Annotated in this window: 97 protein-coding genes and 2 pseudogenes (1 of these 99 running past the window's edge); 19 read left to right on the top strand and 80 right to left on the bottom strand. The window is 36.3% G+C overall.

The window, feature by feature from the left end:
* The first annotated feature begins 360 nt into the window (after positions 1–360).
* Positions 361–594, top strand: coding sequence for a DUF4357 domain-containing protein (locus RU87_RS06685; protein WP_489752595.1), 234 nt, complete (start codon positions 361–363; stop codon positions 592–594).
* A gap of 296 nt (positions 595–890) precedes the next feature.
* Here the strand turns inward: RU87_RS06685 and RU87_RS06690 are convergent, their stop codons facing one another.
* A complete protein-coding gene (locus tag RU87_RS06690; protein ID WP_068163466.1) occupies positions 891–3,164 on the bottom strand; it encodes an ATP-binding cassette domain-containing protein in 2,274 nt (757 codons plus the stop codon).
* Positions 3,157–3,588 (bottom strand): MarR family winged helix-turn-helix transcriptional regulator, encoded by a 432-nt coding sequence (locus RU87_RS06695; RefSeq protein WP_068163464.1) that lies wholly within the window; start codon positions 3,586–3,588, stop codon positions 3,157–3,159. The genes RU87_RS06690 and RU87_RS06695 overlap by 8 nt, the downstream gene beginning before the upstream one ends.
* Before the next feature lie 254 nt (positions 3,589–3,842).
* On the opposite strand from RU87_RS06695, the gene RU87_RS06700 reads away from it, so the two are divergent.
* Positions 3,843–4,655, top strand: a complete 813-nt coding sequence (locus tag RU87_RS06700) for an oxidoreductase (RefSeq protein WP_068163462.1) — start codon at positions 3,843–3,845, stop codon at positions 4,653–4,655.
* Between the two features lie 18 nt (positions 4,656–4,673).
* Entirely contained in the window at positions 4,674–5,672 is a 999-nt protein-coding gene (locus tag RU87_RS06705; RefSeq protein ID WP_068163461.1) for a helix-turn-helix domain-containing protein, read from the top strand.
* A 225-nt stretch (positions 5,673–5,897) separates the two neighbouring features.
* Here the strand turns inward: RU87_RS06705 and RU87_RS06710 are convergent, their stop codons facing one another.
* From RU87_RS06710 to RU87_RS06725, 4 genes are all read right to left on the bottom strand, one after another.
* Positions 5,898–6,287 (bottom strand): hypothetical protein, encoded by a 390-nt coding sequence (locus RU87_RS06710; protein WP_068163456.1) that lies wholly within the window; start codon positions 6,285–6,287, stop codon positions 5,898–5,900.
* A 129-nt stretch (positions 6,288–6,416) separates the two neighbouring features.
* Positions 6,417–7,778: a 23S rRNA (uracil(1939)-C(5))-methyltransferase RlmD gene (gene rlmD, locus RU87_RS06715; protein ID WP_068163453.1), complete on the bottom strand. Its 1,362-nt coding sequence runs from the start codon at positions 7,776–7,778 to the stop codon at positions 6,417–6,419.
* Between the two features lie 102 nt (positions 7,779–7,880).
* Positions 7,881–8,624: a hypothetical protein gene (locus RU87_RS06720; protein WP_068163450.1), complete on the bottom strand. Its 744-nt coding sequence runs from the start codon at positions 8,622–8,624 to the stop codon at positions 7,881–7,883.
* 169 nt (positions 8,625–8,793) lie between these two features.
* Positions 8,794–9,432, bottom strand: coding sequence for a TetR/AcrR family transcriptional regulator (locus tag RU87_RS06725; RefSeq protein WP_068163447.1), 639 nt, complete (start codon positions 9,430–9,432; stop codon positions 8,794–8,796).
* A 389-nt stretch (positions 9,433–9,821) separates the two neighbouring features.
* On the opposite strand from RU87_RS06725, the gene RU87_RS06730 reads away from it, so the two are divergent.
* Positions 9,822–10,403: an isochorismatase family protein gene (locus tag RU87_RS06730; RefSeq protein WP_068163445.1), complete on the top strand. Its 582-nt coding sequence runs from the start codon at positions 9,822–9,824 to the stop codon at positions 10,401–10,403.
* A 79-nt stretch (positions 10,404–10,482) separates the two neighbouring features.
* Here RU87_RS06730 and RU87_RS06735 read toward each other — a convergent pair whose 3' ends face one another.
* The 22 genes and pseudogenes from RU87_RS06735 to RU87_RS09585 all read right to left on the bottom strand — a co-directional run bounded on the left by RU87_RS06735 (position 10,483) and on the right by RU87_RS09585 (position 31,052).
* Entirely contained in the window at positions 10,483–11,556 is a 1,074-nt protein-coding gene (locus RU87_RS06735) for an ABC transporter substrate-binding protein (RefSeq protein ID WP_068163442.1), read from the bottom strand.
* On the bottom strand, positions 11,557–12,141 hold the full coding sequence (locus RU87_RS06740) for a LemA family protein (RefSeq protein ID WP_068163433.1): 585 nt from the start codon (positions 12,139–12,141) through the stop codon (positions 11,557–11,559).
* A 95-nt stretch (positions 12,142–12,236) separates the two neighbouring features.
* Positions 12,237–13,055 carry a TPM domain-containing protein gene (locus tag RU87_RS09655; RefSeq protein WP_068163430.1) on the bottom strand — a complete coding sequence of 273 codons (819 nt, stop codon included), beginning with the start codon at positions 13,053–13,055 and terminating at the stop codon, positions 12,237–12,239.
* Positions 13,045–13,824, bottom strand: a complete 780-nt coding sequence (locus RU87_RS06750) for an ABC transporter permease (protein ID WP_068163428.1) — start codon at positions 13,822–13,824, stop codon at positions 13,045–13,047. The genes RU87_RS09655 and RU87_RS06750 overlap by 11 nt, the downstream gene beginning before the upstream one ends.
* Positions 13,821–14,621: an ABC transporter permease gene (locus tag RU87_RS06755; RefSeq protein ID WP_068163425.1), complete on the bottom strand. Its 801-nt coding sequence runs from the start codon at positions 14,619–14,621 to the stop codon at positions 13,821–13,823. The genes RU87_RS06750 and RU87_RS06755 overlap by 4 nt, the downstream gene beginning before the upstream one ends.
* 15 nt (positions 14,622–14,636) lie before the next feature.
* Complete coding sequence (locus RU87_RS06760; RefSeq protein WP_068163422.1) at positions 14,637–15,803, bottom strand: ABC transporter ATP-binding protein; 1,167 nt, start codon at positions 15,801–15,803, stop codon at positions 14,637–14,639.
* Positions 15,793–16,707: a UDP-N-acetylmuramate dehydrogenase gene (gene murB / locus RU87_RS06765; RefSeq protein ID WP_068163419.1), complete on the bottom strand. Its 915-nt coding sequence runs from the start codon at positions 16,705–16,707 to the stop codon at positions 15,793–15,795. The genes RU87_RS06760 and murB overlap by 11 nt, the downstream gene beginning before the upstream one ends.
* A gap of 91 nt (positions 16,708–16,798) precedes the next feature.
* A complete protein-coding gene (gene rarD / locus RU87_RS06770; RefSeq protein ID WP_068163418.1) occupies positions 16,799–17,686 on the bottom strand; it encodes an EamA family transporter RarD in 888 nt (295 codons plus the stop codon).
* Positions 17,687–17,902: 216 nt separating this feature from the next.
* Entirely contained in the window at positions 17,903–18,790 is an 888-nt protein-coding gene (gene rarD, locus RU87_RS06775) for an EamA family transporter RarD (RefSeq protein ID WP_068163417.1), read from the bottom strand.
* A gap of 61 nt (positions 18,791–18,851) precedes the next feature.
* Entirely contained in the window at positions 18,852–19,718 is an 867-nt protein-coding gene (thrB, locus tag RU87_RS06780; protein ID WP_068163484.1) for a homoserine kinase, read from the bottom strand.
* An 18-nt stretch (positions 19,719–19,736) separates the two neighbouring features.
* Positions 19,737–21,017, bottom strand: a complete 1,281-nt coding sequence (locus tag RU87_RS06785) for a homoserine dehydrogenase (RefSeq protein WP_068163414.1) — start codon at positions 21,015–21,017, stop codon at positions 19,737–19,739.
* Between the two features lie 182 nt (positions 21,018–21,199).
* Positions 21,200–21,790, bottom strand: a complete 591-nt coding sequence (gene yihA, locus RU87_RS06790; protein ID WP_068163410.1) for a ribosome biogenesis GTP-binding protein YihA/YsxC — start codon at positions 21,788–21,790, stop codon at positions 21,200–21,202.
* A 54-nt stretch (positions 21,791–21,844) separates the two neighbouring features.
* Positions 21,845–23,062, bottom strand: coding sequence for an ATP-dependent Clp protease ATP-binding subunit ClpX (gene clpX, locus RU87_RS06795; RefSeq protein WP_068163407.1), 1,218 nt, complete (start codon positions 23,060–23,062; stop codon positions 21,845–21,847).
* A gap of 203 nt (positions 23,063–23,265) precedes the next feature.
* Positions 23,266–23,778: a dihydrofolate reductase gene (locus RU87_RS06805; RefSeq protein ID WP_068163404.1), complete on the bottom strand. Its 513-nt coding sequence runs from the start codon at positions 23,776–23,778 to the stop codon at positions 23,266–23,268.
* A gap of 365 nt (positions 23,779–24,143) precedes the next feature.
* Complete coding sequence (locus RU87_RS06810; RefSeq protein WP_068163401.1) at positions 24,144–24,872, bottom strand: ABC transporter permease; 729 nt, start codon at positions 24,870–24,872, stop codon at positions 24,144–24,146.
* Entirely contained in the window at positions 24,872–25,657 is a 786-nt protein-coding gene (locus RU87_RS06815) for an ABC transporter permease (protein ID WP_068163398.1), read from the bottom strand. The genes RU87_RS06810 and RU87_RS06815 overlap by 1 nt, the downstream gene beginning before the upstream one ends.
* Positions 25,654–26,379: pseudogene (locus RU87_RS06820) on the bottom strand (ABC transporter ATP-binding protein). The gene RU87_RS06815 and the pseudogene RU87_RS06820 overlap by 4 nt, the downstream one beginning before the upstream one ends.
* A gap of 85 nt (positions 26,380–26,464) precedes the next feature.
* Positions 26,465–27,436: an ABC transporter ATP-binding protein gene (locus tag RU87_RS09825; protein WP_231860447.1), complete on the bottom strand. Its 972-nt coding sequence runs from the start codon at positions 27,434–27,436 to the stop codon at positions 26,465–26,467.
* A 113-nt stretch (positions 27,437–27,549) separates the two neighbouring features.
* The gene (locus RU87_RS09830; protein WP_231860446.1) at positions 27,550–28,755 is read right to left on the bottom strand and encodes a lasso peptide biosynthesis B2 protein; all 1,206 of its coding nucleotides are present in this window, start codon (positions 28,753–28,755) and stop codon (positions 27,550–27,552) included.
* A complete protein-coding gene (locus tag RU87_RS06830) occupies positions 28,755–29,003 on the bottom strand; it encodes a PqqD family protein (protein WP_068163395.1) in 249 nt (82 codons plus the stop codon). Before RU87_RS06830 ends, RU87_RS09830 begins: the two co-directional genes overlap by 1 nt.
* Positions 29,004–29,041: 38 nt before the next feature.
* The gene (locus tag RU87_RS06835) at positions 29,042–30,802 is read right to left on the bottom strand and encodes an asparagine synthase-related protein (protein ID WP_082782181.1); all 1,761 of its coding nucleotides are present in this window, start codon (positions 30,800–30,802) and stop codon (positions 29,042–29,044) included.
* A gap of 112 nt (positions 30,803–30,914) precedes the next feature.
* Entirely contained in the window at positions 30,915–31,052 is a 138-nt protein-coding gene (locus tag RU87_RS09585) for a lasso RiPP family leader peptide-containing protein (RefSeq protein ID WP_143471390.1), read from the bottom strand.
* Positions 31,053–31,483: 431 nt separating this feature from the next.
* On the opposite strand from RU87_RS09585, the gene RU87_RS06840 reads away from it, so the two are divergent.
* On the top strand, positions 31,484–32,080 hold the full coding sequence (locus RU87_RS06840; RefSeq protein WP_068163392.1) for a response regulator transcription factor: 597 nt from the start codon (positions 31,484–31,486) through the stop codon (positions 32,078–32,080).
* Between the two features lie 171 nt (positions 32,081–32,251).
* On the opposite strand, the gene pyk is transcribed toward RU87_RS06840, so the two are convergent.
* The 5 genes from pyk to RU87_RS06865 form a co-directional block, all read right to left on the bottom strand.
* Positions 32,252–33,754 (bottom strand): pyruvate kinase, encoded by a 1,503-nt coding sequence (pyk, locus tag RU87_RS06845; protein ID WP_068163390.1) that lies wholly within the window; start codon positions 33,752–33,754, stop codon positions 32,252–32,254.
* Between the two features lie 125 nt (positions 33,755–33,879).
* The gene (gene pfkA, locus RU87_RS06850; protein WP_068163382.1) at positions 33,880–34,887 is read right to left on the bottom strand and encodes a 6-phosphofructokinase; all 1,008 of its coding nucleotides are present in this window, start codon (positions 34,885–34,887) and stop codon (positions 33,880–33,882) included.
* 181 nt (positions 34,888–35,068) lie between these two features.
* Entirely contained in the window at positions 35,069–36,223 is a 1,155-nt protein-coding gene (gene nagA, locus RU87_RS06855) for an N-acetylglucosamine-6-phosphate deacetylase (RefSeq protein WP_068163378.1), read from the bottom strand.
* A 102-nt stretch (positions 36,224–36,325) separates the two neighbouring features.
* Positions 36,326–37,492: a toxic anion resistance protein gene (locus tag RU87_RS06860; RefSeq protein ID WP_068163375.1), complete on the bottom strand. Its 1,167-nt coding sequence runs from the start codon at positions 37,490–37,492 to the stop codon at positions 36,326–36,328.
* Positions 37,485–37,997 carry a 5-bromo-4-chloroindolyl phosphate hydrolysis family protein gene (locus tag RU87_RS06865; protein ID WP_082782180.1) on the bottom strand — a complete coding sequence of 171 codons (513 nt, stop codon included), beginning with the start codon at positions 37,995–37,997 and terminating at the stop codon, positions 37,485–37,487. The genes RU87_RS06860 and RU87_RS06865 overlap by 8 nt, the downstream gene beginning before the upstream one ends.
* Positions 37,998–38,095: 98 nt before the next feature.
* On the opposite strand from RU87_RS06865, the gene RU87_RS06870 reads away from it, so the two are divergent.
* The 11 genes from RU87_RS06870 to dltD all read left to right on the top strand — a co-directional run bounded on the left by RU87_RS06870 (position 38,096) and on the right by dltD (position 47,554).
* Entirely contained in the window at positions 38,096–39,133 is a 1,038-nt protein-coding gene (locus RU87_RS06870; RefSeq protein ID WP_068163367.1) for an NAD(P)H-dependent glycerol-3-phosphate dehydrogenase, read from the top strand.
* Between the two features lies 1 nt (position 39,134).
* Positions 39,135–40,058, top strand: coding sequence for a UTP--glucose-1-phosphate uridylyltransferase GalU (galU, locus tag RU87_RS06875; RefSeq protein WP_068163364.1), 924 nt, complete (start codon positions 39,135–39,137; stop codon positions 40,056–40,058).
* Positions 40,059–40,186: 128 nt separating this feature from the next.
* Positions 40,187–40,600, top strand: coding sequence for a NusG domain II-containing protein (locus tag RU87_RS06880; RefSeq protein ID WP_068163477.1), 414 nt, complete (start codon positions 40,187–40,189; stop codon positions 40,598–40,600).
* Positions 40,600–41,148, top strand: coding sequence for a Gx transporter family protein (locus RU87_RS06885; RefSeq protein ID WP_068163361.1), 549 nt, complete (start codon positions 40,600–40,602; stop codon positions 41,146–41,148). The genes RU87_RS06880 and RU87_RS06885 overlap by 1 nt, the downstream gene beginning before the upstream one ends.
* Positions 41,145–42,089 carry a polyprenyl synthetase family protein gene (locus RU87_RS06890; RefSeq protein WP_068163355.1) on the top strand — a complete coding sequence of 315 codons (945 nt, stop codon included), beginning with the start codon at positions 41,145–41,147 and terminating at the stop codon, positions 42,087–42,089. Before RU87_RS06885 ends, RU87_RS06890 begins: the two co-directional genes overlap by 4 nt.
* Entirely contained in the window at positions 42,086–42,805 is a 720-nt protein-coding gene (rsmG, locus tag RU87_RS06895; protein ID WP_068163353.1) for a 16S rRNA (guanine(527)-N(7))-methyltransferase RsmG, read from the top strand. The genes RU87_RS06890 and rsmG overlap by 4 nt, the downstream gene beginning before the upstream one ends.
* A gap of 243 nt (positions 42,806–43,048) precedes the next feature.
* Positions 43,049–43,162, top strand: coding sequence for a teichoic acid D-Ala incorporation-associated protein DltX (locus RU87_RS06900; RefSeq protein WP_068163474.1), 114 nt, complete (start codon positions 43,049–43,051; stop codon positions 43,160–43,162).
* Positions 43,163–43,200: 38 nt separating this feature from the next.
* Positions 43,201–44,739, top strand: coding sequence for a D-alanine--poly(phosphoribitol) ligase subunit DltA (gene dltA, locus RU87_RS06905; protein WP_068163350.1), 1,539 nt, complete (start codon positions 43,201–43,203; stop codon positions 44,737–44,739).
* The gene (gene dltB / locus RU87_RS06910) at positions 44,736–45,998 is read left to right on the top strand and encodes a D-alanyl-lipoteichoic acid biosynthesis protein DltB (RefSeq protein ID WP_068163347.1); all 1,263 of its coding nucleotides are present in this window, start codon (positions 44,736–44,738) and stop codon (positions 45,996–45,998) included. Before dltA ends, dltB begins: the two co-directional genes overlap by 4 nt.
* A 46-nt stretch (positions 45,999–46,044) precedes the next feature.
* The gene (dltC, locus tag RU87_RS06915) at positions 46,045–46,284 is read left to right on the top strand and encodes a D-alanine--poly(phosphoribitol) ligase subunit DltC (protein WP_068163343.1); all 240 of its coding nucleotides are present in this window, start codon (positions 46,045–46,047) and stop codon (positions 46,282–46,284) included.
* The gene (dltD, locus tag RU87_RS06920) at positions 46,277–47,554 is read left to right on the top strand and encodes a D-alanyl-lipoteichoic acid biosynthesis protein DltD (protein ID WP_068163340.1); all 1,278 of its coding nucleotides are present in this window, start codon (positions 46,277–46,279) and stop codon (positions 47,552–47,554) included. The genes dltC and dltD overlap by 8 nt, the downstream gene beginning before the upstream one ends.
* 83 nt (positions 47,555–47,637) lie before the next feature.
* Here dltD and purH read toward each other — a convergent pair whose 3' ends face one another.
* From purH to ahpC, 12 genes are all read right to left on the bottom strand, one after another.
* A complete protein-coding gene (purH, locus tag RU87_RS06925; protein ID WP_068163337.1) occupies positions 47,638–49,182 on the bottom strand; it encodes a bifunctional phosphoribosylaminoimidazolecarboxamide formyltransferase/IMP cyclohydrolase in 1,545 nt (514 codons plus the stop codon).
* Between the two features lie 299 nt (positions 49,183–49,481).
* Positions 49,482–51,404, bottom strand: coding sequence for a fructose-bisphosphatase class III (locus RU87_RS06930; RefSeq protein ID WP_068163335.1), 1,923 nt, complete (start codon positions 51,402–51,404; stop codon positions 49,482–49,484).
* 365 nt (positions 51,405–51,769) lie between these two features.
* A complete protein-coding gene (locus RU87_RS06935) occupies positions 51,770–52,846 on the bottom strand; it encodes an ABC transporter permease (RefSeq protein ID WP_143471392.1) in 1,077 nt (358 codons plus the stop codon).
* Positions 52,800–54,011 carry an efflux RND transporter periplasmic adaptor subunit gene (locus RU87_RS06940; protein WP_068163333.1) on the bottom strand — a complete coding sequence of 404 codons (1,212 nt, stop codon included), beginning with the start codon at positions 54,009–54,011 and terminating at the stop codon, positions 52,800–52,802. The genes RU87_RS06935 and RU87_RS06940 overlap by 47 nt, the downstream gene beginning before the upstream one ends.
* Positions 53,998–54,822, bottom strand: a complete 825-nt coding sequence (locus tag RU87_RS06945) for a carbohydrate ABC transporter permease (protein WP_068163332.1) — start codon at positions 54,820–54,822, stop codon at positions 53,998–54,000. Before RU87_RS06945 ends, RU87_RS06940 begins: the two co-directional genes overlap by 14 nt.
* Positions 54,819–55,661 (bottom strand): carbohydrate ABC transporter permease, encoded by an 843-nt coding sequence (locus RU87_RS06950; protein ID WP_068163331.1) that lies wholly within the window; start codon positions 55,659–55,661, stop codon positions 54,819–54,821. The genes RU87_RS06945 and RU87_RS06950 overlap by 4 nt, the downstream gene beginning before the upstream one ends.
* Positions 55,636–57,780: a peptidase domain-containing ABC transporter gene (locus tag RU87_RS06955; RefSeq protein WP_068163328.1), complete on the bottom strand. Its 2,145-nt coding sequence runs from the start codon at positions 57,778–57,780 to the stop codon at positions 55,636–55,638. Before RU87_RS06955 ends, RU87_RS06950 begins: the two co-directional genes overlap by 26 nt.
* A gap of 42 nt (positions 57,781–57,822) precedes the next feature.
* Positions 57,823–60,036, bottom strand: a complete 2,214-nt coding sequence (locus RU87_RS06960) for an ABC transporter substrate-binding protein (RefSeq protein ID WP_167373831.1) — start codon at positions 60,034–60,036, stop codon at positions 57,823–57,825.
* 186 nt (positions 60,037–60,222) lie between these two features.
* On the bottom strand, positions 60,223–60,393 hold the full coding sequence (locus RU87_RS09660; protein WP_156470819.1) for a hypothetical protein: 171 nt from the start codon (positions 60,391–60,393) through the stop codon (positions 60,223–60,225).
* 235 nt (positions 60,394–60,628) lie between these two features.
* Complete coding sequence (locus RU87_RS06965; protein ID WP_068163318.1) at positions 60,629–61,525, bottom strand: Rgg/GadR/MutR family transcriptional regulator; 897 nt, start codon at positions 61,523–61,525, stop codon at positions 60,629–60,631.
* Between the two features lie 217 nt (positions 61,526–61,742).
* The gene (ahpF, locus tag RU87_RS06970) at positions 61,743–63,272 is read right to left on the bottom strand and encodes an alkyl hydroperoxide reductase subunit F (RefSeq protein WP_068163314.1); all 1,530 of its coding nucleotides are present in this window, start codon (positions 63,270–63,272) and stop codon (positions 61,743–61,745) included.
* A 59-nt stretch (positions 63,273–63,331) separates the two neighbouring features.
* Positions 63,332–63,895 (bottom strand): alkyl hydroperoxide reductase subunit C, encoded by a 564-nt coding sequence (gene ahpC, locus RU87_RS06975; RefSeq protein ID WP_068163310.1) that lies wholly within the window; start codon positions 63,893–63,895, stop codon positions 63,332–63,334.
* Between the two features lie 337 nt (positions 63,896–64,232).
* Between ahpC and catA the strand changes: the two genes are divergently transcribed.
* From catA to RU87_RS06990, 3 genes and pseudogenes are all read left to right on the top strand, one after another.
* Positions 64,233–64,880, top strand: a complete 648-nt coding sequence (catA, locus tag RU87_RS06980; RefSeq protein ID WP_068163308.1) for a type A chloramphenicol O-acetyltransferase — start codon at positions 64,233–64,235, stop codon at positions 64,878–64,880.
* A 110-nt stretch (positions 64,881–64,990) separates the two neighbouring features.
* A pseudogene (locus tag RU87_RS06985) lies at positions 64,991–66,089 on the top strand (IS3 family transposase).
* A 139-nt stretch (positions 66,090–66,228) separates the two neighbouring features.
* Positions 66,229–67,572, top strand: a complete 1,344-nt coding sequence (locus RU87_RS06990) for a PIN-like domain-containing protein (RefSeq protein ID WP_068163300.1) — start codon at positions 66,229–66,231, stop codon at positions 67,570–67,572.
* Positions 67,573–67,748: 176 nt separating this feature from the next.
* Here the strand turns inward: RU87_RS06990 and guaA are convergent, their stop codons facing one another.
* The 35 genes from guaA to RU87_RS07165 all read right to left on the bottom strand — a co-directional run.
* Positions 67,749–69,278, bottom strand: coding sequence for a glutamine-hydrolyzing GMP synthase (gene guaA, locus RU87_RS06995; protein ID WP_068163471.1), 1,530 nt, complete (start codon positions 69,276–69,278; stop codon positions 67,749–67,751).
* A gap of 270 nt (positions 69,279–69,548) precedes the next feature.
* Positions 69,549–70,244 carry a YjjG family noncanonical pyrimidine nucleotidase gene (locus RU87_RS07000; RefSeq protein WP_068163299.1) on the bottom strand — a complete coding sequence of 232 codons (696 nt, stop codon included), beginning with the start codon at positions 70,242–70,244 and terminating at the stop codon, positions 69,549–69,551.
* Between the two features lie 45 nt (positions 70,245–70,289).
* Positions 70,290–71,195 carry an RluA family pseudouridine synthase gene (locus RU87_RS07005; RefSeq protein WP_068163298.1) on the bottom strand — a complete coding sequence of 302 codons (906 nt, stop codon included), beginning with the start codon at positions 71,193–71,195 and terminating at the stop codon, positions 70,290–70,292.
* A complete protein-coding gene (gene lspA, locus RU87_RS07010; RefSeq protein ID WP_068163297.1) occupies positions 71,195–71,656 on the bottom strand; it encodes a signal peptidase II in 462 nt (153 codons plus the stop codon). The genes RU87_RS07005 and lspA overlap by 1 nt, the downstream gene beginning before the upstream one ends.
* An 81-nt stretch (positions 71,657–71,737) precedes the next feature.
* Positions 71,738–78,217: a Cna B-type domain-containing protein gene (locus tag RU87_RS07015; protein WP_068163295.1), complete on the bottom strand. Its 6,480-nt coding sequence runs from the start codon at positions 78,215–78,217 to the stop codon at positions 71,738–71,740.
* Positions 78,218–78,827: 610 nt separating this feature from the next.
* Positions 78,828–81,275, bottom strand: a complete 2,448-nt coding sequence (gene parC / locus RU87_RS07020) for a DNA topoisomerase IV subunit A (protein WP_068163293.1) — start codon at positions 81,273–81,275, stop codon at positions 78,828–78,830.
* Positions 81,276–81,299: 24 nt separating this feature from the next.
* The gene (locus RU87_RS07025; RefSeq protein WP_068163290.1) at positions 81,300–81,953 is read right to left on the bottom strand and encodes a potassium channel family protein; all 654 of its coding nucleotides are present in this window, start codon (positions 81,951–81,953) and stop codon (positions 81,300–81,302) included.
* Positions 81,954–81,998: 45 nt separating this feature from the next.
* Complete coding sequence (locus RU87_RS07030; RefSeq protein ID WP_068163284.1) at positions 81,999–83,339, bottom strand: TrkH family potassium uptake protein; 1,341 nt, start codon at positions 83,337–83,339, stop codon at positions 81,999–82,001.
* A gap of 4 nt (positions 83,340–83,343) precedes the next feature.
* Complete coding sequence (parE, locus tag RU87_RS07035) at positions 83,344–85,317, bottom strand: DNA topoisomerase IV subunit B (protein ID WP_068163282.1); 1,974 nt, start codon at positions 85,315–85,317, stop codon at positions 83,344–83,346.
* 367 nt (positions 85,318–85,684) lie between these two features.
* Positions 85,685–87,841: a type I DNA topoisomerase gene (gene topA / locus RU87_RS07040; protein WP_068163280.1), complete on the bottom strand. Its 2,157-nt coding sequence runs from the start codon at positions 87,839–87,841 to the stop codon at positions 85,685–85,687.
* Positions 87,842–88,027: 186 nt separating this feature from the next.
* Positions 88,028–88,723 carry an LrgB family protein gene (locus RU87_RS07045; protein WP_068163273.1) on the bottom strand — a complete coding sequence of 232 codons (696 nt, stop codon included), beginning with the start codon at positions 88,721–88,723 and terminating at the stop codon, positions 88,028–88,030.
* Positions 88,720–89,082, bottom strand: a complete 363-nt coding sequence (locus RU87_RS07050) for a CidA/LrgA family protein (protein WP_068163268.1) — start codon at positions 89,080–89,082, stop codon at positions 88,720–88,722. Before RU87_RS07050 ends, RU87_RS07045 begins: the two co-directional genes overlap by 4 nt.
* A 115-nt stretch (positions 89,083–89,197) precedes the next feature.
* Positions 89,198–90,379, bottom strand: coding sequence for a CapA family protein (locus RU87_RS07055; protein WP_082782183.1), 1,182 nt, complete (start codon positions 90,377–90,379; stop codon positions 89,198–89,200).
* Positions 90,380–90,552: 173 nt separating this feature from the next.
* Positions 90,553–91,785 (bottom strand): NADP-dependent isocitrate dehydrogenase, encoded by a 1,233-nt coding sequence (icd, locus tag RU87_RS07060; protein WP_068163264.1) that lies wholly within the window; start codon positions 91,783–91,785, stop codon positions 90,553–90,555.
* The gene (acnA, locus tag RU87_RS07065) at positions 91,778–94,381 is read right to left on the bottom strand and encodes an aconitate hydratase AcnA (protein ID WP_068163262.1); all 2,604 of its coding nucleotides are present in this window, start codon (positions 94,379–94,381) and stop codon (positions 91,778–91,780) included. The genes icd and acnA overlap by 8 nt, the downstream gene beginning before the upstream one ends.
* Complete coding sequence (locus RU87_RS07070; RefSeq protein ID WP_068163259.1) at positions 94,378–95,703, bottom strand: citrate/2-methylcitrate synthase; 1,326 nt, start codon at positions 95,701–95,703, stop codon at positions 94,378–94,380. The genes acnA and RU87_RS07070 overlap by 4 nt, the downstream gene beginning before the upstream one ends.
* Before the next feature lie 154 nt (positions 95,704–95,857).
* Positions 95,858–96,757, bottom strand: a complete 900-nt coding sequence (whiA, locus tag RU87_RS07075) for a DNA-binding protein WhiA (protein WP_068163258.1) — start codon at positions 96,755–96,757, stop codon at positions 95,858–95,860.
* A complete protein-coding gene (locus RU87_RS07080; protein WP_068163251.1) occupies positions 96,757–97,731 on the bottom strand; it encodes a gluconeogenesis factor YvcK family protein in 975 nt (324 codons plus the stop codon). Before RU87_RS07080 ends, whiA begins: the two co-directional genes overlap by 1 nt.
* Positions 97,728–98,621 (bottom strand): RNase adapter RapZ, encoded by an 894-nt coding sequence (gene rapZ / locus RU87_RS07085; protein ID WP_082782177.1) that lies wholly within the window; start codon positions 98,619–98,621, stop codon positions 97,728–97,730. Before rapZ ends, RU87_RS07080 begins: the two co-directional genes overlap by 4 nt.
* Before the next feature lies 1 nt (position 98,622).
* Complete coding sequence (locus tag RU87_RS07090) at positions 98,623–99,228, bottom strand: TIGR01906 family membrane protein (protein WP_068163249.1); 606 nt, start codon at positions 99,226–99,228, stop codon at positions 98,623–98,625.
* Positions 99,229–99,238: 10 nt separating this feature from the next.
* Positions 99,239–100,003 carry a TIGR01457 family HAD-type hydrolase gene (locus tag RU87_RS07095; protein ID WP_068163246.1) on the bottom strand — a complete coding sequence of 255 codons (765 nt, stop codon included), beginning with the start codon at positions 100,001–100,003 and terminating at the stop codon, positions 99,239–99,241.
* Positions 100,004–100,732, bottom strand: a complete 729-nt coding sequence (locus RU87_RS07100) for an acyl-ACP thioesterase domain-containing protein (protein WP_068163244.1) — start codon at positions 100,730–100,732, stop codon at positions 100,004–100,006. It abuts the gene before it with no gap.
* A gap of 47 nt (positions 100,733–100,779) precedes the next feature.
* Positions 100,780–101,601, bottom strand: coding sequence for a glycoside hydrolase family 25 protein (locus RU87_RS07105; RefSeq protein WP_231860444.1), 822 nt, complete (start codon positions 101,599–101,601; stop codon positions 100,780–100,782).
* A 19-nt stretch (positions 101,602–101,620) separates the two neighbouring features.
* The gene (hemW, locus tag RU87_RS07110; RefSeq protein ID WP_068163238.1) at positions 101,621–102,760 is read right to left on the bottom strand and encodes a radical SAM family heme chaperone HemW; all 1,140 of its coding nucleotides are present in this window, start codon (positions 102,758–102,760) and stop codon (positions 101,621–101,623) included.
* Between the two features lie 141 nt (positions 102,761–102,901).
* The gene (locus RU87_RS07115) at positions 102,902–103,804 is read right to left on the bottom strand and encodes a bifunctional riboflavin kinase/FAD synthetase (RefSeq protein ID WP_068163233.1); all 903 of its coding nucleotides are present in this window, start codon (positions 103,802–103,804) and stop codon (positions 102,902–102,904) included.
* Entirely contained in the window at positions 103,801–104,697 is an 897-nt protein-coding gene (gene truB / locus RU87_RS07120) for a tRNA pseudouridine(55) synthase TruB (RefSeq protein WP_068163230.1), read from the bottom strand. The genes RU87_RS07115 and truB overlap by 4 nt, the downstream gene beginning before the upstream one ends.
* On the bottom strand, positions 104,694–105,971 hold the full coding sequence (locus RU87_RS07125; protein ID WP_068163227.1) for a DUF2130 domain-containing protein: 1,278 nt from the start codon (positions 105,969–105,971) through the stop codon (positions 104,694–104,696). Before RU87_RS07125 ends, truB begins: the two co-directional genes overlap by 4 nt.
* 27 nt (positions 105,972–105,998) lie before the next feature.
* Complete coding sequence (pcrA, locus tag RU87_RS07130; RefSeq protein ID WP_068163226.1) at positions 105,999–108,263, bottom strand: DNA helicase PcrA; 2,265 nt, start codon at positions 108,261–108,263, stop codon at positions 105,999–106,001.
* Between the two features lie 157 nt (positions 108,264–108,420).
* Positions 108,421–109,164, bottom strand: a complete 744-nt coding sequence (locus RU87_RS07135) for a class A sortase (protein ID WP_068163225.1) — start codon at positions 109,162–109,164, stop codon at positions 108,421–108,423.
* Between the two features lie 9 nt (positions 109,165–109,173).
* On the bottom strand, positions 109,174–110,256 hold the full coding sequence (locus RU87_RS07140) for an FAD:protein FMN transferase (protein WP_096835833.1): 1,083 nt from the start codon (positions 110,254–110,256) through the stop codon (positions 109,174–109,176).
* Positions 110,243–112,732, bottom strand: a complete 2,490-nt coding sequence (gene gyrA / locus RU87_RS07145; RefSeq protein WP_068163219.1) for a DNA gyrase subunit A — start codon at positions 112,730–112,732, stop codon at positions 110,243–110,245. Before gyrA ends, RU87_RS07140 begins: the two co-directional genes overlap by 14 nt.
* 309 nt (positions 112,733–113,041) lie before the next feature.
* Entirely contained in the window at positions 113,042–113,323 is a 282-nt protein-coding gene (locus RU87_RS07150; protein ID WP_231860443.1) for a LapA family protein, read from the bottom strand.
* A gap of 182 nt (positions 113,324–113,505) precedes the next feature.
* A complete protein-coding gene (locus RU87_RS07155; protein WP_068163213.1) occupies positions 113,506–114,048 on the bottom strand; it encodes a hypothetical protein in 543 nt (180 codons plus the stop codon).
* Between the two features lie 251 nt (positions 114,049–114,299).
* Positions 114,300–114,695, bottom strand: coding sequence for a hypothetical protein (locus RU87_RS07160; RefSeq protein ID WP_068163211.1), 396 nt, complete (start codon positions 114,693–114,695; stop codon positions 114,300–114,302).
* 246 nt (positions 114,696–114,941) lie between these two features.
* Positions 114,942–115,343 carry the 3' portion of a barstar family protein gene (locus RU87_RS07165; protein WP_068163208.1) on the bottom strand. 6 nt of this gene lie beyond the right edge of the window, so 402 of the gene's 408 nt are visible here — the last part of the coding sequence; its start codon lies beyond the right edge, outside the window; it ends in the stop codon at positions 114,942–114,944.

Consider the following 115,343-nt stretch of genomic DNA (forward strand, 5'->3'; position numbering starts at 1 on the left):
GACTCTAAGATTTAAGGATAGCATCATTTAAATTGTAGTAAATATAGACAACTGGATTATTATTTAAGACATCAATAAACATTTTTTCAAGTTTATTTTCTAGTTCTCCTTTTTTTAAATTTAAATTCAAAACTCTATATTTCAACATGTATCTCACTCCAATAGTTAACTAAAATTATATTTACTTTATATATATATAATAATATTACCATATTAAATAATTAATATTAGAGTTATTACCAAAATATAACAATTAAATAAATTATAATTAACTGACTGAAGAGAAAACAAAAAATTGATTATGATGAAAAATAAATCAAATTCATAGTATACAAAATCAATTCATCTAGCCAAAGTATTATATTGTCAAAGTTTAGTCATATTGAAGTCATCGACTCTAATTCCATTCCTGAAAAAATTAGGAAAATGCGACAGAAAGACGGCTTAATCATTGATGGTATCCTTCAAGAAAATATACTATTCAATTCACCTTCATATGCAGCCGCCTTTGTCATTGGTGGAAGGGTCAACGGTAAGGAAGCTTGGAAAGACACAAATGGTCGTTCACTAAACGACATCGAAAAATCTGAATAACCACATAAGCATAGGTTAACTACTTCTGCTTTTTTTATATCCTATTTACCTCCCCAGCTATCAATAAACTAATGCTCCATATGTCCCTAGAAACTAAAAAAAGACCTCAGACCAAAATCTGAAATCTCAAAAATTTACAAATCTCTTAAGTTAAAGTTTATCTAACTGTTGACATAGTATTCAAAGCACATAACATCACGCGCAACCATCACTACCATACGTGACATATAAATAATATCTTACGCATGACCAAGATAAATACAACACTCCTCAACTCCTTTAAACCCTAAAACTAATCAACTTTTCTCTATCTCAGTATTTTTAGCTATAAACCGTCTCAGATGTTTAGCCGTATAGGAGTTTTGACATGACAGCATATCTATAGGATAGCCTTGGAATAGTAGCTGGCCTCCTAAGTCTCCACCTTTTAATCCTAGATCGATAATCCAGTCTGCCTGACTGATGATGGAGAGATTATGTTCTAGAACGATCACGGTATTGCCATCTAAGTTTAATTGATTCAGCAGCTTAAGCAACTTATCTATGTCCGCTTCGTGCAAGCCTGTACTAGGTTCATCTAAGATGATGATACCGGAGCTTTTTTTCGATAATAACTGAGCAATTTTTAGCCGTTGAAGTTCACCTCCAGAAAAACTAGCTAAGCTTTGTCCAAGGCTAATATATGACAAATTTGCCTTGATTAAAGCTTGTAGGACTTTTTTAATCTTTGGATTATCGAAGAACACAGCTTGTGCTTCTTTCACTGTTAAAGCTAGTAACTCATGAATATGCTTCCCTTTATACTGATACGATAAGGCTAAGTCATTATATTTTTGACCATTACACCTTTCGCAAACCTGATAAGTATCTCCCAAATAGGCTAAATCTAGTTTGATGACTCCTTTTCCGCGACATTCTGGACATGCACCTTTTCCTGTGGGTGAAAACAATGCTTTATCGACATGATTTGCTGTCGCATATACTTTTTTTATCTCATCAAAGATCGCTAAATAAGTGACAAGGTTCGACCGATGACTGACATGGGGCATTTTTTGATCTAAAATCATTGCTTGAGGATATTTTGCTTTAAATAAATATCTGATCAAGGTACTCTTACCTGATCCAGCCACTCCTGTTACCAGAGTCAATGCTTTTTTAGGGATTTTTATGGACATATTTCTAATATTATTTTTAGATACATGTTTAAGTCGATAATACGCGTCAAATGTTTTTTGATTAGGGTTAATATCATGTGATTGAGATAGTGCTTTCTCAGTTAAGGTGTTAGAGTTTAAGAGTTGCTGATAACTTCCTTGAAAGGTGATGTTACCGCCATCAGCACCTGCGCCTTCACCAAAATTAATCACCTCATCAGCAATTGCAATCATATCAGGATCATGATCTACAAATATAATCGAATTCCCCTTATCTCTAATATCTCTAAATAACTTGATAATCCCTTCAAGATCTTGAGGATGAAGACCAACGCTAGGCTCATCAAAAATATAGAGGACATCAGTTAAGGCACTGTTTAGATATTTCGTTATTTTGATTCTTTGAGATTCCCCACCAGATAATGTTGTTGTTGCTCTATTTAAAGTCAGGTAGCCTAATCCTACATCACACAAATTTTCTAGTTTTCTGATTAAATCATCTACAATAGTGGATACAGATTTATCTGTAATACTAGTTACAAACTTACACAGGTCAATAACTGACATGTCACAGCAATCCGCAATTGAATTCCCTTTTATTTTTGCACTTAAGACCTTGCTAGATAATCGTGTGCCCTGACAAAGAGGACAGATATCAGTTTTGACTATCTTATCTAGGTCTTTTTTATATTTTGTGTCTGATACATTCAGAAAACTCTCTACCATCCTTGGTATCACACCGATATAGTCAGCAGATTTATGCCATGCTTGACTAGGATTTTGAGGTTTTAACTTTTCTGAGTACAAGAGTAGCTTAAGTTCATCTTGATCATAATCTGAGAGTTTTTTATCATTATCAAAAAATCCTGACTCGGTATATCTTGATAAGCGCCATCCTTTAGCCTGAAAAGTTGGAAATACTATAGCACCATCGTTTAAAGATTTATCAAAATCAATTAACCTATCTACATCGATTTCCTTTACTACTCCTAATCCTTTACACCTTTTGCACATGCCATCTGGATGGTTGAATGAGTAAATCATGGAATAACCAATAAACGGGATAGCCATCCTAGAATATAAAAGTCTTAAACTTGAATAAATATCTGTAATGGTGCCGACTGTTGATCTGGCATTTCCTTGAATTTTTTTTTGATTAATAACCAAAGAAACTGGCAAATTACTGATCGTATCTACGATTGGTTTCTTGTACTTAGGCAGTAAATGTTGCATATAACTCGAATAGGTCTCAGTTAATAACCGCTGTGATTCACTGGCAATCGTATCAAACACTAAAGAAGACTTGCCAGATCCTGATACACCTGTGACTGCAACAATCTTGTGCTTAGGAATTTTAACAGATACATGTTTAAGATTATTTGTGCTAGCATTTTGAATATTAATAGCATCATTCATGTCTTCCTATACGCTCCTTTCTAAGCGCAGTTGAAAATTTATTAGCTAGAGTAGCAAAATCCTTTTGTTCTTGGACAGTCAAAGCATGAAAAGCTGTTTGATGTAGTAAGTGATGTCTATCTGAAATGCTAGCTAATAACTTCACTCCATGAGCCGTTATTGATGTATATAACTCCCGCCCATCAGTTAGGCTAGGTGATTGCTCGATAAGTCCTAATGCTTTTAAGTTTTTGAGAGATTTTGACAACTTAGTTCTGGAAACACCTAAGCTGACACTTAAATATGACGGTAAAACTTTTTCTGATTTGTCTAATCGGTTCAATATATCGTATTGTAACCAGGTAATATCATCAGGATTAGCCAAGGAACGTTCTGCAACCATCTCACACTGCAAATCCATTAAAGCGATTTTTAAGTCTGTCATCACTGCCTCCTCTATATAGTTTCTATATGGAAATTATATGTTTTTTGCTACTATTTGTAAAGTGATAAATAGGTTTTATAATTGACTATCCTCTTGTAATTAACTCACTGTATCTCCAAACACCATCTATGATAAAGTATTTAACAGTCAACCAATCTCATATCATCATTTAACTATAAAATGGCGTGAAGTGTCATTTTTATCATCACAGTAATATGTTAAACTATTTTTGTAAACAAAGTGAGGGATAGAAAATGAAAGTAATCTTAATTACAGGTGCAACGAGTGGTATTGGGTTTCAAGCTGCAGAACTTCTAGTCAAACAAGGACATAGTGTTTATGGTGCTGGTCGCCAATCAGAAAAACTAAAAAAGCTTAAAATGATTGGCGTCAAACCTCTTCACTTAGATATCACGAGCGAAGCAAGTACAAAACTAGCAGTTGAAGAAATTTTAAATCGAGAAGGAAAAATCGATATCTTGGTTAATAACGCAGGATATGGTGCTTATGGTGCTATAGAAGATGTATCTATTGTTGAGGCCAAAAGACAATTTGAAGTGAATTTGTTTGGTCTAGCCAGACTAACCCAACTAATTTTACCAAGTATGCGCAAGCAAAAGTCTGGCAAAATTATCAATATTTCATCCATGGGTGGGCGTGTCACGACCTATTTTGGTGCGTGGTATCATGCAACAAAATATGCACTTGAGGCTTTCAGCGATGCACTGCGTATGGAAGTAAAAGCATTTGGTATCGATGTTGCTATTATAGAGCCTGGTGGCATCAAAACACCATGGGGATTTATCGCTGCAGATCATCTTGCCACTTCAGCTAAGGGTGGTGCTTATGAAACAGCAGCTTTAAACACTGCCAAAGGCATCCAAAAACAATATGCTAGCAAGATGATGAGTGATCCTAAAGTTATAGCCAAAGCAATCGCTAAAGTCGTCAATCACAAAAAGCCAAAAACACGTTATCTCATTGGCTTTGCTGCTAAACCAATTGTATTTTTACATACGATTTTGCCAACACGCTTATTTGACTGGATGATGATGCATGCAAATTAAACCAAAGAAGAAGACAATATGAAAATTTGCGTAGATCAACATTTCCAAAGATTTTTAACCAAGAACAAAATCGATTTGGCCACTTTATTAGCTGAAGCTAAAATTCCTAATCTCCTATGGCAGGGTGTGGTTCACTTAGATGAAGCACAATATTTTAAATTTAAAGAGGTTCTCTCTCGTCATCTTTCAGATGAACAGATGTTAATGGTCAGTGATATAGAAAACTTAAAGTTGTTTAAGCCAGCAGTTTTTGCTGCACTATCTGCAGCTAATGGTTTACAAGCACTTCATCGTTTTTTAAAATACAAAACAATTTTTGCGCCAATAGCTATTGATATGATACAAGACAAAAACAAAGTTACTGTTCATATAAAACCACAAACATCCCACTATCATCTTTCCTACTTTTCAGTAGTCAATGAGTTGTGCTTTATCCTTGGCATTATCAGAACTGGTACCAATGAACAGATTGTCCCTGCTCAAATTCAGCAACCTTATCAATTAGGCGACAAAATTCTTGAATATTTTAAAACACCATCAAAAAATTCACAAGACGTTTCCATAACTTTCCTCCTAGCTGATTTGGAAAAACCTTTTTTCACAAAAAATAATACGATGTGGCACATGATTGCGCCTGAGTTAGAGCGGCAACTTCAAGCCATCAAAAGCGAGAAACCGTTCATGAATATGGTGCATCAGGAACTACAGAAGATTGTTGCTTCAGGTGATTTTTCTTTAAGCATATTATCTCAAAAATTAGGGTTGAGCCAAAGGACTTTACAGCGCAAACTTAAAGCAGAACAGACAAGCTTTAAAGGAGAGTTACAAACTGTACAATTTAGCATGGCCGTTTTTTTTGCAACACAAGAACATCAAACAATTGAAGAGATTGCCTATTTAGTTGGGTATTCAGAAGCGAGTGCTTTCTCAAGAGCTTTTAAAAAATGGTCAGGTATGACATTTAAACAATATATCAGTTCCCATAACAATAGCGAGACGGATTCAAGCAATCGATAAGGCAGAGGCTAACTACCTTTGCTTTTTTTCATCTTCTAGTTACCGAATTAACTATCAAAATTCTCTTACTCATATATTTCTGAAAATACACAAAAAAGAGCTCGAACGCAAAAAGCTCGAACTCTCTTATGAATTATGAAACACATTATACTAAGGTGTTTTTATCCTTTATACTTGATGAAGTCTAGTCACTCGTAGCTTAAATATACAAAAACTCCTCAACGACTAGTTTGTGATATTGACTAGATTGTCTTGAATCATTTGACTTGGTATATGCTTCATTATAATCGTTTTCATTTTTTGGACATGGGGTCTATTTGTTGGAAATGTATCTAAAAGGTCATTGAAACATGTCTCTATCATTTCCTTTTCTACACCTACAGACTCAGCAATATATAAAAGTAGTTCAGGATTTTTCACATTTTTATAAAATGCAACAATCCCACTTTTTTGATAACCTACATTTATTAAAAGATGTTCTTTTTGAGAATGTTCCCCTTTAGCATTTTGTGTGTAAGACTTTGGTTTTTCTCCTAAATGGGTTTTGTGTAATTCGTCTGCATAGTATGTGACTTCACTTTGACAATAAGTTTTTATGAATTGTTCAATCGTCATTTTCTACTTCTTTCTGGACGTCTAGTACAAACTAACAGGAAAGTGGTGCATGAGTCAAAATCAAATGGTGACATAGTTTACCACAAGCTACTTTCACCTACCATTAGTAGATTTCATAAACGCTAATGCTTATTTTTTTGACAGTATTCCTACCAACTCCACATGATGTGTCTGCGGGAACAAGTCCACGGGTTGGACTTTATCTAGGTTGTAGCCTAGTGCTTCAAAGCGCGTGACGTCACGCGCAAATGTCGCTGCATTACATGAGATATAGACGATGCTACGAGCTTTGGTACTTGCTGCTGCCTCGATAAAGGCTTCATCTAGCCCTTTACGTGGTGGGTCGACTAAGATAACATTAGGCTGGATATCTTGTCTTAGCCAGTCTGCCATAACTTCCTCAGCCTTACCAGTCACATAGGTCGCATTTGTGATGCCATTTAGTGTGGCATTTTTTCTAGCATTTTCTACAGCGGCATCAATCACTTCGACACCGTAAACGTGTTTGACCTGGTCAGCAAACGATAGTCCAATAGTCCCAATCCCTGAATAAGCATCGATAACGATATCATCTTTTGTCAAATCAGCAAATTTTATCGCTGTTTGGTATAACAGTTCTGCTGCTGCTGTATTGACCTGATAAAAAGAAGGGCCTGAAATCTGATACTGCTTACCTAACATGCTATCTGTAATATAGTCTTGCCCGTAAAGGGTATGCCACTCAGGGCCAAAGATCGCATTGCCGGTTGAGCTATTCACTGTCTGCATGATTGATTTTATCTCTGGAAACTGAGCTGTTAATGCCTTAACAATGTCATCCTTTTTGAAAAAAGCTGCTTTTCTGGTCACAAAAATCACCATGACCTCACCACTCGCATAGCCTCTACGGACAACGATATTACGTATGAAGCCTGTATTTTCTACTTCATTATAGGCTTTGATGCCATAGTTTCGAAGCAGATCACGCACTGCAAGGACAATCGCATCAATCTCAGGCTGTTGGATATAAAAATCTTCGACTGGCACAAGACTGTGTGATTGTTTCCGGAAAAAACCAGTTTCTAAAACACCTTTAACTGTTCTAACCGGAATGCTAGCTTTATTGCGGTAGTGCGTTTCTTTTGGACTTTTTAGTGTGTCAAGCACAGGAAAGTCCACTTTCCCAGCAGTTTTGCGTAACAATTCACTGACTTGCTTGCGTTTAAAGTTCAGCTGTTCTGCATACTGGAGATGACCAAAATCCGCTATCCCAGTTCTCAAGTAGTCGAGATTAATGTCTGTCACACGGTAAGGAGACGTTTTGATATAGCTTTCTACTTTTCCAAAGCCAAACTTTTTACCAGTCTTTAGGACGCGCATCTCTATTTTTTCACCAGGTAGGGCATTTTCCACAAAAAATGGGTAGCCATCAACTTTCACAACACCTGATCCTTCATGTGTTAAATCGATTACCTCTGCTTCAAACTTGTCATTTTTCTTAAATTTCATCATGATGTTATTATATCATATCCCATAACGATTCCCATTCACAAATGAAAAGATCCGCTTTATAACAGATGACACCATACCTTAACGATCTCACACCTCTGACATTTATTGTGTGTTAGTGACTTTTTTTACAGAAGTAAACACACATATCGACACGCAACTCAAACTCATGATACTGCCGACCAAGAGACATGGCAGGCTGTTCATCAAACTATTTGATAATGTGCCTGGGAACGCATTTGATAGGATTCCTGAAAGGATAACAGACGATAGCATGGTCATTATCGTCGAATACCGAATCATACCAAATACTAATGGCAATAAGCCGACTAATACAGTTCCTACCATTATCACTAGTAGATGTATAAAAGATGTTACCGTAAGCGAATAGCTACTTCCAGTTTCAATAGCAATTAGCTTAATCAAGAGTTGCACGATGATCGCAGCAACAACCTGTGCAACAAATGAAAGACTCACAACGACCAGAATCTTGCACCATAGTAGTTTCATGTTCCTAATGGGATGTGAAGATAATTGATTGCTCGATTGCTGTCTAACTGCTTCGATGATAATGACTGAGATTAAGTAGGCTTCAAAAAATAAAAATGTGACCTGTGTAAATAATGACCCAAAAAGTGACGTAGCTAATGGCCATCCTGCCCAAGCATTACCGTGGTCGTTAAATGCTATTTGGTTCTGTATGATGATCTCTGTTAGTTGGTTATTGGTACCTAGTCCCAGTACAATGATCGATGTGATGACAGTCATCACACCAAGTAATATGAGCCAAACAGATAACAGCTTCATTTTTGGTAGATTGCCTATTTCCTTTTGTATCAGTGTTAACATTTTTGTATCTCCTTTTTTTCATTTTTTATATGTATACCATGATTACATACTGATAGTATGTAATCGGCTAAAAAAATTTGCTTTCTTTAATAGCCATAACATACTACTGGTATGTTATAGACTAAAATTTAGACGGATCGTATACTTTATGCATTCACCCCGCCTAACTTTAATCTGTTGATTGTTTTAACTTGGCAAATAGATCATAAATCAATGATAGCATGTCATCAGTGATTAATGGTACCCCTAACCCGTCAAAGGTTAATTTGACAAATGCTATTTTACGTCTCAATGCTTGTTCTGTTAATACAGGCGTTTGAAACCCAATCCAAATATTAAATGTCAGTACGATCAAATCCGCTACTTCTTCAGGATAATTTGTCACGATAGACCCATCATCAATCCCCTCTTGGACTTGTTTTTGAATTTCTGGGACACTGTTTTCAAAAATGGCTAAATAGTGTTCTCCAAGTAATCTTGGACTACGAAGTGTTATCGTGGCTGAATAAGCAAGTTTTTGCCTTTCTAAATTACTGAATGCTTCTTTTAATGAATTTTGTAATCTTTCAAGACCACTATCCCCATGCCAAACAAAATGGCTACTTCCTAAATCATTACCGCTCACTATCGCTTGTAAAATACCAAATTTAGAATCAAAATGATGATAAATCACGCCCTTAGTTAGCCCACCAAGCTGATCTATAATATCTTGTAACGACGTATTATCAAAGCCTTTTTCTAAAAATAACTGTTTCGATACCGCCAAAATCTTTTGCCTTGTTTCTTCTGGATGACGACCTCTTCCCATCTTTTCTCCTCATGTTAAATTCACAAATTATCTACGTTAGCTATCAATAGTCTAATAGATACCGCTGGTATGTTTTAGTGTAACACGTCAAAGAAACTATGTCAAATACCAAGCATACTATGCAAAGCTATCATGTCTTCGCGAAAGGGATAAGGATATGCCCAACTACTTTTTTGAGAGCCTCATGCATCTCAAAGCAACTATTTATTGATAGCTTTGAACAAATCATTCACTAGATACTTACAAAATTTTTGTCATCGTGTACTAGATTAGGTATACTATAACTAATTTAAATTAGCTGATCAGCAGGCTATCTATCATCAAATAAATACTTACTTTATGATTGAATTAATCCCAACACCCAAACAAATAAACGAAAGGGCAAACAAATGACCACACTAGACTTTTCCAAAACAGCTTATATCCCGATAGATATCCAAGCAGGTATCGTACATACTGGTAACTTAGCACCCTACACAAGTGATGAGCTATTAAGCGCAACCAATCAGTTGACTCAAGTCTTTAAAAATACTGAAGCCTTGATTACATTGGTTAAAGTAGATGCCAAGACCTTCTACTACCTGCATCCTAATCGCGTATCACGAACACAAGACATTCAAGTACCTAAAGATTATGATACCTTACTGCCTAAGATTGCGACTGATGAGACAGCAACCAACGTCATCACTGTGACTAAGCATAATCCCAGTGCATTTTTTGGAACAGACTTAGACTTGCAACTCCGCCGTCGTGGGATTGACACCATCATTCTATCAGGTATTACCAGCAGTAATGGTGTTTATGCGACAGCTTTAGATGCCTTTCAACATGGCTATCATCTCTATATCGTCTCTGATGCGACAACTGATCGTGATAGTGACTTACATCAGCTATTTTTTGAAAAACTCTATCCTAAGTTAGGTACCGTCATCACTCAGGATAAACTCTTAAACCTGATTAAAGACAAGTAAATTGATAGATGACAGCAAAAAAATACATGATTATGATCATGTATTTTTATTTTTGATGACAGGCTAGTTATTACTTAACTTATTTTCGATACATCTTAACGGATAAGAATAAGTCATTATAGATGCCTAGGTATTTTGGTCCTAAGTTTTTATAAACGGCTAGATGGTTCATGACCTCATCACTTGGATAAAATGCTTGGTCAGCCGTTGCTTCCTTAGGTAATAATTTTTTAGCTGCTGCATTGGGTGTCGCATAGCCGACATATTCAGCATTTTGGGCAGCATTTTTGGGCTCTAGCATAAAATTAATGAAGGCATAGGCTGCTGGGAAATTCTTAGCTGTTTTAGGGATGACGATATTATCAAACCATAGGTTAGACCCTTCACTAGGCACGACATAGTGAAGATGCTTGTTTTGACTCACCATCTCAGCCGCCTCACCAGAGAATGTCACAGCTGCAGCTGCTTCATTATTAATCATGTACTGCTTGATTTCATCAGCTACGATGGCTTTAATATTTGGTGTCAGCTGTTTCAACCGATCATAGGCTTTATTGAGCTGTCCCATGTCTGTTGCGTTGAGACTATAGCCTTGTTCATTTAAGGCCATACCGATGACCTCACGCGCACCATCGATCAACATTAGGTTATCCCGGTAATCAGGTGACCATAAATCTTGCCAATGCGCTGGTGGTGTTTTCACTAACTTGTCATTATAGACAATCCCTAGTGTCCCCCAAAAATAAGGAACAGAGTAGTGATTATTGGGATCAAATGGTTGATTCAAAAACTTAGGATCTAGATTAGATAAGCCCTTGATTTTACTCGAATCAAGTGGATTTAAGAGTTTTTCAGAGCGCATCTTATCGATCATATACTCACTCGGTATGGCGATATCATAAGTCGTACCACCTTGTTTGATCTTGGTATACATGGCCTCATTTGAATCAAACGTCACATAGTTAACCTTATAACCTGTTTCTTTTTCAAACTTACGTAGTAGGCCCTCGTCGATATAGTCGCCCCAGTTATAAATCGTCAGTTGATTGTGAATACCAGAACTGCCTTTATCTGCTGAGAGTTTGACTGCAAATAACCCTAGTGTCGCTATAATCACGATAACACCAACTAGAAAGTAGCTTAATCTTTTCATTTATTTACTAGAATCATCAAAATTAACAGCAGGTGTATCTTTTGCAGACGCACTCGCTTTAAAGTAGTCTTTCTTAGTCGCACCCTTCATCCCAGCAACGATAGAGGTTGGGAATAAGCTGACTTTTGTATTATAAGATTTAACCACATCATTATAACGTGTACGTGCGACAGCGATACGATTCTCAGTACCTGCTAATTCATCAGCTAACTGTGTAAATTGTTTATCAGCTTTGATATCTGGATAACTTACTTGTAGTCTTAATAACCCATTAAGGGCTGATGAGACTTGGTCATTAGCTGCTGCTTTATCAGAGACTGTATCAGCTTTACTCATGGCGCTTTGCGCATTTGAGATGGCTGTAAAAATCTTTTCTTCATGTGATGCATAACCTTTTACAGTTGACACCAGGTTTGGAATTAAGTCATTACGACGTTGTAGCTGTGTATCAACATCAGCAAAAGCTGAGTCGACTTGATTTTCTTGTTTGACGATACCATTTCCGATAGTGAAAAAGGCGATAATCAGTACAACAAGTACACCAATAATCCCAACAACAACTCGATTTTTCTTCAGAAAGTCCATAATATTCTCTTTTCTATATTTTATATTCTATAAGTAGTTAATAAGTTTGCTAACTAGTGCTGAGCCCATGATACAGATAAGCAATTTCCAGGTGTTTAGCGACCAGCACCGCCACCTGATGAAGAGCCACCGCCGAAACCGCCACCGCCTGATGAACCGCCGCCGAAGCCGCCTGAACCACCGCCACCACGATTATTAAAGAATAACATCAAAATCCATAGCAGGATGTCCCCATGACCTGTTATCACGAGACCAAAAATGACAGCGATGATGACACCTAGTAAAATCAAGCCCGGAAGTGGACTACCAGCGTTTTTACTTGTTTCATTTGACTCTTGATTCGTCTGTTTTGCGGTATCAGTTGAGGGGTCAGATACAGGGGTTTGTCCGGTTAAGACTCCTGTAAATGCCGCTGTCGTTTTTAAGACTGCTGTATCATAATCATCTTTCGCACGATAAGGCACGAAGTCATCATCTAGTATCCGACCAACTTTACCGTCGTTGAGGTCTCCTTCAAGACCTTGTCCAACTTCAACCCATACCTTCTTCTCATCTTTAGCGATCAGCATTAATAAGCCATTATCAGTCTGTTTATCACCAATCCCTGTTTTGTTAAAAATGGTGTTGGCATAGGTTTCGATGGTTTGCCCACCTAAGGTGTCAACCGTCAAGACAATGACTTGTGCTTTTTTACCTTGATCTAATTGTCCTAGATTCTGATTTAACTGGTCTTTTGTACCATCAGATAAGAGCTTTGCCTTATCATAAACATAGGTATTAGCTTGCCACGTTAACTTGGGAATCTCAGACTTATCTTGATTATGACTGGTCCGATTAAAGAAACCAAGAACTGCACCAAAGGCAAGAATAGCCAGCGTGATCAGGACAATTTTTTTAGTTAAATTATTTTTCATCTTTATCCCTCATAATCATATAATACCCGATTACAAGTAAAATTGAAAGTAGAAACACTAAGGCAGATAAGGCATTAATTTCAAGAGAGATCCCATGACGTGCTCTAGAATAGATTTCAACAGATAGTGTCGAAAAGCCATTGCCTGTCACAAAGAAAGTGACTGCAAAATCATCTAGCGAATAAGTAAATGCCATAAAGAACCCTGCAATAATACCAGGTGTTAAAAACGGCAAGATGACCTCTAACATGGTTTGGCGTTGGCTAGCACCAAGGTCATAAGCAGCATTGACCATATCTTGGTCCATTTCTTGTAATCGCGGTAAAACCATAAGCACAACAATGGGAATCGAGAATGCGATATGTGCCAGCAATACAGAGGCAAAGCCAAGTTTAAAGCCGATAGATGTCATCAAAATTAAAAAACTTGCCCCAATCATGACATCAGGTGATACCAATAACACGCTGTTTAACGCTAATAATGTATTTTGACGTCGACTTTTCGTTTGATGAATATAAATGGTACCAAATGTACCGATGATTGTTGCCAGTAAAGCTGATAAGAAAGCTAGAAAAAATGTTTGAACAACAATCAAAATCAAGCGACTATCAGCAAATAAAGTCTTAAAATATGTCAATGTGAACCCTGTGAAGGCATTCATATTCCCATTTTTATTAAAGGCATAAAAAATCAAATAAAAAATTGGGAGATAAAGGATAGCAAAAACAGCTATCAGGTAAATTTTTTCAAATTTGAACTGTCTTCTCATGATCTATCACCTCTTTTCCGAGTTAAGAACATGACGATAAACATGGTGATGATCAAGACCATACCAATCGTTGATCCCATCCCCCAGTTCTGTGTAACCAAAAAATGTTCTTCTATCGCTGTTCCTAGCGTGATTACGCGATTACCACCGATAAGGCGTGTTAACATGAATAAACTCAAACTCGGGATAAAAACAGCTTGCACACCAGATCGAACACCATTCATAGAAAGCGGAAAGATAATCCTAGTAAAGTTTTGAAAACGTGTCGCCCCTAAATCATACCCGGCTTTAATTAAATTATCATCTATATCATCAATCGCGTTAAATATCGGTAGAATCATAAAAGGTAATTCTATATAAGACGCCACGAAAATAAAAGAAAAATCAGTAAAGAGTAGCTGTTGGCTACCGATACCAAAAAATGATAAGAATTGATTAATGGCACCATCTTGACCAAAAATACCGATAAAGGCATAGGCTTTAAGTAATAAGTTAATCCAGGTTGGTAAGATAATCAGCATCAACCAGAGTTGCTTATGCTTTAGTTTCGTTAAAAAATAAGCTGCGGGATAGCTGACAAACAAGGTAACGAGCGAGATAATTGCCGCATAAATCACCGAGTTTAAAGACATCTTAAGATATGTCCAACTGGTAAAATAGGTCGCATAGTTTGCTAGTGTAAACTGATTATGGAGATTAAAAAAAGATTTATAGATTAAGAGCGCGATCGGCGCTAAAACAAATAAGAATAACCAAACACAATACGGAAGGGCAGATAAATATATTTTTTTAGTCATAGTTGATCAGCTTGGTTAGTCATTTTTTGGATCATCGACTACCATCTCCTCCTCTATCGCATTAATAATTCCTGCTTCAATCTCTTCCTCGTCTACATACTCTTCAATCCGTGCATCAAAATCTTCTTCTGTTTCATTTAGCCGCATAATATGGATATCTTCTGGATCAAAATCAAGACCAATCACTTCTCCGACAATCGCCCGTCTAGTTGAATGAATCATCCATTCTTGACCCAACTCATCAGTTGCGATAATTTCGTAGTGAACACCTCTAAAGAGTTGTGTCTTCACACTAACTAATAACTTACCTTCATCTGGTAAAGTTAGGCGTAGATCTTCTGGGCGTATGACAACCTCTACTACTTCATTTTTTCTCATCCCACCATCGACAGACTCAAACCGTTTCCCATTAAACTCAACGAGATAGTCATCTATCATGATCCCTGATACAATATTTGATTCTCCGATAAATGTCGCCACAAAGCGATTAATCGGCTCATCATAGATATCAACTGGCGTCCCAGACTGGATAATTTCACCGTCGTTAATGATAAAAATCCAATCACTCATGGCTAGGGCTTCTTCTTGGTCATGTGTGACAAAAACAAAGGTAATACCAAGTTTTTGTTGTAAAGCACGCAGTTCATATTGCATTTCTGTCCGTAATTTTAAATCTAAGGCACTAAGTGGTTCATCGAGCAAGACAACTTTTGGCTGATTAATAATCGCTCTAGCAATCGCGACACGTTGTTTTTGACCACCAGATAGTTTTTGAATACGTCTGTGTTCATAGCCAGTCAGGCGAACCATTTTCAAAACTTCCATGACACGTTTTTCAGTTTCATGCTTATCAACACCACGAATTTTTAATGGAAAAGCAATGTTATCAAAGACATTTTTATGCGGTAATAAAGCATAGTTTTGAAAAACTGTATGCACATCACGTTTATTAATCGGCACATCATTAATCCGATCGCCATCTAAATATATATCACCACTACTCGCATCTGTTAGCCCTGCGATGATGTTTAGGATGGTTGATTTTCCAGAACCTGATGCACCTAATAACGTATAGAACTTGCCACTTTCTAACTCAAAGTTGATATTCTTTAAAATCAACTCCCCGTTATCTTCAAATGATTTGGATACATCTACAAATTTAACGATAGGTTTAGTCGTCACGTTTTTCTTCTCCTAATATCCTAACCTCAGGTTCTAATCTGACACCACTTGCCTGCTCCACCTGTTCAATCACATAGTTGATGAGAGCTTGGTAGTCTTTTGCTGTCCCGTTACCTAGGTTAACCATAAATCCAGCATGTTTTTTAGAAACTTGTACGCCACCTATTTGATGACCTTGCAGCCCAGCTTCTTGAATCAGCTGCCCTGCAAAATGTCCCACAGGTCTTTTGAACACAGAGCCACAGCTAGGATATTCTAGTGGTTGTTTTAACTCTCTTAAGTGGGTGAGGCGATCCATCTCAGATTTGATAACACTGTGATCTCCAGCTGATAATGAAAATTTAGCTGAAATCGCGATAAGATGACCACTTTGTAAGCGTGACTTGCGATAGCCAAACTGTAAGTCTTCAGCTGATAAGATGCTAATGTCACCAGTTTTATCGATAACTTGCACACTAGATAAAATCGTCGATACTTCTCCGCCGTAAGCACCAGCATTCATAAAGACAGCACCACCGACTGACCCTGGAATACCACAGGCGAATTCAAATCCTGTCAAAGAATTCTCAAGCGCAACCTGAGTTGTTTTAATCAAGTTTGCGCCTGCTTGTGCCTCGATCACGTAACCATTTGTTCGAATCGCATCCATTCTTTCAAGTAGGATAACGAACCCTCTAATCCCACCATCTTTAACGATGAGATTACTGGCATTACCAAGGACGATGAAAGGGGTATCTGTTTCATTTGCAACGCTAATAATCTGTTGTAGCTGAAATTTATCTGTTGGCAATGCGAGAAAATCTGCTGGTCCACCAACCTTAGTATAGGTATAACTAGCTAGTGGCTCATCATACTTAATCTCAATACCGGCTAATTTTTGTGTGATTTCATTTCTTTTTATCATTTAAACTCTTCTCATATATTTTTAACATTAATGACCTAACTGCTTGATGTCTTCTGCATAAGTCAGCTTGTTTTTATAGTCATAATTAATCCTATTTTATCACATTTCTCATCTTTTTGAGCAGTATAATTTGCCCAATCATAAAGACAAGGATTGATATCCAAATTGCTACAAATCCGTACAAATTTTCAACTTTAAACGGTTCATGAAATAAAAAAATGGCAATCGCTAACTTAATAGTTGGATTCAGATATTGAGCAAAGCCGACAACATTTAGTGGGGCTAGTTTCAAAGCTTCTGCAAATAATAAAAATGGCAGCGCCGTGATGATACCAGATAAGGCTAACATACCTTGGTCTAATAGGCTGTAGTCAGTTAGTTGATGTTTAGCAAAAAAGATAAGAAAACTTAAAACGACTGGACTCACTACTAGCATTTCAAAAAACATGGCGACATCACTTGATAGGTTGACGTTTTTCTTGATAACCCCATATGTCCCAAATGTTAATGGCAATAATAGTGATACAATTGGTAGTTGACCGGCCTGTATCGCCAAAATAACAACACCGGACAGGGCTAAAACGATAGCCAATTTCATAGCAGAAGTTAATGTCTCTTTTAATAATATGACTGCAAGAAAAACTGAAAACAGTGGATTAATATAATACCCGAGACTTGCTGCTGTTGCTTGATGATTTGCCATAGCATAAATATAGACTATCCAGTTGATAGACAGAAAAATACTTGCCAAAACCATACTGATGCATTCTCGTTTATTATGACCTAAAGTTGTCAATTCTGTTTTTAATTTGGCTGTTTTGCCACAAGCTAAAAAATAAATCAGCATCGTTAACATGGTAAACAAAATTCTATAAGAAAATACCTCATAGGAATCTATTTTTCCTAAATATTTCCAAAAAATAGACAAAACGCCCCAAGCGATATAAGACCCTATCGCAAGTAATATTCCCTTTTTCATAACTCTCTTTTCTATATGATAACTGCATCACATTTGAAAAAACTAAGTAATCTACTTAGTTTTTTCAAGTAATTTTTAACCTATCTTAATTATAAATTTCATAGTTTAGTAGATGACAAGTTAGCGATCTGAGTCTTTTATTAACGCTACTTTATCATAATGCTCGTGATATTTTCATTGTCATAACACTTCCAGCTCTTAAGTAGTCATAGGTCGTCACGCGTGATACCTTTTCATCCTTTTGAGTAATATTAGTTGCCCAATTATAAAGACAAGAATGGCCACCCAAATCGCCATAAAGCCATATAAATTTTCGAATTTAAAAGGTTCATGAAAAATAAAAATAGCGATGGCGAGCTGAATTGTCGGATTAAGATACTGGACAAATCCGACTACATTTAAGGGCGCACATTTTAAGGCCTCCGCAAATAATAATAATGGAATAGCCGTGACGATACCAGATACCGCTAATAATATCAGCTGTTTTAGACTATAATCTACCACACTATGTTTTGCAAAAAACATGAGAAACACCAAAATAAATGGCATGACAACAAGCGTCTCTACAAACATAGCCACCTCACTAGATAAGGTAACGTTCTTCTTAATAAAGCCGTATGTCCCAAACGATAACGGTAAGATCAAAGCAATAATCGGAAATTTACCACCTTGAATCGCTAAAATCGCTACACCAGAAAGGGCCAATAGTATAGATACTTTGGTAAAATTATTGAGTTTCTCTTTTAAAAAGACGACGGCTAATAGCACAGAAAATAAAGGATTGATATAATAGCCCAGACTTGCTGCTGTAGCCTCGCCATGAGCGATCGCATAAATATAGACAATCCAGTTAATAGAAATTAAAAAACTGGCTAAAATCATGCTAGTCAGCTCTCGCTTATTATGCACTAAGGTTGTGAGTTCACCTTTAAGTTTACCAAGTCTACCGAAAAGCACAAAATACAGCCCCATCGTAATCAGTGTCGACACAATGCGATAAGCAAAGACTTCATAAGAATCAATATCACCTAAGAATTTCCAAAATATAGATAGAAATCCCCAAGAAACATAAGAACCGACGGCTAATAATAATCCTTTTTTCATTGTTCTCCTTTTCGCTATCCTAACAACATGAAGCAGTTTTTAAAAAAACTAAGGGTCTCCCTTAGTTTTCAACTTTTACTCCCAAGGTATCGACCGACAACTCGACCAATTGACCTGGCAATTTTTCTGTTTCAAGTGCTGCTTTAATTAGTTTAATCTTATCAGGTGTCGCTAAAACCATTACGGTAGGACCAGCACCTGATAGATACGTGACATAGGCACCTTTGTCACTTGCAATAGTTCGAATCCTGTCAAATTCTGGTACAAGATGACGTCGATATGGCTCATGAAACTTATCTTGGCTCATGAGCTGTCCAGCTAATGTCATATCTCCAGTCAAGAGCGCTGCAATCGCGACATTGGCTACTGAACTTGCAGCAACTGACGCTTTATAGTCAAAAGAATCAGGTAATGCGTTTCTAGAATCGCTCGTTTTTAATTCATAATCAGGGATAAATGCGAGTAAACCCGTCTCAGGCATCTTAGCAGCCACATAATGTGTTTCTCCTGCTGCGCTATGTGCGATGACTAAGCCACCTAAAATCGCTGGTGCAACATTATCAGGATGCCCTTCAACTTCACTTGCAATCGCTAATTTTTCAGCATCTGAGAGTGCTAGATGAGCGAGTTGGTTAGCTAACTCTATGCCTGCTACGATCACTGAACTAGATGAGCCTAAGCCACGTGCTAGCGGAATATCACTCGTCATCTTGATCTCATGTGGCGTAAGATTTGGCTCAACCTGCAAAGCCGTTTGAATGAGCAGATTATTTTCATCACTAGGAACATCAGAACCTAAGTCATGATGTATGACCCACTTTTCTAACGGGTTAAGCACTTCTATTTTAAGGAAACGTGACACAGCAAGACCTACAGAATCAAAGCCTGGGCCGAGGTTTGCTGAAGTAGCTGGAACTGAAATTGTCAAAGTCATATGCTATACCCTTTAAATTACTTTAATTGTATTACGTAATGTGAAGCCTTCGAGATTAGAAATTTTATCTGATAAGCTATCAAATTGGTTAAGATCCATCTGATGTGAGATGATCGCAATCGTTGCGACATCTTCGTTAATCTTATCTTGGAAAACTTGTTCAAACGACACATTCTCAGCATGGAATAACTCAGCTAAACGTAATAATTGCCCTGACTTATCTTCAGTTTCAATCGCAAAATAATATTTATCTAACAAGTCTTCTTTTTTAGCGTAAACAGTTTCTCTGACAAATGTATTAAAAGCAGGAGCTGTTTCTGATTTAGAGATATAATGAGACAGTTGAATAATATCTGCCACTACTGAGGCTGCTGTTGGTTTTTGACCAGCACCTGGTCCATAGAACATCGCTTCACCAATACCGATAGATTCCACAAAAACAGCATTCATTACACCATTAACTGTTGCTAATTGATGAGATTTTGGTAAGAAAGTAGGGACAACCTCTGCATAAATACCAGAGTCACGTTCAACAATCTCACCAACAAGCTTAATGACAAACCCAAGTTTTTGAGCAAGTTTGACATCAGCAGGTGTGATATGACGAATCCCTTCATGACGGACATCATCAAAATTGATCGTCATACCAAAAGCAAACTGACTAAGGATGACCATCTTATAGGCTGCATCAATACCGTCCACATCATTTGTAGGGTCAGATTCGGCATAGCCTAAACGACTAGCTTCTGCTAGAGCTTCATCATAAGTCCATCCTTCATCAACCATCTTAGTCATCATAAAGTTACTTGTGCCATTGACAACACCAAGTACTTTTGTGATTTTATCAGAAGTGTAGGAGTTAGCAAGTGTTCTAAGAATTGGAATACCACCAGCTACTGCTGCTTCATAATAGAGTGCCACTTGGTTATCAGCAGCAACTTTAAGTAATTCAGCACCGTGTAGGGCAAGTAAATCTTTATTTGCAGTCACAACATGTTTTTTAGCTTGTAGGGCTTGTGTGATAAATGTTTTTGCAGGCTCAATACGTCCCATTAACTCAACAACAATTTGAACAGAGTCATCTGAAATGATGTCAAGAATATCTGTGACAAAATGATAGTCATGTCCTTGTGCTAATAAGCTATTTTTTTCAGCTTCATCTCTAACTAAAACTTTAGCAATTGCAATGTCTGTATTAGCTGCTGAGATAATTTTTGCGCCATTTTCTTTTAATAAAAACGGAATACCACTCGCTACTGTACCAAATCCTAATAAAGCAATATTGACTGTCATACGTAATAAACTCCTTTAAACTCATTCATTTATGTTTTGACCTATTCGAGCACTTTTTTGAGCTGATATAGGTTTTATCAGTGAGGTACAAGCGTTTGTCATCTCACCGTAAAGCATGGTTAGCTAAATTATAGCAGAATTTTCAGACTATTTCTATCCTGTCTCAGTATTTCCTGCACTAATTAGTCAACAAATTGCTCTATCACTTGCCAAGCTTCATCTAACCCAGTTTTATCAAAACTTGAAAAGATGATAAAATCATCGTTACTGTCAAACTGCAATGCTTTCTTGATCACACTTTCATGTTTATTCCAGCGGCCACGTTTGATTTTATCTGCTTTAGTTGCGACCAAAATAACTGGAATATCGTAGTATTTCAAAAACTCATACATCTGGATATCCTCAGCAGACGGCTCATGACGCAAATCTACTAAGCTAACAACTGCACGTAAATTGGGACGTGTCGTCAAGTACTCTTCGATCAAGGCACCCCATTTTTCTCTCTCTTTTTTAGAGACACGTGCATAGCCATATCCAGGCACATCCACGAAGTGAAGTGTATCATCGATATTAAAGAAATTTAGCAATTGCGTTTTACCTGGTCGACCAGATGTTCTCGCAAAATTTTTACGATTTAATAGCGTGTTGATAAAACTTGACTTACCAACGTTTGAACGCCCTGCAAGTGCAATTTCTGGCCAATCTGTTTCAGGATATTGTTTGCTTGAAGCAGCAGATATCGTCAAACTAACATTATGGATGTTAAATTTCATGTTTCTCATTTCTATAAAAACAAAGAGCGCATCACGCGTTCTTTTCTTATTTTTTTAAGCACCGATTAGTAATGGTTCATTAGTGCCTAAAACAGCATCTTCTGTGATGACAACTTTTTGAATCCCTGTCATGCTAGGAATTTCAAACATGACATCCATCATGACCTCTTCTATAATCGAGCGAAGACCACGTGCACCTGTTTTACGTTGAATTGCTTTTTCAGCAATTGCTTTTAATGCACCCTCTTCAAATTCAAGTTCGACATTATCAAAACTTAAAAGACGTTGATATTGTTTGACCAAAGCATTTTTAGGCTGTGTCAAAATATGGACTAAGTCTTCTTCTGTTAAAGATTCTAAAGCAGCAACGATAGGTAATCTACCGATAAATTCTGGGATTAATCCAAATTTTTGAATGTCTTCAGCAATAATTTCTTGCATATAAGACATCTCATCAGATAAGGCTTTATTATTGAAGCCAAATCCGATGATTTTCTCACCTAAGCGTTGTTTAACAATCTCTTCAATACCATCAAATGCACCACCAACAATAAACAAGATATTTTTTGTATCTAGCTGGATCATTTCCTGGTTTGGATGTTTACGTCCACCTTGAGGAGGTACACTCGCTACAGTACCCTCTATAATTTTTAATAGTGCTTGTTGAACACCTTCACCTGATACATCTCGTGTAATCGACACATTTTCAGATTTTTTCGCAATCTTGTCTATCTCGTCTACATAGATGATGCCACGTTCGGCACGATCAACACTATAATCTGCCGCTTGTAAGAGTTTTAAGAGAATATTTTCAACATCTTCTCCTACATACCCAGCTTCAGTCAAACTTGTCGCATCAGCAATCGCAAAGGGTACGTTTAAAGATTTTGCTAATGTTTGGGCTAAAAAGGTCTTACCAGACCCTGTAGGCCCAATCATCAAGATGTTAGATTTTTGCAGTTCTACGTCATCATCTGCTTTACTTGCCATAAAATTAATCCGCTTATAATGATTATAAACCGCTACAGATAGTGCACGTTTAGCATTGTCTTGGCCAATGACATAGTCATTTAAAATAGCTAATAATTCTTTTGGTGTTTTGCTATCTAATATATCACCAGAAATTTCATCTTTGAATTCCTCACGTAAGATATCCATAGAAAGCGTCACACATTCATTACAGATAAAGACATCACTACCTGCAATAATTTTCTTAACTTCATCTTGTGATTTACCACAAAATGAACAATAAATTTGATCTTTCGTATTCATTTAATCCGAATGTCCTTTTCTATCACTAACAGCTTAAAACAATGTTTGGTAAACTGCATGTATTGAATTTACTAGATTGGTAAATGCACAGAGTAAAAACAAAATTGCTAACCCAAACTTCTTCTTACGGACACATTGTATGGCACAAACCAGACAAATCCAAGCTAAAACTGCAGTAAATACGCCAAATATAGATTTTTCCATTATTTTTTCTTCTCATAAATTTTTACTGTAAAAGCATATTGATTTGCTTCATCAGCGAGGGAGGTTTTCGTTGAGGTCTCGATAAACTGATCATAATCAATCACATCAGGAAAATAGGTATCTCCCTCAAATTCACCTTGTACGATTGTTCGATATAAACGATCGAGATACTGGCTAAATACCTTAAAGATCTCTGCACCACCAATAATATATAAGTCTTTAGCTGTTTCAAGCTCTTTTTCATGATACCAAGCTAATATATCTTTTGGACTATGAAAAACCAAGACTGACTTATCGGCAACTTGATACGTTTGATCATGTGTAAGGATAACAGTTGTTCGACCCGGTAAGGTTCTTTGGTTCATACCATCAAAAGTCTTACGACCCATTAAAATAATTTGACCCATGGTTGTCTGTTTAAAATGGTGAAGTTCAGCCGGTAATGACCATGGTAATCTCCCCTTGACACCTATCAAGCCACGCTCATCTTCTGCCCATATCCCTACAATCATCATTCACCTCATCATATAAATTGTCTTTTCTCATTATACCTTAAAACGATAGTTATTTCCATTAATTGACAATATCTATCAATTTGTGTCGCATACTAATCCTCGCTTAATTTGGCAACCGTATTACACGCTGTAAATTTTATAAACAAAAGAAAACAGACAGAAAGTACTAGGTCTTCCTGCCTGTTTTCTACCTCGAGTTTAGCGATAAATTTCAGATAACATGACCAAAGGTTTAACCTCATGCTATACTGCTATGTTTTGATTTGTTTTTTTTGCTTCGAGAAACTATCATATAGCTTATTTAATTTAATCCTGACTTTTCTAGTTTGTTGAGATTGGTAATTAGGTTTATTTGGTTAAGATCAATGAACATCCCGATGTTGTATCAATAAGAGTGCAATGATAAAGAAAACTATGCACCAGATGAGTTGAACAAGTAACCCTTGGTAGATACCTAGTAAAGCTGGCATTTTAATTGAAAAAAACAAATTCATTGTTGCTAAATCAGGTAAGTATTTGGCAAATTTTGTTATCGCAAATAAGAGTTGACTGAAACCTAAAATTAGCGAGAACATGATGGCTATTGGTATAATTTGTGATTTAGTAATGATTGTTAGAGACAGTGTTAACCAAGTCAAAAGTAACCAACTCAAGAAAGCAAGCATCACTTTCGTCATAAAATTGATAATTAAATAAACCGACAACGTCATATGATATTGAACACTCACAACGCCTAAACATATGATACTTGAGAGTATCGCAATCCCCAAAACAATCAGTGTTAATACAATCATTTTAGACATAACAAGTTTAATCCGAGAAGGTATGGTTAATAAGGTTGTACGCAAATACGCATTTGAAAATTCTTGCCCCAAAAAACTAGCAGCGATAATCACAACCCCTGCCTGACTTAAAAATAAATTTCGAAGACCAGCATCTATTAAACTATTAGCTGTTACGATTTGTCCATTACCTACTCCAGAAATAGATAAAATAAAAGGTGCAATGACAACTGTACCAATGGCTCCAAAAGCACACCATTGATAAGAAAAAAATTTAATCCATTCACTTCGGATGGCAGTTTTTATCATCAATAGTTACCTCCGACATCATTTCTTACAAATGTATAACCTGCCATGATTAACATAATGCTCAACCATAAAATAAGAATCATGGCACCTTTTAATGGCTCATGAGCTATCGTTTTTACAGGGGTGGCGGTAATCATATTACTCGCTGCAACGGGTAAATAATTTCCCCAAGACCATCTTTGCGCAAGGTAATTACCAAGATTGTAAATTTGAGGTATTAAAAATACCAAAGGGACAATCATATGTCGACAAAGCAAGCCAATCGCAAACGCTATAGCTGTTAATAATGTCCACTGAATGACGGTATAGCCAATGAACATCCAAGCGATAGGACTTAAGGTTATCGGATTTAACCCTAAACCTGCCATGCCCATATGTGTGACGATTATAGTGATAAACGTCGAAATAAATGATACGACTACTGTAGAGGCGATAAGCGTGATTATTTTAGCAGAAAAAAGGACTAAACGCCTGCTACTATATAACAAGGTTACGCGTAAATTATGATTTTGATACGCACCAGCACCGCTAATACCTCCCCAAATCACGATAGGTAAAAGACCAAACTGTGTAGCATCAAATCCAAAATAATCAAGTGGCGGTATAGCCTCTAACAATTCAGGTTGTGTCTGTGGCGTTGCATCAAGGCCTATAGCAACTAATTGCTTAACTTCCAACAAACCAAATACTGGTTGAATGAGTAAAACAAGGCACAAAATAAGCCACCACCCACGACTATGGATGAGTTTATAAAATTCAGTATAAACATTTCTAGCAACTCTCATCCTTGTACTCCCCCTTCAGTTAATGAAAAGAAAACATCTTCTAGTTTTTCAATATTTTTCATCACTTCACGAAGTTCACCAGTCGCAACAACTTTCCCTTTACTAATCACAACAACATCATCCGCAACTGCCTCAATTTCTGTCAAATAGTGAGACGAAAGTAAAACTGTTTTACCTAAATCTGCTTGCTTACGAATGAAATTTCTAAACCATTTGATTCCCATGGGGTCTAACCCATTTGTTGGTTCATCAAAAACTAGATATTGGGGATTCCCTAATAACGCCGTTGCAATCCCTAACCGTTGTCCTTCTCCTAAAGATAGTGTTCCTAAACGGGAATGAGATTTATGAGATAAATCAACGATAGCTAACACTTCAGTAATCCGATCTTTAGGAATATGATTACTAATCGCAATAATTTTTAGGTGTGTCCTTACTTTTCTAGAAGGTACACCACCAATACCATCAAATGCAGCGCCAACGACAGTTAAAGGGAAATTGAAGTCGCGATAGTTTTGACTGCCAAAACTACCCGTACCAGCTGTTGCCCGATCTAATCCTAGAAGTATTCTTAATGTAGAACTTTTCCCAGCTCCATTTGGCCCTAGAAAAGCTGTAATGCGTCCTGCTTTAGCTGAAAATGAAATATTTTATAGTATTTTTTTATTACCATGTTCTTTATAGATGTTTGAAATCAGGATATTATTTTTTGTATTTTCCAAGTTATGATATCTCCTTTTGTTTATTTCTTTAACATACAAACGATTTTATTCAGTTAATACCTCTAAGTACTTTCAATTACAATGCTCAAATTTCTCTATCAATAAATTGTTCCTTAGCTAATTCTCGATATAGGGGAACTGTTGCAATTAACTCATTATGATTCCCTGCCCCAACAACTCTGCCATGTTCTAGAACATAAATGATATCCGAGTCAATTATTGTGGATAATCGATGAGCAACTACTATGACTGTCTTTTCCCTTTTCAGCTTATCTACTGCTTTTTTCATTGCTTGCTCATTTATACTATCAAGATTAGCGGTCAATTCATCCAATAATACGATTTCAGCCGATGACAAAAGTGAACGCCCCATTGCTAAACGTTGTCTTTCGCCGCCAGAAAGGTTTGCTCCTGATTCACCAACTTGCATATCAAGTCCTTTAATATCTCTTTCTAATAAATGGTATAGATTAACTTCTTTTAATACTTTAATACAGTCTAAATCACTAATCCCATTATTCCCCAAAAGTAAATTATCACGTAACGTACCTGATATTACAGGAGCATCTTGTTCAACATAAGTAATATATTGTCTGAGATTTTCTCTGCTATAATTTCGATAATCTTTGCCCTGAATAAATATTCTTCCATCATCAGGGTCATAAAATCTCTCAATTAATTGTAGAATTGTACTTTTTCCAGCACCAGATGGACCGACAATTGCTGTTCTCTTTCCTTTTTCAACACGCAATGTCACTTCTTTTAAAACTAATGCGTCATCTATTAACATTGGATCTGAGCCAAATTTTAATTTATTATAACCAAAACTAATTTTTTCAAAATAAACTGCGGAATTTTCAGCAATTAAACTTGATTCAAGAGCTATTGCTGGTACAATATCAAAATCGCTCTCCAATGACAATTCCAATAACTCTCGAATTCTTGCAAGTGCACCTAATGATTCTCCAATCCCCCCAAATGCGTTAAAAAACTGTCCTACAGGACCAATCATTGTATAAAGTAGTAAAGCAAATGCAATTAAATCAGATACAGACATTAAGCCAGTTGATACACGGTACCCCCCTATACCTAATACAATTAAACCAGATAACTGGAGAGTCATATTGGAAACAGGGGTCATAAAGGATTGAATTTTTGCTAAACGAATTCCTATATTGCGTAATCTCTCTGCTTGTCGTTGGTTTTTGTTTCTTCCATATCAGTTGAATTTGTAGCACGAATTGTTCTGATAGCATGTAAATCATGTTCAATATCTCCACTTAATTTCCCAAGTCCTTTTTGAGCTAAAAAACTTGCATTTTGTATTGCTTTACTCATAATTATCGTACCAAAAAATGATAAGCACACTGTTGATAGAGCCATAAAAAATAATAAGTAGTCCCTCAAAATCATTCCTATAGCTGCACCGATAATTACTACTAAACCACTTGACATAGCAATAGTAACTTGTATAAGAGCCATCCTTAACTTAGAAGAATCACTGCTAACGCTACTTAATAAGTCACCCACACTTCTGTTATCATATTCATGTATCGGTAACCTTAGTAAATGATTTATTAAACTTTGACGTGCTTCAAAAACAACACCTTCTCCAATTATTTGAAGTAAATAGTATTGAATAGCTGTGAGAATCTTGGATAGTATTAATACTACAACAATCATTACAATACTCGAATTAATTTTGAAACCTATATATGGTTGATTTATTAAATCAGCAACAAGATTAGGTTGAACAAGAGTCAATATCGCACTAATTATTCCAAGTATACCTACACAAATAAACTCCCAATCATGTCCATTGGCAAGATTAAATAACATTCTAATATTCACGGTTGGTGTCGGATTTTGTTGATTTAAAATATCTAACTTCAATTGATTAGGTTCTAAAACTTTTTGATTCATATTCTTCAATTCAAACTCCTTTTTAACTATATTGTTTGAGTTATGCTTTACGCATATCGCTTTAGAGTACATTTGAACCTCCGAATATTCTCCGATGGGTACATCATTTAATTCTACCCAGGCATGAGCTCGAAAAGGCTCTTGAGCATATCCAGTACACCAACTTACTGATTTATGTTGTAACCATAACATTAATACGATAGCAAGTGAGCGTCTAAGACATCCTTCTTGACTTCTACACCTATTACTTACAGTGCACACTGCGTTACGAGCTGTTTTAACCTGATCAATCGTTGCCACAGTATTTTTCTTTACTAAATATTTTAGTATTTTTTCTATTGTCCCAGGAGACATATGATTAAGAGGACCCGAAAATAGTAAAGCCAGTCGTGCTAAAATTTTAGCACCAAAAGGAACTTTTTCTATTTTTTCAGGAAAAAGTTGAATATCCATTATGCCAATTTCATCTCCTTAAGTAAATCCATAAATTGATTGACATCAATTTCAGCTTGCTTTTTATCTAAAAAGAAAGTTTTTTCTAATTCGAGTGCCAATTCCTTTACTGTCATTCCTTTACTTAGTCCTTCAAGCATGAGAACACCAGTAGCATTTACTTGAAAATAAATCCCTCTACTTTTATCTAAAACCATAGCACCCTCATCTTGATTAATAATTTTAAGTTTTTTTTTTCTTTTGTTCATTAAATTCTATTCCTTTTTAAATTGAAAACTAAAACAATCTACTTATTTTTTTCCAAAACAATCCGAATCCATCTCTCAACAGATACTAATCTTTCGAAAGATTCAATTCTACTATGTAAAGCAGTTGGCATTGATAATTCTGAAATCAGTATATCAGCGTCCACAATCCCCCACTCAACAAGCTTAAACTGTCTTATTTTTTGAGAATATTCTTTTACAGCAATTTTATAACTTTTGTATAATTCTTTCGAATAGTCTCCTTTAAAACCTCTAGTAAAAATATTTTTTGGAACTATACCTTTAGTAGATTTATACAAAATTGGTTTAGTTAAATTAATATCCTGTCTATACCGAACTGGTATTGATAAGGAATAGTTAATAATTTCAACATCTAAAAAAGGGGCCTTCCAACTCATCCCATTGGCACCATATATTTTGTTAAGCTGAGTTACTATATGCCTTTGAAATAGTATTGATTCAATCATTTGATGGCGAGAACGATCTAAATCTAGACCGTTTTGCGTAGTCTCCAATTCAGTTATCAACATTTCATAACTTAAATCACAATACATTTTTGTTAACCATCTAGGCACTGTAATAGGGCCACACCAATTCAAAGTGGAATTACTATGTATTTTTTTTGTATATCCAAATCCTTTATCAATTTCATGTCTAACAGTTTCTTTAAATGACAAGTTACTCAGAAGATTTGCAAAACCATTTTTCATAGGAATCCTATTCAGAAAACAATATCTCAAACTCAAACCTATACTTCTAAATTTATTTTGTCTTACAAGAGACCATGCATAGGAAGGCATAGGAGTAAATAGTTCATCACCACCAAGACCTGTAAAATGAATAGCATCTTTTGGATTTTTAGTCATTTTTTCTATAATCTCAACATATCCTTCTGTATCTGCCCAAAATAGTGGTTTGTCTGGTAAAATTGAATTCGAATAATCTAAATTCAATTTGAAATTTCTTCCGGTACTAGACAATGAATCTAAATGAATAAATTTTGTGTTGAGATCATTGGATATGAGTTGTGCCCATTTTGAATCACTATTCCATTCGCTATCAGTATTTGAATGATAAAGTTTAACATCAGCTTGCAAAGCTTTTAAAATATAAATAATTGTAGCTGAATCAACGCCACCTGAAAGATCAGCAGATATTTCTGAATAATTAATAGTTTCTTGCCTTAATAACTTCAAAAGTCGCTCTTTAATGCTTAGATAAACAGATTCTACTTCTTTTTCTAAACTAGGTGGTATCCAGGTTTGGACCATTTCTATCACCTTATTTGATTTGTATTTTAAAATATGAAATGGACGAATTGTATTAACATTTTCCCATAAAGAAATTTGCTGAAAAGGATAATATGGTAAACTGTGGATCAGATTCAAAGCAACAGCCGCTTTAGAGATAGAAAAATTCATATACATTGCAATATCCGAAGATGAATCACTGATAATTAATTCTTTATCCAAATCAACCCAGGATAGTGAGGTATCAAATAATGATCCTCCAATGAAAAGTTCTCCTTTTGACACCAAAACAAAGATACCTTTATAAATATTTTTTTGAAGCTCTTTCAATATTTGAGAGGTATCAATACAATTCAGAATTATTTTTTCATTATCAAATATTCTTGAATATTCAGAAGAAGCACAATAAATATCGAATTCATTAGCTGAATATTTGACATACTTGTAATTAGAAATAATTAGCGTACTTGTAGAATCTGTTTTTATGTGTTTTTCAAATAATACCTTTCTTTCCGATTGAGTAACATTCATCAAGACATAGCTCCTTTATAAATTTTTTTAAAAATCATGCTTTATATTAATAAGAATTATTAAAAAATGGTCATCGAATTTTGTGATTCGATGACCATCTTTGTAATTTATTTTAATGATAAATTACGATCTGAAATAATGCTCGTCCACCAAATACATCTCTAAATTTCCCCGTCCAAAGACCACGTGTTGATTCTTTGAAATTAGCAACTTTTTCGATTGATGGTTTGCTGTAATTTTGTTTTGCCATAACTCTCACCTCCTTTCTTTACAAAATATTTTTATTTATTTGCTAAGGATTGAAAACATGCATTATAGATAACTTATCATTTTAATAATCTACCAACATTAAAGTTAAATCGATTAAGTTAAAAAGATTGATTATTAATCACAAGTAACATACTTAATCTTCTTAGTTCATTATATGATAATATGAGATATCTTTAATGAGTATATTGTGCAATACAATAAAATATGATACACTTAAATTATAAAACTTTTTCATTTATCTAAATCTCACCTATATATCTGCTATCAGCATGATAACAGTCATCATAAATGGATGAATCAACAACTGTAATTGAGGAAATTTAAAACCATACAAGCAGTCATGATATGGGTGGCAAAATGCGAGCAACGACCTGTAGATAATATTGTCTACAACTAAGGAGATATAAATACATGAATGTATATTTATTAGATGATCATGCACTGTTTTCTAAAAGTCTTGAGATTGCTTTTCAACCAATGAACATAACCCTTAGTAGCTTTACTGAACCAAGCTCCTTATTCTATCAACTGAAATTTACCCAACCAGATTTGATTTTATTGGACATCCATATCGGAGAATTAAGTGGTTTTGATATCTCCAAAGACATTATTGACAAATATCCTAATCAGAAAATCGTGTTCATATCAGGCTTTAATTTATTAGTATATAAAAATGAGGCAATAAACTCTGGTGCTTGGGGATTATTAAGTAAATGTGCTACTATTGATAAAATATATGATGATTTGTCAAAGATTCATCAAGGGATCAACCTACTTCCTAAAAACATAAACACTGTTGAGGTAACACTTAGTAAACGAGAAAAACAGATATTAACGCTCGCCTCCGAAGGTTTCAAGCAACGAGAAATAGCTGATTTTCTTTATATTAGTAGAAGAACTGTCAATAACCATCTCATGTCTATCAACGAAAAACTTGACGTCACTTCGACTATCTCTGCTGTTATTAAAGCTATAGAGCTAGGAATGATTCGCGTGAAAGGCCATTAAGATAATCGAATTAAACATAAAAAAAGCCATGAAAGTATCGTTGAATACTGACATAGCTTTTTTTAGCTGTCTTCCTAAATGTTAGTACAGACTATATAGTTAGGTAGCTTTTTGACAAATCAAGAGTAGAAAAACAAAAAAAAACGCCTTTCGACGTTTTTTAAAGAGTGATTATTTAACTGTACGGATACGCATAGTGTTTGTGCGTCCAGAACCAACTGGTACACCCGCAACGATAATAATGTTATCACCTGATTCAACAAGACCTGATTCGATAGCTGCTTTTTCAGCTACTTCAAACATGTCATCAGTTGATGAAGGTTTTTCATTCAAGACTGGAATAACACCCCAGTTAATCATGAGTGATTTTTGGATTTTTTCATCCCAAGTTACTGCTAAGATATCAGCATCAGGACGGTATTTAGAGATTAAACGAGCTGTTGAACCTGACTCAGTCAAAGCAACAATTAATTTAATATCCATAGAGCTTGTCGCATCTTTAACTGCTGAGGCAACAACTTCAGTTACAGTTGAACGGTCAAATGTTGATGGGTTAAGACGACCATATTCATTTAAAAGTGCTTGTGCATTTTTATCAACTGTTGCCATAGTACGTACAGATTCTACAGGGTATTTACCGTTTGCAGATTCACCTGAAAGCATTGTCGCATCAGTACCATCGATAACCGCGTTAAATACGTCAGAGATTTCTGAACGAGTCGCACGTGGTTTGTCAGTCATTGTTTCAAGCATGTTAGTTGCAGTGATAACAGCTTTACCAGCAGCATTAACTTTTTGAATGATTTGTTTTTGGTAAACTGGAACCATTTCAAATGGTACTTCAATACCCATATCTCCACGGGCAATCATGATACCTTCTGAAGCAGCAATGATTTCATCGATATTATCGATACCTTGTTGGTTTTCGATTTTAGGGAAAAGTTGAACGTGTGTGTTACCAGTTTCTTCTAAGATTGCACGCACTTCATTAACGTCTTTAGCAGAACGTACAAATGAAATAGCGATAAAGTTCAAGCCTTGTTCAAGACCAAAACGGATATCAGCGTTATCGCGATCAGCAAGTGCTGGGAAAGGAATTTTAGTATTTGGAATGTTAACACCTTTTTGTTTAGCGATAACACCATCATTTTGTACTTCAACTTCGAATTCACGTGTTGCAATATCTTTAGCAGCAAGTGTTAAACCAAGTTTACCATCATCGATAAGGATTGTTTGACCAACTTCAACGTTGTCAAAGATATCAAGACCACCAGCAACGTTTAATGCAATAACGTCTTTAGTAGATTTTAAGCCTTGTTTAGTCGCAACACGGAGTAAATCACCTGTTTTGTATGCATACTCTTTTGCTTCACCTTCAAATAACTCAGTACGGATTTCAGGACCTTTTGTGTCAAGTAAGAAACCAACTTTTTGGTTAGCGATTTCTTCAGCGCGACGTACAACTTGCATACGTTCACCTTGTTCAGCATGGTCACCATGTGAGAAGTTAAAACGGAAAACATTTGCGCCTTCTTTGATTAATTGAGCAATTTTTTGTGCAGAAGCTTCTACATCAAGTTTTTCACCCCAGTAGCCATCATCTCCGAATTTTTTACCACCACGGATTTCAACAGCTGGTCCAAGTGTTGCAACAATTTTTACACGTTTGTTCATTTTAATAGAACTCCTTCTATGAATAAAGTGGCTTTCGCCAATATTTTCGGGTGTTATCTATTAGGTAACACCCTTATACTGCTAATGCAGTGAGTTAACATTTTAATACTAACAAGGATTCTCTATTAAGATGAGATTTCTTTGTTTAGTTTATACAAATCAAGGTTAGCTTTATGTGGGTTATTGACAACAATTTTACCGTTATCAAGACTAAACAAAGCACCTTCTTCTGCAGTTCCCAAAATTGGGCTTTCAACCAATTTTTCGTTATGGATACCAACAGCAAGACCACCACGGCCTTCTTTTAGTAATTCAACAGCACGGGCTCCCATCCATGACGCGAGAACGCGGTCACGAGCAGTAGGGGTACCACCACGTTGGATATGACCTAAAGTACTGACACGAAGATCGCTATCGTCTCCTGCTGCTTTCACTTTTTCAGCTAATTCAGCACCTGACATCACACCTTCTGCGAGCACGATAATGTTGTGATTTTTACCATTTTTGTAACCATGTTTGATAGATGCAACCAATTCGTTAACATCAAAATCATGTTCAGGAATGATAATTTCATCAGCACCTGCACCAATACCAGACCAAAGTGCGATATCGCCTGCATTACGACCCATTACTTCAATGATAAATGTTCTTTTATGTGAAGAAGATGTATCACGAATTTTGTCAATCGCATCAAGTGCAGTTGTAACAGCTGTATCAAACCCAATCGTGTAATCTGTACCAACGATATCGTTATCAATCGTACCTGGTACACCAACTGCTGGGAAACCGTGCTCTGTTAAACGCATCGCACCATGGTATGAGCCATCACCACCGACAACGACCACACCCTCAATACCATGTTTCTTTAACTGTTCAATACCAGCAAGCTGGCCTTCTAGTTCTGCAAACTCAGGGTAACGAGCAGAATACAAGAATGTTCCACCACGAGAAATTTTATCACCAACAGCTCGAGCTGTTAATGGGAAAATATCTCCGGCAACCATACCAGCATAGCCATAGTTAATCCCAAAGACTTCCATACCTTCGTAAATGGCTTTTCGCACAACAGCACGAACAGCAGCATTCATACCAGGGGCATCTCCGCCACTAGTTAAAACGGCAATACGTTTCATTTAAGTATCAATCCTCCATACTTTTTTATCTTCATCATTATACCACGTTTCCAACCATTTTGTCAGATAAAAATAAAGAAAACGTTTTCGGTACACGCTAAGTAAAACAAAAATAAAAAGTGCAATTGCACTTTTCATAAGTCTAAATTTAAAATTGACGAGATAGGTCTATTTTACTTGATCAAACCGCATAAACTAACTGGCCATTTAGATAAGTGGCTGCAAGCGCTAGGTCTTTTTCTAAGACAATGAAATCAGCATCGAAACCTGGTTTAATACGACCGCATTTATCATCAATCCCTACTGAAATAGCTGGAATGAGCGTTGCCATCATCACTGCCTGTTCGGGTGAAGCGATACCCCAGTCTACAACATTTTTAAGCCCATCATTAAGTTTTAAAATCGATCCAGCTAAGTTACCACCATCTTTTAGTCTAGCAGTCCCGTTTTCTACGATAACAGGGTACTCCCCTAACATATAATCACCATCAGGTTCTCCACCAGCACGCATACAGTCGGTGATTAATGCCACATGATCATGACCTTTTTGCTTCATTAAGATATCACATGCTTTGGGCACGACATGGTGACCATCACAAATTAATTCTGCATAAGTTTGCGGGATTTCATAAACTGCGCCAACCATTCCGAGTTCACGATGAGTCAAACCACGCATACCGTTATACGCATGAACCCAAATACTTGCCCCAGCTTCTGCGCCACGAACTGCTTGTTCATAAGTTGCATCTGAATGCCCAAGTGCCACTTTTGTTCCACTTGCTACTACTTTAGAGATAAAGTCTGCACTACCTTCACGTTCTGGTGCGACAGCTATCTTCAATAACATACCTTTAGCCGCTTCTTGCCAGCCCTGGAACTCTTCGAAGCTTGGGTTGCGCATATACGTCGCATTTTGTGCGCCCTTATATTTTTCAGTAAAGTAAGGGCCTTCAAAGAAAATACCTTGAATTTTTGCCCCTGTTGCTTCATCAGAGTGCTCACCAATTGTTTGACAAATATCTCTTAATTGTTCATAACTTGCTGTTAAAGCGGTTGGTAGAAATGACGTGACACCAGTTGATAATAACGCATCACTCATAGTATGTATGATACCATCTTTATCATTATCCATCACATCAGCACCAGCATAACCGTGAACATGTGTGTCAACGAGACCTGGTGCGATATATTTTCCGCTATAATCGATTACTTGACTATCCTCGGGTATGCTCTCGACATGTTTACCAAATTTACCATCAGTCGTGAGTGTTAAATAACCACCCACTTTTGTTGCATATGGATAGAAAAACTTATCTGCTTTTATAAAAGTTGTCATCAATTCTCCCTCGTTCTTTCCTTATTTTCTACTCAATTTTACACTATTATGTTAACTTTGTCAAAAATGGTATAGTCCAATTAAAAAAAAAACGAGCACCTGCTACTCGCTTTTTTCTTGATGATTGGATAACTCTAGCAATTTAGCTTTAATTTCTGCTTCTAACTGGCTTAATTCAACTTCTCCTTGACGACGTTTAACAGCACCCTCACGTTGAATTGTCATCGTTTCTTGTATCGTTTCGATTAAGTTAGCTTGCGTTGTCTTCAATGTTTCGATGTCGACTACGCCTCGTTCATTTTCCCGAGCTGCTTCTATCGAAGATTGTTTTAACATCTCAGAATTTTTGGTTAGTAAATCATTTGTTGTATTAGATACAATTCTTTGACTTGTTAAGGCATCTTTTTGTTTTAGCAGCGTTAAAGCAATAGCGACTTGGTTTTTCCATAAAGGAATTGCAGTATTAATAGATGTTTGTATTTTTTCTGCTAATTCCTGATTCGTATTTTGGATCATACGAATCTGTGGTGCTTGTTGAATCGTGATTTGACGTGCTAGTTTGAGATCAAACTGTCTTTTATCTAAGCGATTTTTATAATTTTCTAAATCAGAAATTTTTTGCACAGCAATCGCATTGTCTGCACTAGATTGTGCAGCTAGTCTTGCTTGTGGAATCGTCTGCTCATCTAATTCTTTTATTTTTAATTCTGCACCAGTAATATAAACACTTAAAGCGTTGAAAAAATCAAGGTTTTCAGCATACAAAGTTTCTAACGTTTTATTGTCTTCAAGTAACCCTTTGTATTCATGACTTAGTTTTATAGAGATTTTATCAATTCCAGCACCTAGTTTTTGGTATTTTTGTGTCACCTCAAATATAGATTTTTTGACTTTACCAAACATTTTTTTAAAGAATCCTGGATCTTCAGCTGCAAGATCACTTGGATTAGATTCTTGTAACTGATACATTAAATCTGTCAACGCCGTACCAACTTCACCTAAATCTTTAGTTTGTACCTTATTTAAGACAGATTGTGAAAAATCCCCGATTTTCTTTTGGGCTACAGCGCCGTACTCGATAACTGACTGTGCATTATTTTCATCTAAAGACTTAGCAAGTTCCTTAGCTTTACCCAACTCCTCTTCACTTAGTGATGGGACAGTCATAACATTTTGGCTCTCCACTACTTGCGTTTCAAGAGGTGGATTGCCTACTACTTTTGCTGCTTGATCCGCTTGCATCAACTCATCTAATAATTCATTAGCCATTTTCTACCTCATTTTTTACTTTTTCAATATCAGCACTCAAGGTCATTGTATACCTGTTAGCTATTTTTTCAGATAACTGTTTGATAACTTTTTGACTTTCAATTAATAGTGATTGATCAGTTTTCTCAACAGATTTTAAATTACTATATGTGTGGAGCAAGTCGATCATTGTTGGTAAATCTGAATATAAAAAATCATTATTTAACAATGCAGCACTAGGTTCTTTTACAATGAACTGAAATAATTTTTTCGAACTTGCAAGACCACCAGTTACACTTTCAATAATCTGAAGTGCTTCATCATGCTTTACAGCTTCCTCCCAACCTTTAATCTGATGCTTGGCATCAGTCATGGTTTGACGAAAAATAGTAATATCTTTGTCAGATAGTCCTTTGTCATGATAAGATTTGATTAATTTTGGATTCTTTTTTTCTTTACCATAGTCTACTATCAGCCATAAACATAACAGGATAACAACAACTATCATTATTAATATTATTTTCATATCACTATTTTATCATAATTTTTCTAGCTATTATCGGTCTTGAGTATGATTTTAAACTAGAATATGTTAAAATGAACTAGTATACAATTGGAGGAATTATGGCTCAGAAAAAAATCGCAGTCCTCGGACCAGGTTCATGGGGAACTGCACTATCACAGGTATTAAATGATAATCAGCATGACGTACGTATTTGGGGAAATAACCCTGAACAAATCGCTGAACTTAATGAAAAACACACAAATTCATTGTACTTTGATGATATTATTTTAGATCATAAAATTAAAGCTTATGATGATTTATCACTAGCATTAAAAGATGTGGATGCTGTATTATTTGTTGTGCCTACCAGTGTTACACGCTTGGTTGCCAAACAAGTGGCTGATACCCTTGACCACAAAGTTATTATCATGCACGCTTCAAAAGGACTTGAACAAGGCACACACGAACGTATTTCTACTATTTTAGAAGAAGAAATCCCTGAAACACTTCGGTCAGAGATTGTTGTTGTGTCTGGTCCTTCTCATGCGGAGGAAACGATTGTCCGCGATCTTACCTTGATCACTGCTGCTTCAAAAAATCATGAGACTGCTAAATATGTGCAAGCACTCTTTAGTAATGACTATTTCCGTCTTTATACAAATGATGATGTCATCGGTGTAGAAACTGCTGCTGCTCTTAAAAATGTGATTGCTGTAGGTGCTGGTGCGCTTCATGGTCTAGGATTTGGCGATAATGCTAAAGCAGCAATTATCACACGAGGCTTAGCTGAAATTACTAGACTGGGTGTTGCAATGGGTGCAAATCCGATGACCTATATTGGTTTATCTGGTGTTGGTGATTTAATTGTTACTGGAACCTCTATTCATTCACGAAACTGGCGTGCAGGTGATGCACTTGGACGTGGCGAAAAGATAGAAGATATCCAGAAAAATATGGGGATGGTAATTGAAGGCGTCTCTACTACTAAAGTAGCCTATGAATTGTCTAAAATGCTAGATATTGATATGCCGATTGTCAGTGCTATTTATAGCGTCATCTATGAAGGTGCTGATATCAAAGATAGCATCATCCAGCTCATGCGTCGTGAAGGACGTCCAGAAAATGAATATATTGTTGAAATAAAAGGGAAAAATTAATATGGCAATTCAAATACAACATCAAAAAGTACGTAAGGCAGTAATCCCAGCGGCTGGTTTGGGGACACGTTTTTTACCAGCTACCAAAGCGATTGCTAAAGAAATGCTACCGATTGTTGACAAACCAACTATCCAATTTATCGTTGAGGAAGCTCTCAAATCAGGTATTGAAGATATTTTAATTGTTACCGGAAAAGCAAAGAGACCTATAGAAGATCATTTTGACTCAAACATTGAACTTGAGATGTCTCTTAAAGAAAAAGGTAAAGATGACTTACTTAAGTTAGTTGAAGAAACAACGGATATTAATCTTCACTTTATCCGTCAAAGTCATCCTAAAGGTTTAGGACATGCTGTATTACAAGCAAAAGCATTTATTGGTGATGAGCCTTTTGTTGTCATGCTTGGTGATGATTTGATGGAATCTGAAATTCCTTTAACTAAACAACTCATCAATGATTATGAAAAAACACATGCCTCAACGATTGCTGTCATGAAAGTCCCACATCAAGAAGTTGATAAATATGGTGTCATCTCACCTAGTGGCGAAACAGAAAAAGGCCTTTATAATGTCGCGAATTTTGTTGAAAAACCCGCTATAAAAGATACCCCTAGCGATCTTGCTATTATTGGTCGTTACTTATTAACACCTGAAATTTTTGACATTTTAGATACGCAGCAACCAGGTGCAGGAAATGAAATTCAATTAACAGATGCCATTGAACGTCTCAATAAAACACAACGTGTTTTTGCTCGTGAATTTATTGGAAGACGCTACGATGTTGGCGATAAGTTTGGATTTGTGGAAACGACAATTGAGTACGGTCTGACGCATCCTCAAATTAAAGAAGCTTTACATGACTATATCATCAAAAAAGCAAAAGAGCTTGCTGCGACTGATAAAGCTGATAAAAAAACGACTTGATAAGAATGTTCTATTATGATGATAATAGGACATTTTTTGATAAGCAGAATTTTTTGCAAAATAGCGCTGTCAATCATTATTAGGCAGAAAATCATAAAAAATGATAAAATAGAGTCATGAATTCTTTCATGAACGACACCAAACATTTAAATAAACTAAAGATGAAACCATTTGATTTCATCCTTATCGTTTCTTTGATGCTCGCAAGTTTTTCTCCTTTACTCTTTTTTGTTAACAGGCATACGACTGGGCAAATCGCTCAGCTAAGAGTTAACAACAAACGCATCAAAGAGTTTGACCTCAGTAAAGATCAAGTTTTCACCTACTTTGATAAGCTTGACGGCGATCAGAATAAAATAACCGTCCGCGATGGTAAAATTGCCATCATTGACGCAAATTGTACTGACCAAATTTGTGTTAGAAAAGGGTTCATCAGTAAAACTGGTCAAACAATTGTTTGCCTACCTCATCGACTTGTCATCGAAATTATGCCTACAAATGAAAAGCAAACCGAGGATAAAGATAGAATAGTGGATTATTGATGGCACAATATACGCTTCACAAACATGTCTATATTGCTTTATTGACTGCAGTTGCAACCATCATGGGCATTGTAGAATCGTCGTTACCGTCTCCGTTTGCTTTTGCTCCTGGTGCTAAATTTGGCTTTAGTAATCTCATCGTACTCGTAGCTATTTTTACACTAAAAAAATCAGATGTGATCATCTTGGTAAGTATAAAATTGCTCCTGACTGGACTATTTACTGGGTTTTCAGTATTTTTATATAGTCTATCCGGTGGCATCCTTTCGCTTTTAGCCATGTATCTCATCAAATTATTGGGACCAAAATTAGTGAGTGTGGTTGGGATTTCAGTCGCTGGAGGTTTTTTCCATAATGTTGGACAACTGCTTATGGCCACTTTTATTTCTCAAACACCGACAGTACTTCTCTATCTACCATGGTTAGCATTTTTTGGCATGTTAGCTGGATGCTTTATTGGTATCGCGGGCAATTCCCTACTATATAAGATTAAACCAATCAATGACCTATTTATGAAAGAAAATAAAATTTGGATGACTGACTTATGACTTTTTGGACCCCATATCCCAAACTAGCTGATCAGCTTAATACCGTACAAGATACGATGTCTCATACCATTAAGATTAAAAATGAGCAGACACAACAAGCTATCTTATCATTAATCACTTCTGGTGGTAAAATGCTACGGCCTGCCTATCTATTATTATTTTCTGAATTCAGCTCACTCGATCAGGATAAACGTATTGCATTAGCTAGCTCTATTGAACTCCTTCATACAGCAACATTAATTCATGATGATGTGATTGATCAAGCACAAACGCGTCGTGGTGTTCCTACTATATCACACCTTTATGGCACTGATGTCGCTGTCTATGCTGGTGACTATTTATTTATTTGTGTGTTTAAGTTAATGGTTAACCATGCGCTCGACATGGCTCACTTATCAAAGCGTATCACTGCTATGGAGACTGTCCTAAATGGCGAACTTGCTCAGATGACTGTCCGATATGATCCAACGCAAACGATCAAGGACTATATCGCAACGATTTCTGGTAAAACAGGAGAATTATTTGCACAAGCCTGCGCTGTCCCATTAATTGCTGACAAACAACCACTGCTTGCAAAACTAGCATATGACATCGGTTTACATATCGGCATAGCCTTTCAAATCATGGATGACTATCTTGATTATACAAGTGATAGTGAAAGTTTTGGTAAGCCCGTCTTAGCAGATATTAGGCAAGGCATCTATACTGCACCTGTCTTATTTGCTATATCTGAGGATAAAAGAGTTGCACCGCTTCTCAACTCTAAAGCATATACGCAAGTATTAACGATAATAGCAGAAAGTGATGCACTAGACAAAACTTTCCAGCTTGCACAAAAACATACCAATATAGCCTTAAAACTCATCAACAAATTACCAGATAAACCAGTTAAATCTGATATTTTTCATATCACAAAAACTTTACTAGAAAGACAGCTATGACACCTGAAGTATTTTATAAAACACTTGAAACCTTTCATATTACGTTAACCGATACCCAAAAAGAACAATTTGAGACGTATTTCAAATTTTTAGTCGCTGAAAACGAAAAAATTAATCTCACCGCAATTACCACTCAAGAAGATGTCTATCTCAAACACTTTTATGATTCAATCGCACCACTTTTATACGGACTTATCGATAACACATCACTCCAGTTACTAGATATCGGTGCAGGTGCTGGTTTTCCTAGCTTTCCTATGAAGATCATCTTTCCAAACTTACAAGTAACCATCATCGATTCTTTAAACAAACGGATTAAATTCTTAGATGCACTGGTTGATAAATTGGGATTTGACAGACAGACAATTACCTTACTACATGGCCGTGCTGAAGATTTTGGACAAGATGCTAATTATAGAGGACAATTTGATTATGTGACTGCACGAGCTGTCGCAAGATTAAATGTCTTAACTGAATTAACACTACCATTTTTGAAAAAAAATGGTAAATTACTCTCACTTAAAGCCAGTCAGATGGTAGATGAAATGACTGAAGCTAAACAAGCAATTGCTATTTTAGGTGGAAAATTAGGGATACCACTCGACTATACTTTACCAAATGGTGATGAAAGACATCTTGTCTTAGTCGAGAAGAAAAAAGAAACACCAAAAAAATATCCTCGTAAAGCTGGTACACCAAATAAAAAACCGCTTTGAGTACAACAGTATCTAAAAAAATATATGTTGACCAACGCATAAGCACTCAATATATTAATCTTTCAAAAATGTTAGTATATTTTCGCTATTATTTAAGATTTTTCAAGCATTTTTTTGTTATAATATAGTGAAATGTTTTCAGAAAATATAGTGATATTATCATAATATTCACTTAATTAATTTAGATGGGAGACAAATGTGATTCAATATCTTTTACATTTACCAAAACAAGACAAGTGGCCAATGATTAAATTCATCTTACAAACCATACTCTATTTTTTCATTTTCTTAGCCCTACTTTATTTTTTTGGTTATACTGGAGTTGGACAAGGTAGCTTTATTTATAATGAATTTTAATCAGCAATCATCAAACTAAAAAAGAAAGAAGAATAGACATGCCAGTTTCAGATTTTATAGTGACGTTAGACGACTTTGCACGTACACAACCACAAGAAATAGTCTACGATATACTTGGACAAACCTATACTTATGGACAGCTTAAACAAGATTCAGATAGTCTAGCTGCTCACATCGATACCTTAAATTTAGCTGACAAGAGTCCTGTTATGGTATTTGGTGGGCAAGATTATAACATGCTTGTTGCGTTTGTTGCACTCTCAAAATCAGGGCATCCGTATATCCCTGTTGATGTCAATTCAACGACAGAGCGACTAACATCAATCATTGAGATTGCACAACCAAGTGCACTTATTGCTGTCCAACCATTACCTATCGCGTTAGACATCACCATTATAGACTCAAATTCATTAACACAAATTCTAGCTGAAAAAACACCTTACCAACTGACCCACCCTGTCAAAGGTAGTGACATCTACTACATCATCTTTACCTCAGGTACAACTGGTCAGCCCAAAGGTGTACAAATTTCACATGACAATCTATTATCTTTTGTGAACTGGGTATTAGAAGATCCTGAGTTTGACTTGCCAGCGAATGCAAAAATATTATCACAAGCACCTTATTCTTTTGATTTATCTGTTATGTCTTGGGCACCAGCATTAGCTGTTGGTGGCGCTTTATATGCCTTACCTAAAGAAAAAACTGAAAACTTTAAAGATTTATTTGCAGTGTTACCGCAGTTTCCTATCCAAGTTTGGGTATCTACCCCTTCTTTTGCGGATATGGTCTTGTTATCTGAAGATTTTTCAAGTGAGATCATGCCTGATCTGAAATATTTCTATTTCTGTGGTGAAGAATTAACAGTAAGTACAGCAAGTAAATTACGCCAACGTTTCCCGGATGCAAGGATTGTCAATTCATTTGGCCCTACAGAAAGTACCGTTGCTTTTTCTGCAGTGACGATTACAGATGACATGATCAACAAGGCTGAGCGTCTACCAATCGGTTATATCAAAAAAGATTCACCTACATTTATTCTAAACGAAGCTGGTGATAAACTTGAAACTGGTACTGCGGGTGAAATTATTGTAACAGGTCCTGCTGTATCAAAAGGATACATCAATAACCCTGAAAAAACAAAACAAGCCTTCTTTGAATTAGATGGTCAACCAGCTTACCATACTGGGGACTTAGGCTTACTTGATGATGATGGCATGCTACATTACCAAGGTCGGATGGATTTCCAAATTAAATTTAATGGCTACCGAATTGAATTAGAAGAGGTCGCACATGTTTTAAATCTATCTAACTATGTTGAAAGTGCCGTTGCCGTACCGAGATATAATGCACAACATAAAGTACAGCAACTACTTGCTTATATTGTCGTTAAACCAGGTGTAAAAGCTCAATTTGATAAAGAGTTATCGCTGACTAAAGCAATCAAGGCTGAGCTTGTAGATGAGATGATGGCTTACATGATGCCTTCACGTTTTATCTACAAAGAAACGCTACCCATTACGCCAAATGGTAAGATAGATATCAAAACCTTGATAGCGGAGGTGAATAATCGATGAGCGCGCTGCTACAATCCCTTCCCAATTGGCAACCTTATGGCACACCACATTATCTGGCTATTTTATTTATAGCTCTGATACCCATTATTATTGCTATTTTATTTGGGAAAAGATTACCCATCTATGAAGAACTTGTGTCTATCGGATTCATCAGCTTGATGTTTGGTGGGACACATTATAAACAATTTTTCGCTTTGGTATTTTTTATCATCTGGCAGTCTGCAGTTGTCTTGATTTATCAAGGTTATCGTCGAAAACATGACAATAAGTATGTCTTTTATCTTAATGTGTTATTGACACTACTGCCACTGATTATTGTAAAAGTGAACCCTATTGTAGTTGGACATAATTCGCTTCTTGGTTTCTTAGGTATTTCATATCTGACTTTTAAAACTGTTGCGATGATTATGGAAATGCGTGATGGCGAATTAACATCCGTCACTATCTGGTCATTATTTAGATTTTTGATTTTCCTACCTACTATCTCGTCTGGTCCGATTGATCGCTATCGTAGATTTAATGAAGATTATCTCACTGTGCCAAGTCAAGACGAGTATGTTTCGATGATTGGTAAAGCAGTCTGGTACCTCATGGTAGGTGCACTGTATAAATACATCATATCGTACATATTGGTGACCTATATTATTCCGCCTATTAAACTATCAGCTTTAATTCATGGTGGGCTAATCAATTGGAAAACCATAGCTTACATGTATACTTGGGGATTAGATTTATTCTTTGATTTTGCTGGATATTCTATGTTTGCCGTTGGTATTTCATATATCATGGGAATTAAAACACCTATCAACTTTAACAAACCATTTTTAGCAAGAGATTTAAAAGATTTTTGGAATCGTTGGCATATGTCATTAAGTTTCTGGTTCAGGGATTTTGTTTTCATGAGATTAGTTTATACCTTGATGAAGCGTAAAGTATTTAAGAATCGTAATACAACATCAAGTGTTGCTTACTTAATTAATATGACTATTATGGGATTTTGGCACGGGTTGCATTGGTATTATGTGACTTATGGTGTCTTCCATGGTGTCGGCTTGATCATCAATGACTGGTGGATTCGTAAGAAGAAAACAATCAACAAGTCACGAAAATTGGCTGGACGAAAACCATTGCCAGATAATAAATGGACACATGCCCTTGGAATCTTTATCACATTTAATGTGGTTATGGTTAGTTTATTAATCTTCTCTGGTTTTCTGGATACACTCTGGTTCCACAACAAATTCGCCAAACTAAAATAAAAAATATATCACTCAACAATGCATTGCAACTTTATAGGAGAAAAAAATGGACATTAAAACAACAGTAATTGAGATTATTGACAACTTATTTATGGAAGATATTTCAGATATGATGGATGAAGATCTTTTTGATGCAGGTGTTTTAGACTCTATGGGGACAGTCGAGTTAGTCATCGAGTTAGAATCAACTTTTAATATTAAAATTCCAGTGTCAGATATGGGGAGAGATGACTGGAATACAGGTAATAAAATAGTCGAAGGTGTTAAGGAATTACAAAATGCTTAAGCGACTATGGTATATTTTCGGTCCCATTATCATTTCTCTCACCCTATTATTGCTACTCTTGCTGTTTTTACCAGTCAATCAATCACATGACTTATATACAGAAAAAAAAGCAGCAACTGCTTTGACGCCTATCGTCTTCAAAAATACAGCGCTAAAACAACAAGCACTATCTGATCCAAATCACCGTTTTGTTCCATTCTTTGGTTCTAGTGAATGGACAAGATTAGATTCCATGCACCCTTCTGTACTTGCAGAAGCTTATCATCGTAAGTATACGCCATTCTTACTCGGCTTAAAGGGAGCGGAATCTTTAACACAATATTTCGGTATGCAACAGATCAAACCGGAACTTAAAAATAAAAAAGCGGTATTTGTCATTTCTCCACAGTGGTTCATCAAATCTGGACAAAATCAAAACGCATTTAACTTTTACTATGCGAGTGATCAAGGCTACCATTTTCTAGAATATGCTAAAAATACTGCTGAAGATAAATATGCCGCAAAACTATTCTTAGCGATGTCTCCTAATAGTTCTTTGAGTAAATATATGGAGAAAGTTGCTAAAGGTGAGAAACTAAGTTGGTTTGATTTGTGGCAAATTAACTTACTCAAAACATTATCTGTCCATGAAGATGCTTTATTTGCACGTTTTCAATTCAGCAATAATTTTGATAAGATAATCAAGCCTCATGCAAAATCACTACCTAAACCTTATAATCAAAAGAAACTTTACCACCATGCTCTAGCACTTGGTAGAAAAAATACTAGTAATAATGATTTTGAAATTTCTAATGGTTTTTTTACAGATCGTATTCAAAAATCATTACCTCAACTCAAGGACAGTCAAAGAAACTTTTCTTATGTTAAGTCCCCTGAATATAATGATTTCCAACTTTTACTCAGTGAGTTCGCTAGTAATAAGACTGACGTCATGTTTGTCATACCACCAGTTAATGGCAAATGGCAAGACTATACCGGTTTAAGTCAAAAAATGTATGAGACAACAGTTGATAAAATTCGTTTTCAACTCTATTCACAAGGCTTTACCAACATTGCTGATTTATCTAAAGATGGCAATAAACCCTATTTTATGCAAGATACCATCCACTTTGGCTGGACAGGTTGGCTAGCATTTGACCAACACGTTAATAAATTTTTAACAACAAATAGCAAAGATGCCCCAACCTATAAGCTAAATAACTATTTCTTCACAGAAAGATGGGCCAATAAGCCAAATATTTCAGAGTTAGACACGTCTTTGAATCATTAATTAATAATAAAAAATACCTCTAAGATTTGATCTTAGAGGTATTTTTTATTACGCTTCTTATTATGCAACCTTCCTAAATAAGCTTAGTGTCTGAAATGACGAGCGCCTGTGAAGACCATGGCGATACCATGTTTATCTGCTTCATCAATAGCATCTTGGTCACGTACTGACCCACCAGGTTGAATAATTGCTTTAATACCAGCTTTTGCAATCTCTTCAACATTATCTGAAAATGGGAAAAACGCATCTGATGCCAATACCGCACCATCAAGTCTATCCGCTGCTTGTTCAATGGCAATTTTCACAGAAGCGACACGATTCGTTTGTCCTGGTCCCACACCTAATGTTTGATGATCATTTGTAATGATGATCCCATTTGATTTGACATACTTAACTGATCGCCAAGCAAATTCCATCGCTGCTACTTCTTGCTCACTAGGTTGACGTTTTGTAACAATTTCCCAACTATCACGTAATTCTACCGTTGTATCCTGATTTTGAACGAGTAGACCGCCGACAACACCTGTCACCTCTACTTCACGCTCTGAAGCTTTTTGTTGATCAAAATCAAGTGCCAAGATACGTAAATTTTTCTTTTTAGTTGTTAAAATAGCCAATGCTTCATCAGTATAGCTAGGTGCAATGATAATTTCTAAGAAGATATCATGCATTTTTTGTGCAGTTGCTGCATCAACTTCACGGTTTAACACAACGATACCACCAAAGATAGAGACAGGATCAGACGCATACGCATAATCCCATGCTGATTCTATCTCTTCTGCTGTGCCAATCCCACAAGGATTCATATGTTTAAGTGCAACCACAGTAGGTGCTGTAAAGTCACGGATAATGCGAATTGCTGCATCTGCATCACGAATATTATTAAATGACAGTTCTTTCCCATTTAATTGTTTGGCTTGCGCAATCGAATAAGCAACTGGTAAACCTGTTTCATAAAAATCAGCATCTTGCTGTGGATTTTCACCATATCTCATGGCTTGTTTTAAATCATAAGTTAACGTGAGTTTTTCTGGTTTTTCAACGCCAACTTGTTCAGTAAAGTATGCTGCGATCAAAGCATCATAAGCAGCTGTATGTCTAAAGACTTTTGCAGCTAATTGTTGACGTATTTCATAGCTAGTCTCTGCATTTTCAGACAATTCACTTAACACAACTTCATAATCCAGTGGATCAACGACAACTGTAACACTAGCATGGTTTTTAGCCGCTGAGCGAAGCATAGAAGGCCCACCGATATCAATATTTTCAACCGCATCAGCATAACTAACATCAGGCTTCATAATCGTTTCTTTAAACGGATATAGATTAACGACGACTAGATCAATAGGTGAAATATCATGTGCTTCCATAGCTGAAACGTGTGTATCTAGATCACGTCGTGCTAATAAACCACCATGTATTTTAGGATGTAGTGTTTTCACACGACCATCCATCATTTCTGGAAATTCAGTTACTTCATCAATTGCAATCGTTACGATACCAGCTGCATCCAAAGCTGTTTTAGTCCCACCAGTTGAAATAATCTCCCAGCCTAAAGCTTGTATCTTCGTTGCAAATTCAACGATTCCAGTTTTATCACTCACACTAATTAAAGCTCGCTTCGCCACGTTATTCTCCTTTTTTATAAAAAACTTATTACAACTCAATTCTAATTGTTTTTTAATCACTTTAATAGTAAATAACGGATAAATATCAGAAAATCAGGTTTATTGTTCGGAAAAATGAACTATATACTACCTATGTTTAAATCAGCTCGATTTGATACATCATAAAACGTAACTTTCAAGAAAGTGAGTTTAGGATAGTTACAAAAGCATACTTGGAGGTATCTCCATTGCCTTGGGTTTAAGCTATCAATCAGTACTGCTTACAAAAAAAACGTGAGTCTAAGACTCACGTTTCATCACTATGGCATATAGTCCATCAATTGATTTAGATCTGCAATACTTGCACGCAATTGATCCCCTATAGTTGTATCTTTAATTAAGCGACGTTGCGGTTTTTCGGCTAAGAAATTGGCTAAGGTTTCATTCCCCCTACCTTTAGCTAAAATCTCTTCTATTGAAGTAAATGGCGCGTGTGTGACGATTTTAAATCCATAGGAGTCATTTAACAAAGAGTAACCTGCGATACCTGTGGTCTTTTGATAAGCTTTGCTCATCCCACCATCGATCACCATTAATTTTCCATCGGCTTTAATTGGACTTTCACCACTACCTACCTTAACAGGCGTATGACCATTAATCACAACAGATTGCTCATCAGTTAAGCCAAATTCTGATAAAATTTTAATCATCGTATCTCGATTATCTCTCAGGGTAAAGTAAGCATTGCCAATTTCTTTATGTGTTTTTTTATCCTTAATAAAGTAGCGTTCAAATGTCGTCATCGATGCTCTACCAAATAAGGGTGAGCATTTTCCAGCCCAAGCATACCACATCAAATCTGTCGCATAATCATCCTTGATGTCAATATGGCGAATACCCTGTCTGATATACGCATCAAATTGATCGAGTAATGCACGACCTGAATACCTCCCATCTGGCATCGCCATCGATAAAAACTCACCAGATTCAGTCAATGGAATACAGCCATGATAAAGTAAATGTCGATTATAAACGAGGTATGCTGATCCTTTTTCAACTAAGAATTTCATATGACGTTGGAATTTTTCTGATTTTTGAAGAGATGCTAAAATCGTTTGCATCACATGCCCTTCTGCATCAGTTAGACGATTTGGATCATCGGGTGAAATGGTTTGAAAACATGTATCAGTTAATGGATAGTGTTGACCATTTAGGGATATCGTTTGCTTGTCATAATCAATCATCGTCAGTATGTTTCGACTATCCATATCAAACTCAGGCCGACGTGATATAATCTGCCCTTCTAGTTTGAATTGGATGATAGCTAAGGCTTGGTGTACTTTCGATAACCGTTTGTGATTATCTAAGCCATGCAGGTCATCTTGCTCACGCGCACTTGGACTGAACTGCTCACTCTCTTTGTAATATTCTTCAGAAAATTGAAACAAGGCACGTAAATTTAAGCCATAAGCTGACTCTAATTCATAAAGATAGTCATATTTGACAGCAATACGTAATAATGTGGCAAGGCTGGCCAGATTGCCAGCATAAGCACCCATCCAAAGGACATCATGATTGCCCCATTGAAAATCAACATTATGAAATTGGATCAAGCGATCCATCACCTTATCCGCACCAGCACCACGGTCAAATACATCTCCCACCACATGCAAATGATCGACTGTCAACTGTTGTATGGTGATACACAGACTACGAATCAATTTTTCATCTAGATCAAGCTCAATCAATCGCTGAATGATTTGTTGATAATAGTCATTTTTCTCTACTTGATCGGCATCCACACTCAACAGTAATTCTTCTGTAAAATACCGAAAGTCTTCATCTATCGCTTTACGAACCTTTGAACGTGAATATTTAGCACCGATATGTCTTAATAACTTTAAGAGTCGATGAATCGTTTTAGCAGACCATCGATTTGCCTCATCAAGACTCAGAGGTTTCCGCGCTAACATATCTGTCGGATAGGCAATCAACATGGCAAGTTGATCCATGTCTTGATCCGCCTCATCTGGAAAGATTTCATCAATCTTTTCCCGGATATTCCCGGCACCAGTCCGAATAATATGGTTAAAAGCTTTATACTCGGCATGAATGTCACTAATATAAAGTTCTGTTGCTTTTGGTAAATTTAAAATCGCTTCTAAATTAATCAACTCACTCGCTACTTTATCTTTTGTTTGATATTTTTCGAATAATAAAGATAAGTATTTATTCTCTTCCATCGTCACTTTCTTCTTTCAATTAAAGCTAATATCCTTTTAATACTAGCTACATTATAACACGTCAAGACGCAGTCACAAATCAAAAGTTACTGAGTAAATACTAACTAATTTCCATTATTCTAACTCCTCCAAACAACTACTGACTTACGTCTCTTGTCTCAGACGACTTAAGCCCCTAGTACTTAATTGCCAAAAAATAAGCTAGTGGCAAACCTTAGGCTGCTTTGACACCACTAACTTATCATATTATTTTACACTATTTTAATAAGTGGTTGACTAAAAAAGCTGTATCATTGTTTAGTAATACCACGCCATAGTCATGAGACGTTTCTGTAATAATCTATTTTACGAGTTTGTAAGTTGATTTAATCCTTATCGTTTTTACTGACCGATGATAATCGACTACATTTAAACTTTAAATAGCTTATTTTAGACCATAACAAGACTACTATGCTACACACTAATAAGATAAGTATTTTCCCAATCTGATAAAGATAAATGACATCCAAATAACCTTTTGGTGATTTGAAAAATTTGTCTAGTAAGTCTCGCTGACTAGTAAACAGTTTTGAAAAAAAAGAGAAATCTGACCAAGCTGTATTGGGAATAAAATCACTAGGTATTGAAATTATATGACACATTAAAATGCCCCAAGCCAAGCTAAATATTAGACAAAATAACTTCTTATCACTAATTACACAGCTGAAACTTAATAAATACATGTCAATAAGTTTGCATAAAATAAAACATTGATAGCCTAATAGTACCCATAACATCGTTTGAAATATAAGACCCAAGACTTTAAAAGGTAAGAGGTTTCCTGATAGGCCGTAAGTGACTTTCAGTTGGTTAGACAAAACCGCTTCAGAACGATTTTGATCGGCTGGTTTAATGACTAATGTATCTGGCGTAAGTGATAATTGACTTGAAAAATTTAAAACGACCACATTGTTTTGGACTTTAGCAGGTAAGATATCACTGATGACATAAGTCTGTCCTTTTATACTAACAACTTTATTTTTGATATCTAAACTGCCAAATAATTTTCTTGCAACAGATCGCGAAACCAAACACCTAGTTGACTCTCCTAATTCTAAATTTATCAGATTCTGACCAAACAGTGTTTTATCTCCAGATAAAGCAATCAAGTTTGACTTAACATCTTGGTATAAATTTTGGTTGCTTATCGTTTCCTCTTGATTTGAAATAAACAATAACTTAAGTGGGACATGCGTTTTTTCATTAGATAAGAGTATTTTATCCATATCAGATTTACTGATTACTTGTTTAGTTAATCCCAAATAACTATTATCAACATAACTACTTAGTCCATTGAAAATATACAAGGCACAACCAGTTAGCAATACGCTCACCATCAAAAAAATAATTGGTTGCTTATGTTTCATTCGTGCTAATAATCCTAACTTTTGTGTTTTCTTCAACTGATTGGTCGATTTCTAGTAGAATATCACGGCCATCTAATAATTTATTTGCTTTTATTGCTGAAAACTTAGGCGTTTTATCAACCAAAGAAACATCGATTTTTTCAGCGATAATTTCTTCACCCAACATCGTTTCTATTGTTTTTGCTACCAAAACATAATACCCTTGACTCGATTCATGCACCGCACGAGTTGGTAAACAGTATGGATAATTAACAGATTTTTTTGTAACAATAGCTTTGGCACTACTCCCGTAGTTAAAATCAGCTTGCCCAAGATTTAGTTTCGACTTGAACATTTCTGGATTTTCTGTATCGATACTAGCTTCTATAACTGACGCCTTATCATACTCATTTTCTACATCTTGAGCAGAGATACCTATGACTGTTACTAGTTGACCCATTTTCAAATACTCCTGGGCAGTTTTTTGTGTTCGCAGCACTAGTATGTTATCTGATTTTTTGCTAGCAATCATTAAGGCAGCTTCCTCTGTTGTTATTTTTCCTTCAGTGATGAAAATTCCCGTGACATACCCTTCTGTTGTTGCGTTAACAATACCATCTACTGACTTAACTTGCACTAACTTATCTTTATCTGCTACTAATGTTGCTCTATCAATCAGTGCAGTTTTCCCATCTACTGCTGCTATAGGTGTTTCACTTTTAGCTAATTGCCAAGCGTTATATGCTTCTTGTTTTGTAACTTGATCTACATCTGTCTCTTTAATCCCTTGGTAATTATCTAATGCTTGTTTAATTCTTAAGGCTTGCGTATTTTTTTGTGATATTTCTTGATTTTCCGAAGTTTGAATCATTAAGTCCAATTTTTGAATCTCAGACTCTAATTGAGTTATTGCTTTATCTATGCTACTCATCTCAAGTTTGAATAAAGGTGTTTCAGCTCTGACTTCTTGATTAGCATGCACGTAAATTTTCTCGATTTTTTGCCCATCTAATGTAAAAATAGGGATACTATCGGCTTTGGCCACTTGTCCTTCAAATATCATCTCATCTACCAACGTCTCTCTTTTTAACCTGACAATAGATACCTTAGGGACAGTCATATGACTCGTTACTTGCGATACAAAAGTCAAAATAAAGATAAGGATGATAAATATAGTCAAAAACCTGATAGATTTTTTTTGTAGATATTTACTTATCCGCAATCGTTAATCCTCCTATTAAAAATTCTCTGCAACTGTATAATATAGCAATCGGTACTACCATCGCAACAACCACTGAAACAAAAATCAAGGTCATATTATCCACTTTTAACATCATAATGTACATGGGTAAATTCCATAATGATTTATTTTTAATATAGGTCATAGTGGATTCAAAACTTCCCCAGTAGTCAATAAAATTTAAAACAATCGCAATCATAATACCCTTTGTTGCAAAAGGTAGGCCAATTTTTGTAAACAACTGCCACTCATTGGCACCTTCTAGCACAGCATATTCGATGACTGATTTAGGAATATCTCGAAAATAAGGCGTGATGATAAAGACAGCCAAGGTATAGAAAATTCCAGGCAAAATAACCGCACCTAATGTGTCTAATAGCTGCATTTGCTTGAGTATCATATATTGAGGGACCATCAATACAACAAAAGGTAAGACCATTAAGAGAATATAAAGATTAAATATAATATTTTTACCTTTAAATGTCACACGATAAAACCACCAAGCAGCTGGTAAATTGACAAGTAACTGTCCTACTGTAATTAAAATCGTTGACTTAAAACTATTCCAAAATGCAACGAAAAAAGAAGGTGTATCCAATAATAAGGCAACATACGCACTAAGTGTTAAATACTTAGGAAATATAAACAACTGATAATCATGAGATTTTGACCCATCATTTAAAGCACTAAGATACGTCTTCACTTCAAAATTACCGATAAAACTCCCAATCAAGATAAAACATATCGGATATAAGCTGATAAATAAGATGAATAACACAACCACTTTTTTCATACTAATCCCTCACGATTAAATAAATAGTTGATAGGATAGATGATGATGATAATTGAGATGACATACAATAGACTACCTACTGATAACTTATCAATGCCAAAATCACGAAACCAATTATTAAAGACATGTTGTAGCATATAAACACTTCTATTAGGATAGTCTCCAAAAATCGCATAAATATCTCGATAAATTTTAAAGCTATTCAGTAAAGAAAACAGTACCACTACAAAACATGTCTTTCTTAAATTTGGCAAGATGATACTGCTAAAAATCAATTTATCATCAGCTCCATCTACCTGTGCAGCTTCGATATAAACATAAGGTATATTTTGAATACCAGCTAAAAACAGAATAGTCATATATCCTAAATTCTTCCAAATAAAAATAAACACTAAAACAACTAGCGAAGCTGACGAATTTAACCAGTCAATGCTAAGGCTTGTGATCATATTTAGCATGCCATATTTTGAAAATAAAATTTGCCAAAAAAATCCTAAAGATACTGCTGGAATCACTAAAGGAATCATGTAAATAACTTTTAGATGACCCCACTTATCATGAAACTGATTTAGCAATCTGGCAAACATCAAAGCACTGATGATTAATAGCGGTATAGCTAGCACCATAAATAGGGCGGTATTTTTTATTGCTAATTGAAAGGATTTATTTTTAACTACCATCACTAGATTATCAAATCCGATAAATTTTTTAGTCGCAAATCTCGTAAAAACCTGATAGATAATCTGGATAAATGGTATGACATAAAAAGTCAATAAGCCAATTAAACTAGGAACAATAAAATAATGAATTCTCCTATTGATCTGCATATAGTTTGCCATTTTCTAGTCTCAAAATCATGTCTCCTGATTCAATCATATTTTCGTGATGACTGATTTTAATCAACATAATATGAGCAAACTGTCGACGCACGTAGGTTAAAATACGAGTTAACATCTCCTGATCGATTTGATTTAAAGATTCATCTAGTATGAGTACTTTAGGATCTTTCAATACCGCTCTTGCAAGTGCAACTCTTTGCCTTTGTCCGCCTGACAAATTACTACCATTTTCATCAATCACAAAATCAAGACCTGATATATCTGATTTTGTGATATCATAAAGTTCAAACCCCAAATATACACTTTCTAGCAACTGATGGCTTGCTTCAAAAAATAATAAATTAACTCTCAAACTTCCTTTAAATAAAAACGTACTCTGTGATAAATAGATGATATTTTTTCTAAGATAATCAAGCGTTATCGTATTGATATCACACGCATCAATCTGAATCTGTCCTTTAATTGCCTGATAAAAAGCAGGTAATAGTTTAACGATACTTGATTTACCACCTCCACTTTCACCGACTATAGTCACATTCGAAACGCCTGATAAGCTAAAACTAATATCAGAAAAAACATCCTGTCGGCCACCATAAGCAAACGACACCTGATGATAAGAAATTTTTTGAAAATCAAGATTTTGGTTGACTGACCTGCTCTCCAGAGAACTTTCTTTACTTGCCTCAATTACATCATTGATTCTATCCATCGTCACGACTGATTTTTGAATCTGAGGAAATATGTTAATCAGATCCTTAACGGGGCTCAAGAGAAAATAAACTAAAGTTTCAAACGAAATCAATTCTCCCAGTGTTATCTGACCCACTAAAACCATCTTACTACCTTGCCACAGTACCAATAAGACACCGATGCTTTCAACCATCGCCACTTTTGTTTCTAGTAGGGTAGTGATAATCCCTAGGTTGAGATTATGCTTTAAAAATTGATTGATTCGACGAGTAAATTTTGTGATAAAATACGGTTCAACAGCTAAACTTTTTACAGTTTCAATGCCATCTGCCGACTCTTTGAGCAAAGAGACAACTGCAGACTGAGTTTCCTTAACAAGTCGTTGTTTTTGACTCATCTGTTTTTTATATATCAAGACGAGCAAAATATATGCGCCAACAATGACTAATACAAGTTGAAAAAGTCTCTGATTCAAACTTATTAAAACAACACAGCCAATCATTGTCGTCATCATATTCATCATGATGGAAATCCCTGCACTTGAAATCAAAAATCGTATATCTGTGATATCTTGAAAGCGATTAATAATATCTCCTGTTTCTTTTGTATTAAAAAAGGATAAGGGTAACTTTAAGACGTGTTCAAAATAAGTCAGCATCAGTTTCTTATCTATCCGCTTAGCAAAATAAACCAGTAAGAAATTTCTGAAAAAACTAAAGCATGCTTGCAGTAAGACGATCGATATAAATAAGAAGAATAAGGCATCAAGCCCTGTGATAAATTGGTCTATCAGGTTATTTATCTGATCAAGCAATGTTATATTTGGCTTTATCTGATCAACTTTAATAATCTGCTGATCAATAATTTTTTGATAAATAGAGGTAGAAAATAAAGAAATGATCGCAATCCCTATAGAAGTTAAACTAATCAAAATAAGTAATAATTTTTGATCAGCTAACATAGCAAAATATTTTTTATACTTGCCTTTAGCTAGGTTTTGAGCTTTAAATGACTCGCTAGGATAGATAGTTAAAATATAACTACTCCATTTTTTTTGGAAATCAGCATAAGACCACTTTTCATGGCCTACAGCTGGATCAAAAAGATAAATATACTGCTCTGATATCTTTTTGATCACGACATAATGTGCTAATTCATCTCTTTTAATCACGTGAGCGATGAGAGGTAACCGAATCGTTTCATTAGCCATTCCTTTTTTAAGCTCATAAAATGTCCCCTTTAAGGCTTCAGCTTTAAAACCATAATAGCGAGCAGTTTCCTGTAGGCTTGCTAGATTGGTGCCACTAGCATCTAATTTTGCTACTTCTGATAGCCTAGCATCAGATACGATTAACTTATAGTGCCTAAAGACTGTCGAAAGTACTGCTATGCCACAATCTTCTTCTCTATGTTGTTTTACACCACGCATCGTTTTCTCTTTCCGTTCATATCGACCTATTCGCTGTCTTTTTTATTCTTTCAAATACAAGTCTATTTTTGAAAAAGCATTATCTGTTGCATGATCTACACTGATTTGATCAGTTAATATGTTGTCTATATCTTCATATAAAAAGTCTACGATGAGTTTGTTAAAGAAAAGTGGCGTATTTAAAGCTTTTATTTTTTTATCCCATTTTTTATAGAAAGCATCACTATAGCCGATATTATCAACCTTAACATTCTTTTTAATCGGATCCTCTCGTCCCAGCTTCATCCTACCCCAATATTTTAAATCAGATTTAGTCATGGATTTATTTAAAGGAATACCAAACAAACTGTATGTATTTGCTTTCTGACCTTTTTTAGTTAGTGAGAAACTTATAAAGTCCTTAGCTATTTTCTGATTTTTACTTGTTGATAAAACACTTAGTGTATTGAGAGGGACATAATACTTAGCTTTTCCTTTATTTATGGTGGACAAGTCCACACCTAACAGCTTACCAATCGACTCATTTTGTAAAATACCCTTTGGGTTGGATTGAAAGTCAACTGCAAGTTGACTTTCTTTGGCTATCAGTTCATCACCTAACCCCAAACCAAAAGCACCAGCTCTAAGTTCTATTAGCTTTTCTAACTTATCTTTTTTTCTTCTAGCTTCATCACTAGTAGTATCTACTAGATTATAAAGCGTCTTTAATGTCGTATAGTAAGACTTGATGTTTTCTCTAGTAAGTTGCTTATCTTGTGATAAAAATATCTGATATAGGATTGTTGAGAATTGTTCAAAACCACTCAAGTCTGCATAAACAGGTAGAGAGTCAGTTTTAGCAAGTTTCTCCACATATGCTGTTACATCTGACAAACTGCCTAATGCTTGATTAAAGCCACTATCTGGCATTACAGTTGGGAGTGACACTTGATTTGGTATCCCATAATATTTTTTGCCATCTTGATAAGCACCTAATACAGTTGTCCAAATCTTATCTTTATCCTGTTGCTTGATAATATCTGCTAAGTCAACAAGTAAGTCCTGTTTTTTATAAGCCTCGACATTTAGATGATCTAGCATTAGCACATCAGGTCCATCACCGTTTGCAATCTTAGTATTGAGCAATTTTATCAACTCACTAGTCGGAATTTGATCTTTACTTGTACCAGCACTGGTTGGTTCATCGATGCCAAATTCATGCACCACATCTAACTCTGGATGTGCTTTCTGATAGACTAGGACTAACTGCTTAATATAGTCATCGTTATAAAGAGAATATACCTTAAATACCTTACCTTTGTCCTTTGTTTTTTTCTTATTTGGTACAAGTTTTACTAGTTTTGAACCAGATTCAGACGCTGTAAAAACAAGAAATTGTTTTTTAGGTGCTGTTAAAATAGCGGTAACTACTAGACCTGTATCAGTTAAGCTTGTTTGCTTTGAAGAAAATAAAAAAGATTCCTTACCTTCTTGATTAATTTCTTGCATACCCATATCAGTTAGTACAAAGTAATTTGTATTATCATCCAAAATTAGAGAAGATTTACCTTTTGCCTGTGCCATAACTGCTTCTACTTTTTTTAGTGAAGGCGTCAATGTTTCTTCTTCAAAGTCTTTAGCTGAAACGACCTCTAGTGTTTGACTACTTTGATAATAGAGTTTATCTTGTGTAATAGTCGTCGAGATAAACGGTGCTGTTGTCTTTTCTTTTTCTACTTGAGCTGTTTGTAGATTAAGACTTACTGTCTTTCCAGCTTTAGTATCTAAAGCTATCAACTGATTGTTTATCAAACCACCAATGGTTAACTGTTCTGCATCTAACCGATCTGTAATGGTCTGATTTAATGGTGTCACTTGGTTTTTATCATCCATGATAAAGATTTCTTGACTATAGCCATTTTCTGAGTTTTCCTTTGGTTTCAAAAAGGCTATCACAGCACGGTTATCCTGCGTTAAGACTATCTCTGTCGTACCCATTTCTGATGTGTGAAAACTACGATCAGTAAAAGCTTGTGATAAGTCAGCTACTTCTTGCCAACTTTGTCCTGATGCCTTACTCTCAAAAATCTTAGGATGGCTAGCATTTTTATCAACTGCAAAAATGCGAATCTTACCATTTTTAGTTTTCGCGGTCGCTAAGACATGCTTTGCAGATTCAGGTAATGACAAACTCACTTCTTTATAGCTATTCGTATTTGTTTTTTTAATTTGAGGAGGCTGAGTAGTGCCTCTGGAACAAGCACCTAGTATAACCATACAAACACACAAGCTTACTATTCGACATAGTTTCATCTATCTACTCTCCTATTGATTACCAACCTATTTTTTTAACGCTATCGAGGAATTATTTTTAATTACTAGGATGTAAGTTTCCATTTAACTTGAAAACTTACATAAACTAATCAAAAATATTACTATCTGCAGTTTTGACTAGATTTAAAATTAACTATATGCATAAGGGTGATGGCCTTTATATTTATTACGATGCGCTACGGCCGTGTCACTAGCTGTAGATAAGAAAGTATGTTTATAACTTAAATAATCACATTCTGGACAATACCAACGAGCACCACCATTAACGGTCTGCGCTTCAGTCACATTCACTTTATTCATGAGAGGCTCCTTTCTACTATTAGCACTACGTTTGAGCTAATAGACTGATAACATACGTTCCGATTTCAATAGTCTAATCGTCATGAGACCTTTAAAACCTTTCAATATGTATTAAATAGTTCAAACTAATTTAATAACTTCATTTTATCATATCAAATTTGGTAATTTTAGAAATGTGCGAATCTGCTATACTTAGTAACTAGAAATTTAAAACATATTCATCTTAGTCTATCAGTTATGCATCATCTGATACACTTATGCCCTCATCTGAACAAAATTTAGTCATATGATACGTCAAGTCATCGACTAAAGCAGTTACGCCTAACTTTTTAAGCACTGCTATATCTTGCAACAGTTCCCCATAAACCACAAGGTTTTTTTCTTGTTTAAAGCGTGCTAAACGACTAAAGAGAGATAGCACAATCTCTGCCTCCATATCTTCATCACTAATCATTTTTTCTATCTCCATTGCCATATGTCTTGCATAGCTATATCGATTTCGATAAACTAAATTAGCAAATAGATGGAGCATAGTCCTTTTGACAAGTACGCGATGTGAGGTTATCAGCTGAGACAGTTCGTTACTTTTTAGCATATCCATACCCAACTCATAGATATCTTCATCGGCTAAGGTCGTTAGACAAAAATCAAAAATATGAACTTCAAACTTAGTCCATTGTTTAATATTCTCTAAATAAGTTATAGTAAACGCACAATCTGATGAAGTTATGAGATCTTCTCCACAAACTTGATAAATCGTGATTTTAAGCATGACATTTTTAATACGATCAATTTTACTTTTTGCTCTTTTTTTTAAAAGCATTTTCATTTTTTCTGTCTTTTTTAAACTTGCTAATTCAAAAAGCTGATCTCTAAATTCATGAATCTTATTGAAGTTCTCTTTTGGCATCAAAGCAAAAAATTCATGTGGTGTCATGTTCAAACCACGAATGGCTAATAGTAACGCATCCGCAGAAAAAGCATGCTCACCCTTTTCAAATCGAGCAATCTGGGTTCTATGGAGATATTGTCCTGCTACATCACCATATGTATAGCCACGTTCCTCACGTTTCAACTTAAAGTAGGCGCGTATATCTATAAATTCATCTTCATATTGTTTTAATTTTGTCATGGTCTATCCTCCAAACTTAAATATAAAAAATGTTAGAAAAATTAAACAAGTGTCTTTTAAGACATTTTAACATAATTTTTTGTATTTTGTTATACTATCTATTTTTTTAATAAATAGAGAATCTTAATGTCAATAGACTTATCACTGTAAAACAAAAAAATCAAGTACGCATACTTGATTTTTTTAAATTTATAGTTGAGATATTAGAACACGAAACTTAGTTTCTGATCATGTAGTCAAACGCACCTAAGGAAGCTGTTGCACCACTGCCCATCGCGATGATGATTTGTTTATAGGCTGAGTCTGTACAGTCTCCTGCTGCAAAAACACCAGGGAGGTTTGTTGCACCTTGTTTATCTACGATAATTTCACCGCGTGCTGTGCGCTCTACAACGCCATCTAACCATTCTGTATTTGGTACGAGACCGATCAAGATAAACACACCAGCAAGTTCAAGCGTAACAGCCTCTTGCGTCTCACGGTTGACATAGTCTACACTTTCGACTTTATCTTGTCCATGGATTGCTTTAGTTTCCACATTTGTAAGGACTGTGACATTATCTAATGAGTAAAGTTTATCTTGTAAGACTTTATCTGCCTTTAATTCTGGTAAAAATTCTAAGACAGTGACATGTTCCACAACACCAGCTAAGTCAATCGCAGCTTCAATCCCTGAGTTACCACCACCAACTACAGCTATTTTTTTCCCTGCAAATAATGGGCCATCACAGTGTGGACAGTAAGCAATCCCTTTGTTTTTGAACTCCTCTTCACCTGGAATCCCTAATGAACGCCAGCGTGCACCAGTTGATAGCACGACAGTTTTAGACTGTAAAACAGCACCATTTTCTAAAGTCACTTCAACGAGCTCATTTTTAGCTAATTTGACTGCTTTTTGTGTTTTCATCACATCAACTGGATAGGTTTTAACATGCTCTTCTAATTGGGCTGCTAATTTTGGACCTTCTGTATAAGGTGTTCCGATAAAGTTTTCAATTCCTAGCGTTTCTAGAGGTTGACCACCAAATTTTTCAGCTAGGATACCTGTGCGGATACCTTTTCTTGCGGCATAAATTGCAGCACTAGCACCTGCAGGTCCACCCCCAACAACAAGGACATCATAAGGATCTTTATCCTCAAATGAGTCACTGCCGACTTGACCAATTAATTTGTTTAGGATTTCTTCTGGGCTCATACGACCACTTGAAAATTCTTCATCATTAACAAAAACGGTTGGCACAGCCATCACACCACGTGCATTTATCTCATCTTGGAACATACCACCTTCAATCATCGTGTGTGAAATATTGTCATTCAGTACACTCATGATATTTAGGGCTTGCACAACATCTGGACAATTATGACATGTTAAGCTCACATATGTTTCAAAATGATAAGGTTTAGTAATGGATTGGATACGTGCTTTTAGGTCTGCTTCTATCTTAGGTTCACGGCCACTAACTTGTAATAAAGCTAGAACTAAAGAATTGAATTCATGACCTAAAGGTACCCCAGCAAAAGCAACACCAGATATAGAGCCTTTTTGATCAACTGAAAAACCTGGTGCTTTGATGTCTGATGATGGCTCGATCGTGATTCTCGGAGACATATCAGCAATTTCAGTGACAAAATCATGTACTTTTTTGCCATTAGCATCAGATGTATCTGCATTTAAGCGTAAAACAAGATCATTTTCTAATAAGTCTAAGTACTGTTTAAGTTGTCCTTTAAGATTTTCTTCTAACATTTGACCCTCTCATTTTTTCTATTTTGAAAAAGGCGACCTAACTACGTCGCCTGATTCATTTAAATTTTACCAACTAAATCCAAACCTGGTGTTAATGTTTCAGCATCTTCTTTCCATTTTGCTGGACATACTTCACCTGGATTTTTACGTACATATTGTGCTGCACGAACTTTATCAACTAATTGACTTGCATCACGACCAATACCGTCTGCAGTAATCTCTACAGCTTGTACAACACCATCTGGGTCAATGATGAATGAGCCACGTTGTGATAAACCAGAATTTTCATCTAATACATCAAAGATACGTGAAATTTTTTGTGATGGATCTGCAAGCATTGGGTAAGTCACTTTACCAATCGCTTCACTATGCTCATGCCACGCAGCATGTACAAAGTGTGTATCAGTTGAACATGAATAAACATCTACACCCAATGATTGTAATACATCATACTGTTCTTGTAAGTCTTCTAACTCTGTTGGACATACAAATGAAAAGTCTGCAGGATAGAAAACAATGACTTGCCATTTTCCTTTAAAATCTTCCGAGTTTACAGTTAAAAATTTACCTTCTTGGTAGGCATCAGTAACAAAGTTTTCTATTGTTTTTCCAATTAATGACATTGATTTTCTCCTAATTTCTATTAATTTTATCTTCAAAATCATTATCGCAAAATAGTAATGCTTTATCAATTATTATGTTTATTATTTTAGTTTTTGTGCTGAGTTGCAAAGTTTTATACACGAAGACCTATGACAAAAAAGAACAATAAAAAAACTAGACGTACTTTTAAGAGGCATAGCTATTATGTGCTAATGAATAGCTATTTTAAATCAGGTAGTTAATTAGTAATTCAAGATAATATCTGATAAAATTAACTATAAAAAGTTATACCTGCATATATCCAGAATCAAACTATGATAACTACTAGCAAGTCATTAAAAAAATAAGAGGCACTCTATGTTTAATAAAATGGAAAATGATTGGCCAAGACAAGAACATTTTTGGCACTATTTCAATACTGTCCCCTGCACTTACAGTCTGACAGTTAAAATTGATATCACAGCGTTACTAGAAGCACTTAAGGAAAACAACATTAAGACTTATCCAGCTCAATTATATTTATTATCGGCAGTTGTAAACCGATTGAAGGCATTCCGGATGGGGGTATCAGAAAATAACGAAGTTGGTTATTGGGATATTTCTCACCCTTCATACACAATTTTTAACAATGAAACAAAAACTTTTTCTAGTATTTGGACATGTTTTGATGAAGACTTTAATAAATTTTACCAATCCTGTTTAGCTGATATTGAGCTGTATACGCATACAACCAAGTTTTCACCAAAATCCGAAGAACCAGAGAATACATTTAATATATCTAGTATCCCATGGGTTGATTTTACCTCTTTTAACTTAAACATTTATGGTGATGAAAGATATCTTGCACCTATTTTTACAATTGGAAAATACATTGAGGAAAATGGTAAGACTTTAATGCCATTGGCGATACAAGTCCATCATGCTGCATGTGACGGCTATCATGTAGGTCTATTCATTGAGATATTGCGAGATATGATTGAAAATTATCATTCTTGGCTACGTTAACTTACGACAATTGACATTAGGTCAAGTTCTTAGAGTGGCATTAGTATAAATTGATGTTATCCTTAAATCTTAGAGTCACTATTTAATAATTTATACAAAAGACAAAAATTATGACAAAACGATACCCAAAAGACTTTAAAGAAATAATTATTCACTATAACAAAGCGGACAACCAGTCACTCATTTATCTAAGGAATATGATATGTCTCCTGTAATCATCTATAAATAAATTGACCTTTACTTAAAACATAATGATCATTCAATATCTAAATCTGATTATCTTGATCTCAAAAAACAACTAGCGCAGGTTAAAATAGTTTAAAAAAGTATTGACCATATTCGCCGAGGAAGAGAATTGAGTGTTGTGGATATGACAAAAACAATACCAGCTATCGCACTCAATGTCAGGTTAATTTGTCAACTGATTGGTGTACTTGAATCAAACTACTATGAACGAATCAGTTGTCCACCTTCTAAAACGCAATTAAGACGATAAGCACTTTCTCAGAAAATTAGTCAGTTATTCAAAGAAAACAAAGGTATCTATGGTGCACATAAAATTTATCAATTATTGCTTAAGTAAGGTGAACAGGTTGGCATAAAAATTGTTCAAAAATTGATAAGAGGACTTTCATTGAAATCTATTGTCATTAAAAAATTCAAAACGGCTCATACTTTAGCTGATACACTTAACCGACAAAATCTGATATTATCTGAACCTGTTGAGAAGAATCAGGTTTGGTCACCTCAAATCACTTATATTTTAACACAACAAGGCTGGTGTTATCTCTCAACCATTATGGATTGCTACACGAAATAAATTATTGCTTGGGATTTAGATAAACATATGACTGTTGACGTAGTTAAGCGCACCTTGAGAAAAGCGATTCAATATCAGGGGAGACGGAATCAATTATTCTCCATTCTGATTAAAGTAGTCAGTACACAAGTAATGAATATGAAGTACTACTTGAAAAATATGGGATTACTCATTCTTTTAGTAGGAAAGGCTGTCCTTATCATAATGCCAGTCTTGAATCGTGGCATGGTCACTTGAAGAGGGAATTGACTTACAGATTTAAATATAAAAACTTTGAAGAAGCTTGTCAGAACATTTTCTGGTATATTGAAGCCTTTTATAATTCAAAACGTATTCATCAAAGTTTAGGGTATTTAACGCCTAATCAATTTGAAAAACTAACTGCTTAAATAAGAAAGAGAATTTATACTAATGCCACTCTAAGAACTTGACCTAATGTCACTATTTTATATTAATAAATATGATACAATACTATTGTAGAGAGAACATTCAAGATATAAAATTATTGTTAATTAAGAGGGATAATAAATGGCAAATTTGAAAGAGCTTTTTCCAGAGTTTTATCAATCTAAACTAGATATAAAAGATTTGAGCAATGAAAGTGAGAATTTATTAGTACTAGATACAAATTATCTTTTAGATATAATTCAATTACCTACAACAGTTTCAAAGAAATACATAGAAGCGTTGGAAAAAGTAAAAGAAAATATTTATATACCTTATTTAGTGGCTCTGGAGTTTAATTTTAAAAAGAGTAGTTTGAAAAAAGGAAAAATTAAAAAGATTAGAAAGTATAAAAATGAGATAGAGCAATCAGTTGTAAATATTAAGAAAAAAAATGATGAAATTGATTTAGTAGATAAAGAGGAAAAAGAAATTTTTACTAATGAGCTACTTACAATGACAGAAGATTACTTAGCTGAGTTAAAAAAAATAGTAGATAGTAAGGTATCTTCGATGATTACAGAGGAAGAAAACGAATTATATGAAAGACTTATTTCTGTAATTGAAAATAAAGTAGGTAATAAATATAGTCAAGAGTGGATCGATGAAATAGAGAAGCAGGGAGAGGAGAGATACGAGCAAAATATCCCCCCTGGATTTAATGATTCTTCAAAAGTAGACGAAATCGATTCACTTAGAATGTATGGTGATATAAAATATTGTAGGAAATATGGTGATCTTATAATATGGAAAGATATTATTGGGTATTCAAAAGAATATGCGAAAATGGGAAAAAAAGTTGTTTTTATTACAAATGATGGTAAGGCTAAACAGAAAAGAGATTTGTTATACAAAGTTGATGATTTGACGGTAGGTCCTAACATCCATTTAATGAATGAATTATACATGGAGGCCAATAAAGAACTCCATATTTTAAATAATTTGAGATTTGTCCAGCTAGTGAATGATTTAAGTGATGTAGAGATGAATAAGTTGAAAAAGTCTTCCGAAAAAATGTATAAAGTAAAAATTCCTCATGATCAAATAGAGAAAGAACGAATTAATCTAATGAAAAAAAATATAGAAAATAATGAGTATGAACTTGGAATTTCTGATGATGGATATTTATTTAAAAAGGAAAAGAATCATATAGACAATTTATACAACTTTGCTATCAAAGATATTGAACGAAAAGAATTAAAAAAATATATCAATACGATAATCCATGACAAAGACATAGAAGAACTTTATAAAATGTATTTATTAAATAAATTAGCCGAATCTGAACTAAAAGATTATAAGCAAACGGAATTTTACGATAAAGATGACCGTTCAAATAAAAGATCTTATGATAGTAAATCTAGGAAGTCCATTTTTAATTTTGACGATGATTTAGAAGAAAATTTTGACAATGAAGAAAACGAATAACTAAAAAAATAATATATAATAACAAAGACTTATTTTAATTAGATTTACAATCTGAATAGGTCTTATTTTCTATGGAATTTTATTAGTAGAAAGGAACAGAAAAATGAAATTGGTTACAATATATAAAAAAAGAACCGTGAAGTCCTTTACTATAAAAGGATTCACGGTTTCTTTAACTATTCCCACTCAACAGTTGCTGGTGGTTTAGCGGTGATATCGTAGACGACGCGATTCACGCCTTTGACTTCATTTGTGATCCGACGTGAAACCTCAGAAAGAACTTGCCAGTCGATTTCAGCAAAGTCAGCTGTCATGCCATCGATAGATGTGATAGCACGGATAGCAATAACAGTATCATAGCTACGGAAATCGCCAGTTACACCAACTGAGCTAACGCCTGTATCTACTGTGAAATACTGCCAGATTTTCTCGTTTAGTCCTGCTTTTGCAATCTCTTCACGCAAGATAAGATCAGAATCACGCACTTTTTCAAGACGTGGTTCTGTAATCTCACCCATAATACGGATAGCTAGTCCTGGACCAGGGAAAGGTTGACGCCATACAAGATCATGGGGCATACCAAGTACTTCACCTAACTCACGAACTTCATCTTTAAAGAGTTTGTTAAGTGGTTCGATTAACTCGAACTGCATATCTTCTGGTAAACCACCGACGTTATGATGACTCTTGATGGTTTGAGCTGTATCAGTTCCCGACTCAATCACGTCTGTATAGAGCGTACCTTGTGCAAGGAAGTCTACACCATCTAATTTAGATGCTTCATCATCAAATACTTCGATAAATTCATTACCAATGATTTTACGTTTTTTCTCTGGATCAGCTATACCAGAAAGTTTATCCATAAATCTATCTTTACAGTCAACTTTAATGATATTAAGGCCAAACTTACCACCTAAATCATTCATGACTTGTTCTGCTTCACCTTTACGAAGTAGACCATGGTCAACAAAGATAGATGTTAATTGGTCACCAATAGCGCGTTGTAGCAACACACCGACAACTGATGAATCGACACCACCTGATAAGCCTAGTAAGACTTTTTTATCACCGACTTTTTCACGGATTTCTTTGATTTGTTGGTCAACAAATCCTGCCATTGACCAATCACCTGCTGCTTTAGCAATGTTTTTTACAAAGTTTTCAATGATTGTATGGCCATATTCACTGAGTGTTGTTTCAGCATGGAACTGTACGCCGTAAAGACCTTTTTCATCATTTGCGATTGCTGCAATAGGTGTTTTATCTGTATGCGCTGCAACAGAAAACCCTTCGGGTAATGCTGTCACGTTATCAGAATGACTCATCAGCACAGTCTGCTCACTTGGTGTACCTGCTAATAAGCGAGAGTTAGCGTCTAAACTAATTTTAGTTGGACCAAATTCACCATTACCTGGATTAGCTTCTACTTTTCCGCCAAGTTTTTGTGTCATCAACTGCATACCATAACAAATACCTAGGACTGGAATACCGAGCTCAAAGACACCTGGATCAATATCAAAAGCATTATCTTCATATACTGAGTTAGGACCACCCGAGATGATAATTGCTTTAGGATCATAGGCTTTGATCTCATCTAATGTCATCTTATGGCTTTTTAGCTCAGAAAAAACACCAAATTCACGAATACGTCGTGTGATCAATTGGTTATATTGGCTACCGTAATCCAGTACGATGATTTTTTGCATATCTTGCGTATCAGTAGTTGTCAAAATGAAACTCCTTTATAGTTTTGCGACTCTTATGTCTCTTCTATTTTACCAAAAAAAAGAGGCTTTTTCAGATTTATTTTAACCTTTGTCAATTATTTTAGCACTGATGATGCTTTAGCATGCCTCTTATACAGGTCAGTGTCTTTCTAAAAAAAGTTAAGGGGCATTAACTTTACCAGCTTTTAAGTTTCATGTTCAGAAAAAGCAGCCATCTTAATCGGTCACTGCTTTAATCTTTTTTATAACTTAAGCTAGTAATGCCTTAATCTGCGCTAAGTCTTTAACACGATAGGTTGGCTTGTGTTCCTGAGATAACCTGTCATGCTGTGTGCCATGATCTAACCAGACGCTATCGATACCTGCCTGATTCGCACCCTGGATATCTGACGTTAAGGTATCACCTATCATCAAAAAGTTAGCTTTATCATATTTTGGGTATAGCTTAAAAATATGAGCAAAAAATGATGAACTCGGTTTGACATGACCAATCTCTTGAGAGATGACTACCTCATCAAAATAGGCATCAAACCCAGTTAATGCTAATCGATTATACTGTGTGTTCGTTTTACCATTCGTGCCTACGACTAACTGATAGCCCTCTTGTTTAACACCGTCTAGCAAGTCTTTTGCGCCTAACATGACTGCATCATTCACATCTAAAACTTGTCGATAAGTCGCCTCTGCTTGCGCACCATCAATCTCTTGATCAAACTGAGCAAATGTCTTTGAAAATCGCTCATTAAGTAGAGGTTGAGCTGGTTTTCCTAACTCGATTTGTTGCCATATATCAGCATTAATTTTTTTATATGCCGAAACCCATGCGTCATAGTCTAATGCTGATTTTTGAAAGGTATCGAATACCGCTTTTAACCCTTTTTTCTCGCCTGCTTTAAAATCCAAGATTGTGTCATCTAAATCAAAGATAAGCACTTTGTAGTTCATCTTATACCTCGTTTTTTATATCCGGCATATCACCTATCTCTTGACTTATAGGTTAGCTGCTCTTAACGTTTCTAGTGTTGTTTCAAATAAGTGAGGTGGCTTAACCTCAAATTCTAACCATTCATGACTTGTCGGATGTTCAAATCCCAACACCTCAGCATGTAAAAACTGGCCATGATTGGGTTTTAAAACTTTTTTAGGTCCGTATAATGGATCTCCAGCAACAGGATGTCCGATATAAGCCATGTGCACGCGGATTTGATGCGTGCGACCTGTTTCTAATGTTAAAGCGATTAAAGTGAACTCACCAAACCGCTCTAGAACCTCAAATCGTGTCAAAGCTGGTTTACCACCCGCAATCACTGCTTGTCGTTTGCGATCTTTAGGATTACGACCAATCGGTGCCTCAATCACGCCACGATCATTCAATAAATTACCATGAACTATCGCTAGATAACGTCGTTTAGAGCTATGATCTTTTAACTGGGCCGCTAAAAACTCATGCGCACCATCATTTTTGGCAACCATGAGTAAGCCACTAGTATCTTTATCGATCCTATGCACAATACCAGGTCTAATGACCCCATTAATACCAGATAAACTTGTCATATGATACATCAAGGCATTTACCATGGTTCCTGATTGGTGCCCTGCTGATGGGTGGACAACCATCCCTTGAGGTTTATTAATGACGGCAACATCTTCATCTTCATAGACGATATCAAGTGGGATATCCTCGGCTTCATAAGATAAGACTTCTGGCTCTGGAATTTCAAAGCTGATCACATCATGTTCTGAAACTTTATATTTTGCTTTTTTAAGCAGACCATTTACGAATACGGCGTCTGATTTGATCAACTCATTGGCTTGTGTTCTAGACACGCGCGACATCTCTGAGATGGCTTTGTCTAACCGAAAGCCAACTTGTGCTGCTTTAATCTTAATTTCCACTATTTTACTCCATCTTTTTCTGTCAAAATTGCGATGAACAAGACAACAAACCCAACACTTAGCAATATATCTGCAACATTAAAAATAGGAAAATTAATAAAGTCTAGTTGGAACATATCAACGACATAACCTTGACGGATACGATCTATAAAATTACCTAAAGCACCCGATATAATCAAGGTTAGACTAAAGGCATACCAATTTTTATTGATATTTTTAATCAAGACCCAAATCGCAACAATTAATACGACAATAGTAATAATCGTAAAGAACCACTGTTGCCCTTCTAATAAAGACCATGCAGCACCGTTATTACGTAAATGTGTCAAAGATATTAAGCCTCTTATAAGCACTTTATGTTGAGATAGTTCAAGATCATTCACGATCGCAAACTTGACTATCTGATCAATGATTATACCTAAAATAATAAGGATCGGTATACTGATTTTTTTTAATTTCATTTATTCATTATACCAAAAAAAGCAAGCTTTCGCTTGCTCATAAATGACGGATCATTTTATAGAGATAAAGTGATAACTACCTTATCTTTTTTTAGCCAATACCCAACCATATCCTGCAATAGAGATAAGGATGAAACCGATTAGACCATATAAACTATTGATTGCTTCATTAGTAGATGGTAATGAAGGAACAGTATTATTTGGTTTAGTTGGTGTTGTTGGTGTTGTTGGTGTAACAGGAGTACCCGGTGTATGTGTATTTGTAATATCAAATCCTTTTACAGTAGATACATAACCTGGAACAGCATCTTCAACAACTTGGTATTCGATTGCTTTACCAGCTTCAAATTTAGGTAAGTTATCAAATGTGTAAGTCCAATTAGTTGCTACTGAAACAAATTTAGACTCGATAACTTTACCATTAACAACTAAGTTAACTTTGATTTGATCTGGACGGATCTTATCTTGGTTGTTGTTATCAGACCAAGTCTTAGTTCCTTTAACAACTGTTGTTTCTGGTGTATGCGTGTTAGTGATAACAATATTAGCTTTATCGTTGTCATCTGTAGTTGCAGTATAACCAGCTACTGTACCAACTTCTTTAACAGTGTAGACAATTTCTTTACCGTTAGCAAATTTGTCTAACTTAATTAAGTCACCAAAGCTTGTTTTCCAATCATTTGAAGCATTTAATGTTACTGGTGAACCAGTAGCTACACCATCAGCATATAATTGAACGTCGATGCTCATAGGACGGAGCCCGTCTTGGTTGTTAGCATCGTTCCAAACTTTAGAAACAGAGATGTTTGTTGTTTCAGTTACGTGTGTATTAGTGATATCATAACCACTTACAGTTGCATCGTAACCAGGAACTTTGTCTTCAGACACTGTATAGTCGATTGCTTTACCATTTTCAAACTTAGGTAAGTTATCAAATGTGTAAGTCCAATTAGACTCAGCAGAGACTAATTTAGTTTGTACTACTTTACCATCAGCTAATAAGTTAACTGTGATTTTATCTGGACGGATACCATCTTGGTTGTTTTTATCAGACCAAGCTTTAGTTCCTTTAACAGCTGTTAATTCTGGTGTATGCGTGTTGGTAATAATTTGGTTACCTTGATCAGTATCGTTAACAGTTACATCGTAACCTTTAACTGCATCCACTTCTTTAACAGTGTATTTGATGTTTGAACCTTTGGCTTTTAAGTCTAGATGACTGAAAGTCGTTGTCCACTTGTTATCGGCATTTAAGGTAACTGCGTCACCAACTGCTGTACCATTTGCATAAAGTTGAACTTTGATGCTATCTGGACGAATGCCATCTTGGTTGTTGCTATCATTCCAAGATTTTGTAACAGTAACACTTGTTTCATCAGGTGTACGTGTATTTGTTAAATCATTACCATCCACTTTTGTGCTATAGCCTGCAACACTGTCTTCAGTGATAGTGTAGACGATTGCTTTACCATTATTAAATTTAGGCAGATCAACAAATGAGTAGCTCCAGTTATCATCAGCTGTTACAGTTTTGCTGTCAACTGGTGTACCGTCAGCTAAAAGATTAACTTTGATGCTATCTGGACGAACACCATCTTGGTTATCTTTATCATCCCAAGTTTTAGCACCATTAACTTGTGTTACTTCAGGTGTATGTGTATTTGTGATAACCACATTACCTTTGTTACTATCATTGATAGTCGTTGTGTAGCCTTTAACGTCATCAACTTCTTTAACAGTGTAGACAATATCTTTTCCATCAGCTTTTACTGGTAATTTAGTAAAGCTTGTTGTCCACTTGTTATCTGCATTTAATGTTACTGCATCACCTACAGCTTTATCATCTGCATAAAGTTGAACTTTAATACTGTCTGGACGGATACCATCTTGGTTATTGTTATCATTCCATGATTTTGTAACCGTCAAACTTGTTTCATCAGTTGTACGTTTATTAGTTAAGTTGTAACCATCTACAGTAGTTGTATAACCAGGTACAGTATCTTCTGTGATGGTATAAACGATTGCTTGACCTGCTTTGTATTTAGGCAGATTTTCAAATGAGTAGTTCCATTTATCTGTTGCGCTAACTGTTTTACTAGCTACTTTGGTACCGTCTGCAAGTAGGTTAACGTTAATACTTTGTGGGCGAACACCATCTTGGTTGTTGCTATCATCCCATGTTTTAGATCCGTTAATCGTTGTGACTTCAGGCGTATGTGTATTTGTAATGATGATGTTGCCTTTGTTTTCATCACTAACTGTTGCTGTATAGCCTGGTACATCGCTAGTTTCTTTAACAGTGTAGACGATTGCTTTGCCGTCATGTTCAGCATCTAAATCAGAGAATGACGCTGTCCAGTTGTTGGCATCATTTAAGACAACCGTTTGATCTGTTTTAACACCATCTGCGTATAACGCAACTTCAACACTATTAGGACGGATACCATCTTGGTTGTTGGCATCATCCCATGCTTTAGTCACACCAACACTTGTTTTACCAGGTGTGTAGCTGTTAGTAATGTCATAACCTTTATAAGTTGGTTGATATTTATCTACACTATCTTCAGTAATTGTGTAAGTAATTTCTTGACCATCTTTATATTTAGCTAGGTTATCAAACTCGTAAGTCCAGTTATCTGTCGCTTTCACAACTTTACTGTCTACTTTAGTACCGTTAGCTAAGAGGTTAACTGTGATACTATCTGGACGAATTTTATCTTGGTTATCACTATCATCCCATGTTTTAGTCCCTTTAACTGAAATTGTTTCAGGTGTACGAGAGTTTGTGATTTTAACATTATTTAGATCAGATTGATCGATGCTGCTTGTATAGCCTGTAACAGTATCTTCTGTTACAGTGTAGACAATAGTTGAACCATCTTCATTAGTCTTAGGTAAGTTATCAAAAGTAAATGCCCAGTTTGTTGCTTCTGTTACATCTGTGGATTTAAGTTCTTTGCCATCTGCTAATAAGTGAACTGTAATAGATGTAGGTCTTAAGCCTTCAGCATTGTCACTATCATCCCAAACTTTTGTCCCTTTAACACTTGTAACTGGTGTTTTAGTTTTAGCATTTGTTTCAGTGATTTGGACATTTTTATCTTCATCAGCTTTACTACCGTCTATAGTAATTTTTTTACCTGCAGCTAAATCTGCTGGGATATCATATCCAGAAGCGGCAGCTGTTTCAACAAGAATGTAGTCCCCACTCTTAAGGTTACCCCATTTGATTTGACCATTGTCATCAGTTGTACCTGATCTTAATAGACCACCTTTGCCACCATTTGAGATTGCATACAATTCAAATTTAACGCCGGCTAAGACTTTTGTGCTATCATCTTGATCGACTTTGTTGATGATCAAGTTAACATTAGTTGCATTTGAAGAGCCACCGTTGTTCACAACTTGTGTTGAACTTTGAACATTTTGTTTAACTTTTTTTTCACCATTACCCGTCACAGTTACTGCATTTGACAAAGTATCATTTGTCAATGGTGAGTTAATAAATGAGCGGTATTGGATAGAATAAGCTGTATCGATTTGTTTCAAGAATTTGACAACTAGTGTTTGGTTACCAGTTGTTGAATCAGTATCAAGATTAACACTATAATCTGTGTCTTTCACTAATACTTTAGATTTATCAACAGATACAGATCCATCACTACCAATTGTACTACCATAAACAACGATAGATTCAGGCAAGACTACTTGGTTATTTGAAGGCACATCAGTAACAGTTACATCTTTCAAAGTAGACTGTGCTTTATTTACCCAAACATCCCAAAGCGCATAAGCTGAATCAGTAGGATCTTGTTGACCAGATTTTTCTGCAAGATTACCACCGTTAGAAACGGAAACAGAACCATCTAAGCCGTATGATTTACCATCATTTGTATAAGTTGCAGAATTGTTATAAGTATCTTTGTCGATTACTTTACCTTTTAGTGAAGTATCAAGAACGAGTACATAAGCTGTTTTTGTTCCCTCAGGGACCTTAACACTGACTGTTTTTGTAGCTTCATCATAAGTTGGTGTCGCACCAGAAGGTTTGTAGTTGACGACGTCACCACCTTTATTGATTTCAGCTGCATATAATACGGCACTGCCAGGAACGTAATCTTGATCATCTGGGATTGGGTCTGTGATAGACCCGTTCACGATTGTTCTTTGGTTTAAGTTAACATATACTCTCCATGTGATTGCTTTCGTCACAGGATTGTATGAGCCACCTTTACTACCATCGTTTGGATAATCATGTCTTGGCTCAAAGTCTGCTTGTCCTTTATTGGTATGTTTAGTACCAGACTTATCAGTCCAGTTCATCACAGCGTTATTCGTCCATTTATTTGACCCATCAGGTAATTGTTGAACTTCAAAAGCTGTTTTAAAAGTAAAGGCAAACTGATCGCTTGTTGATGCTTGATAAGCACCTAAGAAGGTAATGGTAAAGCCATCTGCTGTTTCATTTACTTCATAGTCAGTGCCATAAGTCAATGTTTGACCTGTTGTGACATCTGTAAAGTTATAAGAAGTTTTATCAACAGTTAAACCAGCTGGAATGAGTTCATCTAAAGACCAGTTAGACATTTCTTGGCGGCCTTTATTGATATCAAGCTTCCAAGTTACAGTACGATCAGTGTAATCAACATCGCTTACTGATTTTACAAGACCTTGTGACTGAACTGTTCCAGCATCAGAAGTAGATGATTGGTCACCACTAGTAACAGTATTTTTAAAGCCTGATTGTCCTGCATCATCAATTGGACCTGTGATTTGAGATTTGTAAGCAACTTTGATCTGTTTATCTAACCCATTAGGGAAAGCAACAGTCATTTGTTTGTTATCAGCAGAATATGTAATCACGTATAAACTAGGATCTATAGGATTGCCATCTACATCTGTTAAGAAAGGAGTACCAGTAAACACTTGTTTACCTTCTAGTGTATCAACAAAAGTTGTTCCTGCTGGTAATTTTTTCTCGCCGGCGTTATAGTCGATATGCCAGTTCAAGATTTGTGAACCACCACCGTCTACACCATCAAACCCTTTATTTAATAGCTTACCATAGTTAGCAGTTACCTGTGCACTTGCATCGAGATCTTTATCACCATTATGAAGGGTTGCAGTATTTTTAAAATCTACAGTACCACCATCAGGTAATTTTTTATCATCACTGATATTTGTCGTATAAGAGATCTGGAATGCTTTGTATGTATCAGCGTACTGACCGGTAAATGTTACTTTTCCGTCACTATCTACAGTGTAGTCAACTCCTGCTACAAGAGGATCCCCTTTACCTGTAACGTTACCACCATTATCAATGGTTAGCGGATAAACAACAACACTACTATAAGTATTACCATCTGGGAAAGCATCAGTTACCGATGCATTTTGTAAGTGGCTACCGTTCGTATTAACAGTTACATCCCAGAAAATTTGAGTAGGATTGTTAGCTTTATCAAATTTACCTGTTTTAGCAATATCTGTACCACCCGTAGGTTTAATGATAATATCTTTTTCCTTAGGACCATCTTTGGTAGGCACAATGATTGTAGTCTCACCAGGCGTATTTGTTGTGATCGTTGCCTGGTTGTAGTAAAATGTCCCATTAATATTTTCTTTATCTGAAACATTTTTAAAAGTAAATTTAACGGTACCATCAGAACTAATGATATAATCACCATAGTCACCTAGTGTACCAGTTCCTGGTCTATAAGAGACACCTTCAGGTAATTTGAATGTGTAATAATCACCATCTTTTAAATCATAACCATTTAGTTTATTTGGGATAGACCATGTATATTGGAAATCAATTGAACCATCAGCAGGGAAATTTGATGGGTCAACAGCATTACCATTTTTATCTTTATAAACTAGATTAATGTTATCAAAGATAGACCCATTATTAAATGAAGCTGGTAAATACGGACCGATGTCGGTAGGTCCCGCAGCCACATCTCTTAACTGTCTTTTAGTTGTTGTATCAGCAGGCGCTTTTGATTCTTTTGATGCATCAGCAGGCGCTTTACTACTAGTACTCTCGGGTTGTTTACTTGATTCAGTAGTTGATGCAGGTGCTTCAGATGATTTTTCTTCTTTAGCTGGTACCTGTTTCACACTACTTAGATCTAAGTCAGTTTTACTATTACCACTTAATACTTGTAATGTGCTAATATCTTTTAAGCTAGCTTTATCAAGTTTCACTTGGATATCATTAACTTCTTGATTAACAGTTGCAGCAATTGTTGCTGCGATTACATTTTTATTAAGTTTGTAGCTATTCTGGGAAGTTGTTGTTTTATTCACAACTTCTTTCACGACAGCTGCAGGATTATCTAATGTGATAGTCCCTTTTTGTGCTGCAGCTGTCGTATTATTAGCGGTCGCTTTTAAATCAACCGTGACAGTTTGATCATCTTGATCTACTACCTTAGCTGAGTTAAGAGCGATAAGATCTGTATTTTCTGTTGTATTAGCAATTGCTACAAGTGGCGAGATATATTGAATTAATACAATCACCGTCATGAACAGAAAAATACCGCGCTTCGATATTTTTTTCATAAATTCACCCATTCCATTTCGTTAGAACTAAAGGGTTAAATTTTATTTTTGCCATTTAGTTAAAACTCAATGGTTAACTTTCTAATTACTTAATGAGAAACTACTTAAAGAAACAATAAATGTTTCATTTTTACCATAAACATCACTCCTTTTTCATTTATAAGTCTGCAATCAAATGATAAGTTTTAGTCGTTACACAACGTATCAAATTATCCAAATCTCACCATTCATTTTTTAAACATCTCATATATTATAAAAAATTAAATAAACAAAATGAGATAATCTAATAACAAAGGTAAATAACCAAACAAGTCATTATTATTGCTAGGCCAAAAATAAGAAAATATCTATTCCCTTTTAAATATCTTCTCATTTAACCCCCACTTATATACTTTATTATACCCCATTACCACTATTTTTCCAAACTATTATGGTATTTATATTAGAAAAAACAATCTTTTTTTAACAAGTTATTTTATTCACTAAATTTTTAGTGAGTTTTATAACATATTTTTCTAATTATATTTTTAACATAAGGCTTTATTTTGATATTTAATGCACAAAAAAAACAACTTTTATAGGGATAAAAGTTGTTTTATATACGCCTAAATTATTTAGTTGTCGCGACTTTCACACCACCTTCGATGCTTTCATCAAAAATAAATGAGCCATTTGAGGTGCGTTCCATTGCTTTAAGATCCGGAAGGTTCACTTCAAATACGTGATCAGTTTGTGAAATTACTTGCAAGATTTCCATTTCGGTATCTGCTGTTTCAAATAAGTCTCCACCGTATAAGGTTTTAACAGTGCCAGACTGAAAGACACGATGTGGATTTTTTTTCAATTCTTTTAAGATTTGAAGTCCACGTCCTGCACGTGATTTAAGGGGGATATCCTTAAAATTAACACGTTTTAAAGCACCACGTTGTGTTAACACATAAAATGAATCTGTATTCGCAAAATAAGTAGCAACAACAAAATCATCATCTTTTAAGTTAATAGATTTAACACCTGCTGCTTTAAGGCCAACTACTGGTACATCCTCTATAGGAAAGCGCAGCGCATACCCGTTATGCGTGACCATCATAATATCCGACCGCTCTGAAAACATCATCGATATCACTTGATCATCTGACTGTTTAAACTTAGCATATTGTAATGATTTTGAACGATATGTTCGCCATGGTTTCACGTCACTTAATGCGATTTTCTTAATTAATCCAAACTTAGTACTAATCAGTAACGTTTTGGTTTCATCATCAAAATTATCTAAAATATGGGCAAATAAAATCGTTTCTTCTTGTCCAAAATTATTAACTAAAGAAGAGCAATGCGTCCCGATATCTTTCCACTTGACATCATCCAGTTCATGAATTGGTCGATAGATGACATTGCCGAGTGAGGTAAATAGCAGGATATGTTGCGTGGTTAGTGCATTTTGATAGAAAATTAACTGATCATCTTGACGTTTACCGAGCTCTTCTAATTTAGAAGCCCCAAAACTGCGTAGCGTTGTGCGTTTGACATATCCAGCACGTGTCACGCTGACTACTGTTTCTTCCTTAACAATTAAAGAAGCCGCTTCAACTTCTACAGTTTCAACCTCATCAACAAGGACACTTTTTCTTGGTTGAGCAAATTTCTTTCTAACATCACGTAACTCACGTTTCATGACATTATACATCGTTTTTTCATCATTAATAATAGCAGATAAAACTAAAATCTTCTCTTTAAGCTCTGACTCTTCTTTTTGAAGTGTCACAACGTCTGTGTTGGTTAGGCGATAAAGTTGTAAGGTAACGATAGCTTCAGCTTGCAATTCACTAAAATCATAGGAAAGCATCAAGTTTTCTCTAGCGTCTGCCTTATTATCACTAGCACGAATCAAGGCAATGACTTCATCTAAAATACTAAGTACGCGAATCAACCCTTCAACGATATGTAGGCGTTTTTCACTTTTATCACGATCAAAAACAGAGCGTGCACGGATAATGTCACGTTTATGTTTAATATAGCTAGACAAAATAGCAATAATACCGACTTGTTGTGGTGTTGCATTATCGATTGCGACCATATTAAAATTATAGTTGACTTGAAGATCCGTATATTTAAGCAAGTAATTTAAGATAAGCTCAGCATCAGCATCTTTTTTAAGCTCTATGGCGATACGCAACCCATCTCGGTCAGACTCATCTCGTACTTCTGCGATACCTGCTACTTTAGCATTCACACGTACATCATCTATTCGCTTAACTAATGTCGCTTTGTTTAATTCATAAGGGATTTCTGTAACAACAATTTGTTTTTTGCCACCTTTTAGCGCTTCGATCTCAGTTTTCGATCTAACAACGACCTTACCCTTACCGGTTTCATACGCTTTTTTAATCTCTGATTTACCTTGGATGATCGCACCTGTCGGGAAATCTGGACCTGGTAGCAACGTCATCAAACGCTCAACTGTTGCATTCGGATGATCGATCATATAGATTGTTGCATCGATGACCTCACCTAAATTATGTGTTGGAATATCAGTCGCATAACCAGCTGAAATACCAGTAGATCCATTAACGAGTAAGTTTGGAAAACTAGCTGGTAAGACTGTCGGCTCTTTTTCTGTATCATCAAAATTCCATGCAAACGGCACAGTCTGCTTGTCGATATCTTGTAAGAGATACGTCGATAACTCAGATAAACGGGCCTCAGTATAACGCATGGCTGCTGGTGGATCACCATCCATAGAACCGTTATTACCATGCATTTCAACGAGGACTTGCCCCATTTTCCAGTCTTGGGATAATCTAACCATGGCATCATAAATAGAACTATCCCCATGTGGATGATAGTTACCCATGATATTACCAACTGATTTAGCCGATTTACGATACCCTTTATCAAAGGTATTGCCATCTTTATTCATCGAATAAAGAATACGACGTTGGACTGGTTTTAGACCATCACGAATATCAGGCAGTGCCCGTTCTTGGATGATATATTTTGAATAGCGACCAAATCGATCACCCATTATCTCTTCTAAAGAGAGTTTTTGTACATTACTCATAGATTATCTAATTTCTTCTTTTTTTTATATGATTTCTGAGAATTTTTCTATATCTTTTTTATTACCGACAACATAAAGAACATCATTTATCTCAATAATTGTATCATGTTTACCGATACCTGCCGTCCCATCTTGTTTTTTGATAAAGGCGACGTTTACCTGATAATCTTGGGTTACATTGGCCTGATATAAAGTCAAGCCGTTAAACTTTGGATTTTTTACCACTATTTTTGCAAATGAATAATCATCTGATAGATCAAGATATTCCGCTACATCAGGATGTATCAACGTATCTGCCACACGATTACCTGCATCTTTTTCAGGTTCAATAATTTTATTGGCACCGATCTTGGTTAAGACTTTAATTTGTACATCTGTCGTTGCTTTTGCAACGACATTTTTAGCACCACTCTCAACAACAATCATGGTCGTTAAAATACTAGCTTGTACATCTCGACCAATCGCAATGATGACACCATCAAATTTATCAATCTCGATATTTTGCAAGACACGCTCATCTGTTGCATCAGCAATCATGACGTGAGTTGCGATATCTTTGTGATTATCAATCTTTTTAGCATCTGTATCAATCGCCACAACTTCATGACCATTGTTAATCAAACTTTTTAAGACGCTCGAGCCAAAACGGCCAAGGCCAATCACGCAAAAACTTTTCATAAGTCATCTTTCTATTTTATGATAAAAGTGGCATCTACCGATCACCTAACCGACAACAATCTCTTCATCTGGATACTGAATCAAGGTTTCATCTACTTTACTATGACTACTGACAGCATAAATCACGGTCATGATACCAATACGACCGATAAACATCAAAATCATGATGGTTATTTTACCGACTACTGTTAGATGAGGGGTCAAACCTAGTGATAGGCCGACAGTTGCGAGTGCTGATATCACCTCAAAGAAAACATACTCTATTCCATTATTTTCAGGCAAGTGTTCTGTCACAAGTAAAATGAAAGAAGAGATAAAGATAATGCCTAGGTAAATAAAGACAACCTCATAGACTCTACTAATCGTCCGAAACGGTATCCGTCTTTCATGGTAAATCGTATGCTGACGATTTGAAAAAATCGCCTTGATATTGATCAATAAGATCCCAAAAGTTGTCGTTTTTACACCACCAGCTGTCGAGCCTGAAGTCCCACCAACAAACATCAAAAACATCGTTAAGACAAGACTGGCATAGCTTGTGGCATTATAGTTGTTAAAGGTAAACCCACCGGAACGAGGCGTAATACTTAAGAAAAAGTTTTGCGCCAAAAAGGTGCCGATGTGCCCGTTAAATGACCTGTAATTTAGGATGCAATACAAGACTGTGCCTGATACAACTAATATCGCTGTCATAGTCAAAGCTAAACGTGAATGCAAAGTAATTTTCTTGATCGTTTTATAATTGAGTAAGTCAAACCACACGATAAATCCAAATGACCCTGATAGAATCAGTAAACTCATGACAACTAGCACATAAGGATTATCTCTAAATTGAAACAAAGATGTTTCAAACAAATCAAACCCTGCATTTGAATGTGCTGATACAGCATGAAATATACTAAACCAAACACCCTTTTGCCAGCCAAATCTAGGTACAAAATCAAGACTAAGCAATAAAGCGCCGATAAATTGGGTAATTAACGACAGTTTAATAATCGATTTAACCAGATCAACTCCACCGTTGATGGTCGTAAAATTATAAGCATCCCGAATCATCATTTTTGATTTAAAGGAAGGATGTTGCCCCGTCATGTTGAGTAAGAGGACTAAAAAACTCATAAAGCCAAGGCCACCCACTTCAACCATGATTAAGATGATAACTTGCCCAAATGTATTCCAGTGATCAGCTGTATTGACAACAGCAAGTCCTGTAACACAAGTTGCGGATACTGCCATAAATAAACTGTCTAAGTAAGAGGTTGCTTGACCATTTTGATCTGAAATAGGGAGTGCCAAACAGACTGAACCTATCAAAATAACGGTTAAAAAAACGGTAATGATAATCTGTGGCGGTTTCATGGTTTTAATAAACTGAGGTATGAACATCTGCTTACATCACTTCACTTTTTTCTTCAAGGGTAAATTCGACGTTATTTTCGATCCATTTACGACGTGGTTCTACTTTATCTCCCATGAGGACTGAGACACGTTTTTCAGCTTGCGCGACATCATCCAGTGTGACTTGAATCAAAGTTCTTGTCTCAGGATTCATGGTTGTTTCCCATAGTTGGTCAGCGTTCATCTCACCTAGACCTTTATAACGTTGTAAGATAGCACCTTTACCAAAGTCTTTACGAAGTTCTGTCAATTCACCATCAGTCCAAGCGTATGCGATTTTTTCTGACTTTCCTTTGCCTTGACTCATTTTGTATAAAGGAGGCAGCGCGATATAAACATGACCTGCTTCAACAAGTGGTTTCATATATCGGTAAAAGAACGTTAATAATAAGGTCTGGATATGCGCACCATCAGTATCAGCATCGGTCATAATGATCACTTTATCATAATTAATATCAGAGATGGCAAAGTCTGCACCGACACCAGCCCCAATCGTATAAATCATCGTATTAATCTCTTCATTTTTGAGAATATCAGCCATTTTGGCCTTCTCAGTATTGATGACTTTACCTCTGAGTGGTAGGATGGCTTGAAACTTCCGATCGCGACCTTGTTTCGCAGACCCACCGGCAGAATCTCCTTCGACCAAATAAATTTCATTCTTGGCAGGATTTTTACCTTGTGCAGGAGTCAACTTCCCAGATAAAAGGCCTTTATCTTTCTTGCCTTTTTTACCAGTTCTTGCATCATCACGCGCTTTCCTAGCAGCTTCTCGTGCATCACGTGCTTTGATTGCTTTACGAATCAAGTTTTGAGACAACTCAGCATTTTCCATCAAGAAAAATGCTAATTTGTCACTCACAATACTATCTACAATTGGTCTTGCTTTAGGACTCCCTAGCTTATCTTTGGTTTGTCCTTCAAACTGTAGATGCTCTTCAGGGACAAGGACTGATAAGATAGCTGTCAGACCTTCTCTATAGTCAGAGCCTTCTAAATTCTTATCTTTTTCTTTAAGTAAACCCGTTTTTCTGGCATACTCATTCATCGACTTGGTAATGGCTTGCTTGAGACCTGCTTCGTGTGTCCCACCATCTTTAGTCTTGACGTTATTGACAAAACTTAAAATATTATCTGAGTAACCATCATTGTACTGGATGGCAACTTCAACTTGAAAGCTTTCAGCTTCTCCTGAAAAATACATGACAGGCGTTAGTGTGTCTTTATCTTCATTTAGGTAAGACACAAAATCCTGTACACCATTTTCATAATGAAAACTTGCCGTTTCAGGAGCACCATCTACTTCATGGCGTTCATCAGTTAAGCGCATGGTCACATTAGGCAATAAAAATGCTGACTCATTTAAACGATCAAAAATTGTACTATATTTAAAGTCTGTCGTTGAAAAAATAGCTGGATCTGGCATGAAATGAACTTTTGTACCAGTTTGAGACTTAGGTGCTTTGCCCACTTTTTCAAGCGTCGTAACAGGTTTTCCACCATTTTCAAAACGTTGGCGATAGACTGCACCATCTCGTGTGATTTCCACTTCGAGATAACTTGATAGGGCGTTTACGACAGAAGAGCCCACACCGTGTAGACCACCTGATGTTTTATAGCCACCCTGACCAAATTTACCACCCGCATGGAGCACTGTAAAGATAACTTCAACTGTTGGAATACCTGTAGCATGTGTCCCTACTGGCATACCTCGACCACTATCAGAAACAGTTAGTGACCCGTCTTTATGAATCGTCACTGCAATTTGGTCACCAAATCCTGATAAGGCTTCATCTACCGCATTATCTACTATTTCCCAAACTAAGTGATGCAGACCTATCCCATCAGTTGATCCGATATACATCCCCGGACGTTTCCTGACAGCATCAAGTCCTTCTAATACCTGAATTGCATCATCATTATAATTATTAATCGTTATTGTCAATTTATTTTTTCCTTTGGAAATACATTATGGGCAACCTGTCGCATGACTATCTGTCGATCTGTCACAACAAGCTGTTTTCAAATGCCCTATACTATAGAATACCTTATTTTTTTATTTTTGGCAAAAAACTTAGGTGTCTAAACATTCAAACTATATCTAGTTCTATGGCTTAGCCTATACCCTTTCAAGACAATGTACAAACTCGGGTTTATCACCCAACTCTTTCGTTATCATTCGCTCAAACGATTCCAGATTTATTTACTGAGTATCAAACCAGTTCACAAGTAAAACCAAGCAACCTTAAGTCACTTGGTTTCACTTTTTTATATAGACTAGTTAGGGATAGCGCAAGCATCATCTATTATCTCTTACGTCGTCAACGGCATGATTACTTAATTTTTTCTTCCTCATAATCACCGTTACTACAAACGACTTGTTTACCGCCACCACGAACTTTCTTTTCGACCAAGTACTGACCACATTTAGGACAGTCACGACCGATTGGTTTATCCCATGAGGTGAACTCACAATCAGGGTAGCAGGCACAACCGTAGAAAATACGATTACGTTTAGATTTACGTTCGATGACTTGCCCTTTTTTACAAATCGGACAAACAATCCCTAATTCTTTGACAATGGCTTTCGTATTGCGACAGTCTGGGAAATTACTACAAGCATAAAACTTTCCGTATTTCCCAAGTTTTATCACCATTGGGTGACCACACAGATCGCAATCAAATCCAGCAGGTTCATCTTTGATCTGTATCTTTTCTATCTCAGTTTCTGCTTTTTCTAATTCATGCGCAAACGGTTGATAGAAGGCATCTACAACTTTGACCCACTCACGCTGCCCTTTCTCCACATCGTCCAATGACTGCTCCATCTCGACTGTAAAAGCGGTATTGACGATATTAGGGAAAAATTCTACAACCATGTTGTTGACGATTTCGCCAAGCTCTGTAGGCTCAAACCGTTTGGCAGCAAGTTTCACATAATATCTACGTTGGATGGTCTCTAAAGTAGGTGCATAAGTAGACGGACGCCCTACACCAATCTCTTCAAGTGTCTTGATGAGAGTCGCTTCACTATAACGCGCTGGGGGTTGTGTGAAATGCTGCTCTGGTTTAATCGTATCTTTCTTAACGATATCACCCTCAGCCATCTCTGGTAATATTTTGTTCTTATCAGCATCATTATAGACAGCCATATACCCGTCAAATTTAACCTGTGAGCCATTAGCTGTGAACATCACACCATTTTGAGAAAGTGACACTTTTACCGTATCAAATACAGCTGGTGTCATTTGACTGGCAACAAATCTATTCCAAATTAAGCGATAGAGTTTGAGTTGATCCTTGTCGAGATACTTAGCGATACTCTCAGGTGTATGCAAGACATTTGAAGGACGAATCGCTTCATGGGCATCTTGAGCGCCAGCAACATTTTTTATTTTACTGCCATGTTTACTGTATTTTTCACCATATGTATCCACTATATAGCTAGCTGCAGCTGCTTGTGCCACTGGTGAGATACGTGTTGAGTCTGTTCTCATATAGGTGATTAACCCTTGGTGACCGTTAGGGCCCAAAGTAATGCCTTCATATAGCTGTTGTGCTACTGACATCGTTTTTCTAGCTCTAAAATTTAGTTTATTAACTGAATCTTGTTGCAAAGATGAGGTTGTATAAGGCAGTGGTGCATTACGACGTCTTTCCTTTTTATCCACTTTATCAACCGTAAAGTCATCAGAAGTTAGGCGCTCCATCACGGCTATAACATCAGAATTTTGATGCAGTTTTTTCTTCTTACCATCAACACCATAAAAACTACCTGGGAATTTTTTGGTTCCTTTTTTAAAGTTACCATCTATCGTCCAGTATTCTTCAGGGATAAAGGAATCGATCTCATGTTCACGATCGATAATGAGTTTGAGTGCAATAGATTGCACACGTCCTGCTGACAAGCCTTTTTTAATTTTTTTCCAAAGAATCGGTGAAATGGAATAGCCAACTAAACGATCTAAGATACGTCTTGCTTGCTGCGCGTCTACTAAGTCCAAATCAATCGATCTAGGCTCTTTAAACGCATCTTTTACAGCGTCTTTTGTAATTTCATTAAAAACAACTCGGTTCTTTTCATGTACGTCTAGCCCTAAAATATGTGCTAAATGCCAAGCAATCGCTTCTCCTTCTCTATCCGGGTCACTTGCCAGATAGATAGCTTTAGCATGTTTCGCCTCTTTTTTTAAGGCGTTTATTAAGGGCCCCTTACCTCTAATATTAATATACTGAGGCTCGTAATTATTTTCAATATCAACAGACATGGTTGATTTTTTCAAATCACGTATATGACCAACAGACGCAACTACCTTATAGTTGCGACCTAAATATTTTTCGATTGTCTTAGCTTTGGCTGGTGATTCAACTATGACAAGATTTTTTTTATTTTTTGCAGCTGTCTTTTTTTTAGCTGGTTTTTTAGCTGTCGTTTTCTTTTTAGCTGTCGATTTTGTAGCCGTTTTTTTTGTTGCAGTTGTTGCGACCATTGGGACCCAACTTTCTATAATGTATTATCAACCCATAATAACGGCTTTTGATAGGATTGTCAAGAAATAAAACTATGAGTGCTTTTCTTATAGGAGAAACAGTTAAGAATTAACTAATAAAAAACAACCCTAAATGCTTAGGATTGTTGGCTTGATACCTGTTTTTTAGTGGCATTTTTACTAACCTTATTTAAGAATGATAGCGGCAATAATTGGACTGACAATCACATAGACAATCCCTGTGACACCGATAGATAATCCTGCCATTGCACCTTCTATCTGACCAATCTGCATGGCTGCACCAGTTCCTATCGCGTGCCCTGTCCCACCTAGTGCAACACCTTTGGCGACACGATCTTTTATACCAAATAAGTCTAGCAATACAGGACCAATGACTGAGCTGATAATACCAGTTAAGACAACAACCACTAATGTCACTGTTGCCATCCCACCCATCTTACTGGTGATACCAATAGCCATGGCAGTCGTTACTGACTTAGAGAATAAACTGATAGCAAGAAAATAATGCATACCAAATAGTTTTGCTAATATCGCTGTTAAGGTTGTATTTACGATAGCACCAATGATGACACCAGATAAAATACTCTTATAATGGAATTTCATTAACTTAAAGGCCTGATACAACGGAATACCTAGAGCGACTGTAGACGGAATAATCAAGGTATTTAGATAAGATCCCCCTACATAATACGCTTTATATGAAATTCCTGTTAATTTTAAGAAGATGATGACCATAATTACCGCAATTAACAAAGGATTTGTGGCTGGTGTTGTCCATTTTCGGTGAATTTGTGCTGCGATAAAATAAGCAAAGATTGTAAGTGTTAACCCAAATAGTGGGTTTGAGAAGACTTCTTTCATTTTTTAAAATCCCCCTCAAAACGACGTTTAACAAACTGAGTCACAAACCCAATCACTGCGATATTGACCACAATAGCAACTAAAAATATCACTGTAATTTGCCACCAGTATTTTGAAATAGAGTTCCAATGACTCATGATCCCTACACCAGCTGGTAAAAAGAGAATCGTCATATTCTCAATTAAGAATTGACCTGCATCATAAATTTGACGTAATCGAATCCACTTGAACTTTAAACATATAAACAATAAGACCATCCCGATAATCGAGCCTGGAACTGGCAGGTTTAATCCTGTCGATAAAAATTCTCCGACTATCGAAAATAGGAGAATGTACATAAACTGAAAATAAATTTTCATTTAAATGCTGCGACCTTTCTAATCAATACTTATATTATAATCCTTTTTTCTGAAAATTACAGGAAAAAGTGATACTTTTTACAAATGAAAAAATATCACTTTAATCCGTTTATATTTAAAATTTAATATTTAAGTGCTGCATCATTTCATGATAAGCTGTCTCGATACGTGCTTGTTTGTCAGGGGATACTTTATCAGCATATTTTCCACCCTTAATGTAATCTTCTGCGAGATATACTTGATAATCATAAGCAGGATAACCTAAAAATGTTCGATTAATCGGCTCTCTAGATACCCATGTTGGATGTGCTTTAACTGCTGTCAGTTTCGTTTTGTTATTGGCTTTTTTTACTTGAACTTCCATGATGACACCACGTTCTGTCCAGTAGTTTTCAAGGGTCTCATATCTCTGATTAGAGAGCAGATTACCCATAGAATAGATGATAAATTTCTTTTCACCATCTTTATCAATCGTCTCCGTAGGCTCTACCACATGTGGATGTCCGCCAAAGATGATATCAGCGCCAAAATCAACCATTTTGTGATAAGTATCGACTTGTTCTGGTGTTGCTTCAAGATTATACTCGACACCTGACTGTGGCATGACAACAACTAAGTCAGCAATTTTTTTAGCAGCCTTGATTTTTTTCTCTACTTTTGTCATCGTCAAGTCATTCAGATATTTATCATAATCTGACTGGCTAATAGTCTGCTCGATGCCATTAAACCCATAACTAAAGCCTAAAATAGCGATACGAATCCCATTAACTTTTTTAACTAAAATCTTATCATCTGGCACATTCACGCCAAACGTATCCACGCCTGCCTTTTGAAATGCGTTTGCAGTGTAGACGAGCCCACTAATCCCTGTATCTAAAATATGATTATGCGCAAGGTCTATGGCATCATATCCCGCATTTTTGATTGATGATACAACAGCTTCAGGTGCATTAAAAATCGGATAGCCTGCTAGCGGCATATTGGGATTAATCGTCCCCTCAAAATCACCTAATGCCAGATCAGCTGATGAAACGAGTGGCGTTATCTGTTCGTAATCATTTGAAAAATCATAAGTTTGACCATCAAACGCACTACCATACACAACATCATGATATAACATATCTCCACTTGCCATTATGGTAGCGACACCAGCTTTTTGCTGTTTACCAGTGTTTGAAGACTTTTTAGTCGTTTCAGTTTGTTGTGTTGCATTTGCTTGTCTTTTTTTAGCTCCTAGTGGACTAGTCACTTCGCCATTAACGATTAAAATGATGACTAAAACAACCAATAGCAGCATAATCAAGCCAATAATTTTCTTTTCTTTAGTGTTTTGCTGTCGCTTTCGCTCTTGTCTTTCCCTTTTTTTCACAATACAACTCCTTATCCTATTCTCATAATCATAACATAAACAGTGCTATAAACATACAGCACTGTCGTCTTAATGAGAAATAAAAGATTCGCTAACAATTCCTAAAAATTAGCAATAATCGCAGCTGTAAATTCAGCTGTTGTTAAAGTGCCACCTAAATCACGTGTTGTGTGGCCATCAGCAATCGTTTTGCTCAAAGCTCGCTTAATCAAGCTGGCAGCATCTAGCCATCCCATAAACTCGAGCATCATCACACTTGATAAAAGTAAACTAGACGGATTAGCAAGACCTAATCCAGCAATATCTGGTGCAGTTCCGTGAGTCGCTTCAAAAATAGCATGTCCTGTTTCGAAGTTGATATTTGCCCCTGGTGAGATACCTATACCACCCACTTGCGCTGCTAAGGCATCAGAAATATAGTCACCATTTAAGTTTAATGTCGCAACAACCTGATATTGTTCTGGCTTGATCAAAATTTGTTGTAAAAAGTTATCAGCGATGGCATCATCAACATAAATCTTACCATCTGCTAATGCTTTTTCTTTAGCAGCTATTGCAGCATCAAGGCCTTCATCAGCTTTAATCTGATTAAAAGTATTGACAGTAAAAGTCGGATACTCTTGTGCGACCTCATAGCCCCATTTTTTAAAGCCACCCTCGGTAAATTTCATAATATTACCTTTGTGTACTAAAGTTAGTCGATTTTTGCCGTTGGCAATCGCATATTCAAACGCAGCACGGACTAATCTTTTAGAGCCTTCTGGTGACACTGGTTTGATCCCAATAGCAGAGGTTTTGTCAAATCTAATTTTATCGATGCCAAACTCTGTTTTCAGTCTCTCAATCAAGGCTAGTGCTCTAGGACTTTCACTTTCAAACTCTATACCTGCATAGATATCTTCTGTATTTTCACGAAATACTGTCATCTGAACTTTTTCAGGATGTTTGACTGGCGATTCGACACCTGTAAAATAAGTAATAGGTCGCACATTTGCAAATAAATCAAAGGATTGTCTTAACGTAACATTTAAACTTCTAAACCCTTCGCCAACTGGTGTCATCAAAGGCCCTTTGATCGCAACTAAATTTTCTGTCAAAGCTGTCAGCGTTTCTTTAGGTAAGTAATCACCAAGTGTTTGAAACGCCTCTTGACCAGCTGCAAGTTCTTGCCACTCGATCTTTTTTTCACCATCATATGCTTTAAGGACAGCCGTATCCACAATGTCAATCATGGCAGGAGAAATATCTACACCGACACCATCGCCAATAATATAGGGAATTGTTGGTTGATTTGGTACTGATAATTTCCCATCACTCATGTTAATTTTAGCCATTTGTCACCTTTTTTCTAATCACCATTTGCAGAATACCACCGTTTGCATAGTATTCCAAATCTGCTTGAGAGTCAAAACGTAAGCGTGCTTGGAAAGTTTTATCATCAGCATGAACTGTGACTAACTGTCCGATTTCTGGATTTTCAGGCATCTCAACCTCATAAGTTTCAAACCCTGTTAAGCCAAGACTATCCGCGCTTTCTCCTGGTAAAAACTGGAGTGGAATCAAGCCCATCATGGCTAAATTACTCCGATGGATCCGCTCAAAACTTTCAGCAATAACTACTTTAATGCCTAATAGATTGGTTCCCTTAGCTGCCCAGTCACGAGAAGAGCCCATCCCATAATCTTTACCTGCTAAGACAACAAGTGGTGTATGATCAGCTTTATATTTCAAGGCTGCATCATATATCGGTAATACGTCATCTTGATAGCGTGTGACACCACCTTCGATACCTGGTGTTAGTAAATTTTTAATCCGAATATTGGCAAACGTACCTCTTGTCATGACTTTGTCATTACCACGACGACTACCATAAGAGTTAAAATCGCGTGGGGCAACACCAGCTGCTTCAAGAAACTCACCAGCTGGTGATTTCATAGCAATATTTCCTGCAGGACTAATATGGTCGGTCGTCACTGAATCACCAAATTTTGCTAAAACACGCATATTTGTTAATGGTTTATGCGTCGTATCTTCTGATAAACTGAGTGTGTCAAAGTAAGGCGGATTCGCAACATAAGTAGAGGTTTCATCCCATGGATACGTTTCAGATTTAGATGATTTGATGTTATTCCATGCCTCATTTGCATCAAAAATATGTGCATAGTAAGTTTCGTATAAGCCACGTGTGACGTATTGATCGACCTTAGCTTTTACAGTATCATAGTCAGGCATGATATCTTTTAGATAGACCGCTTGTCCTGTTTGGTCTGTCCCTAATGGCTCTACAGTCAAGTCTTTCTTGACATTGCCTGCAATAGCATAAGCCACGACTAATGGTGGACTAGCAAGATAGTTAGCTTTCACTAAGGGATGTATACGGCCTTCAAAGTTACGATTTCCTGAAAGGACTGAGGTAACGAGAAGGTCTTGATCGATGATAGACTCAGATACAGCATCATCAAGTGGTCCAGAGTTTCCGATACAAGTTGTACACCCGTACCCAACCACATCAAAGCCAAGTGCAGCGAGCGGCTCTATCAAACCTGCTTTTTCTAAATAGGCTGTTACAACCTTCGAGCCTGGTGCTAATGATGTTTTGACGGTTTTAGGTACAGTAAGCCCTTTATCAACAGCATTTTTTGCTAGCAGCCCTGCCATCATCATCACATAAGGATTACTTGTATTGGTACATGAGGTAATGGCAGCGATGACGATATCCCCTTCATTTACCAATGAAGCATCGTCTGCTGCTTGAGAAGTGATACTTTTAGAAAATGTGTCAAATTCGCTCGCCATTTCACCCAATGGAATCAAGTCTTGTGGACGTTTAGGTCCTGATAGGTAGGTTTCTATGGTTGCTAAATCAACCTCAATCACTTGATTATATACTGGTTCTTTAGTCTCATCGTAGAACAAATGATTCGCTTTAGCATAGGTCTCAACTCGTGAGATTAACTCAGCATCTCTGTTTGTTTTAGTTAAATAATCCAGTGTTTCTTGGTCGATCGGGAAATAGCCACATGTCGCACCATATTCTGGTGCCATATTTGCAACTGTTGCACGATCTGCAAGGGTCAAACTAGCTAGTCCTGGACCAAAATATTCTACAAACTTGCCAACAACATGTTGATCACGTAAGATTTTGGTCATCGTTAAAGCCAAGTCTGTTGCCGTTGCTAGTGGATTGAGTTTACCAACAAAACGAACACCTATCACTTCAGGCATAGGGAAATATGACGCTTCTCCGAGAATCGCGGCTTCCGCTTCTATCCCTCCGACACCCCAACCAAGGACACCAAGACCATTGATCATCGTCGTATGGCTATCTGTACCAAACACGGTATCTGGTAGTAAAACATTATCTTTCACATTTACAACGTCAGATAAATACTCAATATTGACTTGGTGAATAATCCCTGTTGCAGGTGGCACAACTCGGAAATTTTCAAAGGATTCCGTTGCCCATTTTAGAAACTCATAACGCTCACGGTTGCGTTCAAATTCACGTTTAGCGTTCATTTCTAACGCTTGTTTTGAACCCGAAAAATCAACTTGTAAAGAGTGGTCGATGACTAAGTCGACAGCAACTTCAGGATTAATGAGTTGTGGATTACCACCTAATTTATTGACAGAATCTCTCATGGCAGCTAGATCCACAACAGCTGGTACACCTGTGAAATCTTGAAGAATAACCCGACTTGGTTTAAATGGAATTTCGCCACTATCTAGCGTTTTACCATCATAATTTTGTAACATACTGAGATGTTCTTGCGTGAATTTACTGCCATCAAAATTTCTGATAATCCCTTCAGCTAAAATACGCAAAGCATAAGGTAGCGTATCAATATTATCGATAGCTGCCTTGATATCAAAGTAAGTATAGGCGACATCATTTACAGTTAAGACTTGTTCATATTTTTTCACGATCATTGCTCCCTATCTTCGATTTCGATGTATGTTTTCGTGGTTAAGACACTTTCATATGCAGGGCGAATAATTTTATTCATATTCAACATCTCCTCCATACGATGCGCACTCCAACCAACAATTCTTGCTATAGCAAATAAAGGGGTATACAACTCCTCAGGTAAACCTAGCATTTGGTAGACAAAGCCACTGTAGAAATCCACATTAGCAGATACACCTTTATAAATGTTGCGTTCTTGTGCAATAGCAAGAGGTGCTAGCCGTTCAATTTTTTTATAGAAGGCATAAGCATCTTGCAAACCTTTTTCTGCTGCTAATTCTTTAACATAAGATTTCAATACCTCAGCCCGTGGATCAGATACAGAGTAGATGGCATGACCCATACCGTAAATCAAGCCTTTATTATCAAAAGCTTGTTTATTTAAAATTTTACATAAGTAGTCAAAAATCTCTGTTTCATCTTGAGGATCCTTGACATGAGCTTTGATATCATCTAACATTTTTGCAACTTTAATGTTAGCACCACCGTGTTTAGAGCCTTTAAGACTTGATAGTGATGCGACAACAGAAGCATAGGTATCTGTACCAGAGCTTGTGACGACATGTGTCGTAAACGTTGAATTATTCCCACCACCATGTTCCATATGTAAAATCAAGGCAAGGTCTAATACTTTTGCTTCTGTATCAGTAAACTGTTTATCAGGGCGCAATAAACGCAAAATGTTTTCTGCGGTCGTTAAGCTTTCATCTGGATAATGAATATAAAGACTTTCTCTATTTTCGATATGGTTATAAGCTTGATAGGCATAGATGGCTAACAAGGGAAAGTTTGCAATCAAAGAAAGAGACTGATCTAAGACATTTTCCAGTGTCACATCATTGACCTTGTCGTCAAACGCTGCTAATGATAAGATGCTTCGACTCATCGAATTCATAATATCGCTTGACGTTGCTTTCATAATAATGTCACGAACAAATTCATCAGGTAACTGTCTTTTAGCAACTAATGCTTGTTTAAATTCAGCTAATTCAGACTTGGTCGGTAATTCGCCAAAAAGTAATAAATACGTCACTTCTTCAAAGCCAAATCTATTTTCGGCTTTCAGGTGCTTAGAGATATCTTTAATATTGATGGCACGATATTCTAAAATACCAGGCATAGGATCGCCAGCTTCATCAAAAGAATGAATAGCTGATATATTGGTTAAGCCAGCTAATACACCCTTACCATTGACATCACGAAGTCCTTTTTTCACATCATATGTGTCATAACATGCTAAAGGAATAATAGAGTTTTGCTTTATTTTTTTGATATAGTTATCCATTGAAAGCCACACCTCCTGATAGAATCTTCTGAAAATTTAGTTAATTAATTCATTATAATCCATTACTTACATATTATCAAGTTTTTTGCTGTTTTGCACAGTTTAGAATTGTCAAAAATAGGTGTTTTTGGATAAAAGAAAAAACGCCATCAAATCAATGGCGTAACTCTTCTGCTAGGGCTTTAATTTTTCGTAGTCGGTGATTCACACCCGACTTACCAAGGGGTGGATCCAAAGCTTTCCCAAGTTCAACAATCGTTGCATCAGGATTAGCCATTCTTGCTACTGCTATTTCTCTCAAATTATCCGGTAATTTGTCAATGCTCTTGAGATACTTGATCGCCTCAATCACAGTTTGTGCTGCGTTGACGGTTTTACCAATATTTGCTGCTTCAAAATTCGTTTGTCGATTGGCCATATTTCGCATCTCACGAACAATTTTGGCATCCTCTAGTTTGAATCTAGCACCATTTGCCCCGATCAAACTCAACAAATCAAGGATCATCTCTGAATTAGATAAATAAGTGATCGTCTTTGATTTACGCGCAATCACCTTACTCACAATCCCAAAATTGGCTAATAACGCTTGTAAATCACTAGCATGTTCATCATAAAACGAGGCTATTTCTAGATGGTACTTGCCTTTTTCAGGATTCGTCACACTACCACTACTTAAAAAAGCACCTCTGAGATAGCCGACTGCCATCTTCTCATCAAACTTTACTGAGTCAGGTACACCATGATCGAGTAACAAACTATCAGCTAATTCAAATCTGTCTAAAATATCAGCTACATCATCTTGGATCAAAATAGTATAAACTCTGTTTTTAGAAAGTGTCGTTTTTTGATGTGTCTTGATTTCTGATCTAATCTGATAACTTTCTGACAAAGTTGCATAGATAAATCTTGCAGTTCTTGCATTTTCAGTCGTCACAGATAACGTCAACCCACCTGAAATACCAAGGACACCGTTCATGCGCAACAAGGCAATGAGGACACCATCAGATACTGGTAGTTCTGTCAATTCTTTTTTCACTTCAGTTGAAAAACTCATCAGCTACGTCGCTCACTAATCCGCATGATTTCCTCAGCAACTGCTTGACCATTATGAAATGCACCACCATCAACAAGTCGTAAAAAGTCGCTAGAAATCACGCGCACATGACAATTTTGTAGGCCAATAAAATCATGTTTCACTTGAACCAGATACTCATCGAATTTATTATTATCCATATAATCATCTGGTACTTTTTCGACATTCACCAAGACAGTATCTATAAACTCAGTACCCACATGATTATGCAGGACTTTGACATGATCAGCATCAGAAAAGCTTTCAGTCTCACCACGTTGTGTCATAATGTTGCAGACATAAACAATCTGAGCTGTCGTGTTAATTAATGCATCACGAATTTCCGGGATGACAACATTTGGCAAGATAGAGGTAAACAAGCTACCTGGTCCCATAACGATGGTATCAGCAGCCATTATCTCATCAACGACAGCTCTCGAAGCACACGGTGTATCGCTATTTTTAGTATTGGTAACATAAACATGATCGATGGTACCAGGATAGTCAGCGATATGACTCTCACCAACAACCTCTGTTTTATCTTTAAACACAGCGTGTAAAGTCAGTGCTGTCTCGCTCGAGGGCAAAATTTTTCCCTGAACGTGAAAAAGTGTTGATAAAATTTGGAGGGCATTATAAGTAGACCCTCTCATCTCAGAAACACCCGCAATGACCAAATTCCCGATAGGATGACCACTTAATGGACCATCGGTTGCTTTAAACCGATATTGGAAAATTTGCTCATAGAGTTTTGGCATATCACTCATCGCGACAAGAACATTACGCAAATCACCAGGAGGTGCAATATCAAGTGCCCCTCTAAGTTCACCAGAACTGCCACCATCATCAGCCACTGTCACAATCGCTGTCAAATCAACAGCTTCTTTTCTTAACGCTTTTAAGATAACAGGAATCCCAGTTCCGCCACCAATCACGACAATTTTTTGTTTTCTCATGATCGATTAACCGTTTCTTTCCGTCTATCTTTATCTCTGTGATTCGTATTCACTAGCCAATTACCAGTTTTCAACTCTTCTGAAATACGTTTTGCAAAAGCCACACTTCTGTGTTGTCCACCAGTACAACCAATCGCAATGACTAATACTGACTTACCTTCTTTTTCATAGCCTGGAATGATTGGATTTAATAGCTGCATTAAATGGGTATAAAAAGATTCTGACTCAGGTGCATCCATCACATAGTGATAAACTGCATCATCTAACCCAGTTTTATTACGTAATTCAGAGACATAGTGAGGGTTTGGTAAAAATCTAACATCAAAAACAAGATCCGCATCTAAAGGTAAGCCATATTTAAATCCAAAACTCATCACTTCGATTCTAAATGGTGCATTGGTATTTTCTGTCGCAAACTGCTGTGTGATCTGTGATCTTAGATTTCTTGGCGTTAACTCTGATGTATCAATCAGGTTTTGTGAAAAAGATTTTAAAGGAGATAATAATTCACGCTCACGCGTAATACCATCTAATACACGACCATCTTCTGCAAGTGGGTGACTACGACGTGTCTCTTTGTAACGCGCAACCAACTCTTCATCTGAGCTATCTAAAAATAATAAACGAAAGTCAACAGCAGGATTATCAGACAAATCACTCACGATGGCGTTCAAGTCATCAAAAAAGCGTCGACTTCTAATATCAACTACCATGGCAACTTTATCAATATCGCCTGCATCAGATGTTGTCAACAAACTAACAAATTTTTCGATCAAGTTTGCAGGCATATTATCGACAGTAAAGTAGCCCATATCTTCAAAAGATTGAATCGCAACTGTTTTACCAGCACCACTCATACCTGTGATAATCACTAAATTTATTTTTTTCAACTTAGATTCTCCTTTTTACTTTAACTAACAGTGTAGACCAAAATGCGAAATAAATGATGCCAAATAGGATAAAACAGCCCATAAAATAAGATTCTGGTAAGATATTAATCACTGGATCTGTCGCTGGATCAAACAACCAAGTCGCATCTCTAAATAACAGCTTATGAAAACTGATAAAAATCGAATCAAATCCACCAACCATCCCCCAAATGATGAGACAAAGCGGGATCACTAACAAAATCTTAATCTCCTGATAAAAGCGGATGTAAGTTTTCTGTTTGATAAATCTTATAGCTGGTATCAGCAAGATCACCGTTACGACTATTGCCACAAAAAATAAGTGTTTGACGTCAGAAAAATGTTTTAATCCTTCTGATGATGTCTTAAAATCTGGCATGATTAATTTTTCATTAAATGGATTAAGCAAATAACTCATCAATTTATTGAAGTTATGGGCGATCGTTTTTTGACTTAAAAATGTTATCCCAGATAAGTTCAGTGGCCCCATCAATGCGAAAAATAGTGGATATGCGGCAAAAATAGTCAAGGTAGCACTTGCAGCAACTGACCATATCAGTGTGAACAGAAAATGAATGCTAGCTTTCATATCTTATCTCCTACAACTGCCAATCATCTAATGTTGACACGACATGTGTCGGTGCAATTGGTAACGTTGCAACCTCTTGTGCCTTGGTAAAGCCTGTCGTGACAAGTAGGCTATCTATATCATTATCAATACCCGCACGAATATCAGTCAAATAATTATCGCCCACCATCAGTAAATCACGACGCGCCATACCAATACGCTCAACAGCCTTATTCATGATAATGGCATTGGGTTTACCGATAAAAATTGGTTTCACTCTCGTCGCTACTTCTAACAATTTATTAATACTACCAGCACCAGGTAAAAGACCTCGTTCAGTAGGAATATTTAGATCAGGATTAGTCCCAATAAACATCGCCCCTTTTGCAATCGCTAAGGTTGCGAGTGTTAATTTTTCATAAGTTAAATCATTATCAAGGCCAACAACAACGTAGGCTGGGTTTTCTGTATCTCGCTTAAACGCACCATAGATAGCAGTCTTAAGTCCTGACTCTCCGATGACATAGGCTGTATCGCCTTTAGCCATATCTTTCATATAATCCAAAGTAGCCAATGTTGCGGTATAAATGTGCTCTGGTGTCGTCGTAATATCAAATGACGTCTTAAGTCGCATCTGTACTTGCTCAGGTGTCTTAGTGGTATTATTTGTCACAAAAAGATGCGGGATATTCTTTTCTTGTAGGCGTTTAACAAACCTAGTACCCGCATCAATTTTTTCCTCACCAAGATAGATCGTCCCATCTAAATCTATCAAGTATCCTTTATATGCCTTCATCTATTTCTTTCTCCAATTGATTTGTGCTTGGGCGTGATTGCCTGTTGCGTTGATTTCATGAGTGGTAACTAGACCATCTCTTGACACACGTGATAAAATATCTACACCATATAAGACTTCTTTAACATATTTTAAATAAATTTTCTCAGGTACGTATGTGCTTAAAAAATCAAAGCCAAGTGGGTCAACCATCCAATCAAAATACTTACTGTTATTGACATGACCATTTTGATCAATATCATTAAATCTAACATGATAGATTTTTTCGATACACTCACTAGTCGAAAGCTCTTGGTACTTGTGACCTCTGATGATTTTTGATACTTTATCAACCTTGTAAGGCGCAACAATCTCATCTAAAACACGGACAACCTTCCTTGTCTCGATGTCTAATAATACAAACGTAGTCGATACAGTCAGTAATTTCTCGCCATTTTCTGCATAAAAGACATAATCACGATAACAAAAGAATTTATTATAACTTTTTGCAAAGGTTTCTACTGTAATCGTCTCTGTAAAACGCGGTAAACGATTGATCTCCATCGCATACTCGACCACGACCCAAGTATAATTATAAGTCTCTTTTAGCCAATCATCACTAACGCCTATACTAAAAGAGTGTTCCCCTGAAAGCTGCAAGGCGACATTCAAAAGACTTGGCACTTTCATATTGCCATTGGCATCACTTTCATAATAAGGCACGGTATATTTCTTTTTGTAAGTTAACATACCTTCATTTTACCAAAAAAACACCTAAAATGGCGTTTTTTATCTAGCTATTTCATTAAGTGTCCATGATTAAAAATCTTGTTATAATCAGAAACATTTGTGACACGGTTAAAATCCAAATCACCAGCAAAGCCATTTAACTTCCCTCGGCTAGTATACTGATGTAGATCATATCCAATCGTCGTATCTGGTGATGTGTCCCAAAAACCAGTATCACGACCATAATGTGCCAACCAGACACTACTATAGTGGCTGACATCTATATTGTTTGCGGTCACAAACCAATCTTGCGTATAAATACCAATATTTTTGGCACCACGTTTTGCTAATTGTTGCCTAAAGGCTTCCACACCAGCGTTGAAGTCTTTTTTCATGGTCACTTCTTCAACGTCTAACCACCAATATGTCGGATTAAATTCAGCAGCACGATCGTAAAAAGCATCCGCTTCTTTTCGCATCTCTTCTTCTGATTTACCATTTATATAGGCGTATACTGCAACGGGAACATTTCTTTTTTGAAATTCTTTAATATGTGTGGACATGGCCTTATCCAGTCCATTTTTATAAGCCGCATTATTTGTTTTTTTCATACTGATGCCATGTTGTACACGTACAATCACACCATTTACTTGGTTGGCGAGCTGATCATAATCCATCTCACTCGGCAATTGCCACCCAGAAATATCGATAATGGGCTTAGTTATATCCACATTCCGATCAAAGGTCGCTGTATCGACAGGCTTAAACTCGTCAGTCCCAACACTAGATTTTGTAAGTGATAAACTGATGAACACAAGCATAAAAACAGTTAGAAAAAAGACAACTATAAGTGCACCAACTAATGTCAAACGCTTCCTCATAATATTCATTATTTCATTATAACAAAAATTATCTCTCATCGTCTAGTAAAAACGCCTCAAAGACGTCATTACCTAACAACATACCCTGACGAGTCATGAAAACATTCTCCTCATTTTTAGATAAAAGATGTTTACTCATTTGCAAAGCGACAACATCACCATAGATTGTTTCAAAGTCTTGACCAAATTTTTCTGTGAAGGCTGCCATGTTCACACCTTCTTTTTTTCTTAATCCTAAAAAGAGTTCTTCTTCCATCTGTTCTTTTAAGGTTAGTGTTTCTTTGATGACTTGCTTATCAAGATGCTTGATGTAATGATGGATTGGCACGTGATTTTTATAACGTATCCCGTCAACATATCCACTAGCACCTGCACCAAAACCGTAGTACTCCGCATTATCCCAATACATCAGATTATGTGCACTCTCAAACCCTTTTTTCCCAAAATTTGAAATTTCATAGTGGTCATACCCCGCAGCTTCAAGTTGGTCAATAATATAAGTGTACATCTCAAAATCTGAATCTTCACTCGGCAGATCAAGTTTTCCTCGACGCATCTTATTCATAAAAATCGTATGATTCTCTAAAATAAGCGAGTAAAGCGCAACATGGGGTAAGTCTAACGTCAATAACGTTGCAACATCTTTTTTGACATCAGCTAGTGTTTGAGTTGGTAAGGCATAGATTAAATCGATTGTGATATTTTCAAAGCCTGCTTGTCTTAATTTTCCGATGTTATCAAACACATCTTGTGCCGTATGACTACGACCGATTTTTTTTAATAATTTATCATTAAACGTTTGTACACCTAGGGACACACGATTGACATGATGTGCTTTTAATACCGCGATCTTATCATCTGATAAATCACCAGGATTAGCTTCAACGGTAAATTCTTCTAAGGCTGACAAATCCAAGTGCTGTGTAATCCCTGAAAGCAATCTATCTAGTTGTGGTGCAGACAGTGCTGTCGGCGTCCCACCACCAATATAAATCGTTTTTAGCACAGAGATGTTAGCAGCATGAAACTCTGCTAAAAGTGCTGTGATGTAGTCATCTACTGGTTGATTTTTGATATATACTTTTGCAAAGTCACAATAATAGCAGATTTGTGTGCAAAAAGGAATATGTATGTAAGCTGATGTTGGTCGTTGACTAACTGTTTTCATATTGTTTCTTTCATTGTAAATCAAGCTGATCCTTGCTTTTTGATCAAGCTAGCTTCACTTAATTTTTTTCACGTTTGATAACTGAAAAGAACGCTAGAAATCGGCTAATAGCTATAGTCTCAGCGTTCTTATACACCTGTATCAAGCGTTAAACTCTCGTGATGTTTTTTCATCACTTTCCATTTGTGTGATCAAATCTGCCACACTATCAAACTTAATCATACCACGAATAAATTGCAAGAAATAAACGGTAACGGTTTCACCATAAATTTCATCACGATAATCAAAAATATGTACTTCTAAGGTTTTATTTTTACCACCAAAGGTATCATTATAGCCGATAGAGGCCATGCCACGGTATCGTTTGCCTGATACCTCGATATCAACAACATATACACCGATAGCTGGGATATACTGGCTATCTTTAGATGCGATATTTGCTGTAGGATATCCGATTGTACGCCCACGCGCTTCACCATGCACAACAATCCCTGTCACCTCATAGGCGTAACCTAGTAATTGGTTGGCACGTGTCACATCACCATCTAAAATCGCTTGTCGGATAGCTGTTGATGATATTTTTTGACCATCAGCTATGACTTTATCGATCTGATAGGTCTCATATGCTGATAACGCCTCTAAACCGGCATGATCAGATCCAAACTGATAATCAAAGCCTACAACAATAGCGGCGACTGATAAGTGGCGAATATAATTTGCAATAAAATCATGACTCGTCAGTTTCGCAAAATGACTGGTAAAATCGGTAAAGTAAAGAAAATCAACACCATTGTCTTCAAATAACTGACAACGTTTAGCTTTTGACGTCAAATGTTTGAATAAATCTGTATTAAATTTTTTAAAGACTAATGTCGGACTTTCTGGAAATGTTAAGACAGAAATCGTCGCATTTTTTTCACTGGCTAATGCACGTGCTTTTTCAAAAAGCGCTTGATGTCCTAGATGTAAGCCATCAAAATAGCCAAGCACCAATATAGTCGGCGCTTGATCAACTACTGCTTCGTTAAACTTTATTACTTTCATATTAAAACCTTCTTGGGTTTGTATCGTGTTGCGTCTCTTTTTTCTAAAATAGCAATTAATTTATCGGCATGAAAGGCAGCGATGACATCATTAGTCGCCTCTACCGTCACAAACCGACCAAACCCTACTTCTTTCACTTGTTCATCCGTCAAGACAACTTTTTCTAAATCTGAGACGCCGTATTCTATCGGCAGAAATGCTTCAGCTAAGCGGTCTTCAGCTTTCAACGCCTCGATATCTGCTAAACTAAACGCATGATCAATCGTAAGGCCTGCTGATGCCGTGCGCTGTAGTGCAGACATGTGACTGGCAAAGCCTAATTTTTCACCAAGATTAACAGCTAAAGTCCTCACATAAGTCCCTTTACTGCACCCCACTTTAAACGTGAAGCGTGCGACTGATGTGGTTTCATCATAGCTAATCGGTGACGTTCTAGTAAATTCAGAAATGATGACTTGACGCGTTGGACGCTCAACTGTTTCACCAGCACGTGCATACTCGTAAAGTTTTCGGCCATTGACTTTCACAGCTGAATACATCGGTGGAATTTGTGTAATCTCCCCGACAAACTCAGCCATAGCGGCATCTATCTCATCCTCACTTGGTTGAGATAGGACAGGCGTTGTGTCAATCACAACACCACTCGCATCCTCAGTCTCTGTTGAAAAGCCAAGTGTGACCTCGCCTTCATAGACTTTACCTGCCTCTGTCATGAACTCAATCACACGCGTCCCTTGTCCTACCGCAATCGGTAAAACACCAGTCACATCAGGATCAAGTGTCCCACCATGACCAATCTTTTTGGTTTGTAAAATTTTTCTTAACTTAAAGACAACATCATGACTCGTCATGCCTGCTGTTTTATATATATTTAAAATGCCATTTTTTGTCATTCGTCTACCTTATTTAACTTGGCAAATTTTTCTGCCATCGTTGGATTTTTCTTGGTTAATTTTTTTACAGATACATCTTCTAGTTTATTGTTTGCCAAACGCAGTTGATTCTCACTCGTTAATAAGGCTTTTTTAACTTCTTCCATGCGCTTGATTGATTTATCAATCTCATCGATTGCTTTGGCAAAGTTTTTACTAGCAGAGGTGTAGTTTTTTGTAAATCCTGTTTTAAATACATCTAGATCTGCTTCAAATGTCGTGATATCGATATTTTGTTCGCGTATCATGGCCATTTCTTGTTTATAAGACAAGACATTCATGGCAGCATTTCTAAGTAAGCCGATGAGCTGAATAAAGAAGTTGGGTCTTACCACATACATCTTAGGATATTCATGTGACACATCGACAATACCTGTATTAAAGTAATCATTATCAGCTTCAAGCATGGTCACTAAGACTGCATATTCACAATTTTTTTCTTTGCGATCTTTATCTAATTCTCTGTAAAAATCACGATTTTTATGCTTGGTGGCGGTTTGATCGCCTTCATTTTTCATCTCAAACATGATCGAGATGATTTCATTACCAAACTCATCTTGTTCACGATAGATGAAATCGCCTTTACTCCCTGTTCTCGCATCGTTATCCTTTTCAAAATAAGCTCTTGGGAACATGGTCGCACGCACTTTATTAAACTCATTTTCAGCAAAATTTTCTAAGCTCTCACCGATTGCTTTCGTGGATTGTTGTGCCTTGAAATTCTTATAAAATTCAACCTCATCATCCTTAGCCTTGAGTAAGAGTTCGTACTCTGTTTTAACAGCATTTTGCTTTAATTCTTGTTCTTTTTCTGATAAAAGCAACTGTGTTTGGATATCATCACGTTGTTTTTCAAGCTGAGCTAATTCTTTTTCTTTAGCAGCAACAGATTGTTGTAGGGCTAGCTCTTTTTCAGACTCAAGGCTTAACAATTTCACTTTCAGCTCAGCAATTTCATCTTGAAACGTCGCTTTCGTCTGCTCTGCAACCAATTGCAAGGCAGCATCTTGTTTCTCAGCCAAACTTTGTTTTTCAAGCTCAACTTTTTCGAGTCTATTTTTAAAATCAGAGACGGTTGCATCTGCTTGAACAGCTAATAACGCTTTTTCTTTTTCAAGTGTCGCATGAATTTCTGCATCAAATTCTTGTGTTCTAACTTGTGCAAGTATATCTGCAAAACCTGACTCATCAACCGTAAAAACTTGCCCACAGTGCGGACATTTGATTTGATTCATCTATTCTCCTCTCCCTTTTTAAACTGCTTATTTCTCTACTTTTTCGATCGGTGCCATCTTAGCTAATAGCCGTTTTAGACCAATCTCAGGAAAAGCAATTTTCAACTCCATATTAGCACCTGTACCAGAGACATCGAGTACGGTACCTTCTCCCCATTTTTTATGATGAGCAGTGTCGCCAATAGACCAGTCTGCAACTGTCTTTTCGTCAGCTTTAACACCTGTTGACACACTCGATTTTCTACCTTTAATCGCATCTGCTAAACTAACCCCAGAGCCAAACTGTCTTGGCGTACTCGTTGATTTATAGCTTGCATTAAAACTTGTATTGGCTTTTCTAGCCTGTCCTGTATAAGTCAGTAAGGTATCATCTATCTCACGTAGAAAACGTGATGGCTGGTTATAACTTGTGCGACCAAAAAGCATCCGTGTGCTTGCATTGGTCACATATAGTATCGCCTCAGCTCTCGTTATCCCAACATAGGCCAGACGGCGTTCCTCTTCAAGTTCATCCTCATCTTCTGCTTGACGGCTAAGTGGAAAGACACCTTCTTCCATCCCGACTAAGAAGACGACAGGGAATTCTAACCCTTTGGCAGCGTGAAGTGTCATCAAAGTGACTTGAGACGTCTCATCATAACTATCTGTATCCGCAACAAGACTCAGATCATTTAAAAATCGACTGAGCTTATCTAGACCTGTTTCATCAGCAACTGGATTTTCTAGTTCTTTTTTATCAAAACTTTGAGTTACCGTTAAGAATTCTTGGATATTTTCTAACCGATTTTGTGCTTCCAAACTCGTCGTTTGTATCTCAAGTGCTTGCCGATAAGTTGTTTTATCTAATACAGCCTCTACTAATTCAGTAATCGTAAATTGATTGATATCATCTGCTAAGTTTAATAAGATATGAGCAAGATTAAACAATTCATTAGCCGCTTTTCCCTTGAGTGAGCTGAGGGTGACATCACGCGCCGCCTCAAGTAAAGAAGTGTCTTGTTGATCAGAAAACGCACGTAGTGTCTCCAAAGCTTTTGGCCCAACACCACGTTTTGGTTCGTTTACAATACGTTCGAAAGAGATATTATCACTATGATTGGCAATAACGTTTAGATAAGCCACAACATCTCTAATCTCTTTACGAGAATAGAATTTTGTACCACCAACCATGGTATAAGGGATGTTAGATTTTAGTAAAGCTTCTTCTATCGCACGTGACTGAGCATTTGTTCGATATAAAACAGCAAAATCTGAATAGGCACGTTGATTCAGCTTTAGCTCATCATTGATCTGAGCTGCCACAAAATTCGCTTCCTCACGCTCATCACCTGAACGATGATAGACGATATTTTCACCCTCATGATTTTGTGTCCAAAGTTTTTTAGGTCGACGATTTTTGTTATGGTTGATCACATCATTTGCGGCTTGTAAGATTGTTTTGGTAGAGCGATAGTTTTCTTCTAACAAGACCACTCTAGCTTGGGGATAATCTTTTTCGAAATCTAAAATATTTTGCATATCAGCACCACGCCAGCCATAGATAGATTGGTCTGCATCACCAACAACACATAGGTTTTTAAATCGTTTGGCTAATAGTTGCACTAGCTGATACTGAGCATGATTAGTATCTTGATACTCATCCACATGAATATACTGAAACTTGCCTTGGTAATAAGATAGCACATCTGGATTTTTATCAAATAATAAAATCGTATTCATGATCAGATCATCAAAATCCATCGACTCACTACGTTTTAGCTCAGTCTCATACCGTTTATAGGCTTTTGCTACAACATTAGTATAGAGATCATCTGCTTGTTTTTCATAAAGACTGGCTGTGACTAAATCATTTTTACTATTTGAAATCGTCCCTAAAATTGTTCGTTCAGTAAATTTTTTAGGGTCTACATTTAACTCTTTTAAAATCCGTTTCATCAACGTGCGTTGTTCACCCGGATCAATGATGGTAAAATTACGATTATAGCCGATATGATCAGCATCACGACGTAAAATACGCACACACATACTATGAAAAGTAGCAATCAAAGCATCTTGTGCGCGTGGATTTAGATCAACTGCTCTTTCACGCATTTCCCGTGCTGCTTTGTTGGTAAAAGTAATCGCTAAGATATTCCAAGGATTCACTTGCTTTTCTTCGATTAAATACGCAATCCGATGTGTCAAGACACGCGTCTTACCAGATCCAGCTCCTGCCATGATCAGTAAAGGACCCTGTGTCGTCTCAACCGCTTCTTTTTGTTTGTCGTTCATACCTTGTAATAATGGATGCATTTTACTCTTTTCTCCTGTTTGACTATCTTCTTAATTATAGCATAAAAGACAAAGCAAGTTATCCTGTCAGGATAGTAAACCTCACTGGCTTGTTATGCTTTCATCATCCTAATCACAATGAAAAAAGCAAGATAGTCATGGTTGACTATCCTACTTCTTAAAAATTAGTCATTTGATTATAACTCGTTTCAAACGCTTGTTTTATACTACTGTCAGCTTGACTTTCTGGCATTGTTTTCACATAATCAGCAAAGACAATAATACGATTTATAGCTTCTAAATCATCACACGTCACTAGTGTCACCTCAGTCTTACCTGGATGATCATCGATTACCTCAGTGTGCGTTGGTTTCATCACCTGTTTATCACGAATCTGATACTGATAGATCTTTTCTTTATCAGTGAGATAAATCATCATCCCTTTTTCAGCTCGCTCAAGCGGGGTAAATAGTAAATGCGGGGCACCTGTCAAGCCAGATACATGATGACTGGCTAAAGCATAATTCCCTTGACCCATGACTTGATTTTCTTTCATGGTCCCTGCACCATAAGTCAATTCAGCATTACCGACACCTCGAAAGATTGGCAGATTAATACCAAGATCTGGTATTGCAATCCCACCTATCACCGGTAATTGTTGATTATTAAATTGATTTTTAAGGACATCCTCAAAAGAAATCGGGTTCACTTTATCAAAATCAAACTGACCTACGCCTTTTTGATTGTTAGCTTTGATCGTCTTTTTGGACACCTTATTAATCTGATACCGATTACTTTGTGTCGCCATAATGATATTGCGAATACCTTTATTAAAAATCAGTGCCAAGCCCACTAGAACTAATAACACTAGGACAAGATTAATTACTATACGTCTAAATTTTTTCAACTCATTACCTTCCATCCGCAACTTTTACTTTTCGTTGCGTAAGTCATCTGTAGAGCCTAGTTGATAATGTGATGATTTATCAAGCTCAAAACGTTTGGCTAAGTTTGGGGTCACATAAACTTTATCATCTTTATCAACAAAAATCGCACCGATAGTTTTTGTCTTCTCGACATAGGCATAGCCTTTTTTGGTTCCCATCGCAAAAATTGTTGTTGACAAAGCATCGCCATCTACACCTTTTTCACTGACAATCGTCACACTTTGGATATCATTTTCAAAAGGGTAACCTGTTTTTGGATCAAGAATATGCGGATATACCTTACCATCTACTTTTAAGAAACGCTCATAAATACCAGATGTCGTCACTGACTCATTTTCAGCTTGTAAGAAACCGATTTGATCAGAAACCTGTTTATTAGGATCTTTGATCCCGATACGCCACGGTGTCGTCTCACCACGAGGCGAGTGCCCCATCAAAGATAGGCTAGAAGACCCCAAGTCGACAATCGCCGTTGTCACCCCATGTGCCTTTAGATAATCCGTCATCTTATCAGCGACATACCCCTTGGTAATGGCACCTAGATCAACCTTAGCACCTTTAACTGGTAGGAATACAGTTTGATTTTTTTCGTCAAACTGAATCGCGCCATATGAAACGAGTGGCAGTGCTTGATCAATCTCTGCTTGGCTAGGTTTTCTGGCATCATCAAATCCGATATGCCATAAACTCGTCAGTGCACCAATCATCATGTCAAACCCAGCTTCTTTTTTAGAATAGCTATAAGATTTGGCTAATAGGTCATAAACTGACTTTGAAACTTTGACAGGTTTAATTCCAGACTGGGCGTTGAGTTCATCTAACTCGCTACCTGACTGGTTGACAGACGTTTTTTTATCATAGTCACGGGCGATGTCTAAAGCAGCTTGTATCGCTTTTTCATGCCCTTTATCATACGACGTGATCTTAATATACGTCCCCATCGCAAACACTTCTTTGACATAGGGTTTCGTCCGTAAGTCTCGCTTGTCAGTACCACAAGACACTAATATCAAACTAATCCCTAAAAGCACTGTAAATATCAAGAGAAATTGCTTATTGCGCGTCACTTGTAGCATCCTTTGTATCGCTCTCAGCCAACGCTTCACTCGCTAACTCAGTCTCTGATGCGACTAAGGCAAAGGTTACGAGTTTGGCATCTTCATCCAAACGCATCACTTTAACCCCTTGTGCACTACGACCAGTTTGTGAGATATTTTCGACGTTAGTTCGGATGACAACACCTGTATCTGTGATCAACATGAGATCCTCAGAGCCATTAACTGTGACAAGTCCAGCTAATTTACCAGTACGCTCAGTCACATTCATGACCTTGATCCCTTTACCACCACGACCTTTTGTCGGATATTGGTCTGCGCTAGTGCGTTTACCTAATCCATTTTCACTGACAACGAGTACTTCCTGGCTGTCATTAATAGTGCTTGAGCCGACAACAAAGTCGCCTTCACGTAAGTTAACACCCTTAACACCAGTAGCCGAACGGCCCATATCGCGTAAGATATTTTCTTTAAATCGAACTGAATACCCGTTATGTGTTCCGATGATTAACTCTTCATCACCTGTTGTCATCAAGACATTTACCAATTCGTCATCTTCACGTAAGTTCAAGGCTTTCAAGCCATTTGTTCTAATATTTGCAAAGTGATTGGCATTGGTGCGTTTGACGATACCTCGTAAGGTCGTAAACAATAGGAAACGTTCTTGATCTGAACGTTCAACGTTAATCACAGTTTGAATCGTTTCATTCTCATCTAATTTCAGTAGATTAACGATCGGCAATCCCTTAGCCTGACGGCCATATTCTGGAATTTCATACGCTTTCATGCGATAGACACGGCCTTTATTAGTAAAGAATAAGAGATGATCATGTGTTGATGTCGATACCATATGCTTGATGAAATCTTCATCTGACACGCCTGATCCTTGGACACCACGTCCACCACGGTTTTGCGCACGGAATTCGGCTTGGTTCAAGCGTTTGATATAGCCTTTATTAGACAGTGTAATCAAGACATCTTCTTCTTCGATCAAGTCTTCATCTTCAACACTAAGGACTTCACCAACTAATAACTCTGTACGACGCGCATCCGCAAATTTGCGTTTGATCTCATCCATCTCATCTTTGATGATGGCAACAACACGTTCTGGTTTAGCAAGGATATCGATAAGATCTGCAATCAATGCCAATAACTCATCATATTCTTTTTGAATCTTATCACGTTCTAATCCGGTCAAACGACGTAATCTCATATCCAAGATGGCTTGAGATTGTCTATCTGATAAATCAAAACGGGCGATTAATTCTGCTTGGGCAATCGCATCAGTTTTTGACCCACGGATAATTTTAATGATTTCATCGATGTTATCTGCATGTAAAGCAATCAACAAACCAGCTAAGATATGTGCACGTGCTTCAGCTTTTTCTTTATCAAACTGTGTACGACGGACAATCACTTCTTTTTGGTGCGTGATATAATGCGTTAAAATTTCTTTAACAGACAAAATTTTCGGTGCGCCATTAACGATCGCAAGCATATTAAAGCTGAAATTTGTCTGAACACTTGTTAGCTTATAAAGATTGTTTAAGATAACAGTTGCTGAGGCATCGCGACGCACTTCGATGATAAATCTAACACCATCACGGTTAGATTCATCTCGAACTGCTGTAATGCCTTCGATACGTTTTTCTTGTGCTAAACGCACGATATGTTCGTGCAATTTAGCCTTGTTCACCATATATGGAAACTCAGTAATAACGATACGTTCTTTACCAGATTTTGTCGTTTCGATCTCTGACTTGGCACGTAAGGTGATGCTACCTTTACCTGTTTCATAAGCCCGATGAATGCCACTACGCCCCATCACGAGTGCACCAGTTGGGAAATCTGGTCCAGGCATAACTTCCATGATGTCGCGCGTTGTCGCATCAGGATTATCCATAATGAGTTTCACAGCATCGATCGTCTCACCCAGATTATGAGGTGGGATATTTGTTGCCATCCCAACTGCGATCCCTGTTGTCCCATTTACAAGTAAGTTAGGAAAACGTGCTGGTAAGACAACTGGTTCACGTTCTGTACCATCATAGTTGTCGATAAAATCAACTGTTTTTTTGTTGATATCACGGAGCATCTCAAGTGCAATCTTGCTCATACGCGCTTCAGTATACCGCATGGCAGCGGCACCGTCGCCATCCATCGAGCCAAAGTTACCATGGCCATCAACTAGCATATGACGATAGCTCCACCATTGTGCCATCCGAACCATCGATTCATAGATTGCTGAGTCACCATGTGGATGGTATTTACCCATAACATCACCGGTGATACGAGCCGATTTTTTATGTGGTTTATCTGGTGTTACACCCAGTTCGTTCATCCCATAAAGAATACGACGATGTACTGGTTTTAAGCCATCTCTTACGTCTGGTAAGGCGCGTGCTACGATAACACTCATGGCATAATCGATGAAACTCGTTTTCATTTCACTGGCTAGATTCACACTAACCAAATTTTTGTCTTGCATTGATTTACAGCCTTTCAAATACGAATCATGTATTACTCCAATTATACCAAAAAAACTAGGAAAAACCTAGTTTCATAAGGTGAGCCTGCGCTGGTGCTGTTTTGACTTTAAGCGTGGGGAATTATACGTTAAGGTCATTAACACATCCACATACGACTATAGCGTGTCCTGGGTATGCATTGACTTTTTACTTAATCTAGTCATATCTATTTGTTACATAAAATAAACATGCTAGTTAAAATAGGCACTAAAAAAACAGCTAACAAAAGGTAATCTGTTGGCTGTTGCATTGTCTTATATAAACTGTGTTTATTTTCTAACATGTTTTTTTATTTCATCTAATTCTTTTTTTGTTTCGGTATTTGCTTGCTCGACTAATCTTTTGACATCACTACGTTTAATTGACCAACCTGTAATCACGCCGATAACATATAGCCCTAGAATAAGGAAAAGGACTGGAATCTTTACAGAAATGAAAATAAGACTGACAGTTGCTGGTTTCATATTTTGAAAACCAAAAATAAGGACCAGAATAAAGATAATCAAAAATATAACGCGTTTTGGTGTAACAACTTTTTTAAATGTTTCCAATATTTTTTTCTCCTGTGAAATTATTTTCTCTCATCATTATATAAAAGGGGATAAAAAAATGAAACTATTTTGACTTAAAAAAATGCAAAGAGACACTAATCTATTGACAACTTTATGACCTCACGCATTTTTTGCTCATCAAACATATTGTTTTGATCGTCAGATTTTGTAATAGCACCGCATTAAGTATTTATCAGCATCGGACCACCGAAAATTGCTGATAAAATAATATAAACGGGAATTAAAAACAATGCTAAAAAGAATAGCTTCCCAATGGGATGTTTGGGATTCACATAGACCCCACCTATTCTAGGCATGAATAACTGACTGCCATCCTCAAAAAGGTAATTACATGATTTATATGTAAAAAATATGGCAGAAAAAAACATAAGCCCAATTAAGATATCGAATCCTTGGTTATATATCCTAGACATTTTCAGAGTATATGGTGCAGTAGAGCATAATAAGAATAAATAAATAAATGAAAATAGTGCGCCAAACATATATTGTTGTGCCGTTAACCTTCTTAAGTTGCCCCCATCTTTTTTAAGTGACGCTCGTTTATTTTTTTTATTTAAGAAAATATTCATGCTAACCCCTAAAATAAAGAGAATTAACAATATTAATTCGACATATATAGTAGGGAAGATTTTTACAAATACCCATACATCTATCATACCAATACCAACAAATAAATAGTTCAATAGTTGAAACTTAGTTGCCATGAGACTATCTCCTTTTTATGAATAGCTTCTCCGCTAATCAACTAGTTTACAAAAAATATAGAGGATCAAATAAAAAACTACATCCGCCTCACTATTTTTTAGGAAAACCTGTAAATTAAGCACACACTTGTTATACACCTTTCAAAATGTCATGTCAAAAATTTATTCGAAAACAACAAAACCAACAAAATAAACTTTGTTGGCTTTGTATCAAGATATCCTATTTTTTACATCACACTATGCTTAGATAATTATAACTTGTCTGGTACTGCAGATATTAAACCTAAGGCAATGCCTACTACACTTCCAATGATAATATCAAATTTTTGTGGTAATAAATCAGGTTCTTTTTTAATAAAGAAACCATATAAACTAATGATAATATAGCAACCAGAAACAATTAATATACATATAGTTAAAAGTTTAACACTTAATTTAGACAGTCTTAAAGACATAAATAGCGGAATCAAATAAGCGATTAAAAATAGATAGAAGGAGGGGAAAAGAAGATTTAAAAATAAATATTCTCTAAATAACTGTGGTTCCCTTGTGGGATAATCTAATTCGATTAATCTGATAGATACCAAACTGATGATAGAAACTAAAGGAAAAAAAGTATATAGTGATCTTTTTTTAAATTGCACCATATTTGCACCTCTCTTATATAAGTTTAGTATATCATTTTTTTATCATATCGAAAACGCTTACTTTTTTGATGGATGATGATACTCCAAGTCTAAATGATTATAGAAATTTAAACTGCCATGTTTTATCTAAATCATAAGCAGTTTACTCTTCTTTATCTAAGTCATCCTGCAGTATAAATCTATAAAGTATTCTTAATAAATTTTCGGGAACTTTTCAACAAAGCCCCTCAATCTACAACGAAAACATCAAATACCTTGGTTTTTCCTCCCACAACTACATGTGCCACTTCTTCTGCCCAAAAAGGGAATTATGGAATCATTAAAGCAATCCATAATTTCTTTTTTTATCTCTGGTGTACTCATCATCATTTTATCAAAATTATATATAAACAAAGCGAACCCCTTAATATTCTTGTAGATACCTTCTTTTCCACAAAGCCAAGATAAGTCTGTCATCCAATCAAGATATGAATCAAAACTATTTATATTTTTAAACATTCCATCAGGAAACTTAAATGCTTTGATTATCTCATTCATATAATCTTCTAGTCTATATATATTATTTCCATCTATTTCGGCAAAATAATAATTTTGATATAACAGTAGTTGCTTGTAATTTTTTAGTTCTTCATACTTGATTCTATCAAT

The sequence above is a fragment of the Pseudolactococcus plantarum genome (assembly GCF_002441715.1).
GTDB classification, from domain to species: domain Bacteria; phylum Bacillota; class Bacilli; order Lactobacillales; family Streptococcaceae; genus Pseudolactococcus; species Pseudolactococcus plantarum.

Bases quoted from the DNA above. Each gene is read 5' to 3' on its own strand.
- RU87_RS07155 (WP_068163213.1), bottom strand. From the start codon at position 114,048: ATGGCAACTAAGTTTCAACTATTGAACTATTTATTTGTTGGTATTGGT.
- RU87_RS07070 (WP_068163259.1), bottom strand. From the start codon at position 95,703: ATGGATAACTATATCAAAAAAATAAAGCAAAACTCTATTATTCCTTTA.
- RU87_RS06865 (WP_082782180.1), bottom strand. From the start codon at position 37,997: ATGAAAATAATATTAATAATGATAGTTGTTGTTATCCTGTTATGTTTA.
- truB (WP_068163230.1), bottom strand. From the start codon at position 104,697: ATGACAAAAAATGGCATTTTAAATATATATAAAACAGCAGGCATGACG.
- dltB (WP_068163347.1), top strand. From the start codon at position 44,736: ATGAGCGCGCTGCTACAATCCCTTCCCAATTGGCAACCTTATGGCACA.
- RU87_RS06695 (WP_068163464.1), bottom strand. From the start codon at position 3,588: ATGACAGACTTAAAAATCGCTTTAATGGATTTGCAGTGTGAGATGGTT.
- rsmG (WP_068163353.1), top strand. From the start codon at position 42,086: ATGACACCTGAAGTATTTTATAAAACACTTGAAACCTTTCATATTACG.
- guaA (WP_068163471.1), bottom strand. From the start codon at position 69,278: ATGCAAAAAATCATCGTACTGGATTACGGTAGCCAATATAACCAATTG.
- lspA (WP_068163297.1), bottom strand. From the start codon at position 71,656: ATGAAATTAAAAAAAATCAGTATACCGATCCTTATTATTTTAGGTATA.
- RU87_RS07030 (WP_068163284.1), bottom strand. From the start codon at position 83,339: ATGTTCATACCTCAGTTTATTAAAACCATGAAACCGCCACAGATTATC.
- RU87_RS06880 (WP_068163477.1), top strand. From the start codon at position 40,187: ATGAACGACACCAAACATTTAAATAAACTAAAGATGAAACCATTTGAT.
- nagA (WP_068163378.1), bottom strand. From the start codon at position 36,223: ATGACAACTTTTATAAAAGCAGATAAGTTTTTCTATCCATATGCAACA.
- ahpC (WP_068163310.1), bottom strand. From the start codon at position 63,895: ATGTCATTAATTGGAAAAACAATAGAAAACTTTGTTACTGATGCCTAC.
- RU87_RS06815 (WP_068163398.1), bottom strand. From the start codon at position 25,657: ATGAGAGTTGCTAGAAATGTTTATACTGAATTTTATAAACTCATCCAT.
- rarD (WP_068163418.1), bottom strand. From the start codon at position 17,686: ATGAAAAAGGGAATATTACTTGCGATAGGGTCTTATATCGCTTGGGGC.
- topA (WP_068163280.1), bottom strand. From the start codon at position 87,841: ATGGTCGCAACAACTGCAACAAAAAAAACGGCTACAAAATCGACAGCT.
- RU87_RS06885 (WP_068163361.1), top strand. From the start codon at position 40,600: ATGGCACAATATACGCTTCACAAACATGTCTATATTGCTTTATTGACT.
- RU87_RS09825 (WP_231860447.1), bottom strand. From the start codon at position 27,436: ATGTCTGTATCTGATTTAATTGCATTTGCTTTACTACTTTATACAATG.
- RU87_RS06840 (WP_068163392.1), top strand. From the start codon at position 31,484: ATGAATGTATATTTATTAGATGATCATGCACTGTTTTCTAAAAGTCTT.
- RU87_RS06810 (WP_068163401.1), bottom strand. From the start codon at position 24,872: ATGATAAAAACTGCCATCCGAAGTGAATGGATTAAATTTTTTTCTTAT.
- RU87_RS06950 (WP_068163331.1), bottom strand. From the start codon at position 55,661: ATGGCAAACTATATGCAGATCAATAGGAGAATTCATTATTTTATTGTT.
- yihA (WP_068163410.1), bottom strand. From the start codon at position 21,790: ATGAAATTTAACATCCATAATGTTAGTTTGACGATATCTGCTGCTTCA.
- rlmD (WP_068163453.1), bottom strand. From the start codon at position 7,778: ATGATGAAATTTAAGAAAAATGACAAGTTTGAAGCAGAGGTAATCGAT.
- RU87_RS06710 (WP_068163456.1), bottom strand. From the start codon at position 6,287: ATGACGATTGAACAATTCATAAAAACTTATTGTCAAAGTGAAGTCACA.
- RU87_RS09830 (WP_231860446.1), bottom strand. From the start codon at position 28,755: ATGGATATTCAACTTTTTCCTGAAAAAATAGAAAAAGTTCCTTTTGGT.
- RU87_RS07125 (WP_068163227.1), bottom strand. From the start codon at position 105,971: ATGAATCAAATCAAATGTCCGCACTGTGGGCAAGTTTTTACGGTTGAT.
- rarD (WP_068163417.1), bottom strand. From the start codon at position 18,790: ATGAAAAAAGGATTATTATTAGCCGTCGGTTCTTATGTTTCTTGGGGA.
- RU87_RS06805 (WP_068163404.1), bottom strand. From the start codon at position 23,778: ATGATTGTAGGGATATGGGCAGAAGATGAGCGTGGCTTGATAGGTGTC.
- RU87_RS06835 (WP_082782181.1), bottom strand. From the start codon at position 30,802: ATGAATGTTACTCAATCGGAAAGAAAGGTATTATTTGAAAAACACATA.
- RU87_RS07055 (WP_082782183.1), bottom strand. From the start codon at position 90,379: ATGCTGCTATTGGTTGTTTTAGTCATCATTTTAATCGTTAATGGCGAA.
- galU (WP_068163364.1), top strand. From the start codon at position 39,135: ATGGCAATTCAAATACAACATCAAAAAGTACGTAAGGCAGTAATCCCA.
- dltC (WP_068163343.1), top strand. From the start codon at position 46,045: ATGGACATTAAAACAACAGTAATTGAGATTATTGACAACTTATTTATG.
- RU87_RS06700 (WP_068163462.1), top strand. From the start codon at position 3,843: ATGAAAGTAATCTTAATTACAGGTGCAACGAGTGGTATTGGGTTTCAA.
- RU87_RS06705 (WP_068163461.1), top strand. From the start codon at position 4,674: ATGAAAATTTGCGTAGATCAACATTTCCAAAGATTTTTAACCAAGAAC.
- RU87_RS06860 (WP_068163375.1), bottom strand. From the start codon at position 37,492: ATGGCTAATGAATTATTAGATGAGTTGATGCAAGCGGATCAAGCAGCA.
- RU87_RS06725 (WP_068163447.1), bottom strand. From the start codon at position 9,432: ATGGGAAGAGGTCGTCATCCAGAAGAAACAAGGCAAAAGATTTTGGCG.
- RU87_RS06750 (WP_068163428.1), bottom strand. From the start codon at position 13,824: ATGAGAAGACAGTTCAAATTTGAAAAAATTTACCTGATAGCTGTTTTT.
- RU87_RS07080 (WP_068163251.1), bottom strand. From the start codon at position 97,731: ATGAGAAAACAAAAAATTGTCGTGATTGGTGGCGGAACTGGGATTCCT.
- gyrA (WP_068163219.1), bottom strand. From the start codon at position 112,732: ATGCAAGACAAAAATTTGGTTAGTGTGAATCTAGCCAGTGAAATGAAA.
- dltA (WP_068163350.1), top strand. From the start codon at position 43,201: ATGCCAGTTTCAGATTTTATAGTGACGTTAGACGACTTTGCACGTACA.
- RU87_RS09660 (WP_156470819.1), bottom strand. From the start codon at position 60,393: ATGAATAAAGTGAATGTGACTGAAGCGCAGACCGTTAATGGTGGTGCT.
- murB (WP_068163419.1), bottom strand. From the start codon at position 16,707: ATGATAAAAAGAAATGAAATCACACAAAAATTAGCCGGTATTGAGATT.
- pyk (WP_068163390.1), bottom strand. From the start codon at position 33,754: ATGAACAAACGTGTAAAAATTGTTGCAACACTTGGACCAGCTGTTGAA.
- RU87_RS06785 (WP_068163414.1), bottom strand. From the start codon at position 21,017: ATGACAGTCAATATTGCTTTATTAGGATTTGGTACAGTAGCGAGTGGT.
- whiA (WP_068163258.1), bottom strand. From the start codon at position 96,757: ATGAGTTTTTCAACTGAAGTGAAAAAAGAATTGACAGAACTACCAGTA.
- RU87_RS07105 (WP_231860444.1), bottom strand. From the start codon at position 101,601: ATGAATATTATGAGGAAGCGTTTGACATTAGTTGGTGCACTTATAGTT.
- clpX (WP_068163407.1), bottom strand. From the start codon at position 23,062: ATGAATACGAAAGATCAAATTTATTGTTCATTTTGTGGTAAATCACAA.
- RU87_RS07000 (WP_068163299.1), bottom strand. From the start codon at position 70,244: ATGAACTACAAAGTGCTTATCTTTGATTTAGATGACACAATCTTGGAT.
- RU87_RS06965 (WP_068163318.1), bottom strand. From the start codon at position 61,525: ATGACAAAATTAAAACAATATGAAGATGAATTTATAGATATACGCGCC.
- RU87_RS06870 (WP_068163367.1), top strand. From the start codon at position 38,096: ATGGCTCAGAAAAAAATCGCAGTCCTCGGACCAGGTTCATGGGGAACT.
- RU87_RS06955 (WP_068163328.1), bottom strand. From the start codon at position 57,780: ATGCGTGGTGTAAAACAACATAGAGAAGAAGATTGTGGCATAGCAGTA.
- RU87_RS06945 (WP_068163332.1), bottom strand. From the start codon at position 54,822: ATGAAAAAAGTGGTTGTGTTATTCATCTTATTTATCAGCTTATATCCG.
- icd (WP_068163264.1), bottom strand. From the start codon at position 91,785: ATGGCTAAAATTAACATGAGTGATGGGAAATTATCAGTACCAAATCAA.
- pcrA (WP_068163226.1), bottom strand. From the start codon at position 108,263: ATGCATCCATTATTACAAGGTATGAACGACAAACAAAAAGAAGCGGTT.
- RU87_RS06735 (WP_068163442.1), bottom strand. From the start codon at position 11,556: ATGAAAAGATTAAGCTACTTTCTAGTTGGTGTTATCGTGATTATAGCG.
- RU87_RS07095 (WP_068163246.1), bottom strand. From the start codon at position 100,003: ATGAAGGCATATAAAGGATACTTGATAGATTTAGATGGGACGATCTAT.
- RU87_RS06960 (WP_167373831.1), bottom strand. From the start codon at position 60,036: ATGGTTATACTAGGTGCTTGTTCCAGAGGCACTACTCAGCCTCCTCAA.
- dltD (WP_068163340.1), top strand. From the start codon at position 46,277: ATGCTTAAGCGACTATGGTATATTTTCGGTCCCATTATCATTTCTCTC.
- RU87_RS07090 (WP_068163249.1), bottom strand. From the start codon at position 99,228: ATGAAAGCTAGCATTCATTTTCTGTTCACACTGATATGGTCAGTTGCT.
- RU87_RS07135 (WP_068163225.1), bottom strand. From the start codon at position 109,164: ATGGAAGGTAATGAGTTGAAAAAATTTAGACGTATAGTAATTAATCTT.
- RU87_RS07160 (WP_068163211.1), bottom strand. From the start codon at position 114,695: ATGGTGCAATTTAAAAAAAGATCACTATATACTTTTTTTCCTTTAGTT.
- RU87_RS06830 (WP_068163395.1), bottom strand. From the start codon at position 29,003: ATGAACAAAAGAAAAAAAAAACTTAAAATTATTAATCAAGATGAGGGT.
- ahpF (WP_068163314.1), bottom strand. From the start codon at position 63,272: ATGTTAGAAGAAAATCTTAAAGGACAACTTAAACAGTACTTAGACTTA.
- RU87_RS06690 (WP_068163466.1), bottom strand. From the start codon at position 3,164: ATGAATGATGCTATTAATATTCAAAATGCTAGCACAAATAATCTTAAA.
- RU87_RS07050 (WP_068163268.1), bottom strand. From the start codon at position 89,082: ATGAAAATTTATTTTCAGTTTATGTACATTCTCCTATTTTCGATAGTC.
- RU87_RS07115 (WP_068163233.1), bottom strand. From the start codon at position 103,804: ATGAAAGTAATAAAGTTTAACGAAGCAGTAGTTGATCAAGCGCCGACT.
- catA (WP_068163308.1), top strand. From the start codon at position 64,233: ATGTTTAATAAAATGGAAAATGATTGGCCAAGACAAGAACATTTTTGG.
- RU87_RS09655 (WP_068163430.1), bottom strand. From the start codon at position 13,055: ATGAAAAATAATTTAACTAAAAAAATTGTCCTGATCACGCTGGCTATT.
- RU87_RS06990 (WP_068163300.1), top strand. From the start codon at position 66,229: ATGGCAAATTTGAAAGAGCTTTTTCCAGAGTTTTATCAATCTAAACTA.
- hemW (WP_068163238.1), bottom strand. From the start codon at position 102,760: ATGAAAACAGTTAGTCAACGACCAACATCAGCTTACATACATATTCCT.
- RU87_RS06730 (WP_068163445.1), top strand. From the start codon at position 9,822: ATGACCACACTAGACTTTTCCAAAACAGCTTATATCCCGATAGATATC.
- acnA (WP_068163262.1), bottom strand. From the start codon at position 94,381: ATGATCGTGAAAAAATATGAACAAGTCTTAACTGTAAATGATGTCGCC.
- RU87_RS09585 (WP_143471390.1), bottom strand. From the start codon at position 31,052: ATGGCAAAACAAAATTACAGCAAACCATCAATCGAAAAAGTTGCTAAT.
- RU87_RS06890 (WP_068163355.1), top strand. From the start codon at position 41,145: ATGACTTTTTGGACCCCATATCCCAAACTAGCTGATCAGCTTAATACC.
- parC (WP_068163293.1), bottom strand. From the start codon at position 81,275: ATGAGTAATGTACAAAAACTCTCTTTAGAAGAGATAATGGGTGATCGA.
- pfkA (WP_068163382.1), bottom strand. From the start codon at position 34,887: ATGAAACGTATTGCCGTTTTAACTAGTGGCGGAGATGCCCCTGGTATG.
- RU87_RS06755 (WP_068163425.1), bottom strand. From the start codon at position 14,621: ATGACTAAAAAAATATATTTATCTGCCCTTCCGTATTGTGTTTGGTTA.
- RU87_RS07045 (WP_068163273.1), bottom strand. From the start codon at position 88,723: ATGAAAGAAGTCTTCTCAAACCCACTATTTGGGTTAACACTTACAATC.
- RU87_RS07015 (WP_068163295.1), bottom strand. From the start codon at position 78,217: ATGAAAAAAATATCGAAGCGCGGTATTTTTCTGTTCATGACGGTGATT.
- RU87_RS06900 (WP_068163474.1), top strand. From the start codon at position 43,049: ATGATTAAATTCATCTTACAAACCATACTCTATTTTTTCATTTTCTTA.
- RU87_RS06720 (WP_068163450.1), bottom strand. From the start codon at position 8,624: ATGTTAACACTGATACAAAAGGAAATAGGCAATCTACCAAAAATGAAG.
- RU87_RS07100 (WP_068163244.1), bottom strand. From the start codon at position 100,732: ATGTTAACTTACAAAAAGAAATATACCGTGCCTTATTATGAAAGTGAT.
- RU87_RS06930 (WP_068163335.1), bottom strand. From the start codon at position 51,404: ATGGAAGAGAATAAATACTTATCTTTATTATTCGAAAAATATCAAACA.
- RU87_RS06740 (WP_068163433.1), bottom strand. From the start codon at position 12,141: ATGGACTTTCTGAAGAAAAATCGAGTTGTTGTTGGGATTATTGGTGTA.
- RU87_RS07025 (WP_068163290.1), bottom strand. From the start codon at position 81,953: ATGAAAAGTTTTTGCGTGATTGGCCTTGGCCGTTTTGGCTCGAGCGTC.